Annotated in this window: 111 protein-coding genes (1 of these 111 cut by a window edge); 42 read left to right on the top strand and 69 right to left on the bottom strand. The window is 67.8% G+C overall.

The genetic code is table 11. From position 1 onward, the window contains the following. The first annotated feature begins 362 nt into the window (after nt 1-362). Nucleotides 363-917, top strand: a complete 555-nt coding sequence (locus ACZF5Y_RS01100) for an AAA family ATPase (RefSeq protein ID WP_497533977.1) — start codon at nt 363-365, stop codon at nt 915-917. A gap of 4 nt (nt 918-921) precedes the next feature. Here ACZF5Y_RS01100 and ACZF5Y_RS01095 read toward each other — a convergent pair whose 3' ends face one another. Both ACZF5Y_RS01095 and ACZF5Y_RS01090 read right to left on the bottom strand, forming a co-directional pair. Further along, nucleotides 922-1401 carry a BLUF domain-containing protein gene (locus ACZF5Y_RS01095; RefSeq protein WP_497533976.1) on the bottom strand — a complete coding sequence of 160 codons (480 nt, stop codon included), beginning with the start codon at nt 1399-1401 and terminating at the stop codon, nt 922-924. 3 nt (nt 1402-1404) lie between these two features. Further along, nucleotides 1405-1665 (bottom strand): hypothetical protein, encoded by a 261-nt coding sequence (locus ACZF5Y_RS01090; RefSeq protein ID WP_497533975.1) that lies wholly within the window; start codon nt 1663-1665, stop codon nt 1405-1407. A gap of 124 nt (nt 1666-1789) precedes the next feature. Between ACZF5Y_RS01090 and ACZF5Y_RS01085 the strand changes: the two genes are divergently transcribed. After that, complete coding sequence (locus ACZF5Y_RS01085) at nt 1790-2143, top strand: DUF7882 family protein (protein ID WP_497533974.1); 354 nt, start codon at nt 1790-1792, stop codon at nt 2141-2143. 8 nt (nt 2144-2151) lie between these two features. Here the strand turns inward: ACZF5Y_RS01085 and ACZF5Y_RS01080 are convergent, their stop codons facing one another. The 9 genes from ACZF5Y_RS01080 to ACZF5Y_RS01040 all read right to left on the bottom strand — a co-directional run bounded on the left by ACZF5Y_RS01080 (nt 2152) and on the right by ACZF5Y_RS01040 (nt 6644). Next, a complete protein-coding gene (locus tag ACZF5Y_RS01080; RefSeq protein WP_497533973.1) occupies nt 2152-2442 on the bottom strand; it encodes a hypothetical protein in 291 nt (96 codons plus the stop codon). 55 nt (nt 2443-2497) lie between these two features. Further along, the gene (locus ACZF5Y_RS01075; protein ID WP_497533972.1) at nt 2498-3100 is read right to left on the bottom strand and encodes a GNAT family N-acetyltransferase; all 603 of its coding nucleotides are present in this window, start codon (nt 3098-3100) and stop codon (nt 2498-2500) included. A gap of 185 nt (nt 3101-3285) precedes the next feature. After that, on the bottom strand, nt 3286-3624 hold the full coding sequence (locus ACZF5Y_RS01070; protein WP_497533971.1) for a hypothetical protein: 339 nt from the start codon (nt 3622-3624) through the stop codon (nt 3286-3288). Between the two features lie 169 nt (nt 3625-3793). After that, a complete protein-coding gene (locus ACZF5Y_RS01065) occupies nt 3794-4165 on the bottom strand; it encodes a hypothetical protein (RefSeq protein ID WP_497533970.1) in 372 nt (123 codons plus the stop codon). Nucleotides 4166-4202: 37 nt separating this feature from the next. Then, nucleotides 4203-4394: a hypothetical protein gene (locus tag ACZF5Y_RS01060; protein ID WP_497533969.1), complete on the bottom strand. Its 192-nt coding sequence runs from the start codon at nt 4392-4394 to the stop codon at nt 4203-4205. A 30-nt stretch (nt 4395-4424) separates the two neighbouring features. Beyond that, nucleotides 4425-4880 carry an SRPBCC family protein gene (locus ACZF5Y_RS01055; RefSeq protein WP_497533968.1) on the bottom strand — a complete coding sequence of 152 codons (456 nt, stop codon included), beginning with the start codon at nt 4878-4880 and terminating at the stop codon, nt 4425-4427. Continuing rightward, nucleotides 4877-5173, bottom strand: a complete 297-nt coding sequence (locus ACZF5Y_RS01050; protein ID WP_497533967.1) for a hypothetical protein — start codon at nt 5171-5173, stop codon at nt 4877-4879. The genes ACZF5Y_RS01055 and ACZF5Y_RS01050 overlap by 4 nt, the downstream gene beginning before the upstream one ends. Before the next feature lie 49 nt (nt 5174-5222). Continuing rightward, nucleotides 5223-6011: an alpha/beta fold hydrolase gene (locus ACZF5Y_RS01045; protein ID WP_497533966.1), complete on the bottom strand. Its 789-nt coding sequence runs from the start codon at nt 6009-6011 to the stop codon at nt 5223-5225. Nucleotides 6012-6020: 9 nt separating this feature from the next. Continuing rightward, entirely contained in the window at nt 6021-6644 is a 624-nt protein-coding gene (locus ACZF5Y_RS01040; protein WP_497533965.1) for a TetR family transcriptional regulator, read from the bottom strand. Nucleotides 6645-6754: 110 nt separating this feature from the next. On the opposite strand from ACZF5Y_RS01040, the gene ACZF5Y_RS01035 reads away from it, so the two are divergent. The 4 genes from ACZF5Y_RS01035 to ACZF5Y_RS01020 all read left to right on the top strand — a co-directional run bounded on the left by ACZF5Y_RS01035 (nt 6755) and on the right by ACZF5Y_RS01020 (nt 9399). Then, nucleotides 6755-7369 carry a biotin transporter BioY gene (locus ACZF5Y_RS01035; protein ID WP_497533964.1) on the top strand — a complete coding sequence of 205 codons (615 nt, stop codon included), beginning with the start codon at nt 6755-6757 and terminating at the stop codon, nt 7367-7369. 66 nt (nt 7370-7435) lie between these two features. Then, nucleotides 7436-8176 (top strand): energy-coupling factor ABC transporter ATP-binding protein, encoded by a 741-nt coding sequence (locus tag ACZF5Y_RS01030; protein ID WP_497533963.1) that lies wholly within the window; start codon nt 7436-7438, stop codon nt 8174-8176. Next, a complete protein-coding gene (locus tag ACZF5Y_RS01025; protein ID WP_497533962.1) occupies nt 8173-8928 on the top strand; it encodes an energy-coupling factor transporter transmembrane component T family protein in 756 nt (251 codons plus the stop codon). Before ACZF5Y_RS01030 ends, ACZF5Y_RS01025 begins: the two co-directional genes overlap by 4 nt. A 9-nt stretch (nt 8929-8937) precedes the next feature. Further along, complete coding sequence (locus tag ACZF5Y_RS01020; RefSeq protein ID WP_497533961.1) at nt 8938-9399, top strand: SseB family protein; 462 nt, start codon at nt 8938-8940, stop codon at nt 9397-9399. 48 nt (nt 9400-9447) lie between these two features. On the opposite strand, the gene ACZF5Y_RS01015 is transcribed toward ACZF5Y_RS01020, so the two are convergent. The 7 genes from ACZF5Y_RS01015 to pxpA form a co-directional block, all read right to left on the bottom strand. Beyond that, nucleotides 9448-10026: an HdeD family acid-resistance protein gene (locus tag ACZF5Y_RS01015; RefSeq protein WP_497533960.1), complete on the bottom strand. Its 579-nt coding sequence runs from the start codon at nt 10024-10026 to the stop codon at nt 9448-9450. Nucleotides 10027-10148: 122 nt separating this feature from the next. After that, nucleotides 10149-10343, bottom strand: a complete 195-nt coding sequence (locus ACZF5Y_RS01010) for a tautomerase family protein (protein ID WP_497533959.1) — start codon at nt 10341-10343, stop codon at nt 10149-10151. A gap of 1 nt (nt 10344) precedes the next feature. Continuing rightward, complete coding sequence (locus ACZF5Y_RS01005; protein WP_497533958.1) at nt 10345-11322, bottom strand: 5-oxoprolinase subunit C family protein; 978 nt, start codon at nt 11320-11322, stop codon at nt 10345-10347. Next, nucleotides 11312-12205 (bottom strand): 5-oxoprolinase subunit B family protein, encoded by an 894-nt coding sequence (locus ACZF5Y_RS01000; RefSeq protein WP_497533957.1) that lies wholly within the window; start codon nt 12203-12205, stop codon nt 11312-11314. Before ACZF5Y_RS01000 ends, ACZF5Y_RS01005 begins: the two co-directional genes overlap by 11 nt. Further along, nucleotides 12202-13557, bottom strand: coding sequence for an acetyl-CoA carboxylase biotin carboxylase subunit (locus ACZF5Y_RS00995; RefSeq protein WP_497533956.1), 1356 nt, complete (start codon nt 13555-13557; stop codon nt 12202-12204). Before ACZF5Y_RS00995 ends, ACZF5Y_RS01000 begins: the two co-directional genes overlap by 4 nt. A gap of 35 nt (nt 13558-13592) precedes the next feature. Next, a complete protein-coding gene (locus ACZF5Y_RS00990; protein WP_497533955.1) occupies nt 13593-13829 on the bottom strand; it encodes an acetyl-CoA carboxylase in 237 nt (78 codons plus the stop codon). A gap of 56 nt (nt 13830-13885) precedes the next feature. Continuing rightward, entirely contained in the window at nt 13886-14620 is a 735-nt protein-coding gene (gene pxpA / locus ACZF5Y_RS00985; protein ID WP_497533954.1) for a 5-oxoprolinase subunit PxpA, read from the bottom strand. A 92-nt stretch (nt 14621-14712) separates the two neighbouring features. Here pxpA and ACZF5Y_RS00980 point away from each other — a divergent pair, with 92 nt between their 5' ends. Continuing rightward, nucleotides 14713-16179 (top strand): PucR family transcriptional regulator, encoded by a 1467-nt coding sequence (locus tag ACZF5Y_RS00980; RefSeq protein WP_497533953.1) that lies wholly within the window; start codon nt 14713-14715, stop codon nt 16177-16179. Nucleotides 16180-16265: 86 nt separating this feature from the next. On the opposite strand, the gene ACZF5Y_RS00975 is transcribed toward ACZF5Y_RS00980, so the two are convergent. The 3 genes from ACZF5Y_RS00975 to ACZF5Y_RS00965 form a co-directional block, all read right to left on the bottom strand. Continuing rightward, the gene (locus tag ACZF5Y_RS00975) at nt 16266-17660 is read right to left on the bottom strand and encodes a purine-cytosine permease family protein (protein WP_497533952.1); all 1395 of its coding nucleotides are present in this window, start codon (nt 17658-17660) and stop codon (nt 16266-16268) included. Nucleotides 17661-18002: 342 nt separating this feature from the next. Further along, nucleotides 18003-20036, bottom strand: coding sequence for a hydantoinase B/oxoprolinase family protein (locus ACZF5Y_RS00970; RefSeq protein WP_497533951.1), 2034 nt, complete (start codon nt 20034-20036; stop codon nt 18003-18005). Continuing rightward, the gene (locus tag ACZF5Y_RS00965; RefSeq protein ID WP_497533950.1) at nt 20033-22075 is read right to left on the bottom strand and encodes a hydantoinase/oxoprolinase family protein; all 2043 of its coding nucleotides are present in this window, start codon (nt 22073-22075) and stop codon (nt 20033-20035) included. Before ACZF5Y_RS00965 ends, ACZF5Y_RS00970 begins: the two co-directional genes overlap by 4 nt. Nucleotides 22076-22251: 176 nt before the next feature. Between ACZF5Y_RS00965 and ACZF5Y_RS00960 the strand changes: the two genes are divergently transcribed. Genes ACZF5Y_RS00960 through ACZF5Y_RS00950 form a run of 3 tightly spaced genes read left to right on the top strand, consistent with a single transcriptional unit; the run spans nt 22252 to nt 24297 of the window. Continuing rightward, nucleotides 22252-23454 (top strand): PucR family transcriptional regulator, encoded by a 1203-nt coding sequence (locus ACZF5Y_RS00960; protein ID WP_497533949.1) that lies wholly within the window; start codon nt 22252-22254, stop codon nt 23452-23454. A 58-nt stretch (nt 23455-23512) separates the two neighbouring features. Next, nucleotides 23513-23848, top strand: a complete 336-nt coding sequence (locus ACZF5Y_RS00955) for a cupin domain-containing protein (RefSeq protein ID WP_497533948.1) — start codon at nt 23513-23515, stop codon at nt 23846-23848. Beyond that, nucleotides 23845-24297 (top strand): GNAT family N-acetyltransferase, encoded by a 453-nt coding sequence (locus tag ACZF5Y_RS00950; protein ID WP_497533947.1) that lies wholly within the window; start codon nt 23845-23847, stop codon nt 24295-24297. The genes ACZF5Y_RS00955 and ACZF5Y_RS00950 overlap by 4 nt, the downstream gene beginning before the upstream one ends. A gap of 24 nt (nt 24298-24321) precedes the next feature. Here ACZF5Y_RS00950 and ACZF5Y_RS00945 read toward each other — a convergent pair whose 3' ends face one another. Next, nucleotides 24322-24723, bottom strand: coding sequence for an acyl-CoA thioesterase (locus tag ACZF5Y_RS00945; RefSeq protein WP_497533946.1), 402 nt, complete (start codon nt 24721-24723; stop codon nt 24322-24324). Nucleotides 24724-24865: 142 nt separating this feature from the next. Between ACZF5Y_RS00945 and ACZF5Y_RS00940 the strand changes: the two genes are divergently transcribed. Further along, nucleotides 24866-25903 (top strand): hypothetical protein, encoded by a 1038-nt coding sequence (locus ACZF5Y_RS00940; protein ID WP_497533945.1) that lies wholly within the window; start codon nt 24866-24868, stop codon nt 25901-25903. Nucleotides 25904-26150: 247 nt separating this feature from the next. Here ACZF5Y_RS00940 and ACZF5Y_RS00935 read toward each other — a convergent pair whose 3' ends face one another. The 7 genes from ACZF5Y_RS00935 to ACZF5Y_RS00905 form a co-directional block, all read right to left on the bottom strand. Beyond that, nucleotides 26151-27716 (bottom strand): chlorohydrolase family protein, encoded by a 1566-nt coding sequence (locus tag ACZF5Y_RS00935; protein WP_497533944.1) that lies wholly within the window; start codon nt 27714-27716, stop codon nt 26151-26153. Next, nucleotides 27713-28594, bottom strand: coding sequence for an ATP-binding cassette domain-containing protein (locus ACZF5Y_RS00930; RefSeq protein WP_497533943.1), 882 nt, complete (start codon nt 28592-28594; stop codon nt 27713-27715). The genes ACZF5Y_RS00935 and ACZF5Y_RS00930 overlap by 4 nt, the downstream gene beginning before the upstream one ends. After that, complete coding sequence (locus tag ACZF5Y_RS00925; RefSeq protein ID WP_497533942.1) at nt 28591-29448, bottom strand: ABC transporter ATP-binding protein; 858 nt, start codon at nt 29446-29448, stop codon at nt 28591-28593. The genes ACZF5Y_RS00930 and ACZF5Y_RS00925 overlap by 4 nt, the downstream gene beginning before the upstream one ends. Then, a complete protein-coding gene (locus ACZF5Y_RS00920) occupies nt 29445-30329 on the bottom strand; it encodes an ABC transporter permease (protein WP_497533941.1) in 885 nt (294 codons plus the stop codon). The genes ACZF5Y_RS00925 and ACZF5Y_RS00920 overlap by 4 nt, the downstream gene beginning before the upstream one ends. Next, on the bottom strand, nt 30326-31276 hold the full coding sequence (locus ACZF5Y_RS00915) for an ABC transporter permease (RefSeq protein WP_497533940.1): 951 nt from the start codon (nt 31274-31276) through the stop codon (nt 30326-30328). Before ACZF5Y_RS00915 ends, ACZF5Y_RS00920 begins: the two co-directional genes overlap by 4 nt. A gap of 4 nt (nt 31277-31280) precedes the next feature. After that, nucleotides 31281-32933 (bottom strand): ABC transporter substrate-binding protein, encoded by a 1653-nt coding sequence (locus tag ACZF5Y_RS00910; RefSeq protein WP_497533939.1) that lies wholly within the window; start codon nt 32931-32933, stop codon nt 31281-31283. A gap of 129 nt (nt 32934-33062) precedes the next feature. Then, the gene (locus tag ACZF5Y_RS00905) at nt 33063-34115 is read right to left on the bottom strand and encodes an amidohydrolase family protein (RefSeq protein ID WP_497533938.1); all 1053 of its coding nucleotides are present in this window, start codon (nt 34113-34115) and stop codon (nt 33063-33065) included. 110 nt (nt 34116-34225) lie between these two features. On the opposite strand from ACZF5Y_RS00905, the gene ACZF5Y_RS00900 reads away from it, so the two are divergent. The 3 genes from ACZF5Y_RS00900 to ACZF5Y_RS00890 are packed head-to-tail and all read left to right on the top strand — an operon-like array spanning nt 34226 to nt 36308. Further along, entirely contained in the window at nt 34226-34909 is a 684-nt protein-coding gene (locus ACZF5Y_RS00900) for a FadR/GntR family transcriptional regulator (RefSeq protein ID WP_497533937.1), read from the top strand. Beyond that, on the top strand, nt 34896-36083 hold the full coding sequence (locus ACZF5Y_RS00895; protein WP_497533936.1) for an MFS transporter: 1188 nt from the start codon (nt 34896-34898) through the stop codon (nt 36081-36083). The genes ACZF5Y_RS00900 and ACZF5Y_RS00895 overlap by 14 nt, the downstream gene beginning before the upstream one ends. 9 nt (nt 36084-36092) lie before the next feature. Next, nucleotides 36093-36308, top strand: a complete 216-nt coding sequence (locus ACZF5Y_RS00890; RefSeq protein WP_497533935.1) for an SCO4848 family membrane protein — start codon at nt 36093-36095, stop codon at nt 36306-36308. Between the two features lie 66 nt (nt 36309-36374). Here ACZF5Y_RS00890 and ACZF5Y_RS00885 read toward each other — a convergent pair whose 3' ends face one another. Beyond that, nucleotides 36375-36539, bottom strand: a complete 165-nt coding sequence (locus tag ACZF5Y_RS00885) for a hypothetical protein (protein WP_497533934.1) — start codon at nt 36537-36539, stop codon at nt 36375-36377. Nucleotides 36540-36698: 159 nt separating this feature from the next. Between ACZF5Y_RS00885 and tagD the strand changes: the two genes are divergently transcribed. After that, a complete protein-coding gene (gene tagD, locus ACZF5Y_RS00880; protein WP_053353704.1) occupies nt 36699-37097 on the top strand; it encodes a glycerol-3-phosphate cytidylyltransferase in 399 nt (132 codons plus the stop codon). Nucleotides 37098-37286: 189 nt separating this feature from the next. On the opposite strand, the gene ACZF5Y_RS00875 is transcribed toward tagD, so the two are convergent. Genes ACZF5Y_RS00875 through ACZF5Y_RS00865 form a run of 3 tightly spaced genes read right to left on the bottom strand, consistent with a single transcriptional unit; the run spans nt 37287 to nt 40002 of the window. Continuing rightward, complete coding sequence (locus tag ACZF5Y_RS00875) at nt 37287-38066, bottom strand: amino acid ABC transporter ATP-binding protein (RefSeq protein ID WP_497533511.1); 780 nt, start codon at nt 38064-38066, stop codon at nt 37287-37289. Then, nucleotides 38063-39091: an amino acid ABC transporter permease gene (locus ACZF5Y_RS00870; RefSeq protein WP_497533933.1), complete on the bottom strand. Its 1029-nt coding sequence runs from the start codon at nt 39089-39091 to the stop codon at nt 38063-38065. The genes ACZF5Y_RS00875 and ACZF5Y_RS00870 overlap by 4 nt, the downstream gene beginning before the upstream one ends. 11 nt (nt 39092-39102) lie before the next feature. Then, entirely contained in the window at nt 39103-40002 is a 900-nt protein-coding gene (locus ACZF5Y_RS00865) for an ABC transporter substrate-binding protein (protein WP_497533932.1), read from the bottom strand. A 286-nt stretch (nt 40003-40288) separates the two neighbouring features. On the opposite strand from ACZF5Y_RS00865, the gene ACZF5Y_RS00860 reads away from it, so the two are divergent. From ACZF5Y_RS00860 to ACZF5Y_RS00845, 4 genes are all read left to right on the top strand, one after another. Next, nucleotides 40289-42838, top strand: a complete 2550-nt coding sequence (locus ACZF5Y_RS00860) for a helix-turn-helix transcriptional regulator (RefSeq protein ID WP_497533931.1) — start codon at nt 40289-40291, stop codon at nt 42836-42838. A gap of 7 nt (nt 42839-42845) precedes the next feature. Further along, the gene (locus ACZF5Y_RS00855) at nt 42846-43775 is read left to right on the top strand and encodes a methyltransferase family protein (protein ID WP_497533930.1); all 930 of its coding nucleotides are present in this window, start codon (nt 42846-42848) and stop codon (nt 43773-43775) included. Nucleotides 43776-44333: 558 nt separating this feature from the next. Beyond that, on the top strand, nt 44334-46535 hold the full coding sequence (locus ACZF5Y_RS00850; protein WP_497533929.1) for a hypothetical protein: 2202 nt from the start codon (nt 44334-44336) through the stop codon (nt 46533-46535). 113 nt (nt 46536-46648) lie between these two features. Further along, entirely contained in the window at nt 46649-47149 is a 501-nt protein-coding gene (locus ACZF5Y_RS00845; RefSeq protein WP_497533928.1) for a hypothetical protein, read from the top strand. Here ACZF5Y_RS00845 and ACZF5Y_RS00840 read toward each other — a convergent pair. The 6 genes from ACZF5Y_RS00840 to ACZF5Y_RS00815 all read right to left on the bottom strand — a co-directional run bounded on the left by ACZF5Y_RS00840 (nt 47146) and on the right by ACZF5Y_RS00815 (nt 52476). Next, nucleotides 47146-47529 carry an MmcQ/YjbR family DNA-binding protein gene (locus tag ACZF5Y_RS00840; protein ID WP_497533927.1) on the bottom strand — a complete coding sequence of 128 codons (384 nt, stop codon included), beginning with the start codon at nt 47527-47529 and terminating at the stop codon, nt 47146-47148. The genes ACZF5Y_RS00845 and ACZF5Y_RS00840 overlap by 4 nt on opposite strands. Nucleotides 47530-47725: 196 nt before the next feature. Further along, a complete protein-coding gene (locus ACZF5Y_RS00835) occupies nt 47726-49039 on the bottom strand; it encodes an NtaA/DmoA family FMN-dependent monooxygenase (protein WP_497533926.1) in 1314 nt (437 codons plus the stop codon). Continuing rightward, a complete protein-coding gene (locus ACZF5Y_RS00830; protein ID WP_497533925.1) occupies nt 49036-49761 on the bottom strand; it encodes an amino acid ABC transporter permease in 726 nt (241 codons plus the stop codon). Before ACZF5Y_RS00830 ends, ACZF5Y_RS00835 begins: the two co-directional genes overlap by 4 nt. Beyond that, nucleotides 49758-50405 carry an amino acid ABC transporter permease gene (locus ACZF5Y_RS00825; protein ID WP_497533924.1) on the bottom strand — a complete coding sequence of 216 codons (648 nt, stop codon included), beginning with the start codon at nt 50403-50405 and terminating at the stop codon, nt 49758-49760. Before ACZF5Y_RS00825 ends, ACZF5Y_RS00830 begins: the two co-directional genes overlap by 4 nt. Next, nucleotides 50402-51184 (bottom strand): amino acid ABC transporter ATP-binding protein, encoded by a 783-nt coding sequence (locus ACZF5Y_RS00820; protein WP_497533923.1) that lies wholly within the window; start codon nt 51182-51184, stop codon nt 50402-50404. Before ACZF5Y_RS00820 ends, ACZF5Y_RS00825 begins: the two co-directional genes overlap by 4 nt. Then, nucleotides 51181-52476 (bottom strand): M20 family metallo-hydrolase, encoded by a 1296-nt coding sequence (locus ACZF5Y_RS00815; RefSeq protein WP_497533922.1) that lies wholly within the window; start codon nt 52474-52476, stop codon nt 51181-51183. The genes ACZF5Y_RS00820 and ACZF5Y_RS00815 overlap by 4 nt, the downstream gene beginning before the upstream one ends. A 226-nt stretch (nt 52477-52702) precedes the next feature. Between ACZF5Y_RS00815 and ACZF5Y_RS00810 the strand changes: the two genes are divergently transcribed. Both ACZF5Y_RS00810 and ACZF5Y_RS00805 read left to right on the top strand, forming a co-directional pair. After that, nucleotides 52703-53551, top strand: a complete 849-nt coding sequence (locus tag ACZF5Y_RS00810; RefSeq protein WP_497533921.1) for an ABC transporter substrate-binding protein — start codon at nt 52703-52705, stop codon at nt 53549-53551. Continuing rightward, nucleotides 53548-54255 (top strand): maleate cis-trans isomerase family protein, encoded by a 708-nt coding sequence (locus ACZF5Y_RS00805; protein WP_497533920.1) that lies wholly within the window; start codon nt 53548-53550, stop codon nt 54253-54255. Before ACZF5Y_RS00810 ends, ACZF5Y_RS00805 begins: the two co-directional genes overlap by 4 nt. Nucleotides 54256-54268: 13 nt before the next feature. On the opposite strand, the gene ACZF5Y_RS00800 is transcribed toward ACZF5Y_RS00805, so the two are convergent. Next, on the bottom strand, nt 54269-55438 hold the full coding sequence (locus ACZF5Y_RS00800) for a PucR family transcriptional regulator (protein WP_497533919.1): 1170 nt from the start codon (nt 55436-55438) through the stop codon (nt 54269-54271). A 251-nt stretch (nt 55439-55689) separates the two neighbouring features. Here ACZF5Y_RS00800 and ACZF5Y_RS00795 point away from each other — a divergent pair, with 251 nt between their 5' ends. From ACZF5Y_RS00795 to ACZF5Y_RS00785, 3 genes are read left to right on the top strand one after another with little or no spacing between them, the layout of a single operon-like run. Next, nucleotides 55690-56628 (top strand): ABC transporter ATP-binding protein, encoded by a 939-nt coding sequence (locus ACZF5Y_RS00795; protein ID WP_497533918.1) that lies wholly within the window; start codon nt 55690-55692, stop codon nt 56626-56628. Further along, nucleotides 56625-57683, top strand: coding sequence for an iron-siderophore ABC transporter substrate-binding protein (locus ACZF5Y_RS00790; protein ID WP_497533917.1), 1059 nt, complete (start codon nt 56625-56627; stop codon nt 57681-57683). The genes ACZF5Y_RS00795 and ACZF5Y_RS00790 overlap by 4 nt, the downstream gene beginning before the upstream one ends. A gap of 17 nt (nt 57684-57700) precedes the next feature. Then, the gene (locus ACZF5Y_RS00785; RefSeq protein ID WP_497533916.1) at nt 57701-59851 is read left to right on the top strand and encodes an iron ABC transporter permease; all 2151 of its coding nucleotides are present in this window, start codon (nt 57701-57703) and stop codon (nt 59849-59851) included. Nucleotides 59852-60233: 382 nt separating this feature from the next. Here ACZF5Y_RS00785 and ACZF5Y_RS00780 read toward each other — a convergent pair whose 3' ends face one another. The 5 genes from ACZF5Y_RS00780 to ACZF5Y_RS00760 form a co-directional block, all read right to left on the bottom strand. Then, the gene (locus tag ACZF5Y_RS00780) at nt 60234-61013 is read right to left on the bottom strand and encodes an alpha/beta fold hydrolase (RefSeq protein WP_497533915.1); all 780 of its coding nucleotides are present in this window, start codon (nt 61011-61013) and stop codon (nt 60234-60236) included. Nucleotides 61014-61080: 67 nt separating this feature from the next. After that, nucleotides 61081-62208 (bottom strand): zinc-binding dehydrogenase, encoded by a 1128-nt coding sequence (locus ACZF5Y_RS00775; RefSeq protein WP_497533914.1) that lies wholly within the window; start codon nt 62206-62208, stop codon nt 61081-61083. After that, nucleotides 62205-63236 (bottom strand): ABC transporter substrate-binding protein, encoded by a 1032-nt coding sequence (locus ACZF5Y_RS00770; RefSeq protein WP_497533913.1) that lies wholly within the window; start codon nt 63234-63236, stop codon nt 62205-62207. The genes ACZF5Y_RS00775 and ACZF5Y_RS00770 overlap by 4 nt, the downstream gene beginning before the upstream one ends. Before the next feature lie 49 nt (nt 63237-63285). Beyond that, nucleotides 63286-64128 (bottom strand): ABC transporter permease, encoded by an 843-nt coding sequence (locus ACZF5Y_RS00765; RefSeq protein WP_497533912.1) that lies wholly within the window; start codon nt 64126-64128, stop codon nt 63286-63288. After that, nucleotides 64125-64964: an ABC transporter ATP-binding protein gene (locus tag ACZF5Y_RS00760; RefSeq protein WP_497533911.1), complete on the bottom strand. Its 840-nt coding sequence runs from the start codon at nt 64962-64964 to the stop codon at nt 64125-64127. The genes ACZF5Y_RS00765 and ACZF5Y_RS00760 overlap by 4 nt, the downstream gene beginning before the upstream one ends. A gap of 255 nt (nt 64965-65219) precedes the next feature. Between ACZF5Y_RS00760 and ACZF5Y_RS00755 the strand changes: the two genes are divergently transcribed. From ACZF5Y_RS00755 to ACZF5Y_RS00730, 6 genes are all read left to right on the top strand, one after another. Beyond that, the gene (locus tag ACZF5Y_RS00755) at nt 65220-65876 is read left to right on the top strand and encodes a GntR family transcriptional regulator (RefSeq protein ID WP_053387510.1); all 657 of its coding nucleotides are present in this window, start codon (nt 65220-65222) and stop codon (nt 65874-65876) included. Nucleotides 65877-65912: 36 nt separating this feature from the next. After that, the gene (locus ACZF5Y_RS00750; protein WP_497533910.1) at nt 65913-66596 is read left to right on the top strand and encodes an amino acid synthesis family protein; all 684 of its coding nucleotides are present in this window, start codon (nt 65913-65915) and stop codon (nt 66594-66596) included. Next, nucleotides 66593-67162 (top strand): amino acid synthesis family protein, encoded by a 570-nt coding sequence (locus ACZF5Y_RS00745; RefSeq protein WP_497533909.1) that lies wholly within the window; start codon nt 66593-66595, stop codon nt 67160-67162. Before ACZF5Y_RS00750 ends, ACZF5Y_RS00745 begins: the two co-directional genes overlap by 4 nt. Nucleotide 67163: 1 nt before the next feature. Next, nucleotides 67164-67916: an alpha/beta fold hydrolase gene (locus ACZF5Y_RS00740; protein WP_497533908.1), complete on the top strand. Its 753-nt coding sequence runs from the start codon at nt 67164-67166 to the stop codon at nt 67914-67916. Continuing rightward, the gene (locus ACZF5Y_RS00735; RefSeq protein ID WP_497533907.1) at nt 67913-69394 is read left to right on the top strand and encodes an aldehyde dehydrogenase; all 1482 of its coding nucleotides are present in this window, start codon (nt 67913-67915) and stop codon (nt 69392-69394) included. Before ACZF5Y_RS00740 ends, ACZF5Y_RS00735 begins: the two co-directional genes overlap by 4 nt. A 186-nt stretch (nt 69395-69580) precedes the next feature. Next, entirely contained in the window at nt 69581-70549 is a 969-nt protein-coding gene (locus ACZF5Y_RS00730) for an NADP-dependent oxidoreductase (RefSeq protein ID WP_497533906.1), read from the top strand. 255 nt (nt 70550-70804) lie between these two features. Here the strand turns inward: ACZF5Y_RS00730 and ACZF5Y_RS00725 are convergent, their stop codons facing one another. The 9 genes from ACZF5Y_RS00725 to ACZF5Y_RS00685 all read right to left on the bottom strand — a co-directional run bounded on the left by ACZF5Y_RS00725 (nt 70805) and on the right by ACZF5Y_RS00685 (nt 80068). Then, complete coding sequence (locus tag ACZF5Y_RS00725; protein WP_497533905.1) at nt 70805-71281, bottom strand: hypothetical protein; 477 nt, start codon at nt 71279-71281, stop codon at nt 70805-70807. A gap of 24 nt (nt 71282-71305) precedes the next feature. Next, nucleotides 71306-71587, bottom strand: coding sequence for a hypothetical protein (locus ACZF5Y_RS00720; RefSeq protein ID WP_497533904.1), 282 nt, complete (start codon nt 71585-71587; stop codon nt 71306-71308). Beyond that, nucleotides 71559-72704, bottom strand: coding sequence for a helix-turn-helix domain-containing protein (locus tag ACZF5Y_RS00715; protein ID WP_497533903.1), 1146 nt, complete (start codon nt 72702-72704; stop codon nt 71559-71561). The genes ACZF5Y_RS00720 and ACZF5Y_RS00715 overlap by 29 nt, the downstream gene beginning before the upstream one ends. A 55-nt stretch (nt 72705-72759) precedes the next feature. Beyond that, entirely contained in the window at nt 72760-74457 is a 1698-nt protein-coding gene (locus tag ACZF5Y_RS00710; RefSeq protein ID WP_497533902.1) for an amidohydrolase, read from the bottom strand. A gap of 80 nt (nt 74458-74537) precedes the next feature. Beyond that, nucleotides 74538-75983 carry an APC family permease gene (locus ACZF5Y_RS00705; protein WP_497533901.1) on the bottom strand — a complete coding sequence of 482 codons (1446 nt, stop codon included), beginning with the start codon at nt 75981-75983 and terminating at the stop codon, nt 74538-74540. 192 nt (nt 75984-76175) lie between these two features. Beyond that, entirely contained in the window at nt 76176-77552 is a 1377-nt protein-coding gene (locus tag ACZF5Y_RS00700) for an NAD-dependent succinate-semialdehyde dehydrogenase (protein WP_497533900.1), read from the bottom strand. Nucleotides 77553-77678: 126 nt separating this feature from the next. Continuing rightward, complete coding sequence (locus ACZF5Y_RS00695; RefSeq protein ID WP_497533899.1) at nt 77679-78272, bottom strand: short chain dehydrogenase; 594 nt, start codon at nt 78270-78272, stop codon at nt 77679-77681. Nucleotides 78273-78443: 171 nt separating this feature from the next. Beyond that, nucleotides 78444-79292 carry a cytochrome c biogenesis CcdA family protein gene (locus tag ACZF5Y_RS00690; protein ID WP_497533898.1) on the bottom strand — a complete coding sequence of 283 codons (849 nt, stop codon included), beginning with the start codon at nt 79290-79292 and terminating at the stop codon, nt 78444-78446. A 2-nt stretch (nt 79293-79294) separates the two neighbouring features. Then, nucleotides 79295-80068, bottom strand: a complete 774-nt coding sequence (locus tag ACZF5Y_RS00685; RefSeq protein ID WP_497533897.1) for a DsbA family protein — start codon at nt 80066-80068, stop codon at nt 79295-79297. Nucleotides 80069-80135: 67 nt separating this feature from the next. Between ACZF5Y_RS00685 and ACZF5Y_RS00680 the strand changes: the two genes are divergently transcribed. From ACZF5Y_RS00680 to ACZF5Y_RS00670, 3 genes are all read left to right on the top strand, one after another. After that, nucleotides 80136-80837 (top strand): GntR family transcriptional regulator, encoded by a 702-nt coding sequence (locus ACZF5Y_RS00680; RefSeq protein ID WP_497533896.1) that lies wholly within the window; start codon nt 80136-80138, stop codon nt 80835-80837. 119 nt (nt 80838-80956) lie between these two features. Further along, nucleotides 80957-82333, top strand: a complete 1377-nt coding sequence (locus ACZF5Y_RS00675) for a hemolysin family protein (RefSeq protein ID WP_497533895.1) — start codon at nt 80957-80959, stop codon at nt 82331-82333. Then, nucleotides 82330-83376, top strand: coding sequence for a hemolysin family protein (locus ACZF5Y_RS00670; RefSeq protein ID WP_497533894.1), 1047 nt, complete (start codon nt 82330-82332; stop codon nt 83374-83376). The genes ACZF5Y_RS00675 and ACZF5Y_RS00670 overlap by 4 nt, the downstream gene beginning before the upstream one ends. Nucleotides 83377-83438: 62 nt before the next feature. Here ACZF5Y_RS00670 and ACZF5Y_RS00665 read toward each other — a convergent pair whose 3' ends face one another. The 5 genes from ACZF5Y_RS00665 to ACZF5Y_RS00645 form a co-directional block, all read right to left on the bottom strand. Continuing rightward, complete coding sequence (locus tag ACZF5Y_RS00665; RefSeq protein WP_497533893.1) at nt 83439-84032, bottom strand: TetR/AcrR family transcriptional regulator; 594 nt, start codon at nt 84030-84032, stop codon at nt 83439-83441. Nucleotides 84033-84034: 2 nt separating this feature from the next. Continuing rightward, nucleotides 84035-84592 carry a hypothetical protein gene (locus tag ACZF5Y_RS00660; protein ID WP_497533892.1) on the bottom strand — a complete coding sequence of 186 codons (558 nt, stop codon included), beginning with the start codon at nt 84590-84592 and terminating at the stop codon, nt 84035-84037. A gap of 180 nt (nt 84593-84772) precedes the next feature. Beyond that, nucleotides 84773-85609 carry an anti-sigma factor gene (locus tag ACZF5Y_RS00655; RefSeq protein WP_497533891.1) on the bottom strand — a complete coding sequence of 279 codons (837 nt, stop codon included), beginning with the start codon at nt 85607-85609 and terminating at the stop codon, nt 84773-84775. After that, entirely contained in the window at nt 85606-86205 is a 600-nt protein-coding gene (gene sigK, locus ACZF5Y_RS00650) for an ECF RNA polymerase sigma factor SigK (protein ID WP_497533890.1), read from the bottom strand. The genes ACZF5Y_RS00655 and sigK overlap by 4 nt, the downstream gene beginning before the upstream one ends. Before the next feature lie 77 nt (nt 86206-86282). Then, complete coding sequence (locus ACZF5Y_RS00645; protein ID WP_497533889.1) at nt 86283-87998, bottom strand: cytochrome c biogenesis protein DipZ; 1716 nt, start codon at nt 87996-87998, stop codon at nt 86283-86285. 213 nt (nt 87999-88211) lie between these two features. On the opposite strand from ACZF5Y_RS00645, the gene ACZF5Y_RS00640 reads away from it, so the two are divergent. Then, on the top strand, nt 88212-92465 hold the full coding sequence (locus tag ACZF5Y_RS00640) for a family 78 glycoside hydrolase catalytic domain (RefSeq protein ID WP_497533888.1): 4254 nt from the start codon (nt 88212-88214) through the stop codon (nt 92463-92465). A 103-nt stretch (nt 92466-92568) separates the two neighbouring features. Here ACZF5Y_RS00640 and ACZF5Y_RS00635 read toward each other — a convergent pair whose 3' ends face one another. Further along, on the bottom strand, nt 92569-92784 hold the full coding sequence (locus ACZF5Y_RS00635) for a hypothetical protein (RefSeq protein WP_497533887.1): 216 nt from the start codon (nt 92782-92784) through the stop codon (nt 92569-92571). A 65-nt stretch (nt 92785-92849) separates the two neighbouring features. Further along, the gene (locus tag ACZF5Y_RS00630) at nt 92850-93992 is read right to left on the bottom strand and encodes a calcium:cation antiporter (RefSeq protein ID WP_497533886.1); all 1143 of its coding nucleotides are present in this window, start codon (nt 93990-93992) and stop codon (nt 92850-92852) included. 265 nt (nt 93993-94257) lie between these two features. Between ACZF5Y_RS00630 and ACZF5Y_RS00625 the strand changes: the two genes are divergently transcribed. Beyond that, nucleotides 94258-94932, top strand: a complete 675-nt coding sequence (locus ACZF5Y_RS00625; RefSeq protein ID WP_497533885.1) for a fasciclin domain-containing protein — start codon at nt 94258-94260, stop codon at nt 94930-94932. A 198-nt stretch (nt 94933-95130) separates the two neighbouring features. Here ACZF5Y_RS00625 and ACZF5Y_RS00620 read toward each other — a convergent pair whose 3' ends face one another. Next, nucleotides 95131-96141, bottom strand: coding sequence for an NADP-dependent oxidoreductase (locus ACZF5Y_RS00620; RefSeq protein ID WP_497533884.1), 1011 nt, complete (start codon nt 96139-96141; stop codon nt 95131-95133). 114 nt (nt 96142-96255) lie between these two features. Here ACZF5Y_RS00620 and ACZF5Y_RS00615 point away from each other — a divergent pair, with 114 nt between their 5' ends. After that, complete coding sequence (locus ACZF5Y_RS00615; RefSeq protein ID WP_497533883.1) at nt 96256-96837, top strand: TetR/AcrR family transcriptional regulator; 582 nt, start codon at nt 96256-96258, stop codon at nt 96835-96837. Between the two features lie 129 nt (nt 96838-96966). Here ACZF5Y_RS00615 and ACZF5Y_RS00610 read toward each other — a convergent pair whose 3' ends face one another. The 5 genes from ACZF5Y_RS00610 to ACZF5Y_RS00590 are packed head-to-tail and all read right to left on the bottom strand — an operon-like array spanning nt 96967 to nt 103447. Beyond that, nucleotides 96967-98445 carry an ABC transporter ATP-binding protein gene (locus ACZF5Y_RS00610; protein WP_497533882.1) on the bottom strand — a complete coding sequence of 493 codons (1479 nt, stop codon included), beginning with the start codon at nt 98443-98445 and terminating at the stop codon, nt 96967-96969. Next, complete coding sequence (locus ACZF5Y_RS00605) at nt 98442-99212, bottom strand: energy-coupling factor transporter transmembrane component T (protein ID WP_497533881.1); 771 nt, start codon at nt 99210-99212, stop codon at nt 98442-98444. Before ACZF5Y_RS00605 ends, ACZF5Y_RS00610 begins: the two co-directional genes overlap by 4 nt. Beyond that, the gene (locus ACZF5Y_RS00600) at nt 99205-99876 is read right to left on the bottom strand and encodes an MptD family putative ECF transporter S component (RefSeq protein ID WP_497533880.1); all 672 of its coding nucleotides are present in this window, start codon (nt 99874-99876) and stop codon (nt 99205-99207) included. Before ACZF5Y_RS00600 ends, ACZF5Y_RS00605 begins: the two co-directional genes overlap by 8 nt. Further along, nucleotides 99873-101669 carry an ABC transporter ATP-binding protein gene (locus tag ACZF5Y_RS00595; protein WP_497533879.1) on the bottom strand — a complete coding sequence of 599 codons (1797 nt, stop codon included), beginning with the start codon at nt 101667-101669 and terminating at the stop codon, nt 99873-99875. Before ACZF5Y_RS00595 ends, ACZF5Y_RS00600 begins: the two co-directional genes overlap by 4 nt. Beyond that, complete coding sequence (locus tag ACZF5Y_RS00590) at nt 101666-103447, bottom strand: ABC transporter ATP-binding protein (RefSeq protein WP_497533878.1); 1782 nt, start codon at nt 103445-103447, stop codon at nt 101666-101668. The genes ACZF5Y_RS00595 and ACZF5Y_RS00590 overlap by 4 nt, the downstream gene beginning before the upstream one ends. 178 nt (nt 103448-103625) lie before the next feature. On the opposite strand from ACZF5Y_RS00590, the gene ACZF5Y_RS00585 reads away from it, so the two are divergent. The 4 genes from ACZF5Y_RS00585 to ACZF5Y_RS00570 all read left to right on the top strand — a co-directional run bounded on the left by ACZF5Y_RS00585 (nt 103626) and on the right by ACZF5Y_RS00570 (nt 106729). Further along, nucleotides 103626-104387: a TetR/AcrR family transcriptional regulator gene (locus ACZF5Y_RS00585; RefSeq protein ID WP_497533877.1), complete on the top strand. Its 762-nt coding sequence runs from the start codon at nt 103626-103628 to the stop codon at nt 104385-104387. Continuing rightward, a complete protein-coding gene (locus ACZF5Y_RS00580) occupies nt 104384-105700 on the top strand; it encodes an MFS transporter (RefSeq protein ID WP_497533876.1) in 1317 nt (438 codons plus the stop codon). Before ACZF5Y_RS00585 ends, ACZF5Y_RS00580 begins: the two co-directional genes overlap by 4 nt. A gap of 263 nt (nt 105701-105963) precedes the next feature. Further along, entirely contained in the window at nt 105964-106299 is a 336-nt protein-coding gene (locus tag ACZF5Y_RS00575; RefSeq protein ID WP_497533875.1) for a hypothetical protein, read from the top strand. 49 nt (nt 106300-106348) lie between these two features. Further along, nucleotides 106349-106729, top strand: a complete 381-nt coding sequence (locus ACZF5Y_RS00570; RefSeq protein WP_497533874.1) for a hypothetical protein — start codon at nt 106349-106351, stop codon at nt 106727-106729. 40 nt (nt 106730-106769) lie between these two features. Here ACZF5Y_RS00570 and ACZF5Y_RS00565 read toward each other — a convergent pair whose 3' ends face one another. Next, a complete protein-coding gene (locus ACZF5Y_RS00565) occupies nt 106770-107687 on the bottom strand; it encodes a proline iminopeptidase-family hydrolase (protein WP_497533873.1) in 918 nt (305 codons plus the stop codon). A 315-nt stretch (nt 107688-108002) separates the two neighbouring features. Further along, nucleotides 108003-109376, bottom strand: coding sequence for an MFS transporter (locus ACZF5Y_RS00560; protein WP_497533872.1), 1374 nt, complete (start codon nt 109374-109376; stop codon nt 108003-108005). Between the two features lie 294 nt (nt 109377-109670). Here ACZF5Y_RS00560 and ACZF5Y_RS00555 point away from each other — a divergent pair, with 294 nt between their 5' ends. Both ACZF5Y_RS00555 and ACZF5Y_RS00550 read left to right on the top strand, forming a co-directional pair. Beyond that, nucleotides 109671-110873, top strand: a complete 1203-nt coding sequence (locus ACZF5Y_RS00555) for a pyridoxal-phosphate dependent enzyme (RefSeq protein ID WP_497533871.1) — start codon at nt 109671-109673, stop codon at nt 110871-110873. Further along, on the top strand, nt 110870-111417 hold the 5' end (the start) of the coding sequence (locus tag ACZF5Y_RS00550; protein WP_497533870.1) for a MalY/PatB family protein. The gene runs 625 nt beyond the window's last position; 548 of the gene's 1173 nt are visible here — the first part of the coding sequence; its start codon is at nt 110870-110872; the stop codon falls past the right edge of the window. The genes ACZF5Y_RS00555 and ACZF5Y_RS00550 overlap by 4 nt, the downstream gene beginning before the upstream one ends.

Genomic DNA, 111417 nt, shown 5'->3' with positions numbered 1-111417 from the left:
CGAATCTTCGTGTGGACCCATGGGGTGCCTCGTTCCATATTGTGTTGTGACTTCAGCATGCAGCAGCGAGATGTGTCCGCTCACAGATACGGCCATCATTCCGCTCAGACGGCATGCTGAGAGAGGAACTCATTCGGAGTTGTGGTTCCAAAGCAAAAGGGACAGTCACCCCGATGAGCATGACCCCGCGAGGTGACTGCCTGTCGTCGCGGACCAGTGGAACTATGGGGTACCACGCGCAACGACAGGGTCAACCTTCGCAGGTCGCAGCGCATCCCGATATGCCTTGTGCTGGTGAACGCGAGTCGACATCCTGTCCCAACTGCCGGAGATGACGCCGTCACGTGCCATAGGGTCGCGGTATGCGCATCGTCATCTCCGGCACCCATGCGAGCGGCAAAAGCACGTTGATTGCAGATTTCGCGCTTCGACATCCTGAGTACACCGTTTTCCGCGACCCATTCGAGCTCGTGGATGAGATGTGGGACGCCCCGAGCTCCGCCGCATTCACCGCGCAGCTTCGAGTCTCCGCCGAGAGACTCGATCCGCTCGAATCACCCGACTGCGTCATCGCCGAGCGTGGTCCCATTGATTTCCTTGCGTATTTGCTCGCCATCGATGAGCTCACAGAATCGTCGGTATCTCGTCGGCTCCTGGGGCGCGCGACCGAAATCACCCGCGAGGCGTTGAAACACGTCGATTTACTCGTAGTGCTTCCACTCACCGCATCCGACCCCATTGCGACTGACTCCGACGAGTTTCACGATCTCCGCAAGACCATGAACCATCTGCTGCTCGACCTCATCGGGGACTCCGAACTCATCGGTCCGCATACGAGGGTTGCCGAGATCACCGGCAACCCCGACCGCCGACTCGCGGCTCTCGAAAACTTGGTTTCACGCCCCAGGGAGGAATAAGCGCCTACGCCGCAGTCAGCGGCCCACGAGCTGAGCGCACCCGGAACCAGAGGGTGAGCTCGCGCGCTGCGCGACTCGTGACGAAGTGCTCCTGCGCCGATTCCAGGTCTTCGAACGTGTCGCGGAACCCAGCGGGCGCAGGGCCGGCGAACTCCGCAGAGGGCTCGTATCCCATGGTCCATTCCGGGAACTGCCGCTCCTCGATGGGCTCGTCAAGCAGCACGCGAACTGACGTGTGGCGCGAGTCGGCACTGATTGCGGCGAACAGTTCGTGGACCTCGTGATTCGTTCCCTCCAAGAACTGGATGAATCGTCCCTGGCGATAGAGCAGCATGCCGGTCACATTGATTGCCACGTTGTGCGCACGGGCCCGTGCCAGAAGTTCAGGGAGTTGGGCCTCGCTAAAGTCTTCAGTCGCACGGCTCGAGTAGACGAGCGAATGCAGGGCTGCAGCCCCGATCGGCTGCACGGAAGAGTTCGTCATCACTCAGGCCGCCTTTCCGGGTTCGTTGGGGAGTGACTGGGTCGACTCGAGTGCGGTGACCGCGGACGACAGCGTTGCGAAGGTGCCGATCTCGCGCGAATACTGATCGCAGGCGAGATATTGTTCGGCGCCAATGCGATCCACGAACCCGAGAAACTCGCCGTCACGGCTGCCGACGAAGAAGTCGTCTTCCACCTGAGACCAGGTGTCGATGCCACCTGCGTACGCACCTACGTCCATCAGAGCCTCCTTCCCGTCGGTCATGTTCGCGTCAAGGCTTCCATGATCCCACACTTTACACAAAAACTGTCATACTTTCTGAACATGGCAAGATAGTCACCACGCACCACGCACCACGACCGCAGAATTAGAGGGGAACCGAGAACACATGGGATCACTGCGCTACGACGGTCTCGTCACCCACTTCGAGGACCGCACGCTCGCACACCTGCAGATCGTGATCGTGCAGAAACTCATGCGCGGCGAATCGTTTCTCATGTCGTGGAAAGACAGCGTGAACGGCGGCGACGGGCGCACGGCGATCTGGATTTCGCCTGACATCCCCGTGACCTTCAAGTTCATGGGCAGCCGCGTGCCCGAAATCAACAAGGACTGGCTGCTCATTCTCGGTAAGTCGGCCGAATCGACCACCGGCCTCATCGTCATGAAAGAAGACGGCACGCTCGCCGCGGCCGATGCCGAGGGTGACAAGTACCCCGGCAACCTGCGCTCGGCGAAATAGGTTTACGCCTAGAGCCGCTCGGCGATCCACCGAGACCCCGCGCGACGCAGCGCGAGCTCGGCGACCTCCGCGCCACCATCCCGACGCGCGATACAGCGCCAACCCGTCAGGCGCTCGGGAGCATGCGTGATCAAGGGGTGCGCGTGACTCTCGGGCACCTCGATGATCGGTCGCGGCGATCCCTCAATGCGCCACCGCGCTCGCTCGAAAACGAACCGCGCCGGCACCCCATTCGCCATCCAGACCACCACAGTGTCATCGAGAACGGGCAACTTCGGCCCGATGACTGATTCGAACATATGTTCGAGTGTACGCCGACTTCGCGCGACGCGCCCATCGGTGCTCGAAGTTCCTTCAGTCGGCGCCGTTACAGGCCACTGCCAGCGCTGACGGCGCGAGTCGTTTCACATGACGCCACTCATGCAGCTGCGTGAGGCCACCCGCCTCACCGAGTTTCTCCACACCGTCAGCCTGCCACCCTTGGCGCATATAGAACCGCGACGCACGCATATTGCCATCGAGCACCCAGAGATACGCTGCGTCGAAACTCGCCGCGCGCAACTCACTCTCGACCCGTGAGATCAGGGCGAAGCCGATGCGCTGCGACCAGAACTCCGGGTCCACATACAACCCGGCGAGCTCGCCGAGCGAATCCAAGTCAGCATCTCGACCGGGCCCGAACGTCGCCCACCCCACGATTCGATCGCCCGAGCTCGCAACCACCATGCGATGCGACGAAGCCCCGTCACTCACAACGCCCCGCCCGTCGGTCGCCTCACCAGCGAGCGACGCGGAGATCCACCCCGCCCACCGCACAGCGCGCTGTTCGACACTCAACGAGCTCAGCACATCATCTGCAATGAGCCCGCGATAGACGCTTTGCCACGAACGTACGTGAACGTCAGCCACACCCCACGCATCGGGCACTGTCGCCTCACGAATCTCGATCGCCGTCATACCACCACGGTAGTCACCCTCGCAGGCGCACCATTCACGAATGACGCCAAACGCCGAGAGCCGCTCCCCGGGGCCACATTTGGGGAAACAGGACTCCTCGGGGAGCGGCCGGAAGCAGCTTTGCATCTTTGACCACCAAAGGGCACCGCATTGACAGCCCCACGTGAGCATGCCATGCATACACCTCACCTACTGGCTGCTGCCGCACCATAGTTCTGTGGCGGATACTGCGGCGCTGGCGGCCGCCTCTCGCCTCCGTCGGATCGCGTCGGAGCGTCAGCTCGACCCGGCACCTGCGGCGAGCGCGACGGCCACGGCACTGCCCGCTCCGCCTCGGTGCGGGTCGCGAAGATGCCGACCATGCGTTGCCGGTGCCGCACCGGATGCCAGGCGAGCAGCACGTACCGCGCCTCCCCCGCAGTGTCTCGAATGCCGCGAATCACCGCTTTCGGGTACTGCGCGAACTCGCGCATGACGATCCACTCGTCACTCGCCACCTGGATCAGGTTTGATCGCTCTGCCACGTGCTGCAGCGTAAATCCCACCACCGACGTTGCTGGCGTGGTGCGGCCCGGTGATCCGCCACCGATCACGGCGGAGTTCTTCGCTCACGCGGATCCATCGGCTCCGAAGACTCCGCATGAGCAAATTTCTCCTGCAGGAGTGAAGCCAGCGAGGTGCCGCCGGCCGCGTCTAGTCGCCGAACGTGCAGTGGTCGCCGTCGATAGTGAGCGTCGCCGAGGGGTTGAGCGCATCGAACGTCTCGGTCTGCACCTGGCAGGCCTCCGCGATGTCGATGGTCAGCGTTCCGAAGGGAATTTCAGAGAGCCCCACGGAAGAGTCGCGTTCGACGATGCCCTCGGAGACCGTTCCCGCGCCCGTCACCGAGATGGTGAAGTGCATCGATGCGGGCTCGTCCGTGGCCACGTTAGTACCCCAGTACGCGATCGTCACGGTACCGCTCTCGGGCGCCGCGCTGCACGCCGACACCCCGACGAGACACAGCGCCGCTGCACCAGCGACGAGAGCAGAGCGCCAGGCGTGCACCGCACGATATTCACTCATGCGCTCAGTCTGGCAGCGTGGAGCGCAGCTGCGCGAGCTACTTGCCGTCGCCCGAGGGCATGCCGATCAAAAACCCGGCGACCGCACCGATCGCGAGCCCGCTGCCGGCTCCGAGTCCGACCAGACCGATCAACCCGCCCAGCACGGCGCCGACGCCGCCGCAGACCACAATTCCGGCGACCACCCACACGATGGTCGCCCGCTTTACCGAATTCTCCTGCTCACTCACTGTGCCCAGGGTACTCCGGTTCTCACGCGCTCACGACCGATGACGCTCGAGTGCGTCGACCAGCGCCCGGTTGCGCTGCGCGATGAGGCGCCGCAGGTAGGGCACAAGAATGAGCGGCTCGACGATCGCCCCGAAGATGGGTGATGCGAGCGTGATGGTGTCGGTCATGCGAGTGCCCGTACCCTCGGCGACGAACCCGTGCTCGTGATGAAAGGTGCGAAACGGCCCGCGCACCTGTTCGTCGACGAAACGCCGCGGTGCGTCGAGCGCGGTGATGCGCGAGGTCAGCGTGAACCAGATGCCGAAGTGGCGAGCCCGCCACGTCACGGTTTCACCGAGCCCGATGGCCCCCGCAGTGACGCCGCCCACAGCGCGCTCCCCCGACTGCGCCATCGATGCCACGTGCTGATCGATGTCGAGCGAGATCGCGAAGAGAGCTTCGGGCGGCACCGCCGCAAGGGTTTCGATCGTGAAGGATCGCGTCACGCCGCCCCTCCCGCTTCGGGTGCAGCCAGATCGGCGTCGGGTCGCTGCGCCCCTCGCACCGGATCGGCACCGCGTCGATCAAGGCCGAAGTGGATCAGCAGCGCACCGGCGAAGAGCACCGAGCCGACCGTGCTGCCGCAGTTCGCCAGAAAAGCGAGCGCCCCCATAAATATCCAGTAGAAATCGCTCGCACCCACAGTGGGCTGCGGAATCAGCTGAGCGTACTGCGTGAGATAGGCGGCGGCGACCAACCCGAGGCCAGTCCACATCAGGATCTTGAGATTCTTGCGCATCTTCGCCCTCCGTCGCACCGAGCGCGAGAGGAAATGCGCCCGGTTGCACCTACGCTAGCGAGTTCGTAGCTTTCCCAAAACCCGCAGATCGACGGCCCACGAATTCGAGAATCATGGAGGCGACCGGCTCCGCGCTGCGGATGATGGCCTCGTGGCCGCGATCCGGAATCAACTCCATGACGCCGTCGGGCAGTGCGTTGGCGACCTCGCGCACCCAGTCGGGCGGGCAGACGCGGTCGTCTTCACCGGTGAGCACGAGAGTCGGGGTCGAGATCGTCGGGCAGATCGCTTCGATGCGATGCCCGAGCATGAAGCGCAGCTTGTTCAAGAACCAGATCGGGCTCGTCTTCGCGTACTGCCAGAGCCCGAGCAGCAGCACCTTCGGGGTTTCACCCCAGAGGTCTTGCACCATGCGCATGCCTTGTCGGATCGCCGTGCGCTCATGGCGGTTCACCGTGGGCGCGATGAGCACGAGCGCTTCGACGAGCTCGGGGTACCGGTGGGCGACCTCGGCGACGATTTGCGTGCCCATCGAGTGCCCGACGAGCACGGCGGTGTCGGGCACGCGGTCACGGATGAACTGGGCGATCACCTCGGCGGTCTGCTCGAGTGTTGCGGCGGACCCGGGCTCGGGTGAATCGCCGAAGCCGGGCAGGTCGACCGCGAGCACGCGCCCGTTACCCGAGAGCTTGTCGCCGACCCCGGCGTACACGACGCGACCCATGCCGATGCCGTGGATCAGCACGTAGACGCGATCGCCCGCATCAGCCGGCCCCGGAGTCTCGGTGTAGGCCATCTCGACCGGCCCGTGCTCGTAGGTCAGATCGCGCGGTTCCATCTCAGCAGACTAGCGTTCGAGCCCGGCGAGAATGATGTCGAGCCCGCGTTCGAACGAGGCATCGAGGTCGAGTGCGGGATCCGCCTCCGCGTCATCGCCCGCGCCCCGATCCGAGCCGGCGCCGTTTGCGGCACCGGCATCCGCTCGGCCCACCAGCGAGCCGAGTGCGCCGAGCGCCGCGGCCTGCCGGTGCGTCTGCGTGGACTGCGTGTGGCCGAAGGTGAAGAGCAGGAGGGTGCGTGCGCCATCGACTCCGATGAGCTCGGCCAGGCGATCCTCTACTGCCGAATCACCGAGCCGGAACGCCGCCGCCGTCGCGACCACGTCGGCGCCGTCACGAATGTCGAGCATGGCGCCGCGGAGGGCGAGACAGATGAAGCGCGCACGGTCTGCCGGCCCGACCGGAGCGCCGTCGCGCGTGAGCACCGCGCTCGCCTCGACCTGCAGCACTCCGCCGGCGATCTCGTCGGCCATGAGCGCAAGCAGACTCTGCTTATTGGGAACGTGGTGATAGAGCGCGCTGGGCTGCACGTCGAGCGCCGCGGCGACCCGGCGCATCGAGCAGCCCTCGAGCCCCTGATCGTCGAGTACCTCCAATGCCGTGGAGACGACATCGGCGAGCGTGTTGCGCATTTCCCCAGCCTAGCGCTAACCTGAACACCGTTCACCAGAACACTGTTCAGGTTGGCCTGCCGAGCCGGGGCATTACCCCGCCGCAGCGCCCGACTCACCGAGGAGCCCCCATGACCACCGACGCCACCCCCGCGCTCGAGACCGCCGCCGCCCCGCGCCGCAATCGCGTCGCCACCGACCTCGCGCTCATCGCCGCCTTCGCCGCCCTGATCGCCGCCTGCGCGCTGCTCCCCGCCATCAGCATCGGCGGCCTCGTGCCCATCACACTGCAGACCTTCGCCGTGATGCTCTCGGGCGCCGTGCTCGGGGCGCGACGCGGATTCTTGGCCGTGCTGCTGTACCTCGCCGTCGGCGCGATCGGCCTGCCGGTGTTCTCCGGCGGATCAGCCGGCCTCGCCCCGTTCGCCGGCCCCACGGTCGGCTACCTCGTGGCGTTCCCGCTCGCCGCGCTGCTCACCGGCTTCATCGTCGAACGCCTGCCCCGCCGCAAGATCGCCGCGAGCATCCCGCTCATCTTCGTCGCCGGCTTTACCAGCAGCCTCATCTTCATCCACCCGCTCGGCGCACTCGGTCTCGCGTGGCGCGGCGGCATGAGCATCGGCGACGCATTCCTCTTCGACCTCGCGTTCATTCCGGGCGACATCGTCAAGAACATCCTCATGGCGCTCGTCGCAACCGCCGTGCACCGCGCCTTCCCCGCGCTGCTGCCGCGCCGCGCTCGCTGAACGCACGCCGGCACCGCACCCGCACCCGAACCCGCACCCGCACCCGCACCCGAGTAGGATCTCCGCGTGATCGAACTCCGCTCCGCCACCGTGGTCGCCCCGGGCCCCGACGGCGATCGGACGATCCTGCAGCCGACCTCGCTGACGCTCTCCGAGCACCGCATCTCGGTGATCGGCGGCAACGGCTCAGGCAAGTCGACGCTCGCCCGGCTCGTGAACGGACTGATCGAGCCGAGCTCGGGGTCGGTGCGCATCGGCGCCGATGCCGACGCGGGCACCGGGGCTGACGCGGGTGCACCGAGCGGCACCCTGCTCGATACCCGCCGCGACGGGGCCGCCGTGCGCCGCGCGGTAGGGTTCGTCTTCACCGACCCGTCGGCGCAGCTCATCATGCCGACAGTCGTCGAAGACGTCTCGCTCTCACTGCGCCGCAGCCACCCCGACAAACGCGAGCGCCACACGGCGGCCCTCGCCGTGCTCGAGCGCTTCGGGCTGGCCGAGCGCGCCGACCAGAGCGTGCACACGCTCTCGGGCGGACAGAAGCAGTTGCTCGCCATCGCGTCGGTGCTTGCGGGCGACCCGGCGATCCTCGTCGCCGACGAACCGACCACCCTGCTCGACCTGCGCAACGCCCGCGCGATCGGCGATCTCATCATGACGCTGCCGCAGCAGGTGCTCGTCGTGACCCACGACCTCGACCTCGCCGCGCGCGCCGACCGCACGCTCGTGGTCGATGAGGCACGCGTCGTGTTCGACGGCCATCCCGACGAGGCGATCGCACACTACCGCGAGCGGGCACTGCGGTGAGCGAGGCGTCTCCGCTCGGCAGCTACATCGCCCGCCGCGGCCCGCTGCACGCGGTGCGACCCGGGGCGAAGCTGCTCGGATTGTTCGTCTTCGCGATCGTCGTCATGGCACTGCGCGGCTCGGGCACGACCGCCCTGTGGTCGACCACACTGTGGCTCGGGATCGCAATCGCGCTCGCCGTGCTCTCGGGCATGCGCGGCCGCGACTTCGGCAGGGTAGCCCGCGGCTTCGCCATCGTCGCGATACTGCTTTTCGTCTTCACTGCCGCAAGTGACGCGTTCGCCGCGGCGGGTGGCATCGGCGCGGCAGGGGCTGCCTTTCCGGGAGCCGAGGCCTGGGCCGCCGGCGCGGTGCGCGGCTACGCTGTGGTCGGCAGCCTCTTCGCGCTGATCCTCGCCGCGAGCGCCGTCACCGCGAGCACCGCGATCGAAGACATGACCGACACCGTGACCTGGGCGATCGGGCCGCTGCGCCGCTTCGGCGTCAAGCCCGAGCGGGTCGCGCTCGCCTTCTCACTCGTGATCCGCGCCATTCCGAATGTCATCGGCATCTCTCGCGAGACCCGCGACGCCGCACGTGCCCGGGGCCTCGAACGCAGCCCGCGCGCTCGCGTCGTGCCTTTGGTGATTCGCACCGTCGCGCAGGCGCAACTCACCGGCGAGGCCCTCGCGGCGCGCGGCATCGGTGAAGAAGACGAGGATCAGCCGGGCCGCCCGGAGCAGCCGCATCACCGCGGCGCCTCAGCCGCGTAGTCTGGAAGCATGACGGAGCAGCCGCCGATCCCTGAAGACGTGCACGCCGACTACGTGAACGAGGCGGCCCGCGCCGCACTCGAGGCGTTGCAGGCAACCCCCGACTACACGCACCTTGCCGCGTTTCTGAATGCGCTCCGCGAGGGCTACCTCGTCGTCGACGTCACCGGCGCCGCGTCGAAGAAGAAGGGCCACCGAGTGCGCACCATCCGCTCGACCACCGGCAAGCCCGTGCTGCCGATCTTCACGTCGATGGCCGAGCTGCGCGCCCTCGCGCCGAGCTCGCGCGCCGATGAGGTGCGCGGCGCCGTCATGCCCGCGCGAGCCGCCCTCGCGCTCATCGGCACCGACCGGTTCGTCGCCGCCGAGTTCGATAAGGCGTCGGCCGCGCTCGTGATGCTGCGGAAATACGTGATGCTCGCCTCGGGCGAGGGCGAGATCACGGCCGAGATGCTGGAGAGCATGCGCTGAGGCGCGACTGCGTGCCGACTCCGGCGGTCGGCACGCAGTGACCGGAGGCTACTCCGCAGACTTCATGCCGAACGCGCGCACCGCCTGCGCGACGCCGAGCACGATCATCGAGATGCCCAGCAGCAACCACAGCGTGACCGCGCCGAGCAGGGGCGAGAAGAGCAGCGTCAGGCCGGCGAGCAACCCGATGACACCGTGGATGATGCCCCACACCTTGCTCTTCGCCTGGCTCAGCGTGCTGAATGCGAGCACCGCTTCGAAGATCCAGAGCACACCGATGGTGACGGTGAGGAACAGTGCGAGCAGCGCGCCAGTCACCTTGAGGTTCGCGAGCATCACGACACCGCCGATGACGTACAGCAGGCCCAGCAAGATGTAGCCGGTTCGCGCCCACCCGCCGATCGCGCGGCCGAACAACGCCGAACCGATGTAGACGACGCCGACGACCAGTGCGTATGCGGCAGTCAAAGCCGCGATGATCTGCGTGGTCACCGCCCCCGATGCCCCGGGGAAGAACACGATGAGCAGGCCGAGCACCACGGCGATGAGGCCGCCGATGCCGAGCGCGGTGCGGAGACCGTCTGAACGCGGGGGTGCTTCGGGGGTTGCGGTTTCGGGGGACGCCATGTCGACTCCTCGTTCGAGTACGTGCGGCACCGCTCGTGCGGGCCTGCTCTCATCATGGCGGATTCTCAGGAAATGCACGAGAGCGGGTGCGGGAAGACTTTCTCGCACCCGCTCCGGCCGTGTTAGCGAGTCTCTCCGTTGAACGTCCACTGCTCTCGCGGCACGCCCTCGACCGTGACCCAGGTATCTGGTCGCTTGCCGTCTGGACCGCTGCAATACTCCGCAACCAGCTCGTCGATGGCGACCGCCAGCCGACGCGCGAGTTCCGGATCCTGCTGCAGACGATGCTCGAACATCTTCACAGTGACAAGGGGCATGTCAGCGCACCTGCCCCGACCAGATCGCCGCGAATCGTGCGCTGCGCTCAGCTCTCGCCGTGAGAGCCTCGTCCATCGAGACGGGTACGAAGCGCACGCGCGTGCCCGGCGCCATGCGGGCGAACAGGTCCATATCGGCGCTGATCACCGTGCCGGCCTGAGCGTATCCGCCACCCGACACCGCGTCGCAGTGCAGCACGATCGGTTGCGTCCCACCGGGGATCTGGATGGATCCGACCGCGTAGCCGGCGTCCGTGATGTTCGAAGGGTCCTGCCCCGCGCCGAACGGCTGCTCCTCCTGCTTCCAGGGGGCGCCGGGGCCGTCGAAGCGCAGCCCCATCCGGTCGGCGACCGGGGTGAGCGTCCACTCCTCGTCCGTAAGGTTGCGGCGGCCCTCATCGGTGAGTTTGTGATCGTAGAGGCCGAACATGATGCGCACCGCGACCTCGCGTTCGAAGCTCGGCCGCCACGCCTCCGGCACCGCGTCGAGCCAGGGCAGCGCGCTCGTCGGGGTGGCACCCACCGGCACCACATCACCGGCCTGCAGCGCCCGGCCTTCGAAGCCGCCCATCTTGCCGATGGGGTACGTCGAGCGGGAGCCGAGCACCTCCGGCACGTCGATGCCGCCGGCGACCGCGATGAAGAACTTCGCGCCGCCGCGGATCACGCCGAATGACAGCTCGTCGCCGGCGGCCAGCTCGACCCGCTCGTACTCGGCCACCGGCTCGCCGTTGACCAGCACGTCGACCGGTGCGCCGGTGATCGCAAGCACCGCCTTCGCGTCCACGCGGATCTTCGGCCCCAGGTAGGTGCACTCGAGCAGCGCGTCATCGGGCCCGTTGCCAACGAGCCGGTTCGCGAGTGCGGCGGAGTACTGATCCATGGCACCGCCCTGCGGAATGCCGAAGCGGTAGTAGCCAAAACGCCCACGATCCTGAACGGTCGTGGCGAGACCGGGGGTGAGAATCTCAAGCGACATCGAGGGCCTCCAGCAGGGTGCGGTTGTAGGCGTCGGGATCCGCGAGCGCCTCGGCGAGCGTGAACGTGACGGGCGCCTGACGGTAGCGATACGTGCCGGCGGCGACTTGCGCCTCGATCTCGCGATACTCGGCCTCGTCGACGGAGCGGTACTTCACGATGTCGCCCGTGCGGAAGAGCACCATGAAGTCTGCGAAGTCGGCGAGCTGCTGCTCAGGGTCGAAAATCAGGGTCGGCGTGATCCCGAGCATCTGGTAGCCGCCGGCACCGCGCACCGAGTAGTGCGCGGTGAAGCAGCCGCCGTAGCCGATGGTGAGCGCCGGAGTATCGGTGCGGGGGCTCAGGTACTTCGGCACCTCCAACTGTCGCTCGCGCGGCGTCAGCTGGAAGAGGAAGGGGAGGCCAGCGACAAACCCGACCATGGAGACGATCCAGGGGGTCTCGTGATGCCGTCGGATGAATTCCTCGGCCGAAGCCAAGCCGTTCACCTCCGCGCTGTAGTCGAGGTCGGTGCCCTCAGGTCGTTGGTGGAAGCCCTCGCGGAAACGCTGCTCCACCTCCGCCGTGTAGGGATCCCCGTACCAGACGGGCATTTCGATGATGCGCGTCTCGAGCTGCTGCACGGTCGCCCGTCGCACCTCGGTCTCGAGCTCACGCACCCGGGCCTCGAGCACACCATGCGACAGCGCGTCGGGGTCGAAACGAATGAGCAGCGAAGCGTTGGCGGGGCAGATGTCGACGATGCCGTCGAGCGCCGCCTCCTCGAGCCCGTGGGCCACCGCGTTCGCGATGAAATTGGATTCGAGCGACATGTCGGGCGAGATCTCGACGAGCAAGAACTCGTCGCCGCCCCACGTGTAGCGCGACTGATCCGTGTGCGTCATGAGGGCTCCCCCAATAGTCCTGGAACGGATTCGATGTAGGTCGTGTAATGCTCCGCGGCGCTGAAGTCCTCGAGGTCGACGAGTCGGCGCATCAGCGGCACAGTCGTTTTGATGCCGGATATCTGCGTCTCGTCGAGCACCCGGATCGCGCGAGCGCGAGCCTGTTCGCGATCGGCCGCCCAGACGACGACTTTTCCGAGCAGCGAGTCGTAGAACGGCATCACGGTCTGCCCGGCCGAGAACCCGAAGTCGGAGCGCACCCCGGGGCCGCCCGACAGCTCGAGCGTCTCGATGAGGCCCGGGCTGGGCATGAAGTTGTTCTCGGGGTCTTCGGCGTTGATGCGGAATTCGAAGGCGTGCCCTTCAAACGTGATGTCGTCCTGCGTGTAGCCGAGCCGCTCGCCCGACGCGATGCGCAACTGCTCGCGCACGAGGTCGATGCCCGTGATGGCCTCGCTGATGGGGTGCTCAACCTGCAGGCGCGTGTTCATTTCGATGAACGCGACCTCCTCGCGCACCGGGTCATACAGGAACTCGACGGTGCCCGCTCCGATGTACTGCGACTGCCGCGCGAGCTCCACCGAGGTCTCACGCATCTGGGCGCGGATCGCGTCGGGCAAGCTGGGCGCCGGCGCCTCCTCGATAACCTTTTGCTGGCGGCGCTGCATAGAACAGTCGCGGTCGCCGAGGTGTATCCATGACTCCCCGTCGCCAAAGATCTGCACTTCGACGTGGCGGGCGCGCGTTACGAAGCGCTCGAAGTAGACATCGGCCGACCCGAAGGCGGCGAGCGCTTCGGCCTGCGCGATCTCGACCGTGCCCCGCACCTCGGCGCGCGACGCGATGCGGCGAATGCCGCGACCACCGCCGCCTGCCGAGGCCTTGACCACGAGCGGGTAGCCGATGCCGTCGGCGATCGACTCGATGTCGGCCTCGATGTCGAGCACGCCCTCGGTGCCTGCGAGCACGGGCACCCCGGCGGCGATGGCGGCCTCGCGCGCCCGCGCCTTGTCGCCCATGAGCTCGATCGACTCGGGGCTCGGGCCGACCCACACGAGACCGGCCTCTTGCACGCGTCGCGCAAACACCGCGTTCTCAGACAGGAAGCCGTAGCCCGGGTGCACCGCATCGGCACCGCTGGCCGCAGCGGCGGCGAGGATCGCGTCGTGGTTCAGATAGCTGAGCCCGGCGGGCGCTGGCCCGATCACGTGGGTCTCGTCGGCGAAGCGCTCGACGTTCGAACCACGGTCGGCCTCGCTCACGACGGCGACCGTGGCGATCCCCATCTCCTTCGCCGTGCGGATGATGCGGATCGCGATTTCGCCGCGATTGGCGATGAGCAATTTCTTCACTGCTGCCGCTCCTCTGTTGCCGTTCGTCGCGCCCATCAGTCGATGGTGGCGATGACATCGCCCGGGCCGACGGTGCCGTTGTCTTCGATCTCGAACGAGGTGAGGGTTCCCGCGCTCTCCGACCGGACCTCGGTGAACTGCTTCATGATCTCGATGACGCCGATGGTCTGGCCGGCCTCGACAGGGTCACCCGCTTCGACGAACGGCGGCTTGCCCGGTGCGGGGCTGCGATAGAAAATGCCCGGAAGGGGCGCGATGACCTGTGAACTCATAGGTGTGATCTCCAGTGATGCGTGGTGAGGTGGGGTGGGGTGGGAAACGCAGAAGCTCAGGCGGTGAGCGCCGCACGGACTGCGGCGGCGACCTCGACGGCGTTCGGGGTATCAGAATGCACGCAGATGCTGCGGAACGCGATGGGAAGCTCCGTACCGTCGTTCGCGAGCACGATGCCGGTCTCGAGCGCGCGGCGCGTGCGCTCGGCAGCAGCAGCGGGGTCGGTGGCGAGCGGCTGGCGCAGGATGATGAGCCCGCCCTCGGAGTTGTAATCGAGGTCGACGTAGAGCTCGCCGATGAATTCGACGCCCGCGCGCTCGGCGACGCGCTGGTGGGCGGATCCCGCGATGCCGAAGATCGGCACGTCGAAGTCGGCGGCGACGCGCGCGGCTCCGTCCATGAGCTCTTCGTCACGTGCGAGCATGCCGTATAGCGAACCGTGGGGCTTGATGTGGTTCAGCGGGAGACCGTGGGCCTTCAGGAAGCCGCTCAGCGCGCCGACCTGGTAGCGGATCAGGCTCTCGACCTCGTCGGCGGTGAGCTTCATCTCGCGGCGGCCGAAACCAACGAGATCGGGGAGGCCCGGGTGGGCTCCGATGCGAACGCCGTGCTCGTACGCGAGGGCCACGGTCGCGGCCATCGTCTGCGGGTCGCCGGAATGGAACCCGCACGCCACGTTGGCCGCATCGATGATCGGCATCAGCGCCGCATCGTTACCGAAGGTGTGCAGGCCGAACGCCTCGCCCATATCGGAGTTGACAGTAACTTCTTCACCACATTGTGCAGTCATGGCGTCTAACGTACGGCTTCCGAACGAGAGACGTTATTATGCAGGTGCAAGAATATTCAGGATGAAATTGTGCAAGCGCAAAGGAGCCGCACGTGCGCGTCGTCGATCTGCTGACTGACCCCTCGCTCGACTTGCGCCTGGAGACACCTTCGGGCACGAAGCGGCTCAACCGCGAGATCGCACGGTGCGCCCCCATGGAACACCTCGATCCGACGCCGTTTCTGGAGGAGGACGTGCTGCTGCTCACCTCGGGGATCGGCATGAACTTCACCGAGCCGGCGATCTGGGACGGCTACGTCGAACGCCTTGCCGGGGTGCCGGTCTCAGCAGTCGCGTTCGCGATCGGCTCCGCACACCGTGAGTTGCCGCCCGGCCTCGTCACCGCCTGCGCAGCCTACGATGTGCCCCTGCTCGAAGTGCCGACCACTGTTCCCCTCCACAAGATCGACCAGTACGTCGAGGAGTGGATTCAGGCGGAGCGCATGGAGCGGTTCAACCGTGGTTGGCTGCTCGCCGACGAGTGCGCGCGGCTCGCGAGCCAGGGCGCCGAGATCACCACGTTGCTCGCTGCGATTCACGCCGTAGTCGAGGGTCCGCTCGCGGTCTATGACGCGTTCGATTCGCTGATCGCGCAGTACCCAGAGACCGCCACCTGGCGCACCGGCAGCGGGCGCGTCTCAGGCCCCGAAGAGCTCAGCATTCCTCTGCCCATGGGCCTGAGCAATCCGTGCCAGCTGGCCGTGCGTCTGCACCGCTCCGCAGGCGAAGTGGAGACGCTACTCGCACCCGTCACCGCGATTCTGGCGCTGCAACTGAATCGCGCAGTCGCCGTCGATGCGAGCAGCCATCAAGACATGCTGCGCTTCGTGAACCGATGCGTTGGCTGGTCGGAATCGACGCGCAGCGACGTGGCGAACGCGTTCCACGAACTCGGCCTGAGTCGCCGCGCCGACACTGCCCTGACTGTCGCCGATCTCAGCGGCGAGCACGCCGCCGCCGCCTGGAAGCTGCGCGTCGCCCTGCATGGCGCCTTCCACGACGTGCGCGTCGCCGAGATCGACGACCGTCTGATCGCGCTCGCCCAGTTTCCCCGCGAGGGGTTCGCCGAGGCCTCCGATGCGCTCCTGCACCTCAAGCCGGCGCTGCCGCTGGTGTTCCGCGGTCCGATGCGCACCATCGACGAACTACGTATCTCGCTCGTCCACGCGCTCGACCTCGTACACCACACGGCGCACCCGGTCGTCGCCCCCGCCCTGGGCCTCAGCGCTGTGGTCGCGGCGGCGGCGGGACGCGGGGCGCGCGAGTCGGCCGAGCACTTCCTCGCTCCGCTGCTGGAGCACGACGAGCAGCGCAGCACCGAGCTGCTACCGACGCTGCGGGCTTGGATCCGCAACGACGCCCAGCCCTCGCGCACCTGCGACGAGCTCTTCATCCACCGCAACTCGCTGGGGTACCGCATCCGCCGCATCGAGGAGATCCTCGGTCTCTCGCTCGACACGCTCGAGGGGAAGGCCACGTGCCTGATGGCGCTGCGGCTGGTCGATATCGAGCCGTACTAATACCGCCGGCCGCACGCGCCTGACCCCGCAGGTGCCCCGAGCGATGCTCGGGCCTGCGGGGTCAGTTCGGGTGGGGAGACATCAGCTCAGGACCCGACCACCGCGATCAGACCGGTGCGGCTCGTCGGGCGCACCTTCCAGAGCAGCGCGTAGACGACCGCGGACGACACGGCCGTCAGAATCGGACCCCAAGTCGAGCCGACGCCCGCGAGTTCGGGGTTGATGGTGCCGAACTGCAGCATCACCAGACCGATCACCGTACCGACGATCCACGCGATGAGGCCGTTGCTGTTGAAAGGCTTGTAATGGCGATCATCGATCGCGGAGTGCTCCTGGTTGCGTCCTTGATCGAGCAACACGTGGGTGAGCGCGATCGCGACCCACGCCGTCACCAGCACACCTTGCCAAGCGAGGGCGAGCAGCAGGTACTGCACGATCGGGAGCAGCATCAGCAGGAAGATGATGACGGAAGAGATCAGCACCCACGCGATGTTCGGCAGGTTGAGTCTCAGTACTCGCTCGCCAAAGGCTTTCAGATTCGCCGCGCCCAAGTAATAGTTCGCGGTGTTGATGCGGGTCTGAGAAGCGATGATGACGACCAGGCCGAAAATGCCCATGAGGCTGACCATGCCGCCGGCGACACCGCTCTCGGACACCTCCATGCCGGGAATGGTGAAGGTGAGGAAGATGCCGACGAACGCCGAGAAGCCGTAAGCAAGCACGTAGAACAGCGGGCCGAACGTGAAGCGCTGGTGGAACTTCACGTCCTTACACTTGCCGAGTGCTGCGTAGTCCATCGTGAACATCATCATGATCCAGATGCCCATGTACCCGGCGAAGGTCGCAAGCCAGCCCGGGCCTCCGAGCGAGAAGGGCAGCTCCACCGCGGGGGCATGGGTGAGCCAGGCGTCCCCGAACCCGTAGACGACCCCGGCCCAGATGACCGCTGCGACGAGGCCGAAGAAATAGAGCGGCATCAACCAGCCGTTGAGCTTGTCGAGGAACCGGCGCACACCGCCGATGATCAATGGGGTGGAGTAGAGCACAACGATCAGGCTCCACATCCACATCTCTCCACCGAACGCCGCCATGAATGCATAGGCCACGATCGAGCCTTCGAAGACGGCGTAGTAGATCGCCACGAGCGCGAAGATGATCGTCGCGATCGATGATCCGGCGGTACCGAGAATCGTGCGCGAGAACTGGGCGACCGTGGTGCGGTTGTTGATCGCGTACTTCGAGAGCACGGCGTTGATCGCGCCGTACACGATGATGGTGAGCACGATGCCGATGATGGCGTTGACCGTGCCGTAGGCGGCGGCCATGGCGGCGCCGATGTAGACGAAGAAGAATGCGCTGGCGACGCCGTACCAGGCGAGCGCGAGCGAACCGCGCTTCATCTGGTCTTCGTCGTTTGCCTCGCGCGCCAGGGCGTCGGTGGCTTCGACATCCTCGTTGGTCCCGGTGAGATTGAAACTCACGATGTGTACCTCCATTGGTATCCGGGGTGCCGCGTCTCTCAGTTCGCACGGCGGTGCGCGAAGCGGGAGCGGCGGTGGGGTTCGGGTGATCGCTTCCGGCGGGTGCCGTCGCGAGTGCGGGGTGCGATGTTCCGGGCGGCCCCTCCGCCCGGTATCGCATTTATTGTTATGGAAGGGATGACGAATCAGTACTGTGCAACGGGCGGAACATTTGCACGGCTTCTCGGTCATCTGCACAAAGGCTCAATTTCACTGAGCAGCGCTGCTCAACGAGTTCGCGCACCACTGCGCACGGTGCCGGGTGGGCGAGGCGTGCAGCCCCGCCCACCCGTACTGATGGGGTCAGGCGACCCAGTGCGCGGCCGAGCGGCGCTGCATCTGCTCCCGGTGCTGACGCGTAGTCTCGGCGAACAGCTCCCCCGTGCCCCAGTCGAGAATGACCCCGTGGCGGCGGATCACATCGAGCAGGTCGATGGATCCGTCGCGGTAGCCGGCAGCGATCGATTCGGGATCGGCCGCGAGCCAGCCGGCGCGGTGCTCACGGATGTGCGCGCGCTCGGTCGCGGTGGCGTCACGGTCGATCTCATACCGGTCGAGCTCGGGATCGATGGGTCGAATGACCACCCCGTAGTCGGCTCGAGCCCGCTCGATCGAGACGTAGTCGTCGATCACATCCTCCAGCACCTCCTCCGGGGTGCGGTCGAGAGGATCTCCGAACCCGCCGCCTCCTGCCGAAGGCCGATAGAAGGTGTCCCCCGGCTCCACCGGCACCGAAGAGAAGATCGAACCGAGGAACCGCTCGTGCTCGGTATCGCGGTTGAGCCAGACGCCATGGGGAATCGACGGCAGCCCGCCCTCGATGCCCCAGGTGATGGATCGCGCGCGGTCGCAGCAGTAGCTCATGACCGAGTTGCCCGCGTCGGTGAGCGTGCCGCCCTTTTCGACGCCGCACCCGCCCCGGAACCTGCCGGGGCCGCCAGAGTCGGTGCCGATCCGGTGCATCGTCGTGAGGACGGGCGTCAATCGCTCCTGACCCTCGCACGCCTGCACCGCGAGCCCGACGCCGAACACGGGCGCCGTCGCCGAGGAGCCGTCCTTCGACGAGCGACCACCCCAGCCGCCGGCCATCCAGTCGTACCACATGAAGTAGGGGTTCTCATCGTGCCGCGAATCGCGCCCGCCGACGAGCAAGTACTCGAGGTTGAACGCGCAGGCCATCGCCCGCTCGGGCATGATCTGCGACCAGATCTCGAAGATGCCGTTCATGATCTTCTCGTACGGGCCAGACACGGTACCGGTTACCGCGAGCGGCCAGCCGGCGTTGATCACGGTGCCCTCCGGGCCGATCTCGGCGGTGACGGCCGCGTAGAAGCCCGAGTTCAGCGGCACGTCGGGGAAGAAGGTCTTCGTGCCGGCGTAGATCGCCGAGAACGTCGTGCCGTACCCCGAGTTCAGGAACGCTTTGATCGCGGCCCCGCCCCGGAGGCTGTAGTGGATGCCCTTGCCGTCGAGCGTCATTGTGATCTCGACCGGCACGAGCCCCTCGTCGGCGCCCGGGTCGAGGTCGAGGTAGTCGACCGTGCTCCAGGTACCGCGCGGCAGGTCCTCGAGGCGCCGCAGCACCGTGCGCTCGACGTAATCCTGGGTCTCCTGCATCGCGGTCTCGACGGTCACGGTGCCGTAGCGCTCGACGAGGCGCAGGATCTCGCGCTCGCAGACCGCCGTGGCCTCGGACTGCGCGTGCAGGTCTCCCATCGCCTGCCCGGGCGCTCGCGTGTTGCCGACGAGGAGGTTCGCCACATCGTGCAGGTAGACGCCCTTCGACCACAGGCGCACCGGCGTGATGCGCAGCCCCTCGCCAAAGTGCTCGGTAGCCGAAACATTGAACGAGCCGGGCACCGGCCCGCCGATATCAGCCCAGTGCCCCTTGTTCTGCGCGTACGCGATGATGCGGCCGTCGGAGAATATCGGGCGGATGAACGACACGTCGTTGAGGTGCGTGCCCCCGCGATACGGGTCGTTCACGGCGAACACGTCGCCCGGGTGGATGTCGTCGCCGAACTCCTCGATCACTGCCTTGCACTGGAAGTGCAGCGTGCCGACGTGCACCGCGATGTCGCCGGAACCCTGCATCACGGTATTGCCGCGGGCGTCGCAGAGGGCCGACGAGAAGTCGCGGGAGTAGATCACGAACGAGTAGCAGGTGCGCAGAATCTGCTCGCTCATCAGGTCGACGCTCGTGGCGAAGGCGTTCTTGAGCACCTCGAAGGTGACCGGGTCGAGCGCGGTGTCGCGCCCGGGGGCGGCGTGCGCCGGCGCCGATGCCGGTTCGGTGCTCGTGTCGCGGCTGACGGTAGCCGTGCTGGGTGCGGTCATCGGGAGACCTCCTCAAGGTGGATGCGGATGTTGAGCCACTCGTCGATCTCAGCGTTGGTGTGCGGCGGCACGACCGTCGTCGAGTCGAGCTGGTTGATGATGGCGGGGCCGGAGAACGCGGTGCCTGCGGCGAGCGCGTCGCGGTCGTACACGGGGGTGTCGACCCAGCCGTCGGCGCCGAAGTAAACGGAGCGCCGCTCGGCGAGTGCCCCCGGCTCCTGCTCGACGACCTCGGCCGGTCGGAACGACGGCTTCGGGATCTTGCCGACCGCGGTGAGGTGCAGCTGGTAGACCTCGACGGGCGCGTCGTCTTGCCGGAAGGCGAACTCGCGCTCGTACTGTTCGTGGAAGGTGCGCACCGCCTGCGCGAGCGCACCCGGCCCCGACCCCATCGGCACCTGCAGTGAGCGCCACTGCCCCTGGTAGCGCATCGAGATCTTGCGCTGCAGCATGCCATCCTCGTCGGCGACGCCCTCGTGGCGGAGGCGCGCCGTGGCCTCGGTCTCGAGGCCGACGAACGCCTGCTCGATCCCTTCTTCGTCGGCGCCCGAGGCGAGCCCCGTGTACATGTGGGCGAAGTCGTGCTGGATATCGACCAGCAGGCATCCCATGGCCGACGTGACGCCCGGGCTGGGCGGCACCACGACGGTCGGGATCCCGAGCTCGCGGGCGACATCGGCACCGTGCAGCGCCCCCGCGCCGCCGAACGCGAGAAGTGCGAAGTCGCGGGGGTCGTAGCCGCGGCGAATTGAGACGAGCCGCACGGCGTCGGCCATGTTCGCGTTCGCGACGGCGACGATCGCGTGGGCGGCCTCAGCGAGCTCCATTCCGAGCGGTTCGGCGATGACGCGTCGGATCGCGGCTTCGGACAGCGCCCGGTCGAGGTGCTTCACGCCCCCGGCGAGCGAAGTGCCGAGCCGGCCGAGCACCACATTTGCGTCGGTATTGGTGGGCTCCTCGCCTCCGGTGCCGTAGCAGGCGGGGCCGGGGTCGGCGCCCGCCGACTGCGGGCCGTTGCGCAGGGACCCCGCGATGTCGATGTGCGCGAGGGATCCGCCGCCCGCACCGATGGTCAGCACCTCGATCGAGGGGAAGATGATCGGGTGGCCGTACTCGACCTGCCATTCCTGGGACACGCGCAGTTCGCCGTCTGCGACGAGTGCGATGTCGGTCGAGGTGCCGCCCATGTCGAGGCTCACCGCATTGTCGTACCCGCACTGCTGCGCGATGTGCTTCGCCGAGATCGCGCCCGCGGCGATGCCGGAAGCGGCGAGGCGCACGGGGAACTTCTCCACCAGTCGGGGGGTCATGGATCCACCGCCCGAGTGCAGCAGGAGCAGATCACCGCGGTACCCATCGTCCTTGAGCCGGCCCGCGAGTCGATTGACGTACCCCGAGACCAGGGGCGCGAGCACCGCGTTCGCCACCGCGGTGTTGAATCGGGGGTACTCGAAGATCTCGGGGAGCACCTCGGCAGAGGTCGACACGGTCGCCTCGGGGATCGCTTCCTCGATGATCTCGCGCATGCGGGTCTCGTGCGCGGGATTCGCGTAGGAGTTGAGGAAGCAGACCGCCACGGTCTTTACGCCGCGGCGACGCAGCAGCTCGGCCAGCTCCCGCGCCTCCGCCTCATCGAGCGGGGTGATCGTGTGCCCGTTGTAATCGATGCGCTCGGTCACCTCGAAGCGATCGCGCCGCCTGATGTAGGGTTCCGAGACGTCGTTATACGCGTCCCAAAGGTCATCCTTCGTGCCATCGCGGATCTCGAGCACATCGCGGAACCCGCGCGTGGTGACGAGCGCAGCGGCCGGGAAATTGCGCGTGATGAGCGCATTGGTGGCGACCGTGGTGCCGTGCGAGAACTGCACCACCTCCGAAAGATCGACCTCCCCGCGCTCGACGCCGTGCATCACGGCGACCATCGGATCGCTCGGTGTGGACGGCACCTTCGTGACGCGCATTTGCTGGGTGTCGTCGTCGAAGATGCACACATCGGTGAATGTGCCTCCGACATCGACCGCGACACGGACATTGCTCATGGGCTCCTCCTGGAGTTCGTCGTTGAGTTCCGGATGCATCAACCATCGCGAAGGAAGCCGCAGCGGTCACTGGAGAAATCGCAGCATTCTCGGGGTTCGATTGTAGAATCTCCAAGAATCTGACGATTACCACCGCTGAAACCTCCCGTTCACACAAGTTTCGGAGGATCCTGCCCATGGACGCACCCGAACCGGCGTCGGAGACCGAGCGCCTCCGCACCACGCTCGAGATCACCAATGCCCTGCTCGCGGCAGTCGCCTCGACCGATCCCGTGCACGCGCTTACTGCGCGACTCAGCACCCTGTGCCGGGGCACCGCCATCATCTACGACTTTGAAGGCACCCTCGTCGCGAGCACCGGCGAGGCACCTGCGCAACTCATCTGGAATGAGGTCTCTGCCACGCATCGCCGCGAGCTCAGCATCGAGATCGGCCGCTGGGCCGTGCGCACCCGCCGTGTCGCGCTGCGCGACGGCGTGCACGTCATCGCCATCGCGAGCCGCGGATCCGACACACTCGACCGCATCGGCGACCTGCTCCTCGACACTTCCGAGCGCCTCTTGGGAGCCGTGCACGGCATCCAGTACGGGGCGACCCAGCGCGACCGCCGCGACAACGAGCAACTCATCGCCGCCCTGCACGACGGCGTGCTGCCGGCGCGCGAACACCGCTTCTGGAGCCGCCTCGCACAGTTCCGATTCCCGGCGTACGCGCCGATACGAGCGCTCGAACTCGCCCCGCTCGAGAGCGACTCCGCGACCGAGGCGCACGTCACCCACCTCCATGCCCGAGCCCGGTCGGAAGATCTGCCGCTCCTCGTGATGCTGCGCCGCCAAGACATGGACTCCCCTGCCACCATCGCCGCGATCGTGCCGGACTCACCGGGGAGCGAGCAGTGGATCACCGAGACATCACGGCACTTCATCGTGGGCGCATCGGCCCCCTTCTCTGCCCTGTCGCGCATCTCTGAATCGGTGCGGGAGGCCGAAACGGGGCTCAGTATCGCCAGGCAGTGGGCGGCAGCGGCAGATGATCCCGCACGGCCCGGCCCCGTGCTCATCGACCGCATCGACCTCGCGACCTGGTTGCTGTCGCACGTCGATTCCCGCCAACTCGCCGAGCGCATTGAGCGCACCCTCGCACCGATCGCGGCCCCGCAGCTGCTCGACACCCTGACCACATACCTCGCCGCCGACCAGAACATCGCTCGGACGGCCGAAACGCTCTTCGTGCATCCCAACACCGTGCGATACCGCCTGGCACGCGTCGAGAGCGCGTTCGGCGCACCGATCACCTCGGCATTCGCCCTCTCGAACGTGATTCTGGCACTGCACCCCGAGCTCATCGGAAAGCGGTCCGAGATCGCGCGCGGGGCGTAGGCTGGCGACGGAACCCAGCGCCGGCTCGTCCCGGCACACTGCAACCGAGGGGACATCGATGACCGAATCGCCGCAACCCGCATCTTTTGAGACCGGCGCACCCGACGCTTCCGGTTCGAGAGGCGACGTGCAGCTCGAGACCGAGCTGTTCCGCGTCACCCGCTGGACGATCGCGCCCGGCGGCGCGATCCCTGAGCACCGGCACGACTTCCCGTACGTAGTGGTGCCGCTCGTCACCGGCACCATGCACGTCGTGAACGCCGACGGCAGTGAGATCCAGGCCGATCTCGAGTTCGGCGTGAGCTACACCCGGCCGGCCGGCGCGGTGCACCGCGTCGAGAACCGCGGCACCGACGCCGACATCGTCTTCGTCGAAACGGAGCGCCTCGCATGAGCACCGTGATCGTGCGCGATATCGCCCCGGGCGACCGCGACGCCTGGCAGGCCCTGTACCGCGGTTACCGCGATTTCTACGGCAAGCCCCACGACGACGCCATTTACGATCGCGTGTGGCAGTGGCTGCACGATGAGGCGCACGAGACCCGCGGCCTCGTCGCCGAGCTCGACGGCACCCCGATCGGCATCGGCCACTACCGCACCTTCGCGCGGCCGATCGATGGCGGAACCGGGATCTACCTCGACGATCTGTTCACCGCCGCCGAAGCGCGCGGAACGGGCGCGGGCACGGCGATCCTGCATCGGCTCGCCGAGATTGCGCGCGACGAGGGCGCCACGCTGGTGCGCTGGATCACGGCCGAAAGCAACGTGACGGCGCGTCGGCTGTACGACGGTGTCACTGATCAGACCGCGTGGGTGACCTACGACCTGAAGCCTGCCGAGTAAGGCGGCGCACCGCCGCGCGGCGCGTCAGTCGCGCAGGCGCTCGGTGCCCGGCGTCGCCTGGGTGCGGCCGTGCGCGACCGGCGCTCCTTCGGCGTCGACCGCGACGAACACGATGTGTTCGAGCGTCAGAATCTCGGCGCCCGTCACCGCGTTCTCGACGCGGCAGCTCAGCGTGATCGAGGTGCGGCCGAACGCCTCGATGCGGTACTCGAGCTCGAGCAGATCGCCGCGGTCGGCGCGGGCCGAGAAGTCGATCGCCGACATGTGCCGGGTGACGACGTCGATGGTGCCGAGCTGAGTGACGGCGACGATCGCCGCCTCCTCATCGACCCAGTGCAACAATCGCCCGCCGAACAGCGCTCCGTGCTGATTCAGATCTTCGGGCTTCACCCATTTGCGGACGATGTGGCGGTAGTCGCTGCTCATGCGGTCAGCCTAACGGCGCCCTGAAACACACCCTTCAGCGAGCCTGCTACAACGGAGTGGAAAACTACTTCGAGTAGCAATTTAATTTCGGGCGGGAGATGCGAGAGATCTCACGCTTCGCACGTAGGCAAAGGAGATATTCATGCCCCTTCAACAGAAGTCGACCTTTGTTGAGGGCAAAACAATGAGGGCCCTCGTCTGGCCCATCTTGAGCATCATCGTCAACATTCTCTGGGCCTTGCCCGACATGATGTCCGATCCAGATATTGCTCAATGGCTTCGCTCGTTACTTTCAAAAGCGGGCCAGTCCTCAGTTCCGTTATTAGACGACTTCTTCAGCTCTATTGCGATTCTCATAGCTCTACTAGTTGGCATCTCAGCAGTCACTGGGTTCGGGGGGAGCTGGAGTGCCATACCGGAATCAGCACATTTCTCGCTCGAAGCAGCCCTCAATGTGGGGAGCGCGCTGCTTATCGTGTTCGTTGCGTCGCTATATCCCTACCTGAAAGCACAGCCAGACGACGCCCCGAAGGTGATCGTCATGTTTCTCTGCACATGGATCGCTTGGTTTCTCCTGGACGCGATTCGTAAAGTCACTCATGACCGAAAAACCCTCATCATGAAACGCGCAGAGAACGCCCGGCGCCTTCAGCGGGCTTCAAGCGCACCATGGCATAAATTGGTCAACCCCGGCGACACGCCTCGGAGCGCCATCTACGTTCGTCTATGGGTAATGCCTCTTATTGGGGTGACGTCGCTAGTCCTCGTCTCACTAGTTTTTGAACTGCTTGCTGGCTCAGTAACTCCCGTAACATACGGAGCGCTCGCCTTTACCCTTATTGGCACTGTCATGCTGCTGCTCGCGGTAGCGGTTTCGTCAGATGCATCCGAACCATCGAAATGCGCGAGAGCCGTAGTCTGGCTTCCGCGGTCTTACGGTTTTATGCTTCTCTTTATATCCTGCGTACTGCACTATGAGACCGGCAGTGGAAGTCTTTTTGTCAGCACATGCGCAGTGTTCCTTCTCACGATCATTCCAACTGCGACTCCTCGTGCATCGATCACTCATTATTGGCTCGAACCGATCCAGATGTATGCAACACATAGAGCATTAACGCAGTCTGCTCATTCGGTCGAGGAAGCGCGCCGGAAGCTCAAGCATCAGTCGCCTGCAACGTGAAGCGGCCACTGTAAGGCGTCGGTTGGTCCTTTTCAAGCACATGCGAGGGGCCCGCGTGCCTACGCCGAGCAGGCGATAGAAGGTCGCTCAACCTTCGCGAAACGCAAACTGGCATTCCTCGTTTACTGAGCGGTGGCGAGCAAATAGCTTCGTAGACATGGGAGAAGGGATTCCAGGGAACCATGAGCCGCGCAGTGCACAAGTCCACTCTTAATCAGGGGCGACCTGTCCCGATACGACCGACGCCTCACTCCAGCGGGAACACCGGTGGGAAGAGCTCGGCCTCGCTCGACCCCGCCGCCCCGGCCAGCGCATCGCGCTCGGGGTAGGCGGCGCGCAGCAGCTCGAAGACTCGCTGCCCCTCGCGTCGCAGTTCGGCGAGGTCGACCCCGGGAATCTGCCCGCCCCGCATCACCACGCGCCCGGCGATCATGCTGAAGGTCGCGTCGCGCGCGGTACCGGCGAGCACGAGGGTGCGGATCGGGTCGTCGACCGCCCCCGTGCGCACGTCGTCGAGCGCGAAGGCGACGAGGTCGGCCGCGGCACCAGGGGCGATGCGGCCGAGGTCGGGGCGATGCAGCGCGCGGGATCCGCCGAGCGTCGCCGCCTCGACGTACTCGGCGAGCATGCCCCGGCCGAGGTCGTCGTGCTGGGCTTTTGCCAGCTGCACCCCGGTATCGATGGCGCGTACGAGGTCTGGCGGGAACGAGTCGGTGCCGAGGCCCACGTTCACTCCGGCATCGAGGTACTGCGAGAGCCGCTCGAGCCAGAAGGCGTAGCGCGCGTTCGTCAGCGGGCAGTGCGCGATCGAGACGCCCGCGGCGGCGAGCCGGGCGAGGTCGCCGCGATCCTCACCCTGCACATCGGGGTGCACGTCGAGGTACACCCCGTGCGCCAGAATCAGGCGCTCGTTCAGCAGCCCGGAGGCCTCGAGCAGATCGAGGGGTGTCGTGCCGCGGTCGCGCGCGAGCACCCCGATCTCGGAATCGAGACCCTGCGTCGCATGGGCGCGCACGAGCACGTTTCGTTCGGCGGCGATACGTCCGGTTTCGGCCAGTATTGCGTCGCTCACCGTCTCGATGCGGCAGGGTACGAGCACGCCGGTGACGAGCGGATCGCGCAGCTCATCGACTGTGTCGAGAAAGCGCACAGCGTCGGCGAACGCAGCCTCCCCGCGCGCCTCGTCCCAGTGGATGCCGGCCGACCCGTCGGAGTGCGTCACGTGCACGCCCGAGCGATACGACGGACCGAGAAACGTGCGCAGTCCGAGCGCACTCGCGGTGCGCGCGGTGTCGAGCAGATCGCCGTGGGTCTCGGCCCAGGCGCCGTGGATCTCGGTCGAGATCGGCATCGCGGTGGTGATGCCGTGCAGGATCAGCTGCACCAAGCCGTACCGCCGCAGCAGGCTGCGATCGTCCGGCGACAGCACCTCGCGGGGGGCCTCGGCGTAGGCCGCTGACCACTCAAGACGGGCCTCATGCTCCGGGCTCCACCACGAATCGAGCAGCAGGTGATCGATATCGACGAGCCCCTCGAGATCGATGAGACCCGGCATGAGCAGGCTCTCGCCGAGGTCGATCACCTCGTCGGCGCCGGCGGCCAGTTCGGCCCCGGCGACACCGGACGCGACCGCAACGACCCGTTCGCCTCGCACGAGCACGGTCGCGTCGCGCAACAGCACGAACCCGGGCCCGCCCGGGCGATCCGCATCATGCACGATGGCGTGCGCGGCGCGCACCGCCGTGGTCGGCTCAGCAGTGCTGCGCTCAGCGGCGCCGAGCACGGCGTCGCTCGCCACTCGCTCGGCATTCACGAGGCGAGCTGCTCGCGACGCGTCGGCTTCCACCCCGGCCCGGGCACCGCGGCGCGCAGCGCGCGCGTGTAGGGGTGGGTCGGGTGCGCCAGCAGCTCGGCGGTCACGCCCTGGTCGACGATGACGCCGTTCTCCATGACGACCATGCGATCGGAGATCTGATTGACGACGGCGAGGTCGTGCGAGATGAACAGGTAGCTCACCTGACGCTCGGCCTTGATGTCAGCCAGGAGATTCAGAATCTGCGCCTGAATCGAGACGTCGAGCGCCGCCACGGCCTCGTCGAGCACGATCACCATCGGGTCTGCGGCGAGAGCGCGCGCAATGGCGACGCGCTGCCGCTGCCCGCCCGAGAGCTCACGCGGGTAGCGGTCGAAGAAGCGCTGAGGCAGGCCCACCGAGTCGAGGATCGCCTGGGCCCGCTGCTTGACGGTGCCGGTCTGCTCGGCTCGCGCAAGCGCACCCTCGGTGCCCACGGGTCCCCCACCCGACGCCCCGCCTCGCCCGCGCCCGTGCAGCCGCAGGTTCGACATGATGACGTCGCCGATGCGCTGGCGTCCGTTGAGCGACGAATACGGATCTTGGAAGACGTACTGCACCTCGCGAGCGCGCTCCCGGCGGGCGGCGAGGCTGCGGGGAGCGGCAGTGCGATCCTGTCCGTCGACCGTGACGGTGCCCGACGTGACGGTCTCGAGCCCGACGATCATGCGCGCGACGGTGGTCTTGCCCGACCCCGACTCCCCCACGATTGCGAGGCACTCGTCGGCGAGCAGGTCGAACGAGACGCCGTCGACGGCGACGACGTCTTCGCTCTTCGTGCCGCGCGGGGCCGGGAAGACCTTGCGCAGGTCGCTCACGGTGATGATGGGTGCGCTCATGCGTCGGCCTTCGCTTTCAGTGCCTCGTGGATCTCCAGGTTGTATTCGAGCACCGGCAGGCGGTCGAGCCGCTCGTCGATGCTGGGCCGCGCGCCCAGCAGTTCCACCGTGTACGGGTGCTGCGGGTCGGTGTAGACGTGCGCGCCCTGCTCCACGATCTCGCCCGCGTACATCACCGCGAGTCGATCGCAGCAGGCGTTGGCGAGCTCGAGGTCGTGGGTGATGAACAGCAGCGAGAGCCCCCGCGCCTTGCGCTGCTCGTCGAGGATCGCCATAACGTCGGACTGCGCCGTCACGTCGAGGGCGGTCGTCGGTTCGTCGGCGAGAATCAGCTGCGGCTCGGCGAGCAGCACGCTCGCGATCATGACGCGCTGCAGCAGGCCGCCCGACAGCTCGTGCGGGTACTGCGCGAGGCGGCGCTCGGCATGCCGCACCCCGACCTCGTCGAGCAGTTGCACGGCACGGCGCTTCGCCTCGTCGAGCTTCACGCCGCGGTCGCGCACGAGCGCCTCGGTGAGGAAGTCGCCTACCGTGTGCACCGGGTTCACGTGCGCGCGGGGATCCTGGAAGATCATGCCGACGTCGCTCGCGCGATACCGGCGCAGCCGCTCACGCTTCATATCGAGCACCGACTCCTCGTCGAAGCGCACCGCACCCGTGGTGCGGAAGCCCTCGGCGAGCATGCGGGTGATCGCGCGGGTGGTGAGTGACTTGCCCGATCCCGACTCGCCCACGAGCCCGAGCGCCTCGCCGCGGTCGAGTGTGAAGCTGACCCCGTTCAGCAGGTCGAGCCGGCGGTACTTCGTGACGAGGCTGGCGTGGAGGTCTTCGACCTCGAGCAGCGGTGCGCTCATCGGATGCTCCTTGCGTTCGAGGCGAGCCGGTCACCGAGCACGGTGATCGCCCACACGATGACGACGATGGCGAGACCCGCGGCGATGGCCTCGAGGGGTTGGCCGCGCAACAGCGAATCGAACCCGCTCTTCACCATAAGCCCGAGGTCGGCCGTGGGCGGCTGCACGCCGAGCCCCAGGAACGACACCGCGGCGAGGTCGATCACGGCGAAGCCGAGCGACGACACTGCCTGGGCGACCACGATGGGCTGCACGTTCGGGAAGATCTGGCGCAGGCTGATGCCCACGCCCGACTGCCCCTGCAGCCACGCGGCCTGCACGTACGGCATGCCGCGTTCGCGCAGTGCGGCGCCGCGCACGACGCGAGCGACGTAGGGGATGTACCCGATCGAGAGGCCGACGATGACGGTCGGCAGGTTTGGCCCGAAGATCGCGACGGCGATGAGGGCGAACACGATGCCCGGCACCGAGAAGAGCACGTCGAGCACCCACGAGATCGCGGTGTCGACGCGGCCCCGGTTCCAGGCGGCGACGAGCGCGAGCGCGGTGCCGACGACGGTCGCGATGAGAATCACGAAGGTCGGGCCGAGCAGCGTGATGCGCGCGCCATACATGAGCCTCGAGAGCAGATCGCGGCCGAGTGCATCGGCCCCGAGCAGGTGCTGAGCGCTCGGGCCGCTGAGCGCGGCGAACAGGTCGGGAGCATCGGGGTCATAGGGGGCGATCCATGGCGCCAGCAGCGCGGCGAGCACGATGATGGCGAGCACGATCGCGGCGGTGATGCCGCTCGGCCCGAGCTTGCGACCCGCGATCGTGAAGCGGCCCGGGTCGTCGGTGCGCGCTCGACGGAGCGCGATCTGGGTGGTGCGCGGCGCGGTCATTGCTTGCTCCCCAACTGGATGCGCGGATCGATGATCGTGTAGAGGAAGTCGACGATCGCGTTGATGACGACGAAGGCGACGACGAGCACGAGAATCACGGCCTGCACGACCGCGAAGTCGCGCTGCAGGATCGCCCGCACGAGCAGCGACCCGAGTCCGTCGAGCGCGAACACGTTCTCGATCACCACCGCGCCGGCGATGAGCGTGGCGATCGTCAGCCCGAGCACGGTGGTGATCGGGATCAGGGCGTTGCGCAGGATGTGCCGACGAATGACGATGCCGGAGCGCAGACCGCGGGCCGTCGCCGTCTGCACGTGCTCGCGCCCTTGCTCCTCGAGCACCGACGCGCGGGTGATGCGCGCCTGGTACGCCGCGCTCGCAACTGCCAGCGCGACCGCGGGCAGCAGCAGGTGGTACAGCGTGTCGACGCCACCGCTTCCACTGCCGTTCGTGGGGAACCACCCGAGCCCCACCGCGAACACGCTGATCAGAGCGACACCGACGACGAACGCGGGTGTCGCGAGGCCGAGCGTTGCGAGCGTGGTGACGACCTGGTCGGCCCAGCCGCCCTTGAGCGAGGCGAAGAGCCCGAGGCCGATGCCGACGACCGCGATGATGACGGTGGCGAGCGCGATGAGCGCCACCGTCGTGCCGATGCGACCGCCGATGAGGTCGGCAACGGGCTGGCGGTAGACCACCGAGTCGCCGAGGTTGCCCTGTACGACATCACCGATCCAGGCGAAGTAACGCACGAAGAACGGATCGTCGAGGTGATACTGCGCGGTGACTCGGGCGATCTGCTCGGCGGTGCCGCCCCGGGGGCCGAGCACGAAACTCAGCGGGCTCCCCGGGGCGAGGTACATCATGCCGAAGACCACGAACGAGGTCACCAGCAGCACGAGCAGCAGGCCGCCCGCGCGCCTCAGCAGGAATGAGGGAATCGACACGGTGCTACTCCACGCCTCCGATAGTGGCTGCCCAGGGGTAGCCGAGGTAAGCCGACGACGCCGTCGCCCCCGAGATGCCGTTGTTCTGCACCAGGATCACCGGCAGGTCGCCCATCGGCAACCACGGCAGGTCGCGCGTGATCTTCTCCTGCGCGGCGATTGTGTACTTCGCGCGTTCGACCGGGTCGAGCGTCTTGCGAGCGTCGTCGAGCTCCTGCGCCGCACCGTCGTACTTGATGAAGTTGTTGGTGCTGTCGGGGGTGAACGTCGTGTAGACGTCGAGCGGGTCGGTCACGTTGCCGTAGTAGGTCGTGAAGAAGCCGTCGAGACCCTCGCGCGCCTTCGGGTCGAAGTAGAGGTTGCCGAACTGCTCGACCGGAATCACCTTGGTCTCGATCTTGAGCCCGATGGCCTCGCCGGCGGCCTGGATCAGGTTTGCCGTCTGCTCGTGCACGGCCGATGAGCCCTGCACGCCGAGCACGATCGGAGCCGAGACGTCGCCGGCTTCGGCGAGCAAGGATTTCGCCTTCTCGATATCGGGCTTCACGGAGTAGCTGTCGAACGCCTCCTGGAATAGCTTGCCCGCTTCGTCATCGCCGTAGTAGGCGGGCCCGGTGAGCACCGGCGACGGGATCGCGGCGCCCTGGAACACCACGTCGGCGATGGCCTGCGTATCGATCGCGGCGAGCAGCGCCTCGCGCACCTTCGGGTTCGAGAACGTGCCCGTCTCCTGGATCGCGCGCAGCGACCAGAAGATGTACGACTTGCCGAAGGTGATCGACGCGTCGCTGTTCTCGAGCTGCGTGAGCCCGGCCGGCGGCAGGTAGAAGAACTGACCGTCGACGTCGCCGGTGCGCAGCGCGTTCACCGCGGTCGACTCGTCGGCGATGAAGCTGAACGCGAGCTCCTCGACCTTTGGCACCAGGTTCGTATCCCAGTACTTGGCGTTTTTCGCGAGCGTGATCGCTTTGCCGGGCTCCCAGCTCGCGAGCGAGAACGGGCCGGTGCACATGAGCCCGCCCTTCGGGGTGCCGAACTGCTCGCCCGCGGACTCGGCGGCCGCCTTCGAAACGATGGCGCCGGCCGCGCTCGACATGCCCTGCTCGAAGAGCGCGTCGGGCTGCGAGAGCGTCACGGTGACCTGGTTGTCGCCCGTCTGCTCGACCGAGCTCACGTTCTTGAAGTAATCGGACCAGTACGTCGCCGAGTCGGGGCCGACCTGGCGACCGAGCGAGAACACGACATCGGCGGCGGTCAACGGGGTGCCATCCCAGAAGGTCACCCCGCTGCGCAGCGTGTACACATACGTGGTGTCGTTCGGCGACTCGACCTTCTCGGCGAGCGCATTTTCGATGGTGAGGTCGGGGGTGATGCGGGTGAGCCCCTCGCAGAGGTTCGCGTCGACCGTGTTCTCGGCGTAGTTGAACGTCAGCATCGGGTCGAGCGACAGCGGTTCGTAGGGCAGGTTCCAGGTCACGCGGTCTACGGGCTGCGCGCCCGGGTCGGTCGTGGTGGCGAGGCTCGCGGCGTCGATATCGAACGCGGCGCTGCCCTGGCCGCCGCCCGCGCTGCCGCCGCCTCCGCCCGCGCATGCGGTGAGCGTCAGCGCTGCGGCGGCGACTGCACCGATCAGCGTGAGGGGTCGTCTGATGGTCACGGGGACTCCTTTGTTCCAGCGGGGTGAATCAGGTGGTGGTGAGGTGGTTCAGGGGTGATGGGTGATTCAGGGGGAAGTACATGCGGGGTGGATCGCAGCGAGGCCGTCACTCAGCACCCCACTGGCCGGTCAGCGGGCGACGACCTCGTGCCCGTCGCGCAGCACGCGCACCGGGGCCGGGCGATCCGTCACCAACTGCGCCAGATTCTCGGCGGCGAACTCGAGCCGGGTGCCGCTCTCGGGCGTCCACTCGGCGATCTCGGCCACGCCGAGCATCTCGCCGCCGTGCGTCGAGGCGATGCGGAAGGCCCGCTCGAGTTCGGCGTCGGTGATCGCTCCGGTGCGATAGGCGAGCAGGTGCGCGCGATCGACCATGCTGCCGGTGCCGAATGGGCTCCACGAGTCGCGGACGCCGTCGGACCCGGCGACCACACGCACGCCGTGGCGTTCGAATACATCGAGATCGGGCACGGGGTCGGGCCCGAGTGCGCACGTGGCGATCCAGATGCCCGCCTCGGCGACCCGGTCGAGGGTTTCGCCGAGACTCTGCAGCGACGCGTCGCACAGCGCGAACGCGTGACCGATGGTGACGCGCCCCTGGCGGCCACCCGCGACGGTGCGCCGCGCGATCTCGCGGATCTGCGCGAGACCGTCTTCGCCACCGTCATGCAGGTGGATGTCGAGGTCGCGCCCGGCGCGATCAGCGAGCCCGAACACCGCATCGAGGTGACCGTGCAGGTCTCCTTCGATGCCGCCCGGGTCGATGCCGCCGACCAGGTCGGCGCCGGCGTCGAGCGACGCGGCCATGACCTCGAGCGTGCCCGGGTTCGTGAGCAGCCCGAACTGCGGGAAGGCGACGATCTGCACGGTGAGGTCGGGCAGTCGCTCCGCTGCGGCGCGCACGCCCTCGACGTTCGCCGTGCCGAGTTCGGCGGCGACATCGACGTGTGCGCGCATCCCCAGCGTTCCATTGGCGAGTGCGTTCGAGAACAGCGCGTAGGCCCGCTCTTCCACCGAGGTGTCATAGCTGAACTGTGTCGCGCGGTCGTTTTCGATGAGCTCGGCGAGCGTGTGCGCTGGGCGTCTGGACATCCACGGGCGCCCCCACGAGGACTTGTCGGGGTGGATATGCCCGTCGACAAGGCCGGGGGTGCGCAGCAGGGGCGGAGGGGTCGCCGTCATTGGTGAACCTTTCTCGGAAGTTCTCGCTCGATCCGAACGCTGGGATGGCGTTCGGTAAACGTAAGACATATGATAACCATACAACTCCCGCAATCTGCAAGGATGGTCACGTGCGACACATTCAACGGCGCTCTCTGGTCGACACCGTCGTCGACGAGCTGAAGCGCGAGATCAGCGAAGGGCGCTGGGTACTCGGCACCCGCATTCCCTCCGAAGCCGAGCTCACCGTGGCGCTCGGCGTTAGTCGCCCCTCCGTCCGCGAAGGCGTGAGAGCGCTCGTGCAGCTCGGCCTCCTCGAAGCCCGCCAAGGCGACGGCACATACGTGATCGCCACGGACCCCACTCAGGTCGCCCTGCGTCGCGCGCTCCACTCCGCCGACAGCCGTGAGGTCATCCGTGTGCGACGCGCACTCGATGCGCTCGCCGCGTCTGAGGCCGCGCACGCCCGCGACGACGCCGATGTCGAACGCCTCACCGCCCTGCTCGCCCAGCGCAGCGACGCGATCCGCGACCGCGACACCGAGGCGTTTACCGAAGCCGATGTCGCGTTCCACCTGGCGATCGCCGACGTTTCTGGCAACCGGCTGCTCTCAGATATCTACTCGAGCTTCGACGCGTCGCTGCGCGAGTCGATCTCAGACGCGTCGTGTCTGGCCGCCGGCAGCGACCCGGATCAGGCGGACCAGCACGAAGCACTGCTGCGCGCGATCGCAGTGGGCGACGCCGACCTCGCACGCGACGCCGCCCTCGGCGTGCTGTCGCAACAGGAGCAGTTGCTCGATGAACAGCCCTGACCGCCGTCAGGGAGTCGCCGCAGGAATACTCACGATCGCCGTCGGGCTGAGCGTTCGCTACCCGATCACGAGCGTCTCCCCCCTGCTCAGCGAGATCAGCGCCGGCTACGCGTTGTCGCACACGGCGATCGCGATCCTCAGCGCCATCCCGGTGTTGCTCTTCGGCCTCGCCTCACCGCTTGCCCCGTGGCTCGTATCGCGCCTCGGCCTTTCGCGTGCAATCGCAGCGCTCCTCGCAGCGCTCGCGCTCGCGACGCTGCTGCGCCCGCTCCTGCCCGGCACCCTCTTCGCCGGAACCGTCATCGTGGGCGCCTCGATCGCGCTGCTCGGCATTCTTGCTCCGCAGATCATCAGACACGCGCTCGCGGCTCGGGGTGGCTTCTGGACGGGGATCTACACCACGTCGTTCGGCATCAGCGCCGCGACCGGCGCCGCACTCTCCGTGCCACTCTTCCACGCACTCGGCGATCGAGTCGGCCCCTCGCTGGCCGCATGGACGGTGCCACTGCTGGTCGCCCTCGCGCTCGCGCTCGTCTTCGGAAAACGCGTCGACGGCGGTGAGCGTGGCGGCCACGCGGCTTCCGATGCACCGCGCGAATCGATCTTCCGTGCCCGCGGGCTGTGGCCCGTGACCGGGTTCTTCGGCTGCCAGGCGCTCATCTATTTCTCGCTCACGGCGTGGCTGCCCACGATCGCGGTCGACCGCGGTGCCGACCCGGCGCAGGCCGGGTTGCTACTCGCGTGGATGAGCATCGCCGGGCTGCCCGCGTCGCTCGCCGCTCCCAGCCTCGCGTCGCGCGTGCACTGGCGTATCGGCCTGTTGACGGTCACCGCAACGCTCGCGATCACCGGACTGCTCGGGCTCGCGTTCGCCCCCGTTGCGCTCATGCCGGTCGCGATCGCGGTGCTCGGCATCGCACTGAGCTCAGCATTCGGGCTCTCGATCGCGCTCATCGTCTTCACGGCGCCGAGCGTGGCGCAGACGGCCGCGTTCTCCGCGGTCAGCCAGGGCATCGGATACGGTGCGGCGGCAGCCGGGCCCCTCGTGCCGGGCCTGCTCGTGGAGGCCGGTGTCGGGTGGCCCGCCGTGCTGCTGATGCTCGTCGGCGTTGCCGTGATCGAGCTGATCTTCGGCGTGACGAGCGCGCGGGCCTCGCGCGGTGCCGCCACCTAGACTGGGGCCATGACCGTCTTCGCAGGAATTCTGCTGCTCATCAACGCCCTGTACAACGTGGTCGTGTGGCCGCGATTCTGGACGCGGGTGGCGAAAGACTCCCGTGCACGCGACGATCAGGGCCGCGCGACCACGTTCCTAAAGGTGCACGCAGTGCTTATCGGCATCGCGCTACTCATCGCGCTCGTCTCGGCGATCGCGGGCATCTGGGTGCTCGTCGCGTAATTCGCACGCCGAAGTCCGACCTGCAGCTCCACTCTGCTGCGGGCCGGGCCACTCGCCTCGCCGGAGCTATTCTTCGTCGTCTGCGATCGTCTCGGGGTCGGACGCCTTCGTGTGCGTTGCGGGCCCGAGATGCGATGCGCCGCCCTCGTCGGTCCACTCCTGGCCGACTTCGACGTTATGCGCCGGGTCGGACTCGTGATCAGGCGTGCGGTGCTCGTGCGTCAGCGTCATGGTGCCTCCTCGTTCAAGTGAGCCTCGTAGCACATTGGCCACATTTCGAGGGTACGCCTGGCCGCCGACAATGGGCAGGGGCTTGATCTCGGGAGGCCTGGTCGGGCATCAGGCGGTCGCCGCACCGCAATGCGCGACGCCAAACCGTACACTGGGGGGATGAAGCGGATTCTGACCTACGGAACGTTCGACCTGCTGCATTGGGGCCACATCCGTCTGCTGCGTCGCGCGCGGGCACTCGGCGACTACCTGGTCGTCGCCGCGTCGTCCGAGGAATTCAACGCCGGCAAGGGCAAGAAGACCTACCACGACTTCGAAACGCGCAAGAACATGCTCGAAGCGGTGCGCTACGTCGATCTCGTCATCCCTGAAGAGGCGTGGGATCAGAAGATCCGCGACGTGCAGAAGTACGAGATCGACGCCGTGGTGATGGGCGGCGACTGGGAGGGCGACGAGCGCTTCGAGATCTTGCGCCCCTACTGCGAGGTCATCTACCTCGATCGCACCGAGGGCGTTTCGACGACGAAGATCAAGAACGACCTCGGCGAGGGCGCGTAGCGCAGAATCGCTGACGCCCGCCACACGCTGACCTCTGAGCGTCGACCGATCGAAGGTTGATCGTGGGAGCGGTGCGCAGGCGAAAGCCCCGTGCCGGCGTATTTGCGGGTGAGTCGGTGTGCGATCTTGCACACTGCGATCACGCAATGAACGCCGGCACGGGGCTTTCGCCTGCGCACCGCGGAAGGCCTACAGCACCTTCGAGAGGAATGCTTTGGTGCGCTCCCGCTGCGGATTGGAGAGCACTTCGGCGGGGTCGCCTTCTTCGACGACGACGCCGCCGTCCATGAAGACAAGCTTGTCGGCGACTTCGCGTGCAAAGCCCATCTCGTGCGTCACGACGATCATCGTCATGCCGCTCTCGGCGAGCCCCTTCATGACATCGAGCACTTCACCGACGAGCTCGGGGTCGAGCGCCGAGGTGGGCTCGTCGAAGAGCATCAGCTTCGGCTCCATGGCGAGTGCCCGGGCGATGGCGACGCGCTGCTGCTGACCACCCGACAGGTGTGCCGGGTAGTAGTCGTGGCGCTCGGCGAGCCCGACGCGTGCGAGCAATTCCATCGCGCGCGACTTCAGCTTCGCCCGGTCGCCCTTCTTCAACAGGGTCGGCGCGATCATCACGTTCTCGAGCGCGGTCATGTGCGGAAACAGGTTGAAGCGTTGAAACACCATGCCGATGTCGCGTCGCTGTGCCGCAGCCTCGCGCGGATGCATCTCGTAGAGCTTGTCGCCCTTCTGCTTGTACCCGACGAGTTCGCCATCGACCGACAGGCGGCCCGAGTTGACGGTTTCGAGGTGGTTGATGCAGCGCAGGAACGTGGACTTGCCCGAGCCCGACGGCCCGACGAGGCAGAGCACTTCACCGCGCTGCACCTCGAGCGAGATCGACTTGAGCACGAGGTTCGAGCCGTAGGACTTGGACACGCCCTGGGCGAGCACCATGGGCGTTTCGGTCGCGTGGACGCTCATGCGCCTCCCCCTCCGGGTCGCTCGTGCGGGGGCACGATGTTCTCGCCGCCGCCCGCGCTGGGGTAGGTCGGGTGGGTGTCGTCCGTGAGGCCGATGACGCGCACCGACTGGGTTTCGACGGTCGGCTTCATCACGTCGGGGCGCTGCGAGACGCCCTTCGCGAACTTCTTCTCGAGGAAGTACTGCCCGACCATCAGGATCGACGTGACCGTCAGGTACCAGATCGACGCGCAGATCAGCATCGGCACAGGCTGGTAGGTGACCGCCGAGATATCGCGCGCACGACCGTACAGGTCGAGCGTGAACGGCACCGCGGTCACGAGCGAGGTCGTCTTGAGCATCGAGATGACCTCGTTGCCGGTCGGCGGGATGATGACGCGCATGGCCTGCGGCAGAATGACGCGGCTCATGGTGTGCCACCAGCCGAGGCCGAGCGCAGTCGCCGCCTCGTCTTGGCCCTTGTCGACCGAGAGCAGACCGGCGCGCACGATCTCGGCCATGTAGGCGGCTTCGTTCAGTGCCAGGCCGATCACGGCGAGCGTGAAGTAGCTCAGCAGGTCTTTGGTATTCAGCGTCGCAACGGCATCGGTGAACGGAATACCCAGGCTGATCGATTTGTAGATCGTGGGGATCAGGCCCCAGAAGACGAGCTGCACGTACACCGGGGTGCCGCGGAAGAGCCAGAGGTAGACCCAGGCGACGGCCTTGACAACCGGGTTCGGCGACTGCCGCATCACGGCGACGGTGACGCCGAGGGCCACCGCGATGATCATCGAGTAGACCGTCAGTTGCAGGGTGTACCAGGCACCCTCGACGATGCGCACATCGAAGAGGTATTTGCCGACTTCGCCCCAGTTGTAGACCGGGCGGTTGACGGCGGTGTCGTAGATGAAGAGCCCGGCGAGCACGATGATCACGACGGCGAAGACCGTGCGCCAGGGGTGCCGGAGTCGGATAGCCTCAATGGCCTCCGACTCGGGGTGCGGGGCGTTCTGCCCCGCACCGGGAGTGGTGCTGGTGGTCATGATCTACGCGATCACTCCGTGCCGGCGTTGATCTCGGCGGAGGTGACGGCACCCGACTCGATACCCGCTTCCTTCAGGATGTCGAGGTACGTGCCATCGTCGATCAGCGACTGCAGTGCCGCCTGCACGGCCTTGGTCGTGTCGCTGCCCTTCTGCGTGGCGAAGCCGTACGGTGCAGCGTCGAAGACCTCGCCGGTGATCTGCAGCTGATCGCTGAGCTTGGCGACGGCGTCGCCGGTCACGGGCAGGTCGGCCGAGAATGCCGCGGCGCGACCGTCGACGACCGCCTGGGTGACCTCGGGCTGGCCGTCAAAGCGCAGGATCTGGATCGCTTCCTTGCCTGCGTCGGTGCAGGCCTGCGACTTCGCGGGCAGCTCATCGGTGTCTTGCACGGTGCCCGCCTGCACGGAGACGACGAGACCGCAGGCGTCGTCGGGGTCGACGTCTTCGCCCTTGGCCGACGCCCACTGCGTGCCGGCGTTCAGGAAGTCGACGAAGTCGACCGACTTCTGACGCTCGACGTTGTCGGTGAACGACGACGAGCCCATGTTGAGTGCGCCCTCTTGAATGCGGGGGATGATGCTGTCGAAACCGAGGATCTCCCACTTGGGCTCGAGGCCGAGCTTTGCGGAGACTGCTTCAGCGAGCGTGACGCCCCAGCCGGTCGGATTGCCATCGGCATCCTTGAACTCGTTCGGCGGGTACTCGGCGTCGGTGCCGATTGTCAGTTCGCCCGAGTCCTTAATGTCCTTGGGCAGGAGCGCAACCGCCGCGTCGTCTGCGGTGATGTCGGCCGAAGGTGCCGAGGTGCTGCCCGACCCGCCGCCCTCCGACTCCGCGTTGTTGACGCAACCGGTCAGCGTGAGCAGGGCCGCCGCGGCGATTGCGGGGAGCGCGTAACGAATCTTCATTGATTTCTCCAGGTCGATTGAGGCGCCGGGTGATCCGGCGGAATCTTGCCCCTGAGCATACTGCGCTCCTGTGTCGAATCTGTGACAGAGTCTCTCCCCCGGTCCAGACAGAGGCTGTTGCTGGCACCGCACTGCCGCAGAATACTGCCGCGTCGACACATCGAGCACCAGACATAACATTCCGGTTAAGCTGACTTGGGGTCCACACAGGGCCGACTGAACTCGGGAGGCTACTGCGCTCGCGCGCAGCTCCCAGTTCAGTTCCGGGGGGAACGAGGAGAGCGCGGTGCCGGAAGACGTTGCCGACAACGGCGCTTCTTCGTTCGACACGAACGGTCAATTGCGGCGTGCGGAGCTACTTGCGCAACTCACCGCCGCTGGCCGCATCGTCGTGCTCAACGCTGAGCAGGGTGCCGGCAAGACGGAGCTGCTCTCCCAGTGGCTCGGGACGCAATCAGAGCGGCACATCGCCTGGATCGCCCTCGACGAGGGTGCCGCAGAGCCTCGGAGCTTCTGGCTGCGCTTGCTGCAAGCGCTGACGGCCGCACGCCCCGAAACCTTTAGCGGCTTGACCAACGACTACATGAGCGGACGCATTCCTCCGCAGGAAGCCCTCTCGCTCGTTATCTCGGCGACGATGCGCGACCCGTTCCCCATCACCCTCGCGATCGACGATCTCCACTTCATCGGTGCCGAGCTGCAAGATCAATTGGTCTCGCTGTTGCGCCGGTCGCCGCATCTCCAGCTCTTCGCGACGTCGCGATCGACGACGCGTTTCGAAGTTCCGCTGACCGCGGCCGGCCTCGACGTCACCGTGCTGGGATCGCACGACCTGGCGTTCAGCGCGACCGAACTCGCAGCGGTCACGGGCTCGCTCCCCTACCGACTCACTGATTCGGAAATCACCGCTCTGCGTCGCGCGACACGGGGGCATCCGCTCGCGGTGCGCCTCGCACTGTCGGTGATGCAGCAGCTCTCGCGTGGGGGCACGCGTCGACCGTCGACCGACGAGGTCGCGAGCGGCGTCGAAGGCCTGCTCGCAGACTTCGCCCCGAACTTCGAGAACGTCGCCGCTACCGACCTCGCACTCGCCTCGGCGCTGAGCCCCGAGGTCGATGAGCGCTTGGCCGAGCAGCTCGGCGGAGCGGCCGCGTGGTCGTGGTTCGAACGGTTCGATCAGGCCGGCATCGGACGGATCGCGCTGGTGTCGGGGCGCAAGACCTTCCGGCTGCACACGCTCATGAGCACGGCACTGCGTCCCCGCGCACTGCGTGAGTTCCCCGAGGATCGCGTCGCCGAAATCCGCCGCCTCGCATTCGAGCAGCTCTACGAGCTCGCCGATCCGATCGAAATACTCGAGCTGCTCATCGACGGCCAGATGGACCGCGCCATCTTCCCGCACTTCGTGCGGAACTACTCCGAGATCAGCGGCCGCCGCACGCAAGAGCTCATCACGATCGCCGAGACCATCTCGCCGGGGCGGATGTCGCGCGAGGGCACGATTCCGATCATGATCGCGGTTGCGCTGAGCGAAACGGCGACGATTCCCACCCCGCGTATTCGCGAGCTGCTGCAGATCGGAATGCCGACCCTCGCGTCGCGCGCCGCAGACGTGCAGGGTGCTGCCGGGCGATTGCTGCTGCTCGCACGATTCGCCGGCCTGCGGGTGAACCGCGAATACGCCGAGGCCGCCGAGGTCGGCGAGGAGTTCTTGCGGCTCGGGCCGATGGGGTCGGCGAGCTGGCGATCCGGCATGTTCGCCGCGCGCATGCAGGTCATCGTCACCGAGATTCTGGCCGGCCGCATTCCCGCGGCCATCGAGTTGGCGGCGGAGTCGAGCGACGACGCGCACTCGGGTCGCCGTGCACACCTGCATGCGGTGCTCGCGTTCGCGCACGGCCGCCTCGGCGATCTGCGCGCCGCCAAACGCGAACTGAGCTCGATCGACAGCACGCGGCCCGGCTGGCAAGGGTCGCTGCAGAGCATCGGCTGGCATCTCGCGACGGCGATGCGCGCCGCCAGCCTCGGCCGTCACGAAGCCGCCTCCGATGCGCTGCAACCCGTGATCGATCGCCTCGACGAGTTCGAGCTGTGGCCGGCGATCGTCTGGACCCGCGGGGTGACGCGGCTCATGGCCGACCAGGCCGCACGTGGGCTGCACGAGTTCGATGCCGCACTGGCGCAGCGTCAGCACTTTCCGATCAGCGACGGCTGGGCTGAGCAGCTTCAATCGCTGCGCGGCGAGTTCTTGCTGGCCACGGGCGACCTGATCCGCGCCCGTGCTGCGCTGACGCACGATGGCGACGACACGGCGACGCTGCTGGCGCGCACCCGACTGGCGCTGCTCTCGTCGCAACCCAACGAGGCGCTCGCGCAGCTCGAAGCCATCGACGAGTCCGAACTCTTCCCGTCTCAGGCAGTGCAGCACCAGCTGCTACGCGCCGCCACCCACGCGCGCCTCGGCAACACCGAGTTCGCGACAACGCTCGCCACGCAGGCGCTGCTCGCGCTCGATCGCCTCGACAACCGGCTGCCGCTGTCGTGGCTGCCTGCGGGTGACATCGCCGTGCTGCGCTCGCTCGTACCGACCGACATCTGGCGCCAGCCGCCGGGCACCCCGTTCGCGGGCGACGAGGTGATGCTCGAGGAGCTCTCGAAGCGCGAAGCGCTGGTGCTCGTCGAACTCGCGCGCGGCGGGTCGATCGACGACATCGCCGGCGACCTCCACGTCTCGTCGAACACCATCAAGACGCAAACGCGCAGCATTTACCGCAAGTTGAAGGTGTCGAGTCGCACCGAAGCGCTCGCGCGGGCGCGCCAGATGGGGCTGGTCTAGTTCGGCGATGACGGCGCACTCGGCGACGCGACGCATGGTCGGTCCTGCACTCGGCCGATGGTATTTCGCGGTCCAGGCGTTCGCGGGTGCCGTGTGGTGGATCAGCGTGTTCAGCCTGCCCCCGGTGCGCACGGCCACGCTCGGAGGGCTTGAACCTGCGCTCACCGCCACACTCGATGTCCCCCTGTTCGTGTTCGCCTCGGCACTGGTCGCGTGCGGGGCGCGGTGGGCAATCTGGATCGCCGTGCCCTGGACCGCGCTCGTCGCCGCGGGCATGTGCGGGTACGCGACGGTGACCGGGCTCGCCGGATGGGGCGCGCTCGCGATGGTGCTTGCCACTACCGGCAGCGTCGGCGCCGGGCTGCTCGTCTGGCGCGGTCGCCTCCCCACCGAGTGGGTACTCGTCGGCCCATTCGCGTTCCGTGAGGCCCCCGCTGCCGCGACGGGCCGGCACGTGGCGCGCACCGCGCAGCAGATCGTCGTGTTCTGGGGCGTCTTCCTGCTCGTACTCCCCGTCGTCATCACCGTGCTCGAGTCGCGGTGGGGGCTGCGCGTCGGCGTTCCCATCGCCGTGCCGATCGTCGGCGCCGTGCTGCTGGCCGCGGCAAGCGCGCTCGGGCTGTGGTCGGGGCTCACCATGTCGACGCGCGGAGCCGGCACCCCGCTCCCCTCTCAGACCGCAGCCCGCCTCGTCGTCGCCGGCCCGTATCGCTGGGTGCGCAACCCCATGGCTGTCGCGGGAGTACTGCAGGGTGCGGCCGTCGGCCTGATTCTCGGTTCGTGGCTCGTCGTCGCGTACGCAGTCGCGGGGTCGCTGTTCTGGAACTGGGTCGTGCGCCCGCACGAAGAAGCCGATCTGCGAGCCCGGTTCGGCTCGGAGTTCGACGCGTACGCTGCCCGCGTCGCCTGCTGGGTGCCGCGCCGGCCGCGCAGCTGATCCAGCCCCGCACCCGCCCCCGCGCCGCGCACGCCCCCCGCACCGCGCCCGCGCCGCGCCCGATTGGATTGGTGTCACTTTCTGCGCGAAGTACGGCCGATTTCGCGCAGAAAGTGACACCAATCGCCGGGGGTGGGTGCGGTGAGAGCGCGGCGCCGGGGGGTGGGTGCGGTGGGCGCGAACGCAGCGGGTGCGAGCGCGGGCCAAGGGCGCCCCGCGGCTGACATCTACCGGAGAAACAGTTCGGCTCCCGGCGGGCGCACACCCGGCAGGAGCCGAACTTCATGAGTCAAGGAGCCGACCATGCGGTGACAACGACCGGTTCCTGACTCTGAATGTACGAACGCAACATGTGAAATGATCGATTGCGCGTCATACATCTGATGTTGTATAGGTCAGCCTGAGTCACATCCGTTTTGCCCCACCGACTCGCATTCCGGGGCACATCTGCGGGCTTTCCCTGACACTCACGCGACTCGACTTGTGCAAACGTAGGCAAGGCAATCCTAAGTATGATGGATTGTTTGTTGTATCCGCCTGCCATCGAGGGGCTTTGCTGTGCCTGCTTTCCATCCATCTGTCTCCGCGCGCGCCGCGGCGGGAGCGCTCGTTGCGCTGCTGCTGGCCGGTCTCGCGCTCATCCTCACGCCGCTCTCAGCGCATGCTGACAGCTCGCAGTTCTCCCTGACCACGACCGCCACTGTGGGCGAGACGAGCCGTGATGCGGTCGTCGACGACGCCCGCGGCCGGGTGTACGTCACCGTCGACCCGAGCTCCGGCCCGGGTCAGATCACCTGGTACGACATCGCGACGGGCGCGCCCTCGGGCAGCTCCATCACGTTGCCCCAGAGCGACCCGACCGATATCGCGTTGAGCGCTGACGGCAATCGCCTCTACGTCGCCTTCAACACGTCGCAGACGCTGGCGATCGTCGACCTCACGTCGCCGACGTTCGAGACCCGCGAGCTCGCGGGCACGCCGTCGTACCCGAGCGGTCTCGTCGAAGACACCGACACCGGCGTGGTCTATATCTTCGACTCGACGGCGCTCACGCGCGTCGATCCGAGTACGGGAGCGGTCTCGACCCCGATCGCGATCAGCACCGAGCGCTACCCGCTCATCAAGGACGCGGTCTACGACGCCACGAACCATATGGTGTGGATCGCCGAGGGCCGCGCGAAGGTCATCACCGGCTACAGCACCATCACCGGCGCATGGGTCGATTCGCTCGCGTTCCCGGTCTCGACGCTCGTCGTCGACGGCACCCCGGTCGGCGGCCGAGCTGCGGCCCTCGCCATGGATGAGACCCTCGGCGAGCTGCACATCGCGGTCAACCCGACCATCAGCGATTCGTGGGATCGCACGAAGGTCGTGAGCCTGCGCGTCGCCGACGGCCGGTTCGTCGGCACTCCCGTCGAGGTCGGCGAGAACGTCTACGAGATGGCGGTCAACCCCGCGACGCACGAGGTCGTCACCACTGACGGCTTCACCAATACGGTCTCGGTGATCCGCCCCGATACCTGGACAGCCGAAACCGCAGTCGATTTCACCACCGCGGGCGTCACCCAGGGAACCGGGTCGCCCTACGCCGACACCTGGGGTCTCGGCATCAGTGCCGACGGATCGCGCATCTTCGCGAGCCACCCCTACTCCGATCGCCTGAGCGAAATCTCGCGGGCCGGCGACGCCCCCGTCGTCACGGAGCGCGAGGTCACCCCCGGCCAGGAGGCCGGCCCCGAAGAGCCGACGGTGAACGAGCCGTGGGAGGGCCCCGCTGCCCCAACGGCCAGCGCGACTCCCGCAGGTGCCAGCGCAACGACCGACGGTGCGCTCACCTGGGCGATCAACACGTACATGCAGGCCTGGGGCCCGCGTGCACTCGGCGACGCGGTGAAGAGCGGCACCGACTACGGGTTCTCGAACGGCACCGGCTGGGTCGACCGCGCGAGCGGAGCCGCGGATCTGGTCTGGGACGGCGGCATCTTCATTCAGCACTACCCGGCGCTCGCACCCGAGGTGACGACGATCCTCGGCAACCCTCGCCTGCAGATCGACGCCGATGGCACCGGGTCGCTGAGCTTCGACGTCTCATGGAAGGTCAGCGGCGCGCTGCAGAGCGACGGCTACCGTCGCGTCACGCTCGCCACGTTCTCGAACGCGTCGGTGACGAGCGAGGGCGATGCATACGCGTTCACCGCGCAGCCCGACTTCTTCGGCCGCGCACTGACCCTTGAGTCGCGCACCTACCCCAACTCGTACCCCGCCGACTTCGTGCAGTGGCTCGACCCGCAGCTGCAGCCCTGGTGGTTGACGACGGGCGCGTCGATGGACGCCGAGAAGCCGCCGCTGCCGTTCGCATTTGCCGCCACCCTCGCGGCGGCGGCGCCGGTCGGCGACGCAGACGGCGGGGCGACCTCCGAGTCGGGAGCTGATGGAGCGGGCGCGGATGCGACCGCGAGTGCCGACGGCGCCTCGGGATCGGCCGGTGCCGGATCGGCCACCGCCGACGCCACGAGCGCGTCGGGGGCCGCGAACGGTTCCGGCTCCAACGCTTCCGGCTCCGGCTCCTCGGGAGCAGCGGGCTCGAGCGCCGAAGCCGCGCAGCCCGCAGCAGCGACCGCGTCGGGCCTCGCGACCACCGGCGGCGCACCGCTCACTCCGTGGTTCATCGGGGGCGCCGCGATGATCGCGCTCGGCGGCCTCGCGTTCGGAGCGCGCCGCCTGCAGCGCGCCCGCGCGCACGTCAGCACGCAGGACTGACGGTCTGGGGTGCGCGGAGCATTCCGCGCACCCCGATCCTGCACCCAGAGAGTGGCCGTTGCACCCCTTACCGATCGCCCAGCGACGTCAGCGCAGTTCGGTACGCTGACGGCATGGCACTCGACGCCCTGCTGCTCCGACTCGACCGCATCGCCGGTGGCCGTCAAGCCGGTCTGCGCGTGGCCAGAGACGGCCTCTCGCACCCGAAGACGCGCCGCGCATTCCGCTGGATCGCCTGGCTGCTCGTGCTCGAGCTGCTGATCGGTCTCGCCGCCGCCGTCGCCGCGGTGTGGATCACCGCCGCAGGTGGCGCCGTGCCGTTCGCCGTGTGGATGCGCTCGTTCGTGGTGCTCGCCATGACCGTGACCCTCTGCTACTTCGCCTGGCGAGCCGCTCGCGGCTGGTACTGGGCGTACCGCCGCCTGCGGCTCTTCGCGCAGATCTTCCCGGTCATCACGCTGGTCATGGCGGCGATTCCCGGGCTCTACCCCGGATGGATGATTACCGAGCAGATCGTCTTCAGCCTCATCATGATCGGCATCGGCGACTTTCTGCGCGGCGACCATATGAGCGACGTCTTTCGGAAGCCTGACGGCAACGCGGCGCCCCGCTAGCTGCGACGCCCGAACTGCGCCGGGTCGACCGGACGGGCGTGCTTCGGCAGGGTCTCGACGACGAGCAAGTACGACTCGGTGACCAGGTCGTCGAGCAGCTCGGCTTCGAGTGCGCCGTCGCCCGACACCGTGATCCAGTGCTTCTTGTTCATGTGGTACCCGGGCGCGATGTCGGCGTACGCCTCGCGCAGCACGTTCGCGTCGGCCGGGGCCGACTTCAGCGTCACGATACCGTCGCCGCGCAGCGCCGAGATCAGCATGAAGACCTTGCCGTGCACCTTATAGACGTCGGCGTCGGGCCCGAACGGGTGCTCGAGCACCGCGCCGGGCAGCTCATCGGCTCGCGCGGCGGCGCGCTGCTGCAATTCGTGGGCGTCCATGCATCGATTGTGACGCATGCCGCCGACAATCGCGCGGGCCGGCGAGATGTGGCGATCCGGCATCGGCACATCACTGGGCCGCGGCGCACCCGCACCTCCCGTCGTGCAGGAGAACTTCCGTCGGGCGGATGCACGCGTGAGGGGATAGACCGCGGGAGCGAATTTCTCCTGCTCGACGAGTGGTGCGACGAGTTGTTCAGAATTCGCGCAGGCGATCCCGCAACCTCGGACGCACCTCGCCACCGCCATCGCGCACCAATCCGCGCCGCCGCAGTTCGGGAATCAATCCGTCGACGACCTCGATGACGTACTTGCGGTTGATCCGCATGCCAGGCGCGTGGATGAGGAACCCGTCGCCCCCGACCTCGCGGTGGATCTGCTCGAGGCGATCCGCCACCGTTGCCGGCGAACCGATGAGGTCGCCCTTGCGCCTGCCGCTGTCGCCAAGAATGAGCTCGCGCAGGGTCTTGCCCTCGCCACCCTTGAGCATCGCTCGCAACGTGCCCTGCTCGCCGTTCGTCGCGAGGTCGGCGGGCAGCGGCTGATCGAGGTCGAACTGCGAGAAGTCGATGTCGGTGACGTCTGCGATGCCGACGAGCGTGCGCTCCAAGAATTCGGGGTCAGCGATACGGGCTTCCGCGCGCTCCTGCGCGTGCGCGTCGGTGTCGCCGAGCGTCGGCGACACCAGGAAGAGCACCTTGACGTCATCGGGATTGCGCCCGAGCTCGGCGGCGCGCGCCCGAATGTCGTCGCGGTACGCCCGCATGTCATCGACGGTCGAGGCCGGCGACACCACCACGTCGGCGTACTTGGCCGCGAGCGCGCGCCCCTTCGGCGAGCCGCCGGCCTGCGCCACGACGGGTCGGCGCTGCGGTGACGGCGGGGTATTCAACGGGCCTCGCGACGCGTAGAAGCGCCCCTGGAAGTTGATGTCGTGCACTTTCGCGCCGTCGGCGTAGGTGCGAGTCTCGCGGTCGCGCACCACCGCGTCTTCGTCCCACGACTCCCAGAGCTGCTGCACGAGGTCGACGTATTCGTCGGCCTTCTCGTAGCGCAGGTCGTGCTCGGGAATGCGGTCGTAGCCGTAGTTCTGCGCGGCGCGATCCTCCCCCGACGTCACGACGTTCCAGCCGACGCGGCCGCGGGTGAGGTGGTCGAGTGTCGCGGTGAGACGCGCGAGCAGGTACGGCGGGTAGAACGTGGTCGAGAGCGTCGCGATGATGCCGAGGCGTTCCGTCGCCTGCGCGAGGAGCGGCACGAGCGGTGCGGGGTCAAGCTTCGGGGCGTGATACGCGTGCTTCAGCTCCGCGACGAATGAGCCGCCGTAGGTGTCGGCCACCATCGATTTGTCTTCGAGCAGCATGAAGTCGAAGTCGGCGCGATCGAGCTGTCGGGCGACATCGATCAGCGTCTCGCCCGACCAGTCGCGGCCGCCATCACCCCATTGCCCGTCCCAGTCGTCGACGGTGAAGTTGAGAAACCATCCGAGGTGGAAGCGCGAGTCGGTCATGATGCTCCTGTGGGGTGAGCGGGTGCGGTGGATATGGTCGGAGTTGCGGGCGCGGCAGCAGAGCCGGGAATCGCGCGGCGGCGGGCGCTGCGCCGTTCCAGGCGCGCGACGAGCCGAATCAACGGCAGCGTGATGATCGCGTAGACGGCGCCGGCGATGACGAGTACCTGCAGATACTCGAAGGTGATGGAGCCGATGTCGTACGCGCGGCTCAGCAGCTCGGGCAGCCCGAGCGCGAAGGCGAGCGACGTTGCCTGGAACATCTGAATGCAGAATCCGAGCAACGGCGCGAGCGAGATACGGATCGCCTGCGGCAGCACGACCGCGAAGAACGTTGCGGGTCGCGAGAGCCCGAGAGGCCGAGCGGCCTCGCGCTGACTGTCGGGTACGGCGAGCAGGCTCGCGCGCAGGATCTCGCTGCTGTACGCGGCCGTCGTGAACGAGAGGCCGATCCAAGCCGCGATCTGCGCATCGAGCACGATGTGCACACTCGGCAGCCCGTAGTAGACGAGCAGCAGCACGACGAGCACCGGGGCGCCACGACCGATTTCGATGAGGGCGATGGTGGGCCAGGTGATCCAGCGCGACCGACGCGTTGCGAGCAATGCGAGCAGCAGACCGACCAGCACACCGACCACCGTGCTGACGCCCGCGAGCTGCAGCGAGAGGCCGAGGCCGGGCAGCAGTTGCTGCAGCGTGTCCCACAGACTGTCGTTGATCATGCGCGTACCCGCTTTCGCAGCGCGTGCTCAGCGGATCGCCCGATGATCGCGATCGGAATGCTGAGTACGAGGTAGCAGACGACGGCGACGAGATATGCGTCAAGCCCGGCCCCCGCGGTGCGATTCGCCTGGGTCGTGAAGTAGGCGATCTCGGTGACACCGATCACCGACGGAATCGACGAGTCTTTCAGCAAGGTCAGCGCAAAGGTCGTGGCCGAGGGCAGCGCGACGCGAATCATCTGCGGCGCGATCACGAAGCGGAACCGGTCGATCACCGAGAGCCCCAGGCTGCGCGCGGCCTCCCCCTGGCCGACCGGCACCGCGGCGAGCGCGGTGCGCAGCACCTCCGAGAGGTACGCCGCGGCGACAATGCCGAGCACGAGCACGGCGGCCGGGAGCGGGGCGAAGTGGAAGGTGCCGATCGAGACGCCGAAGTACAGGATGAAGAGCCAGACGAGGATCGGCACGCTCCGCACGAGGTCCACGACGATGCGCACTGGCATGCGCAGCACCGCCCGCGGCGAATCCAGCGCGAGAGAGCCCGGCACCGCGAGTACCGCGCCGAGCGCGAACGCGGTGACGGAGACGAGGATCGTAAGCGGAATACCGGCTGCGATGCTCGTGATGATCTCGGAAAGGGTCACTGCTCGCGCACGACCTTCAAGAATTGCCGCGTGCGCTCGTGCTGCGGGTCAGAGAAGAGCTGCGCAGGCGGGGCATGTTCGATGATCTGTCCGTCGGCCATGACGAGCACGTCGCTGGCCACCTGCTCGGCAAATCGCATCTCGTGAGTGACGACGAGCATGGTGATGCCGGTGCCCGCCAGGCGGCGCAGCACCTGCAGCACCTCGGCGCGCAGCTCCGGGTCGAGCGCTGATGTCGGCTCGTCGAGCAGCAGAACGCGAGGCTCCAAAGCGAGCGCGCGGGCGATGGCGACGCGCTGCTGCTGGCCACCCGAGAGCTGCGCCGGGCGGTGCTCGGCGCGGTCGGCGAGGCCGACCTGCGTGAGGCCCGTGAGCGCGCGCTCGGCGGCGTCGGCCCGGGAAAGCTTGCGCACGCGGCGCAGAGCGAGTGCCACATTCTCCTGCGCGCTGAGGTGCGGAAACAGATTGAACGACTGGAACACCATGCCGACATCGGAGTGCAGCGCCTGCTCGGCCGCGTGCGAGAGCTTCGTGCCGGCGGCATATGCGGTGCCCGCGATGGTGACAGTGCCTTGCTCGGGTGATTCGAGCCGGTTCAGGCAGCGCAGCATGGTGCTCTTGCCCGAACCACTCGGCCCGATGATCGCGGTGACGGCGCCGGCGGGCACGTCGAAACTCACGTCGGAGAACACGAGGTGATCGCCGAACGACTTGCCGAGGTCGCGCACGGAAACGAGCGGTTGGGCGGTCTGCGATGCGGGGGTCTGCGATGCACTCATCGTGCGGCTCCACTCAATTCGGCGACGACATCGAACAGCACTCGCGCTCCGTTCGCCGACCACTCGGGGGTGATGTTCTCGGCCTCGGCGTGACTGATGCCGTCGACGCAGGGGATGAAGATCATGGCGGTGGGCACGTGCGGTGCAAGCTGCATTGCGTCGTGCCCGGCTCCCGAGACCAGCTCGGCGACGCTTAGACCCTGGCGGCTGGTGGCGTTCCGGATCACCTCGAGCACATCACGGTCAAACTCGACGGCGGGCTGCACGAGCACGGCTTCGACGGCGATCGTCGTGCCATTCTCTGCACCGATCCGCTCCGCTGCGTCACGGATCTGCTGCTCGGCGCGATCCAGCACGGCCACATCCGGGTGCCGCAAGTCGATCGCCAGACGGGTCTGCCCCGGAATGACGTTGCGGGAGTTCGGCACGACCACGAGTTCGCCCACCGTGGGGCGGATGTCGGGGTCGACGGTCTCCCCGAGTCGCGCCACGGTCTCGACCAGACGCGCACCGGCGACCAGCGCGTCGTGGCGGCGATCGATGGGCGTGGTGCCCGCGTGGCCACTTGACCCGACCACGGTGATATCGAGCCACCGGATGGCCTGCACGCCGGTGACGAGACCGATATCGGTACCCGTTGCTTCAAGGTGCGGGCCCTGCTCGATGTGGATTTCGACCGACGCGTGCAGTGCTGTGGCGCTGGGGCGATACTGCGTGACCGCAGCCGAGGCTTCGATCTCGCCGAGCGCCTCGGCGACCGATATGCCGTCGGCATCGGTGCGGGCGAGCGCATCGTCGAGCGCGAGGGCGCCGGTGAAGACCGCCGAACCCATCATGCTCGGGCTGAAGCGAGCCCCCTCTTCATTCGTCCAGTTGGCGAGCACGATCGTGCGCTCGTGCGCGACCTCGTGATCGCCGAGAGAACGGAGCACCTCCAGGCCGGCGAGCACGCCGTACACCCCATCGAATCGACCGCCGAGCGGCTGACTGTCGAGGTGCGAGCCGATCAGCACGGGTGGGAGCTCGGGCCGAGCGCCTGCCTTGACGATGAACTGGTTGCCGATCTCATCGCCCTGCACCGTCCAGCCCGCTGCGGATGCAGACGTGCGCAGCCAGGACCGCACCGCTGCGTCGGCGGTACCGAGCGCGAGGCGGTGCAGGCCTCCCCCGTCGGTGCCGCCGAATCGCGCGGTCTCGATCAAGGTGCCCCAGAGTCGGTCGGCGTCGACGGACGCGGTGACGCGACCACTCGCGTGCTCGGTCTCGCGCGGCGTCGGGTTGGGGTGACTCATCGGGCTCCAGTGGTGATTGTGACGTTTCGGTGCAGCGGTCTGTCGATCATAAGGAGAGCTTGGGGGAGACATTCTCGACAGGTGTTCAAACCGGCGTGGCGCCTGCGATTCCCCGCGTCACAGTGCGTCATCTGGCGTCGTTTTGAACACCTGTCTATGGGCCGATCGCGATCAGGTCGTCACAGTAGTGTTCCATCAGCCATTCAGTTCGCTTATTGGAGACATTATGAAACGCCGCTCACTCTGGTCCGTCGTCGCGGTCGCCGCACTCACCGTGGGCCTCGCCGCCTGCTCGTCACCCGCTTCAGACGCCTCGGGCTCGGAGTCCGATTCATCGAGCGGTGAGGCCACATTCTCGACGATCACCGAGGGCACCCTCACCGTCGGCGTGCCGAACTTCCCGCCGTTCGTTGGCGTTGAAAACGGCGAGCTGACCGGCCCCGACGGCGAGATCATCACCGCGCTCGCTGAAAAGAACGGCCTCAAGGTCAAGGCCGAGGCCTACGACTTCGCCGCTCTGATCCCGGCCATTCAGCAGGGCCGCATCGACGTCGCCATCGGCTCGATCTTCCGCACCGCCGAGCGCGCCGAGGTCGTCGACTTCTCCGATCCGCTCTACATCGAGCCCGGTGGAGTCATCTCGAAGGACGGCATCGACTCGGTCGACGATTTCGCGAAGCTCAAGGTCGGCACGATCCAGGGCTACAACTGGGTCGAAGACGTGCAGAGCGTGCTCGGTGACAACAAGCTCACCCTCTACCCCTCCTCCGCAGAGCTGCAGCAGGATCTCGAGGCCGGGCGCATCGACGTCGGCATCGACAGCTACGGCACCGCCCAGTACCTCTACAAAGACTCGGACTTCCAGGTGAAGAAGCTCGCCGCCGACGATCGCATCAAGGCGGCGACCGAGCCCGGCCAGACCGCCGTGCTCGTCTCGAAAGACAACCCGGAGCTCACGAAGGCCCTGAACGCGGGGGTCAAGGAGCTGCACGACGATGGCACGATCGCCGATGCCCTGAAGGCCGCCGGCCTCGACCCGAGCGCCGCCGAGACCGGCGACCCGCGCATCCTGTGACCGTCGTCGACCCTCCGGCGAGAGTCGCCGTGCTCGTTCCATCGAGCGACACCGGTGTCGAAATCGAGCTGCCCCGCCGCATCGGCGGGGCAGCCTCGCTGCATGTCGCCCGCATGCCGCTCGACGCCGTCACCCCCGAAGCGCTCCGCGCCCTCGAAGCGGCGGCGCTCGAACAGGCTGTGGCACTGCGCCAGGTGACCCCGAACCTGGGCCTCTTCGGCTGCACCAGCGGTACATTCCTGCGCGGCACCGCGTTCGAAACGGGCTTCGTCGCCGCGCTCGAAGAGCGCCTCGGCGCCCCCGTCATCACTGCGGCGCGCGCAATGGTGCGTGCACTCTCAGCTCGCGGCTCGCGCGTGCGGCTCATCGCGTCGTACTCCGACGAAATCGTCGCGGCCGAAGCCGACTACCTGCGCGGGCACGGGCTCGACGTTGTCTCGACGCGCGGGCTCGGCATCGTCGATGACGAGCAGACCGCCGCCGTGTCGGCCGATCGGCTCAGCGCCGAGGCCGCGCGCCTCACTGGTGATGGCGCCGACGTGATCATGCTGAGCTGCACCAACCTGCGCACCCTCGCTGCGATTCCACGCATCGAGGCCGAGCTCGGGCTCCCCGTGGTGAGCTCGAACTCGGCCCTCGCCGAAGCAGCTCTGGCGGCGCTCGGCGATCCGGCACCATCGAGACCGTCGACGCCTGCGCAGTGAGCCCCGCGTCGCGCTAGAACAGCCCCTCGATCTGCGCGGCGGTCAACCCGAGGTGCAGCGCCACCCGATGATCGCCGCGCTCGAGATCGAAGCCGGTCTGCTCCTCGATGCGCGCGATGCGGTAATAGAGGGTGCCCCGATGCACGCCGAGCTCGGTGGCCGTTCGCCCGGCGTTGCCGCCCGTATCGAGAAACGCTTTCGCGGTGCGCGCGATGGTGAGCCCGCGATCGGTCTCGAGCAGCGTACGCAGCGCGCGCGGCACCTCGAGGCGGCGGATCGGGGCGATGCGACCGAGCTCGACGAGCAGCTCGTACGAGGGCAGCGCATCGCCGAACACGACCTCGGCAGTGCCGACTGTGGCACCCGCGACCGAGTGCACCGCCTCGAGATGGTCGAACACCTCGTGCGCGGTGAAGAGCGGCGGCGATGCAAACACGGTGACGCGGCCGATGGCCTGCGCATCGGCGTTCACCCCCGCAGCCGCCTCCCCGATCGCCGGCTCAAGCGCACCGCGCCCCAACAGCTCCGCAGACCCGCCGGCCACCAACACCTCACGACCCTCGGAGTCCCGCGTCACCGACCAGCGCAAGCCCGGGATCGCCGTGCGTGCGCGCTCCCACACCCGATCGAGCGCGGAGAACCCCACGAGCCCTCCGGGGTCGACCACCGGCGCCGTGCGAATGTCGATCGCGAACACGCGGAACACGCGATGCCCGGCGACGAGCCGGTCGAGCGGTACGCCGCGCTCGAGCGCCGTCGCGCCGGCGTCGTGCAGCACATCCGGCAGCGCCTCCGCCGCCGCCCGCTGCAAGCGCAGCCAGTCGGACTCGGCCACGGAGCCGTCGCCGTCGATCGCCCACAGGTGACCGACCAGCTCGCCCCCCGGATCGCGCACCGGCAGATGCACCCGGCCGAGTTCCAGGCCGGGAAACGGTGCGATGCGCTGCGGCGCCGTACCGGTGAAGATGCCGGAGTCGGCCGCGAGCCTGCGCCGCACCTCATCGGTCACAGGCTTGCCGAGCAGCATGGCCAGACGGCTGCCGTCGAGCGGGCCGGCATGCGGCATCGAGGTGAGCGGGCGCATGTCAGAGGCGTTCAGCGCAATCGGCACGTCGACGAGCTCGCCGAGGTCGGCGACCGCCCGCACTAGGCGCTCGCTCGCGCTGCCGGCTGCCGTACTCATGCAGGCATGCTACGTCGGCTGGCTGCAGAACGGGCAGGCACCTGACACACGCGTTCACATCGGCGCCCGATGATCCGGCACCCCGGCACCGTCGCGCACGAGCCGCACCACCTCCGGCCCGGTCAGCGGGTTCATGGAAATTGCAGAGGTCGGCGATCCCGAACTAATCTGATGTAAGCAAGGCTACCCTCAGTTGCGATGCGCGTCTGGGGCGGAACAGCCGCCCGCGCCCGCCGATCGAGGAACTCCGCATGCCCCCAGCAGCCCCCACTCGTTCCTCTCGCACGCCCGCTTCGCTGCGGGGCACATCCCTGGATCTCACCTACGGCAAGCGCCCGGTGGTGCACGACGTCTCCATCGCGCTCGAGCCCGGCCGAGCCACAGCGCTGATCGGCCCGAACGGCAGCGGCAAGTCGACGCTGCTGCGCGCGCTCGCCCGATTGCACCCGGCGCCCCGTGACGCCGTCACCCTCGGCGGCGCCGACCGCGAAGATCGCGCCGCCTCCCTGCTCACGGCGCGCGAGTTCGCCCACGAGGTCACCCTGTTCTCGCAGTCGCGCCCGGCGCCGCAGGGACTCACCGTGGGCGAGGTGGTCGCATTCGGTCGGCACCCGCACCGCCGCCGGTTCGCCGGCCTCACCGACGATGATCGCCGCGCGATCGATCACGCGATGCTCGCCACGGGCGTGCGCGACATGGCAACCCGACCGGTCGGCGAGCTTTCGGGCGGCGAGATGCAGCGCGTCTGGCTCGCGGCCTGCGTCGCGCAGGAGACCGGGGTCGTGCTGCTCGACGAACCCACGAACCACCTCGACCTCCGCTACCAGATCGAAACGCTCGATTTGGTGCGCGATCTCGTCGAGCAGACCGGGGTCGCGGTCGGCATCGTGCTGCACGACCTCGACCATGCGGCGCGGGTCGCCGACGAGCTCATTCTGATGCACGCCGGGCGCGTGCACGCCGCCGGACTCCCGGCCGAGGTGCTCACTGCGGCGCACATCGGCGAGGTCTACGGCATCGACGTCGAGGTCGAGGTGCACCCACGCACCGGCCGCGTGCGCATCGATCCGATCGGGCGCCACGCACCACTCGCGCACCCCGCGCCTGCACCCGAGGCATCCCTGACCACCCCCGGCACTCCCACCCACTCGCACCAGACCACCGATCCCACCGAGAGGACCCCCGCATGACCCGCTCCCTCCGCACCGCAGCCGCCGCTGCGCTCGTCACCGCCGTTGCGTTCACCGCGGCCGGCTGCGGCACCACCACCGTCGAAGCCGGGACCGGCGACGTGCCGCAGGCCACCTCGGAGGCGTGCCAGAACGACACGACGACCACGTCGACCGGCCCGGTCGAGATCACCGACGGCGTCGGCCGCACGGTCACCCTCGACCAGCCCGCGAAGCGGGTTGCGGTGCTCGAGTGGCAGCAGATCGAAGATGCGCTGACGCTCTGCGTCGCGCCCGTCGCTGTCTCAGACCCGGAGGGCTACGGCACCTGGGTCAGCGCCGAGACGCTGCCCGAGAGCGTCGTCGATCTCGGCACCCGCGGCGAGCCCGACCTCGACGCGCTCTACGGAGCCGATCCCGACCTCATCATCGTGGAGGCGTTCGAGGCCGACGCCGACATCGTCAAGACACTCGAGAAGGAGAGCGACGTTCCGGTGCTCGTCACGGTCGGCGCCGACACCAAGGATCCGATCGGCAACATGAAGAACGTCTTCACGCTGATCGCCGAGGCGACCGGCCGCACCGAGCGCGCCGATCAGGTGCTCGCCGACTTCGACCAGCACCTCGCCGATGCCAAGGCCGAGGTCGCGACCGTCGACCTGCCCACGAAGGACTTCGTGTTCTTCGACGGCTGGGTCGAGGGCAGCAACCTCGTGATCCGCCCCTACGGCGAGGGCGCCCTCTTCACCGCGTTCGGCGAGGAACTCGGCCTGACACCGGCCTGGACGAACGAGATCGATGCGGCCTACGGCAGCGGCGGCGTCGACCCCGCCTACGGCCTCGCACAGACCGACCTCGAGGGCCTCACCGCCGTCGGCGACGCGAACCTCTTCTATTCCAAGGACGAAGAGGGCGGCTACACCAACGAACTCGAGAAGAGCGCGATCTGGACCTCGCTGCCCGCCGTCAAGGAGGGCCGCGCACACGCGTTCCCCGCGGGCGTCTGGGGTGCCGGCGGCCCGCTGTCGGGTGAGCAGGCCGTCGACGCGTTCGTCGACGTCATTCTCCAGAAGTAACGCCGCGCAGGATCGCCATGACTCCGACCCGCACCGCGACGCCCGCAGTCGCGCCGGCTTCGACCCGGCCCGCATCCGGAGCATCCGCCGCGTTCGCCGCACCCGGGCACGCCACCGGCGACCTCGGGCTGCGGGGGCGCGCCAGCGGAGTTGCGGTGCTCGTCGGGCTTCTCGTCGCGGTCGTGGCGGTCGGTGCGTGGCACCTCACGCAGGGCACCTCGGGCGTCGGGGTCTGGGACCTCGTGCGCTACGCGGGCGGTGCCCGTGAATCGGTCGGCGGCGTGCCGGTGGGCGATGTGCTCACCGGCTCCCGCCTGCCGCGCCTCGCCGCGGGCGTCGCCGTCGGGTTCGCGCTCGGGGTCGCCGGCGCCCTGCTGCAGTCGATCACCCGCAACCAGCTTGCCTCGCCCGACACCCTCGCTGTCACCGCCGGCTCGTACTTCGCGCTGTCGGCGGTCGCCGCATTCGGGCTCTCACTCCCGCTTTGGGCCTCCGGATCGGTGGCGTTCATCGGCGGCTTGCTCGCCGCCGCACTCGTGCTTGCACTCGCCGGCAGCACCGCCGGCGCGGGCACCACCCGCCTCATCCTCGCCGGGTCCGCGCTCGCGATGGCCCTCGACGCGGGCACGGCGATGCTGCTGATCCTCTTCACGGAGAACACGACCGGGCTGTTCGCCTGGGGTTCGGGATCACTGGCGCAGCTCAACATCGACGCCTCGTTGCGCGCCCTCCCCCTCATCGTCGTCGCCCTCCTTGCGGCACTGCTCCTCACCCGCCGGCTCGACGTGCTCGGCCTCGGCGAAGACACCGCCTCGGCGGTCGGGGTGCCGATCCGCTCCACCCGCCTCATCGCCGTGGTCTGCGCCGTCGTACTCACCAGCACCGCGGTGATGCTCGCCGGCCCGATCGCGTTCGTCGGGCTCGGCGCCCCCGTGCTCGCCCGACTCATCGCCGCGCGCGTGCGACCGATCACTCGACACCTGCTGCTGATTCCAGTGTCGGGGCTGCTGGGCGCGCTGCTGATCCTGCTCGCCGATGCCGGCCTCCGCGCGCTGCTCGGTGCCGAAGGGGCGACGTCAGTGCCCACCGGCATTCCCACGGCGCTGCTCGGCGCCGTCGTCATCGTGGTGCTCGCACTGCGCATGCGCGACGCCGGCGGCGTGCGCACTCCGCCCCAGGCGCGGCCCGGACGCCGCACCCGGCTGCGCCTCGGTGTGGTCATCGCCATCGTCGCCGTGCTGCTCATCGCGGCGGCCGTCGTCGGCCTGCTCGCGGGCAGCCTGTGGCTGCAGACCGGCGATCTCGCGCTCTGGGCCCGCGGATTGGCCCCCGATCTCGTCACGCGCGCGATCGACGAGCGCGTGCCCCGCGTGGCCGCGGCGCTGCTCGCCGGTGCCGCGCTCGCCCTCTCGGGCAGCGTCGTGCAGTCGACCGTGCGCAACCCGCTCGCCGAACCCGGGCTGCTCGGCATTACCGCCGGCGCCGGCCTCGGCGCGGTCATCGCCGTCACCTCGGGCGGCGGGCGCCCGCTGCTCATCACCCTCGCCGTCGCAATGGGACTCGCCACGTTCGGGCTCATCGCCCTGCTGTCGTGGCGCGGGGGCATGCTGCCCGACCGCTTCGTGCTCATCGGCATCGGCTGCGGGTACGGCCTCAGCGCACTCACCACATTCCTGCTGCTGCGCGCCGACGCCTGGAACACCCCCCGCATTCTGACCTGGCTCTCGGGCACCACCTACGGGCGGTCGATGCCCGATGTGCTGCCCGTGGCAATCGCGCTGGTCATCGCGCTGCCGATCCTCATCGGATTGCGCCGCCACCTCGACCTGCTCGCCATCGACGAAGATACGCCCCGCATTCTCGGCATCGGGCTCGAGAAGACGCGCTTCTCGATGCTCGCAATCGCGGCCGTGCTCGCCGCGGTCAGCGTCGTCGCCGTCGGCGTGATCGGGTTCGTCGGCCTCGTCGCCCCGCACCTCGCCCGCGCGATCGTCGGGGCCCGGCACGCGCGCATCATTCCGGTCGCGATGCTGCTCGGTGCGCTGCTCGTCTGCGTCGCCGACACCCTCGGGCGCACCCTCATTTCGCCCGCGCAGCTGCCCGCCGGGCTCATGCTCGCGCTGATCGGGGCGCCCTACTTCGTCTGGTTGCTGCGCCGGTCGGCGTAGGGGGTTCTTGCCGGGCGCGCGCCCGCGCCCCCGCGGCGCCGTCTGCCTTGCAGGGTGCTCAGCGTGGCCACCTCTTCTCGAGTGCACCGCTTTTGCGCGAGAGTACCCCGCGCTTACAGGTGCGCTCGTGCGAAAAGGGTGCACTCGCGGCAGAGCGGGGTGGGGCGAGTCGGGGCGTAGCGAGCCCGCTGCCACCTAGAAGCCGCACCTCGACGCGGCAGACCCTCTCCCGAGTGCACCCCTGTTGCTCGAAAGCACCCCTCATGTGCCGGCGCGCTCGCGCAACAGGGGTGCGCTCGCGGCGGGAGGAGGGTGCGGGGCAGGGCAGGGCAGGGCAGGGCGCCCGGCGCCTGGGCGACGAGGCGCGGCACGGGGGCCGCGCTCAGGCCTCCGCGACCTCGGCCCAGAAGTCGAGGATCAGCGCGGTGATGAGCTCGGGCTTCTGATCGATAAGCCCGTGCGTGGTGCCCGGCACGATCGCGAGGCGCGCGTTCGGCAGACTCGCCGCGATGCGCAGCGAGTGCGCGGGCCGCACCGTGTCGCGGTCACCACCGACCACCAGTGTGGGCGACGTCGCGCGGGCGAGTTCGGCGGCGGCGATGTGGGGTTCAGAGGTCCACAGCCGCAGACACTTGTCGAAGACGACGTCGGCGTGCTCGGGCCCGTCGGGCGACAGGCGCTCGTAGGCGCGGCGCTCGGAGCTGATGCGATCCGGCGCCGGATCGCCCGCCGCACCCGACCGGGGCAGATCAGGCAGCACCGGCCCGTTCGCGGGCAGGTCGCGGTCGTACGCCGACGGATCGAGATTCGCGCTGATCGCGGTGAGCGAGCGCACCCGGCCGGGATGCGCCATGGCGAGCATCAGCCCGATGATCGCCCCGTCGCTGTACCCGACGATGTGGGCATCGGCGAGTCCGTGCGCGTCGAGGTAGGCGAGCGCCTCGGTGACGCCGCGCTCGTACGAGTAGTCGCCCGGCAGGTCGGCCGTGCGACCGTGGCCCGGCCGCTCGTAGGCGTGCACTCGAGACACGGCAGCGAGCGCGTCGGCAATGGGCGCCAGCGATTCGAGCGAGCAGAACCCGCCGTGGAGCACCACGACGGGTTCGCCCGACCCCGAGACCTGCTCGTACAGTTCAATGCCGTTGATGCTCACGGTTGCCATGCGCCCACCCTTCTCGGTTCAGGGTAGCGGTGGCCGAAATGAGCCGGGGCCGAAATGAGCGGGGCGGCTACCCGCGCTGGGGCAAGATCACCGCCTTCGTGTCGCGCATCGCCCGCATGTTCTCAAAGGCGTCGTTCACTTGCTCCAGCGTGTACCGGTTCGAGATGATCGCGGCGAAGTCGAATCGATCTGCGGCCTGTTCCAGGAACAGCAGGGCCTCGCGGTAGTGGTCGATCGCCCCCGAGAAAGCTCCGAGCACCTGCAGGTTCTTCATCGTGATGCGGCCGGGCGGGCTGGGGGCATCCCACCCCGCGACCTGACCCATGAGCACGTAGCGGGCGCCATTCGCAGCGAGCTGCAGCCCCTCCGCGAACGCGGTGCGGCCGCCCGACATCTCGAGCATCTTCGTGGGGCGACGGCCACCGGTCGCCCGCAGCACCGCCGCCTCGCGCTCCTCGGGCGTCGCATGCTCCTCGACCGACACGACGGCCGTGGCACCGTACGATTCGGCAAGACGCAGTCGGTCGGCCGGGCCGCCCACGACGATCAGGTCGCGGAAACTACCGAGCGACAGCATTGCCGTGGCGAACAGGCCGATCGGGCCGCTGCCCTGCACCACGATGGTGTCGCTCGGCTTCGTGCGGCCCAGGGTCTCGACGGCGTTGGCCGCCGACCGCACGGCGCACGCGGCGATGCTCGCGAGTTCGTCAGACACCCCGTCGGGCACGCGCACCCGGCCCGCGCGGGGCAGCACGACGGCGTGATCGGCGAACCCGCCCGCGCCGTAGGGCTGCTCTTCGCAGTTGAGGTAGCCGTACATTTGCGGCCGCTCGCAGAGCGCCGAGTCGCGATGCGTCGCGCACCCCTCGCACGATCCGCACGGCGCGTGCGACCAGATCACGCGGTCGCCCGGCTGCAGCGGTTCGCCGAAAGAGTCGCGATCGGCGCCCTCACCCATCGCGATGATGCTGCCGACCATTTCGTGACCGGGAACGGTGGGCAGCGCGGCCGGAATCGTGAGGTGCCCGAGCCACCCGTGAATGTCGGTGCCGCACACGGAGCAGGCGAGCACCTCCACCAGCAGTGCCCCGGCGTCGAGGTGCTCGGGCAGCGGCACGGTTTCGAGGGAGAGCGGAGCCCCGTGCTCGCGGATGACCGCGGCACGGGTGCTCGTGGGGAGTACGGTGTGCGTCACTTCGCGTTGTCCGCGAATTCGTTGGTGAACGTCTCTTGAGGCCGCAGATCGCTGAGACCCTGCGACGACTCGAGCAGGCGCACGTTCGCCTCGTACCCGTTCTCGGGCATCTTGCCGTCCTTCGTGTAGATCTCGAGGTTCTTTGAGAGCACATCGGCGTACGCCTTCGGATCTTCACCGACGAGGTTCGCCGGCATCGCCTCGGTGATCTCGTCGGCGCTGTGATCCTGCATCCACTTCAGCGCCTTGACCGTTGCATTCACGATGCCCTGCGCCGTCTCGGGGTTCGCGTCGAGCCACTCGTTCTTCGTGTACAGCGTCTCCGCTGCGTACCCGCCGTCGCCGAACAGCTCCTTCGAGCCCTCGGCGGTGCGGGTGTCGATCAGCGTTCCGGTGCCCGCGTTGCGCGCCTCGAACTGCGAGAACGCCGGCTCGTACATCCAGCCCGCGACGACCTGGCCGCCCTCCATGGCCGCGACCGCGCTCGCGCCGGTACCGGTGGTGACCAGGCTGACATCGGTCAGCGACAGGTCGGCGCGCTGCAGCGCCTCCGAGAAGTAGGCCTCCTCAGCGGAGCCCGGCGCGGCGATGCCGACCGGCTGCCCCTTGAGGTCGTCGACGCTCGTAATGTCTTTCGCGCTCGCCGGCGGCACGGCGAGCACGGCGCCCGGGCTGTCCGAGAGCACGATGAACGCGGTGTAGTCGCGACCCTTGGCCTGCATGCGCAGCGTGTGATCGTAGAAGCTGGCCGCGGCCTGCGCCGATCCCGACTCGACGGCCTCGAGCGCCTTCGTGCCCGACTGCAGGTCGGAGAGCTCGACGTTGACGCCCTCCTCGTCGAAGTAGCCGAGCTCATCAGCGAGCACCAGCGGGATGTTGTGGAGGTTGGTGAGACCTGCGACGGCGATCAGCGTCGGCGATCCGTCGTCGCCTCCGCCCGCATTGCCGGGGCTGGCGCAGCCGATCAGCCCGATGGTTGCGGCCGCGAGAAGACCGCCCGAGAGCAGTCGCTTCGTCGTCGTTGACATGTTCACTCCTGAGTTGTGAGGTGATGCGAGGTTGAGAGGGGTGTTGGAATCAGTGCGTGCCGGCGCTGCGCCAGCGCAGCAGATGCTTCTCAATACGGGTGATGAAGAACTCGATGATGAGCACGAAGACCATGAGCGTCACCATGCCGGCGAACACGCTCGTCGTGTCGAAGGTGCCCTGCGCCTGCGCGATGACGTACCCGATGCCTCGGAAGGCGCCCAGGTATTCGCCGATCACCGCACCGATGATCGCGAAGCCGATGCTGGTGTGGAGGCTGGAGAATATCCAGCTCAGCGCGCTCGGCAGGTACACCGAGGTCAGCAATTGCGACTGCGATCCGCCGAGCATGCGCGAGTTGTTCGTCAGCACGCGCGGCACACTGCGGATGCCCTCCAGCGTGTTGAAGAACACGACGAAGAACACCAGCGTGAAGCCCAGCGCAACCTTCGACCAAATGCCGATACCGAACCAGAGCAGGAAGATCGGCGCGAGCACGAGACGGGGCAGCGCGTTGAACATCTTGATGAACGGGTCGAAGAGCTGCGCGAGAAAGTCGATGCGACCGAAGAGCACGCCGAACACGAGCCCGCCGATGACTCCGATGCCGAATGCCAGCAGCGTCGCCTGCGTGGTGGCGATGAGGTGCGGGTAGATCGACCCGGTCGTGAACCACTCCACGATCCGGGCGAAGACCGCGCTGGGCTCGCTGAAGAAGAACGGGTCGAGCACGCCGGTCATCGCGCCAACCTGCCAGAGCCCGATGAAGAGCACGCCGAGGGCGACCTGATACCCGATCATGCGGAGCTTGCGCGACCGAATCGCCCCTGACGGATTCACGGGCTCGGTGACCTTCGTGGTGATCGCCTCGGTCGAGGCTACGAGTGTGGTCATGCTGCGGCCTCCTCAGGCTGGTTCAGCTGGTACGTCTTCATGACTTCTTCCTTGAGGCAGTCCCAGACCTCGCTGTAGATGCGCTGGAACACCGGGTCGCGCTTGATCTCCAACAGGTCGCGCGGGCGCTCGAGCGGCACTTCGAAGCGACCGACGATGGTGCTCGCCGGGCCCGCGCTGAGCACGATGATTTCGTCGGAGAGCGCCACTGCCTCGTCGAGATCATGGGTGACGAAGAGCGTCGCTGCCCCGCTCGCGCCCCAGAGGTTCAGCAGTTCCCCCTCCATGACGAGGCGGGTCTGCACGTCCAGCGCCGAGAACGGCTCATCCATGAGGATCAACCCGGGGTTGGTGATCCACATCTGCGCCATGGCGACACGGCGTCGCTGGCCGCCGCTGAGTTGAGCAGGGTAGCGCTTCTCGAAGCCCTTGAGCCCGACGCGCTCGAGCCACTCTGCCGCCTCTTTGCGCGATTCGCTCTTCGAGACACCTCGGTAGTCGAGCGCGAGCGCGACGTTATCGATCGCGGAGCGCCACGGCAGCAACGCATCCTGCTGGAAGAGGTAGCCGGCGTCGCGGTTGAGCCCGCGAAGCGGCTCTCCCTGCGCGTACACCGTGCCCGCGGACGGCGTGAGCAGCCCGGCCGACATGTTGAGGATCGTCGACTTGCCGCAGCCCGTCGGGCCGACGACGGAGGTGAATTTGCCGGGTTCGGCCGCGATCGACACGTTGCGCACTGCGGTGTAGGCGCCGGAGCCCTGGTCGGGGAACGTAATCGTGCAGTCTGCGAGCTCCACGGTCGCTCGCGGAGCGGAATGTGCTGTGTCTGTGGTCACCGTTGTCCAATCGTCGAACTCGATACGCAGTGGGGCTCCCGAGGTCGCCATACCCACGTGTTGTATGCATGTCTCGACCGAGATTAGCCACCGACTCGGCGACTGTCAACATCAAAACGGCTTGTTTTCGCGAAACTTGTGCGTAACAATACCGATGACGCCACAAGCTGTGGCACACAACAGATGCAAATCGTGTACGCTGCCATACAAGACAGCGCTCGCAGTCAGTCAGTGGCGACACCTCAAGGAGAACGCATGCAGTCATCGAAGACGACGGATCTCACGGTGCTCGATCGCATCCGATCCGGGATCGTGCTCGGCGAATTCCCTCCCGGTGCGCTCCTCGCCGAGATCCGCCTGGCCGAGGAGTTCCAGGTGAGTCGCACTCCGATCCGCGAAGCGCTGAAGCAGCTGCAGATCGAGGGCCTCGTCGAGATCCGCCCCCGCGTCGGCACCTTCGTGCGCAAACCCACGCAGCGCGAGATCGTGGAGCTCTTCCAAATCAAGGAGAGCCTCGAGGGGCTGGCCGCGGGCCTGCTCGCCCGGCGCGGCGACGTCCCCGAACTCCGCAAGCTCATCCGCAACGTCGCCGACGAGCGCGAGGCGGTGCGCCGCGGCGATTCAGAGGCGTATGCCGAACTCGTGCACGACTTCCACCAGACGCTGATCGACGGCGCTGACAACCAGAAGCTCGCCGAGCACTACGACCTCCTCATGAACCAACTCGCCTACCACCGGATCGTGCGCCAGACGCTGCAGCAGCCGGGTCGCCTCGCGAACTCCCTCGGCGAGCACAGCGGCATCGTCGACGCCATCCAGGCGAAGGATCCGCTGCTCGCCGAACTCGCTGCGCGGCGACACGTCGCCACGTCGAGTCAGTCGGCATCGATCGCCGCGTTCGACGAATCCTGAACTCCTCCCCACCTTCAACAGACTGGATCGATCTCGATGACCACGCTCTCCCCACCGCAGCTCGACACCGAAGGCGCACCCGAAACTGCATTGCCGGATCGCACAACGCTGCGCGAATTCGACGACATCGCGCGCGCGATCGCCCTGCGCAAGATCGCGGTCGCCACGGAGGAGGTGCCCGATCGCGACGGCCGCCCGATCCTCCGCGCCAGCGCGACGGCCGTGATTCGCAATCCATGGTTGGGAACCGGAACCACGGAGGATCTCGCCGCGAAGAGCAATTTCGCGGCCCCCCTGCTCGCGAAGCTGCTCAGCGACCGTCTCATCGAAGCTCTGGGCGGCGCCGATGCCGTCGAGGCCTTCGGAAAGGCGGCGTTCGTCGGTACCGCCGGTGAGCTCGAGCACGCCAGCGCACTGATTCACACCGCGTACTTCGGCAATCTCGTGCGCGAGGCGCTTGAGGGCACATCGATTCTCTGCTTCGTCGACGGCCGCGCGGGCACCGGAGAGCTCATCCGTGTGCCGCTCTGGCACAAGAGCGCCGCGGCGACCCGCAGCCACTACCAAACGCTGGAGGTGCATCTCGCCGATGCGCCGCGCGCCGATGAGATCGCGGTCATCGCGGTCGCGTCGACGGGGCCGCGGCCCCACGCGCGCATCGGCGACCGCACCACCGATACCCCGATTACCACCGACATCCTGAAGGAGATCGCACTATGAGCCAGCCAAGCCCCCTGAGCCCCCGCAAGATCATCACCATCGTCGAAGAGATCGCGCAGGAGGGCGGACGCGAAGTGTCACCCGTCGCACGCATCGCCATCGTCGCCGCGGTGATCCCGAACCCGTGGGCCGGCCAGGGCTTCGTCGCAGACCTCGCACCCGGCATCGACGCCGTCGCCTCAGATCTCGGCGCGCTGCTGGCACCCCGTGTCATTGCGGCGCTCGACGCGCCGCTCGAGGCGTACGGCAAGGCTGCGATCGTCGGCCTTGAAGGCGAGATCGAGCACGGCTCAGCGCTGATCCACACACTCAAATTCGGCAATCACTTCCGTGACGCCGCAAACGCGACGACCCTGCTTCCTGCGGTCGAGAAGCGCGGTGCCGCCGGCATCGTGTTCGACATTCCGCTGAAGCACTTCACCGACGCGACGATCCGTTCCCACCATCAGACCGTCGAGGTGCGCATCGCCGATGCCCCACACCCCGGCGAGATCGTCATCGCCCTCGCCGGCGCCGCTCAGGGTCGCCCGCAGCAGCGCCTCGCCGACCTCTCGACCGAGCAGTAGCGTGACGACCGGCGCCGTTCCGATCGTGCTGCTGCACGGCGTGGGTCTCGACCGCACGATGTGGGCGCCGGTCGTCGCGCTCCTCGAAGCCGCGGGTCGCCGCACGATCGCGCTCGACCTCCCCGGTCACGGCGAGCGACCGCCGCTGCGCGCCCCGCAGACACTCGAGACGCTCGCCGACGATGTGCGCGAACGGCTCCCCGAGGGCCCGGTGCACCTTGTCGGGTTCTCGCTCGGGGCACTCATCGCCCAGCACATCGCGCGCTTCACCCCTGAACGTCTCGTCTCGCTCACCGCGGTGAGTTCCGTCTGCGATCGCACCCCCGCAGAGCGCGAAGCGGTCGAGTCCCGGCTCGCGACGGCCACATCCGATTTCTCGGCGAGCGCCTCGGCGTCGATCGAGCGGTGGTTTCCTGAAGGATCGCGGGTGGCGTCGCAGACGATCGCCGCGACCCGCGACACACTCCTCGGCAACGATGTCGAGTCGTTCGTGCACGCCTACACCGTGTTCGCGCGCGGCGACCAGCAGATCGCCCCCGAGCTGCCCGCGATTCGCGTACCCGCACTCGCCATCACGGGAGAGCTCGACCCGGGTTCGACGCCCGACATGACGGCACGGCTGGCGCGCGCGATCCCGAACTGCGCATCGCAGATCGTCACCGGAGCGCGGCACATGCTGCCCGTCGAAGCACCGCACGAATTGGCGCAACGGCTGCTCGCATTCATCACCCCTTTGGAAGGAAGCCGACCATGACCGAACGCTTCGGGCACTACATCGACGGCGCATTCGTCGCCCCCGCCACCGACGAATACTTCGCGAGCACCAACCCGGCAACACTCGACACCCTCTACGAGGCCGCCGCCGGCACCGCCCCCGACATCGACCGCGCCGTGCGCTCGGCACGCGCGGCGTTCGAGGGCCACGCCTGGTCGCGACTCACCGCGACCGCGCGCGGTCACCTGCTGCGCAGGCTCGGCGACCTCATCGGAGAGCACGCCGACGAGTTCGCGCTGCAGGAATCGCTCGACAACGGCAAGCTGCTGCGCGAGATGCGCGGGCAGATGCGCGCACTCCCCGAGTACTACTACTACTACGCCGGTCTCGCCGACAAAGTGCAGGGGTCGCAGATTCCGGCGACGAATCTCGACATTCTGAACTACACGCAGCGCGAACCGCTCGGCGTCGTCGGGGCGATCGTGCCCTGGAATTCGCCGCTCACCCTGACCACCTCGAAGATCGCGCCCGCGCTGGCGGCCGGCAACACCGTCGTCGTCAAGCCGAGTGAACACACGTCGCGCAGCACACTGCGCCTTGCACAGCTCGCGACCGAGGCCGGGTTCCCCGACGGCGTCTTCAATGTGGTGACCGGATTCGGCGCCGCCGCCGGCGCTCCCCTGGTGGATCACCCGCTGCTCGCGAAGATCTCGTTCACGGGTTCGACCGCGACCGGATCGCGCATCGCGGCCACCGCGGCGGCACGATTCATCGGCTGCACACTTGAGCTCGGCGGCAAGAGCCCCAACATCGTGTTCGACGACGCCAATGTCGAGAACGCGGCGATGGGGGTCATCGCCGGCATCTACGCCGCCGGCGGCCAGACCTGCATCGCCGGCAGCCGCGTCTTCGCGCACAAGGCCGTGTACGACGAGTTGCTCGAGCGCGTGACCGCACGAGCTCAGAGCATCGTCATCGGCGACCCGCTCGCCGCAGAGACCGAACTCGGCCCGCTCTCGTTCGGCGATCAGCTCGACAAGGTCGCCTCGTACGTCGAACTGGGCGCATCCGAGGGGGCCACCGTGCACTCCGGCGGCGGGCGCCCGCAGCTCGAACTGCCCGGATACTTCTACGAGCCGACCGTACTCACCGACGTGACCAACGACATGCGGGTCGTGCGCGAGGAGATCTTCGGACCGGTCGCCGCGATCCTCCCCTTCGAATCCGAGGATGAGCTCGTCGGCCTCGCGAACGACACCGAATACGGGCTGGCCGCGGGCATCTGGACCAACCAGCTGGCTCGGGCGCACCGCCTGGCCCGCCGACTCGAGGCGGGCACCATCTGGGTCAACACCTACCGGGCGATGTCGCCGATGTCACCTCGCCAGGGTTTCAAGAGCTCAGGCGTCGGCATCGAGCACGGCCTCGAATCGATGCACGAGTACACGCGACTCAAGAGCGTGTGGATCAACACCGACGAGGGCCCGGTCGCCGACCCCTTCGTGATGCGCGGGTAGGCACCGCAGCCACTCCGGCTGGTTGCGAGGGTCGCGCCCGCGCTCCTCACAACCAACTCACGCTCCCCGCATTGCCGAATGTGACGCGCTCGGCAACCTCACGGGAAGAGCGCGGGCGGCGCGTTCGTTGGTGCTGGTGAACCCGCCGACCGGCGCGGCTCGCACGCAGACCCGAAGGAGCACCACATGAGCACGACCGTTCAGTACCGCGCAAACGGCGGCGTCGAGCAGCTGCAGCTCGTCGACATCGCGGCCCCCGAGGCCGGGCCCGGGCAGGTGCGGGTGCAGGTGCGCTACGCCGGGCTCAACCCGGTCGACTGGAAGATCGTGAGCGGCGCGTTCGACCCCGTTGATGGCGTATCGGGCAATGGCACCGACTTCGCCGGAATCGTTGACCAGGTCGGCGACGGCGTCGACGGGTTCAAGCCCGGCGATCTCGTGTTCGGCGGGCTCTCGCAGCAGGCGCAGACTGCGTCGCTGCTCGTCACCGACCCGGCGACGACCCTCCACCTCGTGCCACGCGGCCTCGGGCTCGACACGGCGGGCGCCCTGCACATTACCGGCCGCACGGCGATCGCGGGGATCCGCGCGATCCGCCCCACCGAGGGTGAGACCGTCGTCGTGTCGGGTGCGTCCGGCGGCGTCGGAGTGCTCGCCGCCCAGCTCGCGCTCAACCTCGGCGCGCGCGTGCTCGGCATCTCGAGCGAGCGCAATGCGGCCGCGCTCCGGTCACTCGGCATCGAACCGATCTCCTACGGCGACGGGCTGGCGGATCGCCTCCGCGCCGCCGCACCCGACGGCATCCACGCAGCATTCGCGACGCAGGGGCCCGACGAGCTCGACTTGTTCGCCTCGCTCGGCGTACCGGCCGACCGCACGAACTCGATCGGGGCCGGTCCGGGCGCTGCCGAAAGCCACGGCGTGCACACCGACGGCAGCGGCGTCGCGAAGCACGGCGACCTCGACTGGCTGGCGAAGGCAATTGCGTACGGGCACATCCAGGCCCCCGTCGAGCGGGTGTTCGACGTCGCCGAGGTGCACGAGGCCTACCGCTTCTTGATCGAGGAGCACCCGGTCGGCAAGGTCGTACTGCAGTTCCCGGCGACCCCGCTGACTGCGGAGCAGCGCGCGGCGCTGCTCGACCCGGCGGCGTAGAGCGCGGCTCCGCCCGCCCGCGCCTCTCCCGACCCGCCCCGCCCACGGCGCCGACCCAGCCCCGACCCGGCCCAGACCTCGCCGAGCGCCTCCTTTCTCGCCGAATCCCTCCGATGTGTGCGCGCATTTCGCAGGGGCTCGGCGAGAAAGGAGGGGCTCAGGAGGCGCTCGGCGGAAGATGGGCGGCGGGGCCGAGGACGGCGGCACGGGACCGGCGGGCGCGGGGACGGCGGCGCGAGGACGGCCGCGGGCCGCCTACCGCCAGTCGGCGGCGAGGCGGCGCAGCTTGCGACCGCGCCACCGCCACATCAGCGCCAGGCCCGGCCGGATGAGCGGCGCGGTCGGCCCCGCGATGTGCAGCTCATCGGTCCACACGGCGCGGTGGACTGACGCGCGCGAGCGCGAGATCGTCATCTCGTGCCGCCACTCGGTGAGCCCCGACAGCGGGCCCGAAAGCGCTTCGCCGTGGTCGCGCATGGTGCGGGGCCACCCGTCGGGGTCGGGCGGTAAGAGATCGGTGATCCGGATCGCTTGCTCCCCCACCGGCACGACCCCGAACGCCGCGAGCCGCACGCGCACCTCGCTGCCTGTGGTCAGCGCCTCCGGAAACTCGCCGCGCGGCGTCATCGCGAGCAACGGGGCGTAGAGCGCGCCGACCACAAGCGGATCATGCAGCGCTCGCCACGCAGCCTCGGCGGTGCAGGGGGCTTCGAACTCGGTGCGGATGCGCATGCCCCCAGTGTGCCGCGTGGCGGCTCAGGCCGCGAGCATGGGAGTCGCGGTGACTCCGGGCAGCGCGCGCAGGTCGGCGGCGACCGACTCCGCGAGTCTGGCATCGCCGAAGCGGTACGACACCCAGAGCTCGATCGGTTCGTCGCCGTGCGCCCGGAGTTCGGCGACGATACGCGCTGCGTCGGTGCCGCGATCGGCCGGCACGATGAGCACGGGACGGTACAGCCCGCGGTCGACCCCGCTCCAGATGTCGCGCCAGCGGTCGGCTGCATCGGGGTCACCGGCTTCTCCGGGGCTCGGGATCACCGGCATCCACTTCACCGGCACCACCCGCAGCGTAATCAGCAGTGTCGTCGAGCGCCCGGATCGGCAGCAAGTGCGGCGCCTCCGCCGTGAGCGTCGTGCGATGCGAGGGCCGGCGATCCCGAGCCCCGGAGAACCCGGCTAACTGCGGCAGCGCAGACCCCGAGTCGAAGGTGTCAGGAGCCGCCGCCGAGGTGACGACCGCAATCGGGGTCGCGCTGCGCCGCGTCGGGCGGCCGGTCGGCAGCGCCACGGCGCGATGCTGCTCGACGAGCTGCGGCAGAGGCTCACCCAGCGGGTCGAGGTCGTCGCCTGCATGTACTCTGCCGCGGTGCGCGGTGCGGTAGGCCGCGGGCGTGCACCCGAACCAGGCGCGGAACGCGCGCGTGAGGTACTTCACGTCCGAGAACCTGCAGGCGTGCGCGATCGACACCATCGTGTCGTCGCTCTCGAGCAGCAGCACCTCGGCCCGCGTGAGGCGCAGGTTCGTGAGGATGTCGCTGAAGCTCATGCCCATCGCGTCGCGGGTCAGACGGGAAAGCGCGCCCTTGCTGTAGTTCATCTCGGCGCTGATGCGCTCGAGCACATTGCGCTCGGATGCGTGCGTGCGCAACAGCGTGAGCATGGTGCGCAGCAGCGCACGGCGAGTGTGGTTGATGATTCGGCGACGGTCGTAGTACTGCTCGACCCCGTAAAACTCGATCAGATCGTGCAGCAGCGCCGAGACGAGCGGCCGACGGCCTGCGGGCGACGCCGCGAAGATCGTGAGCAGCGCATCGCGCAGGTAGGCCTCGGTTCCCAGATATCGAGGCAGGTCGAACGACTCGCAGGCAAAGATCTTGCTCGGCAACTCGGGGAACTCATCGTCGAACGCAGCGACATCGATCTGCAGCGTCACGACGGTGCATTCGCTGCGCCCCTCGAAGGCATGCGTGTCGCCGGCGTTCAGCAGCGCGAAATCGCCCTCCTCGAGCAGATATTGCTCACTGCTCACCTGCACGTCGAGCTCACCCCGCAGCGCGTAGACGAACTCGATGATCTCGGGGTGCCGGTGCACCGAGGTGCGGCGTACCGCGGCGGCTTCGACGGCGATTCCGTCGATTCCTCGGTGCGCGCGCATGGCAGTCAGCATAGACCGCCCGAACCGGTCAGCGAGCTCGGCCCCGCACCGCACGCTATCGCGAACGCGCGTCGAGCGATCCTGAAATGACGCGACCTTCGAAGAGCACGGCATCGCAGCGAATCCCGGCGAGCGCCGACGGCTCGACGTCTGCCGGGTCGGTGCTGAGCACATTCAGGGTCGCCCGCTTGCCGGCCTCGAGTGATCCGGCGCGCTCATCGATGCGCAACTGTCGTGCGCCGTTGATCGTGTAGCCCTCGAGCAGCAGTTCGAGGGGCAGCCGTGCCCCGGGCTGCGGGCGGGCGCTGCCCGGGAAGCGTTCGGGGGCGAGTGGGTATTCCGGATCCACGCGCGTGTGCGCGACCTGCATGCCGAAGAGCGGGTCGCCCCGGTGCAGCTCGTAGGCCGTGACCACGTCGCTCGCGAACGTCACCGTGGCACCGTGGCGGGCGATCGCGGTGAAGTCGTACATGCGGTTCCAGCGCTCCTCGCCGAGGTGCTCGATGGCGCCCTCGCCGAAGTAGGCGCCCGACCAGTGGGGAGTCCAGTTCACGAAGATGCCGAGTTCGGCGGGGCGATGCATGTCTGCGGGGTCGACCAGCTCGCAGTGCGCGAGCGTGATGCGGGTGCCCCACTCCTCACCCCCTGCGGCGAGCGCCCGCTGAGCGGCCTCGGCTGCGTCGCAGGCGGTGCGGAAGGCCCGGTCGCCGACCAGGTGGATGTGCACGTCGATGCGCTCCCGGCTGCAGAGCTCGAAGCACGCCTGCAACTCGGCGGTCTCCATCTGGATCTCGCCGCGGTCGTCGGCCCGATGGGATCCGCAGAGCGACTCGAGCACCGCGCTGTTGCCGCTCTCGTTCGTGCCGTCGAGAAAGAGTTTGAGCGCGTTCACTCGGATGCGATCGCTGCCGTACTCGGCGTCGAGTCGCTGCGCCCGCCTGATCGCCTCCGGAAGATCGGCGAGGGTGCGGAACCGCACGGCGCCCGAGTATTGCAGGTGCAGTTCGCCGCGCTCTTCGAGCTCGGCGAGCGAGCGCACCACGTCGTCGTCCATGAGCATGGCGTCGAACAGGGCTGTGACGCCGCGCTCGGCCATGAAGTCGAGGAAGCCCGCCTGCAGCCGCTCAGGGGTGATCTCTTCGGGCGGCGCCCATCCCAGCGTCGCGTACATCGTGTCGATGAACCGTGCGTGCACCATCTCGCGCAGCAGGCCGGTGGGTTCGCCCTCGTCGTCGCGCACGAACATCTCGAGGCCCGGCACCGGGTCGGGCGTCTCGCGCGTCACTTCCATGAGTTCAAGCATCTTGCTGTTGACCCAGTGCTCGTGCTCGCTGAAGTCTTGGCACAGCACCGGCCGGTCGCTGACCGCGGTGTCGAGCAGTTCTTTCGTGGGCGCACTGCCCGCGAAGAGCGTGCTCGGGTAGTACTCGAAGTACAGAAACGGCGCTTCTTCTTTCGGATGCTCCGCCGCGTATGCGCGGATGAAGTCGAGCAGCTCGTCGACGTCGTGCGTCCACGGCAACCGCACGTGCCAGGCACTCTTCGTCACCATCTCGGGGTGCGTGTGGCTGTCGACGAAGCCCGGGATCACCGTGCGCCCCCCGAGGTCGATGACGGCGGCACCGGGGTGTTCGGGACGCCCGGCGGCGGGCCCGACGAACGCGATCGTGTCGCCGTCGATCACGAGGGTGTCGGCCTCAGGCCGCTGCGGGTCGAGGGTGCGGATGCGGGCGTTGGTGAGCACGGTGAGCACGGGAAGATCTCCGATCGATCGTACGTGACGAGGTGGTGTGGGGCAGCAAGACAACGGGGCAGCGGGCAGCGGGTGCCGGATCAGCGGGACCCGCCCGGGGCACTGACCGATGCTGGGTCGGCGCCGGTACCCTCGGCATGAGCCGCACCGCTGTCGCTGTCGTCGTCACTGTCTGCGGCCTCGTCGAACTGGATGCCGGTGGGCGGTGTCTTGAAACCGCGCGTCGCGAATGCGAGGTAGGCGACGCCGATCGCGAGCCAGATGCCGCCTAGAATCTTCGCGTGCGCGTCGATGTTGAACCAGAGCACGGCATTGACCGCGATGCCGACCGCCGGGAGCACCAGGTACTTGCCGATGTCGGCCGGTGTGCGACGCCCCTCGCGCACGAAGTAGTGGTTGAAGACCGCGTAGTTCACCATGATGAACCCGGTGATCGCGCCGAAGCTCGTGAGCGACGCCGCCCCGAACAGGTTCTCGGCGTAGAAGATCGCGGTCAGCGAGATGAGGCCCGTAAGCACGATATTGCCGACGGGAGTGCCGAAGCGGGGCGACAGGCGCCCGAAGAATCGTCGTGGCAGGATGCCGTCGCGACCCATGCTGTAGAGCACGCGCGACACCGCGGTGATCGCTGCGGTGCCGGCGAGGATGCTCGCGAGCTGATCGGTGAGGAAGAACGAGAACGCCAGCGGTTCGCCGCCGATCTGCGGCAGGAGCTCGAAGATACCCGTGTCGGCGTCAACGATCTCGGCGTAGGCGTTCGGCCAAGCGATCTGCAGGAAGTAGGCGATCACCGCGAAGGCGATGCCGGCGCCGATGCAAACGATCATGATGGCGCGGGGCAGCGTGCGTTGGGGCTCGTGCGCTTCTTCGGCAAGCGTCGAGACGGCGTCGAACCCGAGGAACGAGACCGCGAGAATCGAGCTCGCCCACAACAGATTGCCGCCGTCGAACCGGGCCAGATCGAGAATGGCGTCGGGTACGAAGAGGTGGCCGCTGCCGCCCCCGCCGAGCACGAACCCGATGATGAGGCCGACCAGCACCACGCAGAACAGCACCTGCGCCGCCACCAGCACGACGTTCACGCGGCCCGACACCCGGGCGCCCAGAATGTTGATGCCCATGCCAAAGACGGCGGCGAGGATCACCCAGACGAACACGGGCACTTGCGGGACGTACTCATTCATGTAGACGCCGAAGAGCAGGTAGCAAATCATCGGCAGCAGCAAATAGTCGAGCAGTAGCACCCAGCCTGCGGCGAAGCCGGCCCAGGGGTTCACCGCTCGCTGCACGTAGGTGTACGCCGATCCTGAAATCGGAAAGGCCTTGACCATCTGCGCGTACGAATAGGCGGTGAAGAACATCGCGGCCATCGTCACGAGATACGCGAGCGCCATCATGCCGCCGGTCAAGCTCGTGGCGATGCCGTAATAGTTGAAGACCACCGTCGGGGCGAGATACGCGAGACCGAACGCCACCAGATGCCGCAAGGAAAGCACCCGCTTGAAACTGCCCGTGCGCTCGCCCATGTGATCCTCCTCGCTGAGTGGCGCAACGATCGCGCCAGTGCCAAGGTACGGCGGCGGAGCTCGCGACAACATGACGATTCGGGCCGAGTCGCATGACGCGGAGTTAGCGCCTGCGCTGCGTTCCGCGCCACTAACGACAGCGGGCCGCGAGGTGGCTTTCCACCCCGCGCCCCGCTGATCAGCGTCGAACGCCTACTTCGCGACGAAATACAGTCGCTTGTTGGCGAACTCCCCAATACCGATCGGCCCCATCTCACGACCGAAGCCCGAGTGCTTCACGCCGCCGAACGGCAGCTCGGCCGACTCCGCCGCGATGATGTTCACGTGGCTCATGCCCGTCTCGAGCTTCGACGCGACGCGCGCAGCGCGCGCCTCATCGGTCGAGAACACCGAGCCACCGAGACCCAACGCGCAATCATTGGCGAGCTCAAGCGCTTCCTCATCACTCGACACCTTGTACACCGTGGCGACCGGGCCGAAGATCTCGACCCCGTACGACTCGGAATCGCGCGACACGTCGACGAGCACCGCGGGCGAGTAGTACGCCGCAGGGCCATCGGAGAGCACGCCGCCGGCAAGCAACTTCGCACCTTCGGACACAGCCTTCTGCACCTGGGCGTCGACCTTCTCAGCCGCCGCACGCGACGAGAGCGGCACGAACTGCCCCTCCTGCAGGGCGAGCTGATCACCCGGCACCAGGCCCTCGGCGAGCTTCACGAGCTCGGCGACGAACTCATCGTAAATGTCATCCATCACGATGAGGCGCTTGTTCGAGTTGCACACCTGGCCCGCGTTGTAGACGCGGAAGTCCCAGGCCTGCTTCGCGACATCTGCCACGTCGTCGGAGTCGAGCACGACCATCGCGTCGATACCGCCGAGCTCAAGCACGGCCTTCTTCAGGTTCGAGCCGGCCTGCGCACCGATGATCGCGCCGGCACGCTCGGAGCCGGTGAGCGAGACGCCCTGCACGCGCGGGTCAGCGATGATCGTTGCGATCTGGTCGTGCGACGCGAAGACGTTCTGGTAGCCGCCGACGGGAACGCCAGCCTCTTCCATGATCTCCTGGATCGTCAGCGCCGAACGCGCACAGACGTCGGCGTGCTTCAGCAGGATCGTGTTGCCGAGCACCAGGTTCGGAGCCGCGAAACGGGCGACCTGGTAGTACGGGAAGTTCCACGGCATCACGCCGAGCAACGTGCCGACCGGCAGGTGCTCGATGATCGCCTTGCCCGGAATCGTGCTCGGAATCTCGGCATCCGTGATGAGGCTCGGGCCATACACCGCGTAATAGTCGATGATCTGCGCCGCGAACTCGACCTCGTCGATCGACTCCGCGATCGACTTGCCCATCTCAAGCGCGATCAGGCGAGCGAGCTCGTCCTTGCGCTCGATGAAGATCTCGGCAACCCGTTTGACGACCGCGGCGCGCTCTTGCACGCTCTGCTCCCGCCATTCCCGGTATACGGCGTCGGCGCCCGCAAGCGCCTCCTCGATCTGCGCGTCGGTCGCGGCCTCGAACGTCTCGAGAACCTCACCCGTGGCAGGATTCTGCACCCGGTACTTGGACATGAATATCGTTCCTTCAGATAGGGATGGTGCAGCTGTGCACCACGAACAGCATGCCCGCAACCAGCCCCGAAATCCACTGCGCCTGGGTGCTTTGCAGCCGGCATGGTGCTCGGAGAGCGGCCCGGTTCAGTCGACGGGGTAGGTACGACCGGTGTCGTTGCCCTCGACTGAGCGCACGTAGGCGAGACCCACGCGCTCATCAGAAACGGGCTCGAACCCCGCGAACGCCTCGTGATACCCGGTTGCCGACGCGAGCACGTTGGGGCTGACCGCGTTCAGGCGGATCCCGCGCGGAAGTTCATTGCCCGCGGAGCGCACGTACGATTCGACCGCACCGTTCGCCATCGCGGCGGCGGCCCCGGCAGGCAGCGATTCGCGCGCCAGAATGCCCGTCGTGAGCGTGAACGACCCGTGGTCTTCGACGAATTCGAGACCGATGCGCACGAGCGAGAGCTGACTGAGCACCTTGCCCCGGAAGGCAGAATCAAGGTCTTCGGCGGTCAGCTCAGGTGCGGGCTTGAACGGAGCCGACCCGAACGCCGAGACCACGGCATCGAAGCGACCCAGGTGCTCGAAGGCGGCGCGAATCGACTCGGGATCAAGCAGATCGATTGCGGGGTCGGTGCTGCGGCTCAGCCCGACGACGTCGTGCTTGGCGCTCAGCGCCCGTGCTGCGGCCGAACCCACGTGGCCCGAAGCTCCAACGATCAAGATGCGCATGATGCTCGCTCTCTCCGCCTCGCGGCGGATCGGATTCATTCCCGCGGCGGATGCCGCCTCGTCTTCCATTTTCTACGCTGGAGCACATGGAACCTCAAGCCATCATCATCCTGACCATGACGCTCCCCGGCGTTATCGCCTCGGCGGTCGTCGCACTGAATGCGAAGCGCATCAACGTGGCGATGCGGGCGCAGCGAGCTCAGCGCGCTGCCGCGCGAGCCGCGCACGACGCCGCGACCACCACAGCGCGATAGCCGCGATCACGAGCACGACGCCGACGACGACGAAGTCGGGTACGGATCGCGATTTCGCGAGCACCCACCCTTCGAGGCGCACCTGATCAGAGGCGCCGAGTACCCCGCCGAGACTCGTGGTGCCGCGCGTCACCAGCATGAACACGCCGATGCCGATGGTGAGCACGCCGCCGATGATGCCGGTCCAGGTATTGCGCCACCACCCGACGCGCACCTCGCGAGGGCGCACGATGCGCCGCACGAACGGCAGGCGCGTCCACAGCAGGCTCAACAGCAGCAGCGGCAAGGCCATGCCCGCCGCGAAGACCAGCAGCGTCACCCCGCCGAGCAGCGCGTTGCCCGAGACCGCGGCAACCGTGAGCACGGCTCCGAGCAGTGGCCCGGCGCAGACGCCCGCGAGGCCGTATATGGTGCCGAGCGCGTAGACGGAGAGTGCGGTCGTGCCGCCGCCGTCACCCTCGCGGCCACGCATGAACGGCAGCGGCACATTGAGCAGCAGCAGCGCGCCGAGCACGATAACGACGATTGAGGCGACCAAGACGAACCCGTCGCGGTGCGCGTTGACGAACGCGCCGAGCGTGCCGGCCAGCACACCGAGCGGCAAGAGCGTCGTAATGAGCCCGAGGGTGAAGACGCCGGTGCGGGCGACCATCGCCCCCGGCGAGGTGAACGCGTACGAGAAGAACGCCGGCAGCAGCATCACCGAGCAAGGGCTCAGCAGCGTGAGCACCCCGCCGAGAAACGCCCCGAGCAGGCCGAGTTCCACGGTCAGGCGGCCGAGTCGGGTGCCGCTTCGATGGCGGTGTCGAGGAAGTCGCGGAACGCGTCGATCGGCTGCGCACCCGACAGCGCGTTGGTGCCGACGGCGAAGAACGGCACGCCGGTGACTCCGAGCTGCTGCGCGGTCGACGTGCTCTGCTGCACGGCGGCGCGCAGTGCCGGATCTGCGAGGTCGGCCTTGAACTTCGCGATATCGGGCACACCGACCTCTTTCGCGAAGCCGATGAGCTGCCCGACCGGCAGGTCAGGGTGCCCCTCGGCGGGCGCCGCCGCATACACGGCATCGAGGTACTCGATGAACTTGCCCTGCTCGCCGGCGGCGCGGGCAGCAACCGATGCGGTCTCCGACTCCTCACCGAAGAACGCCACGTCGCGCACCTCGATGCGCACCTGGCCCGATTCGACGTACTCGTCGACAATCGTCGGCAGCGTCTCTTGGTTGAACACGGCGCAGTAGGGGCAGCGCATGTCGGTCCACTCGACGAGCACAACGGGCGCATCGACGTCGCCGATCGCCATCGGGTCGGCCGGGTCACGAGTCTCGAACCCGGCCGGCGCCGCGGCCTCCCCCGCACCCGATCCGGTGCCGTCTGCGCTGGAATCGCCCTGCTTCGCCCCCGCCCCGAACGACCCGGTCCCGTTATTCATCGACGCTTGCGCAAAGATGACAACGCCGAGGAAGACGATGACGGCGGCCGCGAGAAAGAGCCACGACTTGAGGCGACGGTTGGAGGCGCGTGAGGAGGATGATTGCTGCGACACCAATCTAGGATACAAGATGTATCCTGCACGGTCTGAGTTGAGTCTGGGAAGGCGCAGAATAGTCATCATGCACGTTGCCCCCGCCGACTCCGCCGCCGACCGCGCGTACCGCACAGTGCTCGACGACATTCTCACGGGCGCCTACGTCGGCGGCACGATGCTCAGCGAGTCCACCATCGCCGCGTCGGTGGGCGTGAGCCGAACCCCCGTGCGCGCGGCGCTCATCCGACTCCAAGACGAGGGCTGGCTCACTATCTACCCCAAGCGGGGCGCGCTCGTGCGCGAGGTGAGTGCGCAGTCAGTCGCCGACCTGGCGCAGTCGAAGGTGCTCCTCGAGTCGGGCGCAGTGCGCTCGGCGTGCCCGACGCTGCGCCGCCGCACGGCCGCAGCACTTCGCGAGCAGTTGCCCGCGCAACGCGAGCGCCTCGAGGCGCGCGATCTGCCGGGGTTCGTAGAACTCAGCATCGACTTCCATCGTTCATTCGTCACCGCAGCGCGCAACGCCGTGCTGACCGAGCTCTACGATCGGTTGGCGGATCGCCAGCGCTTCCTGCTCTTCAGTTACGGGCAGCGGCTCTTCGATCGCAGCGACGAGATTCTGGCCGAGCACTCGGCGATGCTCGACGCCCTTGAGGCCGCGGGTGCGTACTCCGATGCACCGCACGCGCCACTCGATTCCGATGCTGCGGCGAGCGCCGAGGCATCACTTGCGCGTTTCGATGCGCTGCTCCGGCATCACCTCAACGAGACCTACCGGCTCGACCCGTAACGACCCGCACGGCGCGTCACGGCACTTTCACGGTTTTCCTCAGTAATTTCGATGACTATGGACGACAGACCCGGTCATAGTACGAAGCTCACCTTTTCAGCGTTGGTTGGAGGTGAGCGATGACAGGGGAAATCTGGGGCCTCCTTGCGGGGGTCCTCTTGACGCTCGGTACGGGCGTCTTCGTGGCGTCCGAGTTCGCACTGGTGAACTTGGATCGCCCCGAGCTCGAGCAGCGCCGCGCCCGCGGTGAGCGGCGACTGGGGCCGACCATCTCGGCGCTCAAGATCACGTCGACCCATCTCTCGTCGGCGCAGCTCGGCATCACGCTGACCACGCTGCTCGCCGGCTACACGTTCGAGCCCGCGATCAGCTCGCTGCTGCGCGGGCCGCTCATGAGCATCGGCGTGCCCGAGGCGGGCGTCGTCGGTGTCGGCGCGGTCGTCGCGATCGTGCTCGCCACACTCTTCTCGATGATCTTCGGCGAGCTGATCCCGAAGAACTTCGCGCTCGCCGTGCCGCTCGCGACCTCGAAGGTCGTGATTCCGCTGCAGATCGGCTTCACCTTCCTGTTCCGCCCCGTCGTCGCGCTGCTCAATGGCACGGCGAACCGCCTGATCCGCTCGATGGGCATCGAACCAAAGGAAGAGCTTTCGGGTGCCCGCACGGCCGAGGAACTCAGCTTCCTCGTGCGACGCTCGGCGCTCGAGGGATCCCTCGACCACGACGACGCCACCATGCTGCATCGCACCCTCTCGTTCTCCTCGCGCACCGCGGAAGACGTGATGACGCCGCGCGTCGTCGCCGAGATGCTGCCCCGCACCTCCACCGCCGCCGACATCGTGGCGCGCAGCGTCGAGACCGGGCACTCGCGGTTCCCGGTGTTCGGCGACAGCGTCGACGACATCGTCGGCATTGTGCACGTGAAGTCGGCCTACGGTGTCGACTTCGAGCGCCGCGAGTACACCTCGGTCTCCGAGATCATGTCTGAGCCCGTGCGCGTGCCTGAGGCCGCCGGCGTCGAATCGCTGCTCGAGGTGCTGCGCCAGCGCGGCTACCAGTTCGCGGTCGTCGTCGATGAGCACGGCGGCACCGCGGGTGTCGTGACGCTCGAAGACCTGGTCGAAGAGTTGCTCGGCGAAGTGCGTGACGAGCACGACGAGCTCGACGAAGAGGTGGCGATCGACGGCGATGCGATCCTGTTCCCCGCGTCGTTGCGCCCCGACGAGCTGTGGGATCGCCTCGCGATCCGCGTGCCCGAGAGCGAAGAGTACGAGACCGTCGCCGGCTACGTGCTCGAAACGCTCGAGCGCATCCCAGATCTCGGCGAAGAACTGCCACTCGAACACGGCACCCTGCGCGTCGAGGAGTTCGAGGGCGCCCGCATCACGCGCCTGCGCTACGCATCGCACGATGTGGCCACCGACCCCGCCTTCGCGACCCGCGATCGGGTGATCGAAACCTTTGAACGAGGCATCGACCAGGAGGCCGCACGATGAACGAGTACCTGCCCGGCCTCATCTGGCTCGTCGTCCTGCTGGTGGTGAACGCGTTCTTCGTGGGCGCCGAGTTCGCCGTCATCTCCGCCCGCCGCTCGCAGATCGAGCCGCGCGCGGCCGCCGGCAGCAAAGCCGCGAAGACCACGCTCTGGGCGATGGAGCACGCGACGCTCATGCTGGCGACCAGCCAGCTCGGCATCACCGTCTGCTCGCTGGTCATCTTGAACGTCTCCGAGCCGGCGATCCACCACCTGCTCGAGATCCCGCTGCTCGCCTGGACCGGCCTCACCGCCCAGGCCGTCTCGATCACGGCGTTCATTGTCGCGCTCGTGCTCGTGACCTTCTTGCACGTGGTGTTCGGCGAGATGGTGCCCAAGAACCTCGCATTCTCGGTGCCGGATCGCGCCGCCCTGCTGCTCGCCCCGCCCCTCGTGTTCGTGTCAAAGGTCGTCGGCCCGCTCATCAAGTCGCTGAACTGGATCGCGAACGGCTTCCTGCGCATGTGCGGCGTGCAGCCGCGCGACGAGGCCAACACGGCGTTCACCATCGACCAGGTGGCTTCGATCGTCGAGCAGTCGACCCGCGAGGGCACGCTCGAAGACACGAGCGGCACCATCACGGCCGCATTCGAGTTCACCGAGAAGCGCGTCGCCGACGTCGAGGTGCCGCTCGCGTCACTCGTGCGTCTGCCCCTCGACGCGACCCCGCGCCAGGTGCAGCAGGCGGTGTCCGAACACGGGTATTCGCGTTACGTGCTGCAGTCGACCGACGGAACTCCCGAGCGCTATTTGCACCTCAAGGACATCCTCGACCTCTCGTCGGCGGATGAGATCGATACCCCCATCCCGCTCGACCGTATGCGTGAGCTGCCGACGGTAACTGGCGACGCCGAGGTCGAGGAGGCGCTCGAACTCCTGCGCGAGCGCGGGGCGCACATCGCCCGCGTCGGCTCCGACGAGACCGGCTTCACCGGCGTGCTCTTCTTGGAAGACATCGTCGAGGAGCTCGTCGGCGAAGTGGAAGACACCGCGCACGCGCTGTAGCCCCCGCACACGCCAACGGCCCCGGCCCGGTTCCTTGGGAAGCCGGGTCGGGCCGTTCGTGTTCAGCCCACGGGTCGCGCAAGCTCGTCGAAGTGATGGGCGAGAATCTGCAGCGTCTGCGTCGACGTCTCGGTGTTGCCACCCCACAGGTCGTGCATCGCGAGTCCGTCGAGCAGCGCCCGCAGGCGCCGCGCTTCGGCCGCTGGATCCCGCCCGTCACCCAGCTCCCCGGCGTGCGCGAGAATCTCGATCGCCGAGGCGCAGGCGCGATCGACTCCCGCGCTGAGCCTGACCGCGGCGGGCCGCAGCGTGTCATCTGTCAGCGCGAGCACGCCGAGCTGCACTTGAGCGATCAGCTCTGCGCGGCGCACGTCGTCGAGCGGCAGCAGTTGCGCCAGAAGCCCCTCGGCAAGCTCCCGGCTCTCCAGATCGAGTGCCGCGATTCTCTCAGTCGCGCGCGCTTCAATGCGTTCGAGGCAGTACACGCGCAGTGCGTGCTGACTGGGAAACACGCGTCGCAGTGAGGCCGCTGCGATTCCCGCCTCGGTGGCGACTCCGCGCACCGAGAGACCTCCCAGCCCGTCGCGCTCGAGCACACGCAGTGCTGCTGCGCCGATCTGCTCGGTGCGCAACTCGGCATCGATTCTGCGCGTCATGTTTAGGCCCGCACTTCGACGGGATGCTGCTCCGCGCTGGGCTTCTTCGGCCATATCGTGTAGCTCAACGCCCAAATGCACTCGATCACGACGATGATTCCCAGGATGCGAAAGAAGCCGGCGAGCGCCGCCGTGCGGGCCGCATCGTCGACCACCGCGATGATCGCGCCCAGGATTGCCGCAGCGATGGCGACAGCAATCAATGTGAGCCCCAAATCTTTCCAGCACTTGGTCGCGTAACGCGCCCCGTACAGTCGCTCCGGTGCCGGGCCGCCCGCGAACCGCTGCTTGAATCGGATGTCGGCCCAGGCGACCATGCGCTTGCCGTAGGCGATGGAGACGCCGATGTAGATCGCTGCGAGTCCGTGGTGCCAGGAGGCCGTGCCCCCGCCGAGCAGATCGACCACCACGAGCAGCAACAGCACCGCATCGATGACCGGGGCGAGCAGCAGCAGAGCGGCGCCCAGGCGCGGTCGTCGCAGCAGATACCGGGCCGCGAGCCCCGCCAGGATCGCCACCCAGAACGCGACCTCGCACACCACAATTGCCACCAGGATCATGCCCGGCTCCCCTCGTTTATGAGTACGAGTGTACTCATAAAACTGAGGCGCGCCACCGCCCCAGCATGCAGCGCACTTCTGTAGCCGAACGGCAGCGGGCACAATGCACTCGGCCCCGGCTCGGTTCCAGAGGAATCCGAGCCGGGGCCGAGTGACGTGCGGCGTGTGAGCCTGACTGGGTCAGGCCGAGGCGATCACCGCGATCGGGTCGGTCGTCGGCAGACCCGAGCGCGATCCACCACGATCTTCGACGGTGACCGCGAGCGCGTCGCCGGGCTCGAAGCCCTGCGCCAGCACCGCTGCGCCACCCGCGTTATTCGCGCGCATCACGCCGAGCGAGATGGGCTCGTCACCGCGCACGATCCAGAGCTCGTAGTCGCGGTCGGCCGGCGCCGCGCGCATGCCCTCGGCGACGAACACGGCCTGCTGTGACGAATTCGACCAGTGCAGCGTCGCCTGACCACCGTCGGCAAGCGCAACGGTTTCGGTGCGCGCGTCATTCGACGATTCCACCTGCTGCAGCGCGATCGACACCGGATCCTTCGGCGCGAGCATGCCCGTCACCGGAAGCGCGAGGGCGATCGCCAACAGCACCGCAACCGACGCAGCCAGCCCAAACCAGCCCGCACGCCGACGCGAGCGGGTGAACGACTCTTCGGCGTCCTCATGATCGTCATCCGCTCCGAGCAATTCGGGGGGCAGGGTGGGCTCGGGGGTGCGAACCGGTTCGCCCACGGCCGGGGCCAGATCTGCGGCGCCCAGCGCGGACGGGCGCCCGGGAGCCTCGAACTGCGGAGTGCGTGCGATGAGATCGAGCATCGCGGCGCGCGCGCCTGCCGGCGGTGCCACCTCTGCGATCGACGCACTGAGCCGAGCCACCGTCTCTCGATCTTCATCTGCGACGGGCAGCCATTCGGGGTGCGCTGCGAGCGCGGTCGAGAACGCCTGCTCCTCTTCGGGAGACAGCGCGTGCAGGGCGCGAGCAGCGGAGAGTTCGCGGAACAGTTGCTCATTCATCGCGTCGCCTCCAATTCTTTCCTGAGCCGGGTGAGCCCGTCTCGAATCCTTGTTTTGATGGTGCCGAGCGGGGCTCCGAGAAGCACCGCGATCTCGCTCTGGCTGTACCCGCCGAAGTAGGTGAGCACAATGGCGCGACGCTGAGGCTCAGGGAGCTCGTTCAGCCCCTGCACCGCACGGGCGCCGTCGATCATCAGCTCCACCTCGTCATCCACTCCGGCCTGAGGTTCGGCCAGATCGCGCACCCCGACCGTGAGATCGCGGCGACGCGAAGCCTGCGAGGCTCGCACCCGATCTACGGCCCGACGGTGCGCGATCGTGAGCAGCCACGTGCGCGCCCGGCCACGATCCGGATCGAACGAGGTCGCCGATTGCCAGGCCTCCAAGAAGACCTCCTGGAGCACTTCTTCGCTCTGCGACCGGTCGACCAGCACTCGCAGAATGAGGCCGAACACCCGCGATGAGAGCAGATCGTACAATTCGGCGAATGCGCGCTGGTCGCCCTGGGCTGCGCGCGCAAGCGCCACGTCAGCCGGGTCGGCAGTCGAGCCGTCGTCCGCTATTTCGATTCCGTCGATGACCATCGTGTCCAGCATGCCCCATTCACCTCCATTCTGCGTCCGTTTGCTGCGTGCGAGTCGCATGATTCTGCCGATCTTCCTGGGTGTTTCGGTTACCCGAAAGTGAACGAGTAGACCTGCACGCCCTTCGGCACCTGCACCTCGAGGGTGCCGGAGTCGGGGTCGTCGGCCTCGACGAGTCGGTACGAGCGCGGAGTGCCGTCGACCTCGACCGAGCGGGTGCCGCCGCCCTTCACCTTGACGTCGATGGTGCCGCTGCCCGCGATGACCGCGCGCACCTCCTGTCCGCGGTACTCGAGGCGGATCTTGCCGGAGTCCGTGGTGGGTTCCGCGTACTGGGTTTCGATCGTCCACTTGCCGTCGAGCGCGAAGGTGTCTTCCTTCTGCTGCTTCGGGAAGGTGAAGTCGCCATCGCCCGCACGGTACTCGTCACCCGCGAAGTTGCGATCCTTCGAGGAGCCGAGGAAGGTTTCTGGAGTGGTGCTGCCGATCTCAGGCGTCACATCCTTGACATCGGTCTCGCCGGGGAGCTGCGCATCTGGATTCGCGTCCTTCAGCAGCTCGCGGATGAGCTTCTCCGTGGTCTCGTAGTTGCCCTCTCCGAAGGAGATGTGACGCACCGTACCTTGGGCATCGATGAGGTAGTGCGCGGGCCAGTAGCGATTCCGGTAGTTCGTCCAGGTCGAGAGGTTGTTGTCGATCGCCACCGGGTAGGTGATTCCGAAGTCTTTGGCCCCTGCCTCGACGTTGCTGCGATCTTTCTCGAATGCGTACTCGGGAGAGTGCACGCCGATCACTTGCAGCCCCGCGTCGGCATACGCCTTGTCCCAGGCGACCACGTGAGGGATCGAGCGCTGGCAGTTGATGCAAGAGTACGCCCAGAAATCGATCAGCACGACCTTTCCCTTGAGGCTCTTGAGGTCGATGCCTTCACCGTTCGGGGTGTTGAGCCAGCCGTCGATGCCCTTGATCGAGGGGGCGGTGCCGCACGACTCGAGTTCGGTCGCGTCGTTCGTGCACTTGTCGAGGTCACGGTTCTCGTCGGTGACGAGTCCACCGAGGTTCAGGGCGCTCTTGCCCGCATCGCTCTCAGCGAGATCCTTCTGAATGCCCGCCGTGTAGTCGGGCAGCAGCCGCTGCAGCGCCTGCGGCACGTTGAAGGCAAGGCCCACTGCGAGCGCGATCAGTGCGACACCACCGACGATGCGGATGGTGCGCTCGCGCTTGCGGAAGCCACGGATGCGCTGCGCGACGCTGCGGCCTGCCAGCGCGAAGACCAGCAGCGGCAACGCGACACCGATGGCGAACGACACCGTGAGCAGTACCGTCTCGGGGCCGATCTGACCGGTCGCGCCGGCCACGATGATGGCGGCGAGCACCGGGCCCGCGCACGGCACGAAGACCGTACCGAGCGCGAGACCCATGCCAAAGCCGTTGCCGCCCTCGCCGACCTTGCGGCGCGGCAGACGCTGGAAGGGCTTTTCGAGAATCTGCTCGAAACCCGGGAAGAGCATTCCGACACCGATGATCAGCAGCACGGCTACACCCGCCCAGCGGATTGCGCTCTGCGGAATGTTCAGTAGGCCGAGCAGCACCGAGCCGAGCAGCGTCACGACGGAGAAGCTCAGCACGAGCCCCGCGATGATCCAGAAGGGCCGGCTGCGCTTCGCCTGAATCACCTCAGGAAGCTTGCCTGCGACCGTGGGCTGCGTGCCCGCGGTCAGAAAGATGACCGGCAGCACCGGCAAAATGCACGGCGAGATACCCGTGATGAGTCCGCCGAGCAGACCGATGAGCACAATATCCATGAGAAGCCCTCCTGTTGCAGAGGTCTTCGGAGCGGTGCGGGTTTCGGATGGGTCGGGCCTGCCCGCATTCAGAACTCCTGGCTTTCGCCCGTTCCGCTTTTCGATGACACGAATGCGTCGCAGCGATGACGGGATCGTTGCGGATCGGTTGAATCGTTTCATATACTCATGGGCAGTGTCGGCAGCCGACACGCCAACTCACCGGAAGAGACAATGAAGCCTCTGCATACCCCTCGGCGCATCGCCGCACTCATCAGCATGGCGCTCGTCGCCCTGCTCGCCGTTTCGGGCTTTGGCGCGGTCGCCGCGGCGCCGGCCCAAGCCGCTGAGGCCGCACCCAGCGGCCTGCGCATCAACGGGCTCGACCGCCCCGCCGATCTCGACGATCTCGAATCGCCGGCACTGTCGTGGTACGTGCCGAGCACCGAGCAAAGCGCCTACCGCGTGCTCGTCAGCTCATCCGAACAGGCCGCCGCGGCCGGTGACGGCGACGTATGGGATTCGGATCGCGTTGAGAGCAGCGAACAGAGCGGCGTGCCCTACGCCGGTCCCGCTCTCGCTGCCGGCAAGCGCTACTACTGGACGGTGCAGACGTTCGACGGACTCGGTACCGCTTCGGCGCGTTCGGACGTCTCCTGGTTCGGCACCGCGCCCGGGTCGACGTGGGATGGCTCGCAAGCGATCTGGACCTCGAATCAACTCCCCGACTCCGACACGGAAACGGCTCCGAACCCCTGGACCGATTACACCCTCACCGCCGACGTGACGGTGGCGCAGACCGCTCTCGGAGTGTATTTCCGCGCAACCGGCACCGGCGAGAGTTACATGTGGCAGTTCCGCGCCGACACCAACGAACTGCGTCCGCATGTCTGGATCGGCGGAGCATTCACGCAGCTCGACCCCGTCGCCCTGCCCGCCGATGCCGTGCGCACGGGCACCCCATTCGCCCTCGCCATCACGGCATCGGGATCCAGCATCACGACCTCGATCAATGGCGCCGAGGTCGACCGCCGCGAACTCTCCGACCACGCCACCGGAACGCTTGGGTTCCGCACGGGCCGCTCCGAAAGCGGCTCGGTCGCGAACCTCTCAGTCGTCGGCGCTGACGGCACCGCCCTCTTCTCGGATCCGCTCACCGGGTCGAACCCATTCCGCTGCGGCACCGTCGCTTCAGGCGCGCTCCAGGTGGGCAACTCAACGGATTGCGTGCTCCCCGCCGACCCGTGGGCCGACTACGCCCTTGATGCGAACATCACCATCGACCGCACGGCACTGGGTGTGTACTTCCGCGCGGCGAGCGATCAAAACGCCTACATGTGGCAGTTCCGTGCCGACACGAACACGCTCGTGCCGCACACCCGCATCAACGGAACCTTCGCTGCGCTGCCCGCTGTCGCACTGCCGGCGGGCACCCTGCAGACCGGAAAGCAGACGGCAATTCGCATCTCGGCGACCGGCAACACGGTGACCACGTCGATCGGAGGCGTGCAGGTCGACTCGCGCACTCTGTCAAACTTCTCCGCGGGCACCGTCGGGTTCCGCACTGGCAACTCCGAGAGCGGGTGGGTGCACGACATGACGATCACCCGCGCGGGTGGCGGTGTCGTGCTGGCCAACGATTTCTCGGCGACGCACCCGTTCCCCTGCGGCACGCTGAACAACGGCGCCTACATCGTGGCCACCGCCCAATCCTGTGTCATTGCGGCCGATGCCAGCGTCTCGACGGACTGGGCGTTCCTCCGCACCGAGATCTCGCTCCCGGCGAAAGAGATCGCTTCGGCGACGCTCTTCGCCACCGCGGGCGACTTCCGCGCGCACCTGCAGTACGCATACAAGGCCTACGTGAATGGCGCATTCGTCGGGCTCGGCCCCACCAATCGCATCCACTCCGAGAACCGCTACGACGGCTTCGACGTCACCTCACTGGTCACCGCGGGCGAGGCGAACGCGGTGTCAGCGCTCGCCTACACGAGTGGATCGAGCCGCCAGCGCTTCATTGCGCAGTTGCGGGTGGAATACACCGACGGCACCAGCGATGTCTTCGGTTCAGGCGAATCGTGGAAGGCGATGCCCGGTGCACTCGCCTTCCCGGCCGCCGGCAGCATCGGCACCGGGTACTTCTCGGCACCCAAGGAGAACCTGGACGCGCGCGCCTACCCCCACGGTTTTAGCGATGTCGGGTTCGATGATTCGGGCTGGGCAAATGCGGTGCCCGCAGCGGCGTTCGCCGCTCTGCAGGCCACGCCGATGGCGAAAGTGACCCAGCAGACCCCCGCACCGGTGTCGATCGTCGACAAGGGCAACGGCAACTACTTCGTCGACTTCGGTCGCACCTGGGTTGGCGGCGTGCGGTACGACATCGCGAATGGCACATCGGGCACGAAGGTCGACATCAGATTCGGCGAGGTGCCCGCGTCGCAGAACACCGTCAAGTACCAGCTGAATACCGGCAACGTCTATCAAGACATCGCCACACTCACCGACGGTCAGCAAACGCTCGAGACCTGGGGCATGCGCGTCTTCCGGTACGTCGAGATCGTCGGTGCCCCCGAGCCCGTCACGGTCGAGAATCTCTCGGCGCTCGCTCTGGTCTACCCATTCGATACCGAAGATTCGACGCTCGTATCGTCGAATTCGAACCTCAATCAGGTCTATGAGCTCTCGAAGAACACGATCGAGGCGCTGAACGTGAACTTCTACACCGACTCATGGACCCGCGAACGCACCAACTACGAGGCGGACGCGTACCTGCAACTGATGTCGACGTTGTATCTCATGGAAGATCTGTCTCTCGGCCGCTACTCGATGAACTACTTCGAAGCGAACCGCACGTGGCCCACGGAGTGGCCGTTCTACGTGGTGCTCGCGGTGCACGACGCCTGGCGCCAGACGGGCGACACCGAGCAGGTCGAGGCCTATTTCGACAATCTTGAAACCAAGATGCCGACGAAGTGGATCGACGACGCCACCGGGCTCGTACGGAAGACGAGCGGCTCGAACGGCTGCTCGAGCCAAACCGACTGCGACATCGTCGATTGGCCGACGAGCCAGCGTGACGGGTACCAGTTTCGGCAGGTGAACACCGTGGTGAACGCGCTCTCGTATCGCGCGATGCGCGACATGGCCGCGATGGCCGCGGAGATCGGTCGCGACGATCGTGCAGCCGCCTACACGGCGCAGGCCGATCGTCTGCGCGACGCGATGAATGAGCGACTGTATAACGCTGAGACCGGCGCATACGACGACGGCATGGCGGCCGACGGCACCCTCACCGGCCACTCCGCACTGCACGCGAGCGCATTCGCCCTCGCCTTCGGCATTCCCGAGGCCGACCAGCAGGAGCGCGTTGCCGAGTATGTCGCGTCGAAGGGCATGGCGTGCAGCGTCTACTGCGCGGGCTTCTCGATCACCGGCCTCTTCAGCGGCGGCGCCGATGATGCTGCGGTGGCACAGCTCACCGATACCGGCACCTCGAGCTGGATGAACATGATCGCGCTCGGAGCAGGGTCGACCGCGGAGGCCTGGGACCCGTCGCAGAAGTCGAACCTGACCTACTCGCACCCCTGGGCGGCTTCGCCCGCCTTCCATGTGCCGTCGGGGCTCTTCGGAATCAAGCCGATCGACGCGGGCTACGCGACGTACTCGGTGCGACCGGCTCCGGGCGGCGTCGATTTCGCGCGGATCACTGTGCCAACGGTGAAGGGCAGCATCGGTGCCGCGTTCAGCCACGCGGATGATGCAGCGTCGTCGATGCGGCTCGTCGCGCAGGTGCCGGGCAACACGCGTGCCGACCTCTCGATCGAGGCCCCGGCCGGCACGACGACGGTGTACCTCGACGGGGTAGCCCGAGAGGTGGAGGAGGCAGACGGGTATGTGACCGTGTCAGCGGTCACCGCGGGGTGCCACCTCGTCACGCTCGACGATGGCAAGACCGCGTTGGCAGACGCAGAGCTCACGGCGCTGTGCACGCCGACGCTCGTCGCCGAAGCTGAAGCCGAAGCCGAAGCCGAAGCCGAAGCCGAAGCCGAGAGCGAGGCTGACAGCGACAGCGCAGCCGCCGCAGACTCGGGTGCTGCCGCCGCGGGCGATGCCGACGGCGCTTCCGCTGGCGGCATCGACGCAGACGCAACTGCCGACGGCGGTGCCGGAGCAGGCAGTATCAGCGCGGACGGCGGGTCAGCAGCGGCGGAGGGTGCAGGCACCGCTGACACGAGTGGTGCGGCTGGGGCGAGTGCTGCGGGCGGTGCCGGCAGCTCCGGCACCTCAGGCGCCGCTGGCCCGAGCAGCGCCGAGGCCACTGGCGCAGCATCGGGTCAGGCTCCTCCGGAAGCGGGCGGCCCGAATCGCTCCGACGAGTTGAGCCGCACCGGTCAGGGTGCAATGTGGGGTGCTGCAGCCCTTGCTCTCGCCCTGCTCATCGCCGGCTGCGTCGTCATGCAGCGGTCGCGCGCCCGGCGACGCGGCTGACGCAAGCGGTGATGACTCTGGGCTGACGCCTCTACAATGACGCGCGGGTGCTGGCGGCCCGAGCGTGCGATGGATCTTCGCACGCTCAGGCCGCCAGCTTCGTTTACGCCGCTCGCGCGGTGAACCGTTCTCGGTGCGTGCCGCTGCGCACCAGCTCGACCACCGCTCCACGCGTCAGCGGCTGCCCGTGCCGCACCAGCTGCCAGCACCCGTCGAGCACCGCATCGCGCTCCGCGCGCGAGAGCGGGGTGAAGAGTTCTGGCCAGCGGGCCTCGATGTTCGTCTCTTGCATGCGCACCTCTTTCTCCGGGATGCTCACGCTAGAGGCAGCCACCGACATTGACGGCCCGGCAACGACTTCGGGAAACAGCCCTGCCGCGCCCGCTAAGAGAACACGCTGATGCCGTACAACACGAACACGAAGAGGTGCGCGGCTCCGTGCAGCGAGGTGACGCGCCGCGCACTGAACGTGGTGAGGCTCAGCAGCAGGCTGACTCCGAGCAGCAGCAGGTTCACCGGACTTTCGGCGAGTACCACCGTCTGCCCCGTGAAGAGCCCGATCGCGAGCACCACGGGCAGGGTGAGCCCCACGCACGAGACCAGCGCACCGTGGGCAAGGTTCGTCACCCGCTGCGCTTCGCCCAGCCATGCGGCTCTCACCGTCGTGATTGCTTCGGGCAGAAACACGATCAGCGCGATGATGATGCCCGAGAGGGCCACCGGGGCCCCCAGGCGGTCGAGGCCGTCGTCGAGAAACACCGCCATGTCGTGCGAGAGCAGCACGATCGGCGCGACCGTGACGAGCAAGACGAGCACGCGCGTGATGACTTCCGCGCGGTGCGCTCGCAGCACGCTCCCGATGCCCGCACGCGTTTCGACCGCACCCGCCGCCGCGACCGCACCGGTCGCCGGCTCAGACCCGACGACCTCCTGGAAGTCAGCGCTCTGTGCGCCGGTCTGCCGAAACAGGAAGAAGGCGTAGAGCACGATCGTGAGCACCAAGATCGGTATCGCCTGGCCGGGCGTGTACGCCCCGTCTGAGCCGATGACAGCGGGGAACGCGAATGCAACGGCGATGAGCACGACGAGTAGGGAGAGATATGACGAGACACCGGTGCGATTGACGCGCAGGGTGTTGTGCCGAAGACCCCCGACGAGCAACGCGGCACCGATCACGAGAGTGAGCACGATCATCGTGGCGGCCATGACCGAGTCGCGGGCAATTGTGGCGTGCTCGCCCGGACCGAGCATCACCGCGGAGATCAGGATGACCTCGATGAGCACGATGGAGAGCGTGAGCACGAGCGTGCCGTACGGGTCGCCGAGTCGGTGCGCGAGATGCTCGGCCTGGGTGACCACGCCACCGGCGCAGACAATGATCACCGCGACGATCGCCGCGAGCACGAGGAACAGCAGTGGAGTGGGCAGGTGCCCAGCAAGAAGCGGCTGGGCGAGCGTCAGCACAACGAAGGCCGCCCAGCCGAGCACGATGCGGAAGACGACCGCGGGAGTGAGTACCGTTCGCAATGAAGACGTGTGTGGCACAGAAGTGACCAGTTCTGCTGGGTCGTCCCGGCTTGTGAATTGATGTCGCGCAGGTCGTCCAGGCGGCACGTTCAGACCCCACCATGCTATCCGGCACCGACGTTTTCGGCGAGCATTCCCGCATGATTCCGCGGATGCCCGTGCCCGCGAAAACTTTTTCGAGCAATTTCCCATCCGCCTCGCAGATGGCTCCGAAGACGTTCACAAGCCGCGGGAATCTGCGGAACATCATCTGAGGAGGAACCCCATGTTCACCAAGAAGAAGACCCTCGGCGCCGCATTCGCACTGACGCTGGTCGGCGCCGCCATGCTCACCGGTTGCTCGATGGGCGCCAACACCGACGACTCGGCTGCTGAGGATCAGACGACCGAGACGCAGGAGACCACGCCCAGCGACGATTCGGCGATGGAGACGACTGACCCGGCAGCGAACCTCGTCGGCCCCGGTTGCGCGGCCTACGCTGAAGCTGTGCCGGACGGCGCGGGCTCGGTGCAGGGCATGTCGCAGGATCCGGTTGCGGTCGCAGCATCGAACAACCCGCTGCTCAAGACCCTCGTCTCGGCAGTGAGCGGCGAGCTCAACCCTGACGTCAACCTCGTCGACACCCTGAACGGCAGCGAGTTCACCGTGTTCGCTCCGGTCGATGACGCCTTCGGCAAGATCGACGCCGCGACCATCGACACGCTGAAGACCGACAGCGACCTGCTCACCAAGATTCTGACCTACCACGTGGTTCCCGGCCAGATCGAGCCCGCTGACATCGACGGCACGCACACCACCGTCGAGGGCCAGGATCTCGAGGTCACCGGTTCGGGCGACAACCTGAAGGTCAACGACGCCAACGTCATCTGCGGCGGCGTGCAGACCGCCAACGCGACCGTCTACCTGGTCGACTCGGTGCTGATGCCCCCGGCTGAGTAATCTCACCGGCTGAATAACCCGGCGATCTCACCCGCATCGCAGCGGCCGATCGCCTGCACGACCAACGTGTCCGTCACTCGCACAGGGGTGGCGGACACGTTGTTATACCGAAGCACCCGCGACTTCACTCGGATGAGGGTCGCGGGTGTTTCGCTGTGCGGGGCGCGCCAGGTGCGGGATCGCGCGGCGCCGGCCGACTCAGACGCGTACGAGCATCTTGCCCGTGTTGGCGCCGCGCATCATGTCGAGGAACGCGTCGACCGTGTGCTCGATGCCGTCGACGATCGTCTCGTCGTAGGCGATCTTGCCGGCGGCGAACCACTCGCCCATGTGCTGCTGGAACTCGGGGGCGAGCTGCAAGTGCTTGCCGATCGTGAAGCCCTCCAGCTTGAGGGCGCGGGTGATCAGGTTGGCCATGTTCTGAGGCCCCGGCAACGGCTCGGCGGTGTTGTAACCGACGATAGCGCCGCACAGCGCCGCGCGCCCACCGTCGTTGAAGGCGTCGAGCGCGGCTTCGAGGTGGTCACCCCCGACGTTGTCGAAGAAGACGTCGATGCCCTCGGGTGCTGCGGCGGCGAGCTGCCCGCGCACGTCGCCGTCTTTGTAGTTGAACGCGGCGTCGTAGCCGTACTTCTCGGTGAGCAGCGCGACCTTCTCGGCGGATCCCGCAGACCCGATGACCCGGCCCGCACCCAGGAGCTTCGCAATCTGACCGGCGGCCGTGCCCACCGCGCCGGCGGCGCCCGAGATGAACACGGTCTCGCCCGGCTGCAATCCGGCGATGGCGGTCAGGCCGGCGTAGGCGGTCAGGCCGGTCATGCCCATGATGTGCAGGCGCAGCGACAGCGGCACCCCGTCGATCTCAGGCACCACGCGGAAGGTCGCGGCGTCGGCCTGCACAACGTCGGACCACCCGTGCTGGTGCAGCACGACGGCGCCCTCGGGCACCTCGTCGGTGGCCGAGGCGATGACGCGACCGATCGCGCCGCCCTGAATCTGCGCATCGAGCGCGTACGGTGCGACGTAGCTGCGCACATCGTTCATGCGGCCGCGCATGTACGGGTCCACTGAGACGAACTCGTTGCGCACGCGCACCTCGCCGGGCTGCAGCTCGCCGAGCTCGACCTGCACGGTGCGAAAGTCCTCGTGCGTCGGCCAGCCGCTCGGGCGGGCGGCGAGGTGAATCTGGGTGCTGCTGGCTGCGGTCATGGGCTACCTCCTGGGGTGTGGGCGATCCGGCGCCCCGTGCTCGGTTCACGGCCAAGCTTTCGGGAACGATCGTTCCAATATATACTGGAACGACCATTCCCGAAAGGCGCACTCATGGCACGCACAGCTTCGTTCGATCGCGATGTCGTCGTGGGCGCCGCCATGGATGTGTTCTGGAACGTCGGGTACGAGGCCGCCGCCATCCCTGAGCTTGAGCAGGCAACGGGGTTGAGCCGATCCAGCATCTACAACAGCTTCGGGTCGAAACGCGGGCTCTTCGATGCCGCGGTGCAGCAGTACCTCGACACGGTGATTCGCCCGCGCCTGCAACCGCTGCTCGCCGACGCCGTCACCGCCGACGCGATCACCGAGTATCTCACCGGGTTGCGCGCCGCGCTCGCTGACCGCGCCACGCTCGCCGCCCGCAGCGGATGCCTGCTCATCAACTCGGCCGGCTCGCCGATCGGCGAAGACGCCGCGGTGGCGGCGACCATCGCGAGCTACCGAACCGAACTGCGGGCGGCGATCGGTCGCGGCATCGACGCGCGACTGCCCGAGCTCGATCGCGCAGCGGCGGATCGCCTCGCCGATGCCTGCACCGGGCAGGTCGTGGCCGCACTCGCCCTGGCCCGCATCGACGTGACGAGCGCGAGTGCGGCGATCGACACCGCGCTCGCGCTCATCGACGCGGCGTAGGGCCCAGACCAGCTGCCAGCCACCGTCTGGCCGGCCGGCCGCCTGCATTCAGCGGAAGATCTGCATTCAGAGGAACGAGTCGGCTGGTTGTGGTTCCTCTGAGTGCAGATCTTCCTCTCAGTGCCACGCTTACAGTGGCTGCAGCGTCACCTGCTGGTCGGCGGCAATCGCGAGCAGATCCTCGTCGTGACTGATGAGGATCACCACCGCCCCCTCCGCCGCTACCGCGCGAATGTGCTCGGCGATCGACTGCAGGTGCCGACGATCGACGCCCGAGCTGGGCTCGTCGAACACCAGCACTCGCCGCCCGGCGATGCGCGCCGCCGCGATGACGAGCCGCTGCTGCTGCCCACCCGACAGTGAGAGCGGGTGGCGTTCGGCGAGTGCGTCGAGGTCGAGGGATCGCAGCAGCGACTCCAGCTCGATCGCGCTGGGCGGGGCGCCATCCCGCAGCTGCGCAGCCAACTCGATTTCTGCAGCGACGCTCTCGGTGAAGAGCTGCCGCTGCACGTCTTGCATCACGATCGCACTCGCACGCTGCCTGGCTCGGGTGCTGAGCGCGCGCCCGTCGAGGGAGATGGTGCCACTTGCCCGCTGCAGCCCGACGACGGCGCGCACGAGCGTCGACTTGCCCGAACCATTGACGCCGCGGAACGCGGTGACCGATCCTGCCGGAATCGCAAGCCGGTCGATGTCGAGCACGGCGCGGACGCCGAAGCGCACGCGCACGCCATCGAGCACGAGCGCGCCATCGGGATGCGCAACAGGCTGTTCGCTGCCGACCGACGTCGCCGCGATGCTGCGCCCCGAGGCGGCGAGTGACGCAACCTCGGCGACCCGCGCCCGACCTCGCAGGCCCTCCGCCTCGAGCGTTTCATCGGAGACGGCGCGGAACTCCGCGGCGCTCCACTGCGCGTCGATACGCCCGGATCGCATGACGACGACGCGATCCACCAGCTCTTCGAGATAGCGCAGTCGGTGCTCGGCGACGACGATCGTGACGCCGCGCTGCTTCAGCTCGGCGAGGGTCTCCGCCAGCCTCGTGACGGCATCGGCCGACAGATTCGCACTGGGTTCGTCGAGCAGCAGCATCTGCGGCGCGTGGGCAGTCGCGGCGACGACAGCGACCTGCTGCTGCTGACCGCCCGAGAGCCGCTGCAGCCGTTCGCCGACGGGCACGAAGCCTTCGAGCCGGGAAACGGCGCGGCCCACGCGGGTACGGATCTCGGCGGGCGGAAAACCGAAGTTCTCCATCGCGAAGGCGATCTCCTCGGGCGCGGAATCGGTGAAGAACTGGCGTCGCGGGTGCTGCAGCACGGTGCCCGTGACGAGCCCGATCGCGTCAAGCTCGGCGACGGCCGTGTCGAGCCCCTGGACCGTGACGTCACCGGCGAGCACGCCCTCGTCGTGGAAGTGGGGCACGAGTCCGTTGAGCAGGCGCAGCGCGGTCGACTTCCCCGATCCGCTGGCGCCGCAGAGCACGACAAATTCGCCGGGTTCGATCTGCAGTGAGAGTCGCTCGAGCGAGGGGGTGTCGGCGTGCGGATAGGTCCATGTGGCGTCGGCGACTGCGGCGGCCGACGCGACTCCCGACGCGGGCGCGTTCACTGCGCTGCCCCGGGCAGAGCCACGAGCGTTGCCGCGACAAGAGCGGCGACCACCAGCACCAGCACCGCATCGGCGATGCCGAACCGCGGCGGGTGCATCGCCGTCGGCCTGCGATGCGAGCCGAGGCCGCGCAGGATCGCCGAGGCCGACAGGTCTTCACTCGCCCGCAGACTCGCGGCGATCATCGGCACCGTGAAACGTTCGACGGCGCGCACGGGGTGCCGCACGAAGCCTGCGGCCCCGGCGAGCCCGCGCAGGCGCATCGCGTCGAGCACGGCGCGCGCTTCGGCGGCGACGAGCGGGAAGAAGCGCAGCATCACGGCGAGCGTCACCGCCAACGCGCGGGGCGCGTGCCAGGCGCGCAGTGCCGCGGACAGTTCGGTCGGCGAGGTGGTCGCGACCAGATGCATGCCGATGCCGGCGATCACCGTGAAGCGCAGGAAGTACGTGCCGCCGAAGGCGAAGATGGCGGTCACCGCGTTCGGCCACCACGCGGGCAGCCCCCACCCGAGCACCGCGAGCACCGCGGCGGTCACCACGAGGCTGAGCGCGCGTCGCCGCGCGCCCTCCCAGAGGGCGAGGCCGACACCGAGCGCAAGAAACGCGGGCACGAAGCGCAGCCCGGCCGGGCTCATCACGGTGATACTCACGGCGACGACCAGCAGGATCTTCATGCGCGGGTCGAGACCCCGTCGCTCGCCGCGCTCGGTGGCACGCTCGAGCGACGGGGTGGTCGCGACCGGCGGCGCGGTGCGCAGCTCAGGCAAGACCGGCCTTGCGGAAGTGCTTGCGCAGCACGGCGCTGCCGAGCACCCCGCCGAAGAACCCGAGCACCACGGTGGCGCCCCACATGATGAAGAGAGCCGGCAGTGAGACGATCTGGTCGAACGCGGCGACGTACTCGGGCCCCATCTCGGTGAGGCCGGCCGACTGCAGGTAGGCGGCGCGGTCGAGAATGAGCGGGATCCACGGGCCCAAGAACCATGCAGAGAACACGGTGTAGGTGCCGATCGCAGCCCACTTCGAGCGATACTTGCCCGCTGCGAGCACGAACTCGGCGGCGACCGAGCACAGAATCGTGAAGAGCAGGCTCTGCCACGGATGCCCCATCATGAAGTAGATGAGCGCGTTGACCGTGCCGAAGAGCGTCACCATGCCGGCGTGCTTCACGCGCGTGAGGAACAGCATGTACGGGATGCCTCCGGCGAGCGCGCAGAGCGGCACGACGATGAGCATCACGAGCGGGCTGATCGCCCCGATCATCGTGATAGCGACGATCACGATGAAGTAAATCACCACGAAGATCGCCACGTTGAGCAGGTCGCGGGCCGAGAAGCGGGCGCTCGTGCGGCGCGCGGCGGCCGGGCGATCCGGGGCCGCGGCAGGCTGGGCCGCAGGTGCTGCGGCAGTGGATGAGATGGGTTCGGTCATGGGGTCGCTTTCTGGTGAGCGGTGGTGGGCGGAGTGCCCGGGAGTGAGTGAGACGCTGGTGCGGGGTCGGCGGCGAGCTGCCACCCCGCGGCGTCGACGCGCTCGTTCCAGTAGCGCGCGTACGCGCCACCGGCCTCGAGCAGTTCGGCGTGCGTGCCGGTCTCGCCAATGCCGCCCGCGCCGTCGAGCATGACGATGCGGTCGGCGGTCATGATGGTCTGCAGGCGGTGGGCCACAACGACGAGCGTGCGGCCGGGCCGGATCGAGTCGATGGCTTCGCCGATCGCGATCTCGTTGCCGATGTCGAGGGCGGCGGTCGCCTCGTCGAGCAGCACGATCGGCGCGTCCTTGAGCAGTGCGCGGGCGATCGACACGCGCTGACGTTCGCCGCCCGAGAGATTGGTGCCACCCTCGCCGACGCGCGCATCCCACCCACCGGGCAGACGCTCGACGATCTCGTCGACGCGCGCTCGTGACGCGGCCGCGATCACCTCGTCGCGCGACAGGTCGGGGTTGCCGATCCACACGTTGTTGAGAATCGTGTCGTCGAACAGGTACACGTCTTGGAACACCGGGGCGACGGCACCCTCCACGGTCGCGGTACCGAGCTCGGGAATCGGCACGCCGCCGATTGACACGGTGCCCGATTCAGGATCGTAGAAGCGCGCCATAAGCTTGGTGATCGTCGTCTTGCCCGACCCCGAGGGGCCGATGATGGCGGTCATCTGGCCAGGTTCTGCCGTGAAGGTGAGCCCATCGAGCACCGGCGATCCGCCATAGCCGAACGTGACGTCGTCGAACGCGAACCCCCAGTCGGCGGGAGTCGCGGGTGCGGCGGGTTCGGGCAGTCGCGCCTGCGATGCGAGGTCGTCGAGCTGCTGCAGCGTCGTGCGTGCGACGGCGATGCCACCGCCGAGGTCGCCAGCCGTCACAATGGGTTCGTTGAAGCGCACCCCCAGCACGAGCAGCGCGAGCAGCGTCGCGACGTCGATCGTGCCGCCGATTGCGAGCGTCGCACCGACGATCAGCAGCACTGTGAGCGAGAGCTGCACGAGGCCCGCGAACGTCGCGATTCCGGCGCCGCCCGAGATGAGCATGCCGCGATAGGCGCGATGCTGATCCTGCAGCGCCGTCTCGACCAGCCGCTCGGCGATCGAATCGTCGCCCGCGGTGCGGAGCGCTGGCTGCACCTTCGCGAACTCGATGACCCGGTCCGACGCATCGGCGACGGCTTCGCTGTGCACCGCATCGCTGCGCCCGATGCGCGCACTCAGCCAGCGGTATCCGATGACCAGCACGGGCACCATCGCGGTCATCGCGAGCGCGAGCCGCCAATCGAAGAAGTACATGCCGACGAGCACGGTGCCCGGGGTCAGGAAGCCCGTGATGACGGGCCGCAAGAACGAGTACGGAGTGTTCGAGACGAACATCGCGCCCTGTGTGGCGATGCCCGAGACGAGACCGGTGCGGCTGCCCGCGAACCAGGAGACCGGGATGTCGACGAGGCGCTGACCGAGCGAGCCCAACAGCGAGTCGAGAATCTCGGTACTCGCGCGCATGGCGATCTGGCTTGCCGCCCAAAAGACCGCAGCGTACGCGACGGCGATACCGGCGAGCCCGAGCAGCCAGCGGCCGGCAGCATCGGTGTCACCGCCGAAGAGTGCGCGCAGCAGCGGCACGAGCGCGAGGAAGGCGAGGCCCTGCAAGACCGCGGTGGCGACGATGCAGCTCAGCTCGATGACGAGCAGGCGGCGTGCGGACGGGGAGGCGTAGCTCCAGAGACGGCGGATCATGCGCGGGCCTCCTCGGGCAGGGAACGGTCGTGGTTCTGCTGGTAGTCGTGCCACATGGCCGCGAACCGGCCACCGTGGGCGACGAGTTCTTCGTGGGTGCCGCGTTCGATGACGCGACCCGCATCGAGCACGAGGATCTGGTCGGCCCCGACGATGGTGTGCAGTCGGTGCGCCACGACGAGCACGCTGCGTCCGGCGGCGAGCGTGCTGAGGGCGCGTTGGATCGACGCCTCTGAGTCGGGGTCGGCGAACGCGGTCGCCTCGTCGAGCACGAGTATCGGCGCGTCGGCGAGCAGCGCTCGGGCGATGGTCACGCGCTGCGCTTCGCCACCCGACAGATTCGCATCGTCGCCGACCACGGCGTCGTATCCACGGTCGAATCGCAGAATACGGTCGTGGATCTGCGCGGCTCGAGCCGCCGCCTCCACCTCGGCGTCGGTCGCATCGGGGCGCGTCAGGCGAATGTTGTCGCGCAGGCTCGCGCGCAGCGTCTGCACCTCTTGGAATACGAACCCGACCTCTCGGTAGAGCGCGGTCGTCTCGACCTGCCGCACGTCAGCGCCGCCGATTGCGACCGTGCCTGCGTCGGCGTCGTAAAAGCGCGGAACCAGCTTCGCGAGCGTCGATTTTCCTGATCCCGAGGCGCCGACGAGCGCGGTGACCGTTCCCGGCGCGCAGGCGGCGGCGATGTCGTGGAGCACCGGGTGCTCGGAGTCGTAACCGAAGGTGACGTGATCGAAGACGACGCCGTTGCCGCGAACCGACTGCGGGGCGGCCGGCTGCGCGACGGTCGGCAGCGCGAAGAAGCCGGCGAGCGACTGCTGCGCCTTCGTCGCATTGCGCACGAATTGGCCCGAGGCGCCGAGCTTCATGAGCGGCCCCGTCAGGCTGAGGCCGAGCAGAATGCCCGGCAGCACGTCGATGGGCTGCGAGATCCCCGCGCCGATGAGCCACAGCCCCACGGTGAGAATCCAGAGCAGCACGACCACCGGCGAGGTGATGACCTCGATCACCGTGAACAGCAGGCCCGTCTGACGAGTCCAGTCGCCGACGAAGCGTACGTACTCGCCGGTCGCATCGCGGTATCGCGCGTGGCTGCGGCCGACCTGGCCGAAGCGCTTCACCACGGCGATACCGTGCACGAACTCGACCGTCGCGCCCGCGAGTGCCGCCGTCGCCGCGTCGTACTGGGCGAACTTCTCGGCGCCGCCGCGCATCATGATCGGGTAGATGATGAGGGTCAGGATCAGCGGAACGAGTGCGGCGACCGCGAGCTGCCACTGCACCGTCCAGAGGTAGACGACACAGATCACCGGCACGAGCACCGCTGTGATGACGTCTTGGATCGCGTGGGCGACGAGCTGGTGCAGAGCGACGACATCGTTCTCGACAAGCTTGCGCACCGTGCCTGAGGACTTTTGGTCGAACCATCCGAGGGGCAGGCGCCGCAGGTGGGCGATGATGCGTCGGCGCAGCGAGAGCTGCAGCTCGGCATCGGCAAAGTGACTCACGAGCGCCGAGTGGAACGCGGCGATGAAGCTCGCGAAGAGTGCGATGCCGGCGACCAGCACGATGAACCAGACGCGGGTCGCGTCGACCGGCGCGCCGTCGAGTGCGGGCAGCAGCGTGCGCGCGAGTTCGACGATGGCGATGTACGGCACGACGCTGCCGACCGCACCGACAACACTCAGCGCAATGATCGCCGCGAGGCTGCCGCGCACGGGCGCGAAGAACGAGGGTGGGGTCGCCGCGGGCGCGGCTTCGGAATTCTGGCTCATCCCAGACCTTTCAGATCTTTAATGAGAATGATTATCACATACTCAAGAGAACAGTGTTCTAATGGTGATGCGAACAGCGTTCGATTCGAACAGTGCAGCAACTCAAGTTAGGCAACCCTGAGTTTAATCAGATGTTTGCGTTTCACGCATCTGAACCCCGAAATTCCGCAGGAGATTCATGTCACAACCCGCCGCCCACGACGCCGCAGCGCCCGCATTTCACGTCGGCCTCACCCCCGAAACCGTGGTCGATGCCGCAACCGACCTCACCCGCGAGTCGCACCTCTTCGTCTGGTCGATCCGCGACCTTGCCAGACGCCTCGGCGTCTCTCAATCAGTCGTCTACCACCACGTCGGCGGCAAGGATCTGCTGTGTCGCCGCGTGGTCGAACGGGTACTCGAGCGCGTTTCGCTGCCTGACGACGCTCGCGATTGGGAGGCCTGGTTCCGCGAGCTGCTCTACGACCTCGGGCCCCTCGCACGCGAGTACCCCGGCGTGGCGAAGTGGGCGCTCATGCACGGACCGACGCTGCCCGTGATGCTGCCGATACTCGAGCGTGGCATGGCCCATCTGCACCGCGCAGGCTTCGGAGCGATCTCGCCGAGTGCCTATGCACTGCTGCTCAACACCGCCACGCTGACGGTTTCGATCGGCGACGACCGCCAGCAACACGAAGGCGACGGCCCCCGCGATCACGCCAGCATGATGACCGAATTCGAATCGATGCCCGACGCGGCGCCTGAGGTACGCGAAATGGGCCAGGAGTTCTTGCGCCCCTTCGCCGACGGCGGCGACACCGCCGCGCGGGTGCGCAGCGAGTACTACCGCTTCGCCATCGACACGACGATCGCCGGCCTCGCCGTGCGTCTCGCCGACCTTCTCGCCGCGAGCCCTGCGGCCGAACCTGAGGCCGCTGAACCCGAAGGATCCCGCGCATGACCGCGACGCCCGCCACCGGCGCTGCCACGGGGCAGCAGCCCGTCACTCCCGGCACGTCGGCGGAACCAGGCGCGCCGGTCGCGCCCGATGCGCAGAAGCCGCAGATCCCCCTCGTGCTCGGCTCGGTGTTCCTGATCTACCTCGGCCAGATGACGCTGAACCCGATCATCGCCCCGCTCTCGCGCGAGGTCGGGCTCGCCGAGTGGCAGATCGGCCTCACCATCAGCACCGCCGCGCTCATGGTCGTGCTCACCAGCCAGTTCTGGGGGCGCCGATCGCAGTCGTGGGGCCGCAAGCCCGTGCTCGTCGCAGCCAGCGCGATCGCCGCGTCGACCATGGCACTGTTCGCCGGCCTGGCGCAGCTCGGCATGGCCGGCGTCGTCACCGGCGCCACGCTCTTCGTACTCTTCATCGTGCTGCGCGGCATCGGATTCGGCACCGCGATGGCGGCCGTACCGCCCACGGCGCAGGCGTACATCGCCGACGTCACCACCGACGAGGCCGCGCGCGTGAAGGGCATGGCCGGCGTCGGCGCCGTGCAGGGCGTCGCCATGGTGGCTGGTGCCGTGCTCGGCGGCGTGCTGGCCACGGCCGGGCTCATGGCTCCCCTCGTCGCGGTGCCGCTGCTGTTGACCGCCGGGCTGATCCTCGTCGCATTCCGGCTGCGCCGCGAACCACGCACCTCACTGATCGAGGAGCCCGTGCACGTGCGGCCATTCGACACGCGCGTCTGGCCGTTTCTGCTCGCCGGGTTCGGCATGTTCACGGCGCTCGGGTTCATCCAGGTGATCACGGGCTTCATCGTGCAGGATCGCCTGCACCTCGACGCCCGCACCACCGGGCTGGTCACCGGCGGTGCGCTGCTCGCAGCCGGCCTCGGCATGGTCGTCGCTCAGGCGGTCATCGTGCCGCGCACCGGCTGGCACCCGCGCACGCTGCTGCGGGTCGGGTCGCTGATCGCACTCGTCGGGTTCGGCGCACTGATCGCCGATGCGGGGGCGGTGCTGCTGTTCGTGGCGATTCTCTTGATCGGGCTCGGGCTCGGCGTCGCAATGCCCGGATACACCGCAGGCCCGTCACTGCTCATGTCGCGCGACGAGCAGCGCGGCCTCGCCGGGCTCATCGGCGCCACGAACGGGCTCACCTTCGTGATCGCCCCGACGCTCGGCACCGCGCTCTACGGCGTGTGGGCGCCGCTGCCGGTGATTCTCGGTGCCGGCGTGATGGCTGTGGTCGCCGTGTTCGTGCTACTGCACCCGCGGTTCCGCGCGACGGCCGCCACGGCGCCCGCCCCGGGCCCCGCCCGCGCTTGACCGGATCGGGGTAACTTCGGACCAGTGTTGCGCGGACTATCGGGCCTCGCACTGGTCCGAAGTTACCCCGATCGTGCAGGGTGCGACCAAGAGCCCCGACCGCAAGGCGCCAAAGCCAGCGGCACTCAGAGGAATATCTGCACTCAGCGGAACCGTTTCGCCGCGTTCCAGGCTGCTGAGCGCAGATCCGCTGCTGACGGTGCGGGGTCAGCGGGCCGGGTACGTCCACACCACCAAGCGACTCCTCCGCTACGCTGCCGAACATGACCAGCACCCGCGACGCGTACCCCGAACCGGTGCATCTCGGCGACCTCCCGATGCGGTTCTGGCTCGGCGTCGTCTGCATGGTCGTGAGCGCGATCGGCGCGACCTTCGCCGGCATGCTGGCCCATTTCGGGGCACTGCCCGCCTCCGACGCGGAGGTGAATCCGTTCTTCTCCGGAGCCCTCCTCTTCGGGCCAGCGATCATCTGCGTGGCGGCCGGTCTCTGCGGCACCGTGCTCCTCGTCGAGCGGCAACGCGGCAGCTACGTGCCGCTCCTCGCGATTCCGCTTTACATCGTAAACTTCGCCGTCTCGAGCTTCTTCCTCGCGCAATAACGCCGGGAGCACAGGCCAGTTTCCCGGGCTGAGACGTGAAGATGGTGCGATGAGGATCACTCGGCGCCCCGTACGCATCATCGTCATCGTGGCGATCGCGATCGTCGGCACCGCCGCGCTGCTCTACGCGGAGCGCGTTTGCTACCTGTGGATGGGTGCAACCGAAGGAGACGTACCGCCCGCCGCGAGCGTGCCGCTCCCCGAGGGCAGCCACATCACGCATGAGGAGAAGGAGTGCGCTTCGGGTGGGTGCTGGCTCACCCTCGAAGTGCAGCCGCCCGACGGCGTTTCCCCCGAACAACCCGGCACGACCCTGGGTATGAACCGACCCGACGTCGAGATCCCCGGCACGATCTGGGATCCGCGCACCACGCTCATCGGGTCCCGAGTTGACGGCGATGCACTCCGCGTACGCGTCAGCTACTGGTGACGCGTACGCGGAACCGCTGAGCTTCACGACCGGAGCCCCCTCAGTCGAGAAACTCCCCCACCACGCGCATGAACTCCTCGCGCTCCTCCCAGTGCGGCATGTGGCTCGACTCTTCGAAGCGCACCCAGCTCACCCGCGGAATTCGCTCGACAAACGGCTGCACCACGGCGTCGGTCGCCTCGTCGTAGGCGCCGTTGAGCACGAGCGTCGGCACCTCGATACGGTCGAGCCGATCGATCACGCTCCAGTCGCGCAGCGAGCCGATCACCATGAACTCGCTCGGCCCGTTCATCGCGTGATAGACCGTCGGATCGGCGTCGAGCAGATCGAACGTGCGCTGCACCGGCGCGGGCAGCGGCTGCACGCGGCAGACGTGGCGGGCGTAAAACACGTCTGAGGCGGCAAGATACTCAGGCGCAGTGAAGTCGCCGATGGATTCGAAGTGCGCGATCGCATCGCGCGCCGCTTCGGGCAGCTCGGCGCGCAGCCCGAGCGCCGCCTCGCGCCACAGCGGCATCGATGCCGGCGAGTCGGCAATCACGAGGCGGCGCAGCCCCCGCGGTCGGCGCACCGCATGCTCCGCGCCGAGCATGCCGCCCCACGATTGTCCGAGCAGGTCATACTGCCCGACACCGAGGTGCGCGAGCAGGGTGTCGAGCTCCTCGAGAAACAGCTCGATCGTCCAGAAGTCGCGGGGCGCATCGGGCAGGTGGGTGGAGCGCCCGCTGCCGAGCTGGTCGTAGTAGACGACTGGGCGATCCTGCGCGAGATCGTCAAGACTGAGCAGATAGTCGTGTGTGCACCCGGGCCCGCCGTGCACAGCGATGAGCGGCACCTCACCCGGGTCGATGCGCGCGCCAGGCCCGGAGGCGGCGGCGCCCCGCGCGATCCGGAAGTACGTGCTGCCCGCCCGCCACTCGCAGTTGCCCTCGGTTACAGTCACGGTCAATTCGGTCACGGCGCTCCCTTGCTCGCAGACAACCCTCGGGCTCCGTCGCGCCGCGGGCCGGGCCGATGCGCAGTGCGATGACGCGACCGGTCCCAGTTCTACGGTAGAGAAGGATCGCGCCCGCCCGCGATCACTTTTGCGTCGGCGCGTGCTCGCTCGTGTGCAACCCGCTTCCGTGTACCCGCGCTCAGCGGAAGATCTGCACTCAGAAGAACATCGACCCGCGAATTCGTTCCTCTGGCTGCATATCTTCCGCTGACTGCAGGTGGCGAGACGGGCTCGGGCCAGGCGGTACCGGCCGAGCGGCCGCACCCAAACCCCACCTCACACCGCGGTGCGAAACTCCCGCTGGCGCGTCGCGATCGCAGCGACCAGGGCGCACCCGGCGAAGATGACCAGCGCGGTGGCGAGCGACGCCGCCGACGTGCCGCCGACGAGCAGAATGCCGGTGCCGAGCGCGACCGCGAGCGTTGCGGCCAGTCGCTGGGTGAGCTGCAAGAACGACGCCGCCACCCCAGCCATGCCCTGCGGTGCCCGGGCAAGCGCGAGTACCCGGATCATGGGCTCGGAGACGCCGCTGCAGATGCCGAGGCCGACCTCCACCACGACGATGAGCACGAGGAACGGGATGGGATCCAGCACCACCGCGCCGCCCGCGAGCAGCAGCATGCCGACACTCTCCGCGCCGACCCCGCCCGTCACCATCGGCGCACCCCATCTCGCGAACGCCCGGGCACTGAACCGTGCGGCGACCAAACGAGCGGCGGCCCCGGGCAGCATCAGCGCAGCGAGCACGAGCGCCGGGATGCCGAGCTGCTGCAACACATAGATGGTGAGCACGGTGCCCGATCCGAGGAGCGATCCGAACCAGAGCATCGCGACGGCGTTGCCCGCGAGGAAGCCGCGCTGACGCATGAGTGCCGGGGCGAAGAGCGGCAGTCGGCCGCTGCGCCCGTAGCGTCGCTCCCACAGCGCGAGCGCGACGGCGAGCACGACTACCGCCGCGAAGATGCCGACGGTGAGCGGGATGGGCAGCCCGGGGTCGATCACCGGCAGGGTGATCAGCACCACGATGCCGCCGAGCAGTGCGATGCCGGGCAGGTCGAGTGCGATCGGACCGCGCGCCCGCACCGGGTCGGCGGGGAGTCGGCGCCATACGATCCAGATCGTCGCGACGATGGCGGGCAGCGGGAGCAGCAGCACGATGCGCCAGGCCGGATCGGGCGCGGCGACCAGCAGCACCGCCCCCGCGAGCAGCGGACCCGCCATCCCCGCCGCGGCACCGGCCGCGGTGTACGCCCCGAAGGCTCGGATGCGCTCGGTGCCGTGGAAGTGGTCTTGTATCAGGCCGAGCACTTGCGCGTTCACGAGCCCCGCCCCGAGCCCCTGCACGAGACGTCCGATGATGAGCGTGACGGCGATGGGCCCGAGCGCCGACGTGCTCGCGCCGATAAGGATCAGTGCGAGGCCGAGCAGTAGGGGCCGTCGCCGACCGAGGGCGTCGCCGATGCGCCCGCCCGGCACGAGGCCGAGGCCGAACGTCAGCGAGTAGACGGCGAGAAACCACTGCACGGTGGCGGCAGAGGCTCCGGATCCCTCGACGAGCGCGGGCGCGGTGTACGCGATGACGGCGGCGTCGAGCAGCGTGGCGAACCCGGCCCCGACACAACTGAGCAGGGCGGCTTTACGGTGTTCCACGCCTTCCCCTTCCGGCTCCGAGCAGCCGGCACCATTCGACGCGACGGCGGGATTCGAACCCGCTACTCCTCGGTATGACCCGCGCACCGGAACCATCCGGATCGCCGCGATGCCTCCGATGCTAGACCGGCCTCCAAGTTCACGGGCGAGCATGACCTCGCGTGACGGCGTGCGACTTCGGGTGACGCGGGCCCGGACGCTCTGCGGCGAATGTCGGCGGCCCTGAGTAGCATCGTCGGCACAGCCCCGCGCTCACACGCGGGCGTAGAGCGCTGATCTGAACGGAGTTCGTGCATGACCGAATCGCCCTCGCAGCACCCGTTCGCGGTGGTAGCGGATCACCGGGCCGTGGAAACGCTGCTCGAGTCACGGTACGCGGCGGCGACCGACCCCGCACTGCTGCAGCTGCGTCGGCATCGCGAGCCCCTCGTCTTCGGCCCGACCCCGGTGCACCGGCTCGATCGGCTGCGCGAGGCGCTCGGCGGCGGGCCTCGCCTCTGGATCAAGCGAGACGATCAGACCGGTCTCGCACTCGGCGGCAACAAGGCGCGCAAGCTCGAATATCTCGTCGCCGAGGCGCGCGCGGCCGGAGCCGACACGCTCGTGACGGTCGGCGCGGTGCAGTCGAACCACGCGCGGCAGACCGCCGCCGCAGCAGCTCGGGCCGGGCTCGACGCGCTACTCGTGTTGCGCGTTCCCGCCGGCATCTCGGTGGGGCGTCTCCGCTCGGGCAACGTGCTGCTCGACGAATTGCTCGGGGCCGCAATCGATTACGTCGACGAGACGCCCGAAGACGCCCACCCCGAGCGGGCTGCGGCCGAAGCCGCGCTCGAACGGCTGCGTGCCGCCGGACGCACCCCGTTCTTCATTCCGAGCGGTGGGTCGACCGCGACCGGGTCGCTCGGCTACGTCGAATCGTTCGCCGAGATCGCCGCGCTCGCGTCGCAGGGCATCGCCTTCGACGAGATCGTGGTCGCGTCAGGCAGCGGCGGCACCCAGGCCGGGCTCCTGGCCGGGCGCGAGCTGTTCCCCGAAGCGGGCCGGCCTCGCGTGCACGGTGTCGCCGTGTCTCCTGGCGCGCTCGAGCTCGCGACCGGGGTCGAGGCGCACCGCAACGAGGTACTCGCCCGCTTCGGTGCCGGTGCCGCTGCCGGTATTGGCGCGGCTGGCTCTGCCGGTGCCGCTGCGAACGCGGATCTGGCGTCGGTGGATCCGGCGATCCTGAGCCCCGATCAGGTGGGCGACGCCTACGGGGCGCTGACCCCCGCCGCGATCGAGGCGATCAAACTCTTCGCGCGCACCGAGGGCGTGCTGCTCGACCCGGTGTACACGGCGAAGGCGGCTGCCGCGCTCGTCGCCGGGGTGCGCGCAGGGGCGTACGACGCCGACGCCGACGTGCTGTTTCTGCACACGGGCGGGTCCCCCGGGCTCTTCGCCTACGCCGAAGATCTGCCACGTGCGAGCGCTGCGCCCGTCAGCCTTGGAGTGCGCGCGTGAGTGAAACGTTCGCCGCGTTCGAGCGGCTCACCGCCGACGAGCTTCTGGCGCGCGGCTCCTCGAAGTGGACGACCCACCCCGGAGCGATCGGCTCATTCATCGCCGAGAGCGACTTCGGCACCGCCCCCGCCGTCACCCGCGTGCTACAGCAGCGCGTCGCCAATGGTGCTCTTGGCTACTCCACGAAGCGTGAGAAAGAGCTCGTCGCCGAGTCCCTCTCGCGCTGGCTGCAGCACCGGCATGGGTGGGAGGTGCCGGCTGAGCAGATCGGCGTGCTGCCCGAGGTGCTCACCGCGCTCGAGATCACGCTCGAGCACTACACCGAACACGGCACCCCCGTTGTCGTGCCGACCCCGAACTACATGCCGTTCTTCACGCTGCTGCGCGACCACGGCCGCGAGGTTGTCGAGACACCACTGCTGCAGCGCGGCGAGGCCTGGGAGTTCGACTACCAGCGCATCGACGACGCCTTCGCGGCCGGCGCGCGCCTCCTGATCCTCGTCAACCCGGCGAACCCCACCGGCACGGTGTTCACCCGCGAACA

The sequence above is a fragment of the Leucobacter sp. WKLB1 genome (assembly GCF_059696215.1).
This window is presented reverse-complemented; position numbering and strand designations above follow the sequence as displayed.

Coding starts and splice junctions, on each gene's coding strand:
- ACZF5Y_RS01100 (WP_497533977.1), top strand. CDS start 363: ATGCGCATCGTCATCTCCGGCACCCATGCGAGCGGCAAAAGCACGTTG.
- ACZF5Y_RS01095 (WP_497533976.1), bottom strand. CDS start 1,401: ATGACGAACTCTTCCGTGCAGCCGATCGGGGCTGCAGCCCTGCATTCG.
- ACZF5Y_RS01090 (WP_497533975.1), bottom strand. CDS start 1,665: ATGACCGACGGGAAGGAGGCTCTGATGGACGTAGGTGCGTACGCAGGT.
- ACZF5Y_RS01085 (WP_497533974.1), top strand. CDS start 1,790: ATGGGATCACTGCGCTACGACGGTCTCGTCACCCACTTCGAGGACCGC.
- ACZF5Y_RS01080 (WP_497533973.1), bottom strand. CDS start 2,442: ATGTTCGAATCAGTCATCGGGCCGAAGTTGCCCGTTCTCGATGACACT.
- ACZF5Y_RS01075 (WP_497533972.1), bottom strand. CDS start 3,100: ATGACGGCGATCGAGATTCGTGAGGCGACAGTGCCCGATGCGTGGGGT.
- ACZF5Y_RS01065 (WP_497533970.1), bottom strand. CDS start 4,165: ATGAGTGAATATCGTGCGGTGCACGCCTGGCGCTCTGCTCTCGTCGCT.
- ACZF5Y_RS01050 (WP_497533967.1), bottom strand. CDS start 5,173: ATGCGCAAGAATCTCAAGATCCTGATGTGGACTGGCCTCGGGTTGGTC.
- ACZF5Y_RS01045 (WP_497533966.1), bottom strand. CDS start 6,011: ATGGAACCGCGCGATCTGACCTACGAGCACGGGCCGGTCGAGATGGCC.
- ACZF5Y_RS01040 (WP_497533965.1), bottom strand. CDS start 6,644: ATGCGCAACACGCTCGCCGATGTCGTCTCCACGGCATTGGAGGTACTC.
- ACZF5Y_RS01035 (WP_497533964.1), top strand. CDS start 6,755: ATGACCACCGACGCCACCCCCGCGCTCGAGACCGCCGCCGCCCCGCGC.
- ACZF5Y_RS01020 (WP_497533961.1), top strand. CDS start 8,938: ATGACGGAGCAGCCGCCGATCCCTGAAGACGTGCACGCCGACTACGTG.
- ACZF5Y_RS01015 (WP_497533960.1), bottom strand. CDS start 10,026: ATGGCGTCCCCCGAAACCGCAACCCCCGAAGCACCCCCGCGTTCAGAC.
- ACZF5Y_RS01010 (WP_497533959.1), bottom strand. CDS start 10,343: ATGCCCCTTGTCACTGTGAAGATGTTCGAGCATCGTCTGCAGCAGGAT.
- ACZF5Y_RS01005 (WP_497533958.1), bottom strand. CDS start 11,322: ATGTCGCTTGAGATTCTCACCCCCGGTCTCGCCACGACCGTTCAGGAT.
- ACZF5Y_RS01000 (WP_497533957.1), bottom strand. CDS start 12,205: ATGACGCACACGGATCAGTCGCGCTACACGTGGGGCGGCGACGAGTTC.
- ACZF5Y_RS00990 (WP_497533955.1), bottom strand. CDS start 13,829: ATGAGTTCACAGGTCATCGCGCCCCTTCCGGGCATTTTCTATCGCAGC.
- pxpA (WP_497533954.1), bottom strand. CDS start 14,620: ATGACTGCACAATGTGGTGAAGAAGTTACTGTCAACTCCGATATGGGC.
- ACZF5Y_RS00970 (WP_497533951.1), bottom strand. CDS start 20,036: ATGACCGCACCCAGCACGGCTACCGTCAGCCGCGACACGAGCACCGAA.
- ACZF5Y_RS00965 (WP_497533950.1), bottom strand. CDS start 22,075: ATGAGCAATGTCCGTGTCGCGGTCGATGTCGGAGGCACATTCACCGAT.
- ACZF5Y_RS00960 (WP_497533949.1), top strand. CDS start 22,252: ATGGACGCACCCGAACCGGCGTCGGAGACCGAGCGCCTCCGCACCACG.
- ACZF5Y_RS00955 (WP_497533948.1), top strand. CDS start 23,513: ATGACCGAATCGCCGCAACCCGCATCTTTTGAGACCGGCGCACCCGAC.
- ACZF5Y_RS00950 (WP_497533947.1), top strand. CDS start 23,845: ATGAGCACCGTGATCGTGCGCGATATCGCCCCGGGCGACCGCGACGCC.
- ACZF5Y_RS00945 (WP_497533946.1), bottom strand. CDS start 24,723: ATGAGCAGCGACTACCGCCACATCGTCCGCAAATGGGTGAAGCCCGAA.
- ACZF5Y_RS00940 (WP_497533945.1), top strand. CDS start 24,866: ATGCCCCTTCAACAGAAGTCGACCTTTGTTGAGGGCAAAACAATGAGG.
- ACZF5Y_RS00930 (WP_497533943.1), bottom strand. CDS start 28,594: ATGAGCGCACCCATCATCACCGTGAGCGACCTGCGCAAGGTCTTCCCG.
- ACZF5Y_RS00925 (WP_497533942.1), bottom strand. CDS start 29,448: ATGAGCGCACCGCTGCTCGAGGTCGAAGACCTCCACGCCAGCCTCGTC.
- ACZF5Y_RS00920 (WP_497533941.1), bottom strand. CDS start 30,329: ATGACCGCGCCGCGCACCACCCAGATCGCGCTCCGTCGAGCGCGCACC.
- ACZF5Y_RS00905 (WP_497533938.1), bottom strand. CDS start 34,115: ATGACGGCGACCCCTCCGCCCCTGCTGCGCACCCCCGGCCTTGTCGAC.
- ACZF5Y_RS00895 (WP_497533936.1), top strand. CDS start 34,896: ATGAACAGCCCTGACCGCCGTCAGGGAGTCGCCGCAGGAATACTCACG.
- ACZF5Y_RS00890 (WP_497533935.1), top strand. CDS start 36,093: ATGACCGTCTTCGCAGGAATTCTGCTGCTCATCAACGCCCTGTACAAC.
- ACZF5Y_RS00885 (WP_497533934.1), bottom strand. CDS start 36,539: ATGACGCTGACGCACGAGCACCGCACGCCTGATCACGAGTCCGACCCG.
- tagD (WP_053353704.1), top strand. CDS start 36,699: ATGAAGCGGATTCTGACCTACGGAACGTTCGACCTGCTGCATTGGGGC.
- ACZF5Y_RS00875 (WP_497533511.1), bottom strand. CDS start 38,066: ATGAGCGTCCACGCGACCGAAACGCCCATGGTGCTCGCCCAGGGCGTG.
- ACZF5Y_RS00870 (WP_497533933.1), bottom strand. CDS start 39,091: ATGACCACCAGCACCACTCCCGGTGCGGGGCAGAACGCCCCGCACCCC.
- ACZF5Y_RS00865 (WP_497533932.1), bottom strand. CDS start 40,002: ATGAAGATTCGTTACGCGCTCCCCGCAATCGCCGCGGCGGCCCTGCTC.
- ACZF5Y_RS00855 (WP_497533930.1), top strand. CDS start 42,846: ATGACGGCGCACTCGGCGACGCGACGCATGGTCGGTCCTGCACTCGGC.
- ACZF5Y_RS00845 (WP_497533928.1), top strand. CDS start 46,649: ATGGCACTCGACGCCCTGCTGCTCCGACTCGACCGCATCGCCGGTGGC.
- ACZF5Y_RS00840 (WP_497533927.1), bottom strand. CDS start 47,529: ATGGACGCCCACGAATTGCAGCAGCGCGCCGCCGCGCGAGCCGATGAG.
- ACZF5Y_RS00835 (WP_497533926.1), bottom strand. CDS start 49,039: ATGACCGACTCGCGCTTCCACCTCGGATGGTTTCTCAACTTCACCGTC.
- ACZF5Y_RS00830 (WP_497533925.1), bottom strand. CDS start 49,761: ATGATCAACGACAGTCTGTGGGACACGCTGCAGCAACTGCTGCCCGGC.
- ACZF5Y_RS00820 (WP_497533923.1), bottom strand. CDS start 51,184: ATGAGTGCATCGCAGACCCCCGCATCGCAGACCGCCCAACCGCTCGTT.
- ACZF5Y_RS00815 (WP_497533922.1), bottom strand. CDS start 52,476: ATGAGTCACCCCAACCCGACGCCGCGCGAGACCGAGCACGCGAGTGGT.
- ACZF5Y_RS00810 (WP_497533921.1), top strand. CDS start 52,703: ATGAAACGCCGCTCACTCTGGTCCGTCGTCGCGGTCGCCGCACTCACC.
- ACZF5Y_RS00800 (WP_497533919.1), bottom strand. CDS start 55,438: ATGAGTACGGCAGCCGGCAGCGCGAGCGAGCGCCTAGTGCGGGCGGTC.
- ACZF5Y_RS00795 (WP_497533918.1), top strand. CDS start 55,690: ATGCCCCCAGCAGCCCCCACTCGTTCCTCTCGCACGCCCGCTTCGCTG.
- ACZF5Y_RS00790 (WP_497533917.1), top strand. CDS start 56,625: ATGACCCGCTCCCTCCGCACCGCAGCCGCCGCTGCGCTCGTCACCGCC.
- ACZF5Y_RS00785 (WP_497533916.1), top strand. CDS start 57,701: ATGACTCCGACCCGCACCGCGACGCCCGCAGTCGCGCCGGCTTCGACC.
- ACZF5Y_RS00780 (WP_497533915.1), bottom strand. CDS start 61,013: ATGGCAACCGTGAGCATCAACGGCATTGAACTGTACGAGCAGGTCTCG.
- ACZF5Y_RS00770 (WP_497533913.1), bottom strand. CDS start 63,236: ATGTCAACGACGACGAAGCGACTGCTCTCGGGCGGTCTTCTCGCGGCC.
- ACZF5Y_RS00765 (WP_497533912.1), bottom strand. CDS start 64,128: ATGACCACACTCGTAGCCTCGACCGAGGCGATCACCACGAAGGTCACC.
- ACZF5Y_RS00755 (WP_053387510.1), top strand. CDS start 65,220: ATGCAGTCATCGAAGACGACGGATCTCACGGTGCTCGATCGCATCCGA.
- ACZF5Y_RS00750 (WP_497533910.1), top strand. CDS start 65,913: ATGACCACGCTCTCCCCACCGCAGCTCGACACCGAAGGCGCACCCGAA.
- ACZF5Y_RS00745 (WP_497533909.1), top strand. CDS start 66,593: ATGAGCCAGCCAAGCCCCCTGAGCCCCCGCAAGATCATCACCATCGTC.
- ACZF5Y_RS00735 (WP_497533907.1), top strand. CDS start 67,913: ATGACCGAACGCTTCGGGCACTACATCGACGGCGCATTCGTCGCCCCC.
- ACZF5Y_RS00730 (WP_497533906.1), top strand. CDS start 69,581: ATGAGCACGACCGTTCAGTACCGCGCAAACGGCGGCGTCGAGCAGCTG.
- ACZF5Y_RS00725 (WP_497533905.1), bottom strand. CDS start 71,281: ATGCGCATCCGCACCGAGTTCGAAGCCCCCTGCACCGCCGAGGCTGCG.
- ACZF5Y_RS00715 (WP_497533903.1), bottom strand. CDS start 72,704: ATGCGCGCGCACCGAGGAATCGACGGAATCGCCGTCGAAGCCGCCGCG.
- ACZF5Y_RS00705 (WP_497533901.1), bottom strand. CDS start 75,983: ATGGGCGAGCGCACGGGCAGTTTCAAGCGGGTGCTTTCCTTGCGGCAT.
- ACZF5Y_RS00700 (WP_497533900.1), bottom strand. CDS start 77,552: ATGTCCAAGTACCGGGTGCAGAATCCTGCCACGGGTGAGGTTCTCGAG.
- ACZF5Y_RS00695 (WP_497533899.1), bottom strand. CDS start 78,272: ATGCGCATCTTGATCGTTGGAGCTTCGGGCCACGTGGGTTCGGCCGCA.
- ACZF5Y_RS00680 (WP_497533896.1), top strand. CDS start 80,136: ATGCACGTTGCCCCCGCCGACTCCGCCGCCGACCGCGCGTACCGCACA.
- ACZF5Y_RS00675 (WP_497533895.1), top strand. CDS start 80,957: ATGACAGGGGAAATCTGGGGCCTCCTTGCGGGGGTCCTCTTGACGCTC.
- ACZF5Y_RS00670 (WP_497533894.1), top strand. CDS start 82,330: ATGAACGAGTACCTGCCCGGCCTCATCTGGCTCGTCGTCCTGCTGGTG.
- ACZF5Y_RS00665 (WP_497533893.1), bottom strand. CDS start 84,032: ATGACGCGCAGAATCGATGCCGAGTTGCGCACCGAGCAGATCGGCGCA.
- ACZF5Y_RS00660 (WP_497533892.1), bottom strand. CDS start 84,592: ATGATCCTGGTGGCAATTGTGGTGTGCGAGGTCGCGTTCTGGGTGGCG.
- ACZF5Y_RS00655 (WP_497533891.1), bottom strand. CDS start 85,609: ATGAATGAGCAACTGTTCCGCGAACTCTCCGCTGCTCGCGCCCTGCAC.
- sigK (WP_497533890.1), bottom strand. CDS start 86,205: ATGCTGGACACGATGGTCATCGACGGAATCGAAATAGCGGACGACGGC.
- ACZF5Y_RS00645 (WP_497533889.1), bottom strand. CDS start 87,998: ATGGATATTGTGCTCATCGGTCTGCTCGGCGGACTCATCACGGGTATC.
- ACZF5Y_RS00640 (WP_497533888.1), top strand. CDS start 88,212: ATGAAGCCTCTGCATACCCCTCGGCGCATCGCCGCACTCATCAGCATG.
- ACZF5Y_RS00625 (WP_497533885.1), top strand. CDS start 94,258: ATGTTCACCAAGAAGAAGACCCTCGGCGCCGCATTCGCACTGACGCTG.
- ACZF5Y_RS00620 (WP_497533884.1), bottom strand. CDS start 96,141: ATGACCGCAGCCAGCAGCACCCAGATTCACCTCGCCGCCCGCCCGAGC.
- ACZF5Y_RS00615 (WP_497533883.1), top strand. CDS start 96,256: ATGGCACGCACAGCTTCGTTCGATCGCGATGTCGTCGTGGGCGCCGCC.
- ACZF5Y_RS00600 (WP_497533880.1), bottom strand. CDS start 99,876: ATGACCGAACCCATCTCATCCACTGCCGCAGCACCTGCGGCCCAGCCT.
- ACZF5Y_RS00595 (WP_497533879.1), bottom strand. CDS start 101,669: ATGATCCGCCGTCTCTGGAGCTACGCCTCCCCGTCCGCACGCCGCCTG.
- ACZF5Y_RS00590 (WP_497533878.1), bottom strand. CDS start 103,447: ATGAGCCAGAATTCCGAAGCCGCGCCCGCGGCGACCCCACCCTCGTTC.
- ACZF5Y_RS00585 (WP_497533877.1), top strand. CDS start 103,626: ATGTCACAACCCGCCGCCCACGACGCCGCAGCGCCCGCATTTCACGTC.
- ACZF5Y_RS00580 (WP_497533876.1), top strand. CDS start 104,384: ATGACCGCGACGCCCGCCACCGGCGCTGCCACGGGGCAGCAGCCCGTC.
- ACZF5Y_RS00575 (WP_497533875.1), top strand. CDS start 105,964: ATGACCAGCACCCGCGACGCGTACCCCGAACCGGTGCATCTCGGCGAC.
- ACZF5Y_RS00570 (WP_497533874.1), top strand. CDS start 106,349: ATGAGGATCACTCGGCGCCCCGTACGCATCATCGTCATCGTGGCGATC.
- ACZF5Y_RS00555 (WP_497533871.1), top strand. CDS start 109,671: ATGACCGAATCGCCCTCGCAGCACCCGTTCGCGGTGGTAGCGGATCAC.